This is a genomic window from Bradyrhizobium aeschynomenes (genome assembly GCF_013178945.1).
Lineage (GTDB): Bacteria > Pseudomonadota > Alphaproteobacteria > Rhizobiales > Xanthobacteraceae > Bradyrhizobium > Bradyrhizobium aeschynomenes.
In genome coordinates this window covers 1-91896 of record NZ_JABFDM010000020.1, presented here as the reverse complement: position 1 = coordinate 91896, position 91896 = coordinate 1, and the positions used below count along the sequence as shown (strand labels likewise).

Here is a 91896-nt window from a genome sequence, read left to right as displayed (position 1 = left end):
TTTCTCGCGGCAGTCGCACTCGGCTCAACCCGCCTCTGGGCCAAGGCTTATGAGTCCACGCCCTAGTCCTCGGCCTTGCCATCGCTCGCCGCCGTGGCCGTGCGCGGCTGCAGCGCGCCGCGCAGGCGTTGCGCCAGACGGAACAAGGCAGGGCTGTGCTTGACGGCGTGCTTGGCCCGCCCGACTGCACCCATCGCCGCCGCAGCCACGCGGCCGCGCGCCGTGAGCGGCACGAAGCTGTCGAAGATCGGCTCGTCGTCCTTGCAGAACATCCGCTTGTAGCTGTCCGAGCCGATGCCGAGGTCGAGCGTGCGAAAATCCTCTCGCGCGTAGTGATCGATGATCGAGCGCATCAGGATCAGCCCCGGACTCCAGCGCGCGTTCTCCGACAGCGTGTAGGTGTTGAACATCATCGAGAAGCGCGCCCCGTCGGCGACGCCGGCAAACAGCGCGATGATCTCATCGTCGCAGCGCAAAGCGTGGATCTCGATGACCCGATGGCCACAGCCGAGCTTCGCCATGCAGGCGTGCCGCACGAAGGCCTCGATCCCCGGCTCGGCAAACACGTTCGGCAGCTTCTGCTCGGCCATCCGGACCGGTTTTGTCAGGAAGAACCAGTCGAGCAATTCGGCGATCTCGTCGTCGCGGCTCGCGACCACGTAGCGATAGCCGGGCAGCGCCTGCAGCTTCTTTTCCTTGCTCTTCAGCCGCTTGCGGAACGAGTTCGACAACAACGCCGTCGGCGCGGCGCCCTGCGGCATCAGTAGCACCGGGCAGTCGTTCACCGAAGGCTGATGCGGCCATCGTGCGAAGGGATTGTCGAGGTCGCGCCAGTGTTTCGGCTGCTGGAACAGGGCGAGGACGTCGGCGCCGCCGTGGTCGCGCAAGCCGGCGAGCAGGGCGTCGAGATCGCCGGCGCTGGCGCGTGCGGCGAAGTCACGGTCCATCAGCGGCATGTTGAAGGTGGTATGCTTGCCGCCCATGAACGTCGCGACGCGGACGCCGAAGGCCCGCCGCAAGGCCAGCGGCAGCAGCAGCAGCGGCCGCTGCTCGGCATCACGGGCGATCACGATGAACGGAACCGCCTGCTCGCGCGCGCCGACGTCGCGTTGCCAGGCGCCGAGCAGATCGAACCGCTGATAGGGCGTCGAGACATGGTCGGACGTTTCGAGCGCGCGCCAGATCGGCTCGGCGGCGGCGAGATCGGAGACGATGTCGATGCGTGCGATTCCGGACGGCAGCTGCCGCGCGGGCGCCTGCGCCGTCCGGCTCTCGATCACGGCGGCCATGGTCATCGCGCAACTCGCGTTGTGGGGTGTGGCGTCTTGGAATTTTGTTGCTGTGGGCCGGATGACCCTCGCAAAGAAGTCTCAACAAAAGGTAATGGCAATGACATCGTCCCAAAACGGGATGACACGCAGAAAGACCTGTCGAAATCGCCGCCGGCCACGCGATCTTAAGGCGCAATGATCTTAAACATCGCAGCGGCGGCCACGATGACGCGATCGCGCCATGGTCGGCTCCCATCAGGTGGGCGCGGACGGCTTCGTTTCAAGTGGGATGTTTCGGAAAGGGCGCTGGAATTGTCGTCGGACAACATGTGGCTGCGGAGCGCCCGGCTCGAGCTGGCCTATTTCAGCGGGCGCACGCTGCTTGCCTCCCGCGTCGCCGGCGGGGCCGGCGCGATCCTGCGCTTCGAGCGGGTGCAGCCGCGGCGCAAGGGTGCCTTCCAGCCGCTCAAGCGGTCCGAGATCACGCCCATCTTCCTCGACAAGGTGATCCGCGCGCTCAAGCGCTGGGGCTATGACATCGTTTCGCTCGACGAAGCTTGCGCCCGCGCCGTGCGGCTTGCCGAGCACGGCCGCTTCGCCTGCTTGACCTTCGACGGCGCCTCGAAAGACCTGATCACGCACGCCTATCCCGTGCTCGCGCGTCACGGCGTGCCGTTCACGGTCTACGTTCCCAGCGCATTTCCCGATGGGCTGGGCGAAGCGTGGTGGCTTGGCCTGGAAGCCGTGATCGCGCGCGAGGCCCGCATCAGTCTCGTGATCGACCACCGCGAGCAGCGCTTCAGCGTGTTCACGCCGGCTGAAAAATACGAGCTGTTCGCGTATCTCTGGGGCTGGCTGCGCAAGCTGCCGCCGGCCGAGCTGTCGGTCGCGATCCGCGACCTCTGCTCGCGTCATTCGATCGACCTTGCGGCCTTGAGCCGGCAATCCGCGATGGACTGGACCGACATCGCTCGCCTTGCCGCGGATCCGAACGTCACCATCGGCAGCGCCACCGTGCATCATCATGTGCTCGCCAATCTCAGGGATGCCGACGCGCAGCGCGAGATCGCCATGGGCAAGGCGGTGCTGGAGACGGCGCTGCGCCGCCCGGTGCGGCACATGGCCTATCCATTCGGCGACCGCGACAGCTTCCGCCGCAACGATGTCGCGCTCGCGGAGCAGGCGGGCTTCGTCAGCGCGGCCTCGGCGATGTCAGGCGTCGTGCGGAGCGAGGGCCGCTCCCATCTGCACATGCTGCCGCGCATCGCCTGGGACGGCCGCTCGCGCTCGCTGCGCGCCTTGAAGGTGCTGATGGCCGGGGTGACCCTGCCGCGTGAGAAAGCCGCGCAGCCGCCCACGCTCGACCTCGGCTGATCAGCCCTGCTGCTGCTCCCGATCGGGACGCAGCATCCAGCTGACGATCGGCATCGCCGGCAGCACCCAGCCCATGCCGACGACGACGTAATACACCGCCTGCAGCCAGCCGGAATTGGCGATCAGGGGGAATTGCGCCACCACCATGCCCATCATCGACCAGACGAAGGCGAGCAGCAGCAGGGCTACGGCGCCGATCAGTTTGCGGGTGCGGATCGTCATGACGGGAATGTCAGCCTGCGTTCGGGGCGGCGCGCTTGCGCGCGATTTCCCCGGGATTATAAGGGCCTGTCAGCCCCGGTTCAATCGAGCGTTCAACGTCCATGACCACGGTTCCCCCGACCCGCGATCTCGCCGCGATCCGCATCTGGCTCCTCGTCGTGGCCGGCCTGATCGCGCTGATGGTGCTGGTCGGCGGCGCGACGCGGCTGACCGAATCCGGGCTGTCGATCGTCGAGTGGAAGCCGGTCACCGGCACGATGCCGCCGCTGTCGGAGCAGGCCTGGACCGAGGCGTTCGAGGCCTACAAGACGATCCCGCAGTACCGGCAGATGAATGCCGGCATGACGCTGCACGAGTTCAAGACCATCTTCTGGTGGGAATGGAGCCACCGGCTGCTCGGCCGCGTCATCGGCATGGTCTATCTGCTGCCGTTCCTGTGGTTCCTGTGGCGTGGCGCCGTGTCCGGGCCGCTCGGCCGCAGGCTGTGGCTGATCTTCGGCCTCGGTGCGCTGCAGGGCGCGGTCGGCTGGTGGATGGTGGCCTCGGGCCTCACCGAGCGCACCGAGGTGGCGCCGGTCCGGCTGGCGACGCATCTGTCGCTGGCGCTTTTGATCTACGCGTCGATCGTCTGGACCTTGCGCCGGCTCAAGCCGCGCGAGGAGGCCGAGGCGCCGGCACGGCTCCGGCTGACGGCCTGGGTGCTGGTCGGCGTCACCTTCGTGCAGCTCTATCTCGGTGCGCTGGTCGCAGGCCTGCGTGCGGGGCTCGTCTACAACACCTGGCCTGAGATCGATGGCGGCCTGATTCCGAAAGCGGCCAACCTGTGGATCCAGTCGCCGTGGTGGATCAATCTGTTCGAGAACGACCTGACGGTGCAGTTCATGCATCGCATGACCGCCTACACGCTGCTGGCGCTGGCGGCGTGGCACGCCTTCGACGTGATGCGCGCGGGCGCCGGCCGCGCCGTGGTGCGCGGCGCGCACCGGTTGCTGGCCGCGATCCTGGTGCAGGCGGTGCTCGGCATTCTCACCTTGTTGGCGCTGGTGCCGATCTCGCTGGCGCTGCTGCACCAGGGCACGGCCATCATCGTGCTGACCTTTGCCGTGCTGCAGGCGGAACGGATGTCGCCGCGGCGGGTGGCCGCCGTCGCCGTGCCGCAGGCGGCGGTGACCGCGGGGCAGGCGGGGTAGGGGCACGGTCTCTCCTCCGCCATTGCGAGCGAAGCGACGTGTCCGCCGAAGCCCGTATGGCGAAGGTGGAAGCAATCCACAGTCCTGCCCACGACTCTCGATTGTGTCGTCGCGGGGCCTGTCATCGGGCCGCGCTCGCACGCCAATCTCCGCCGTCATTCCGGGGCGCCCGCAGGGCGAGCCCGGAATCCATCGGGCTACAGCACGCGCGGATCAATGGATTCCGGGCTCGCCCTGCGGGCGCCCCGGAATGACGCGTGGAGAGATCCGGGCAAGCCATCGCACTCATTCGCGTGCAGGACCGTGAAGACATGAACTCTCACCCTCGCGCGCCTTATGCGCCGAGCTATGCCGATCGTCTCGCCCTCGAAAACGCGAGGGCGCAGGGAAGGCCGGATGCCTGGCCGGCACCCATGGCCCGCGTGCAACAAAAAAAGCACGCGGCGGTCACCACAGGTACGGCCTGGAAACACCCGGCCTTCCCCGCGCGATGGTTTTAACGCTTATACGCGATCTCCCCGGGGACCGGGCTGTCTTGCCCCCGTCACCTCGTGCGACGCGTAAGCACCGACACGAGACTTAGCGCCAGCATCGGGGCGCCAGGACCACGCGATTTCGCCGTCCATGACAGACCGCTCGTCCGCGCAGACTTTCGTCCACGCACGGCCCGCCACATCCACCGCATTCCCCATCCTACGCAACTGGACGATCCGGAAGCGCCCCTCGGCTGGACAGGAACAGGCGCAGAATATGCTGATTTGCCGAAATTGGCAAGAGCGAAGCTGGGACCGCATTGGGGGGCGAGCGAGTGAAGACTTTAAGGAGCCCAATTGACCACAAGCAGTCCCGGCACCCGCTCGAACTCGCGCGTGTTCTGCGTCACCAGCGCCGCATTTCGGCGGCGAGCCTGTGCCGCGATCAGATAGTCGAACGGTCCTATCTGGACGCCGGCTTTTTCCAGACCTGCACGGATCTCGGCGGCATGGTCGGCATCCTCGGGCTCGAACGGCAGCACGTCGATTCCAAGCTCGAGAAAGCGGTCAAGCAGGCGCCCGCTCTCTGCGCGCCGGATGCTCTTGGCGATTCCGTAGCGGAGTTCAAACAGTGCCACGACCGATAGCCCGATGCGTGTGCCCGAACGGATCTGCTCGCCGAGCCGGTGCCGCAAGGCCGAGCTGCGGCCACTGACGATGCCGATCACGATGTTGGTGTCGAGGCAAATCATTCGTCGAAGAAGGTGCGCGGGTCTGGTTGGAGCGGCGGATCATCAGGGATGCCATCGGGCAGAAAGTCGCGCGCGCCCAGCGCATCGAGTTCGGCCCAGAACTTGTCGAGGTCGAGGGGCGCTCTTGTCATCGGCTCCAGGATCACCTTTTCGCCAACCTTGCTAACCAGCACCTCTGTCCCCTCGAAGCGGAATTCTTTCGGCAGCCGCACGGCCTGGCTGCGGCCATGCATGAAGAGTTTGGCGGTCGAGGACATCGGATAACTCCTCTTGATGGTATATACCGATGATATATATCTGCCGTCTGGTCGGTCAATATCCCAGCGAGGCGATGTCAGGCGATCCTTCCAACCCCAATTCGATCCGCTGGAGGACGATCGCCGTGTTGGCCGTGACGTCACTCGGCCTCGTCGCCTATTGTGCGATGCCTGATCTTGATCGCCAAGAAGATCGCAGCGGATGGCGAGCGTCCGTTGGGGTCTCTGGGTCGGTCGAGCCTGCAGACCGTCATTTGAAGTCGGCAAGAGGTCGGATGATCCGCTTCGATAGATCAGCTACTATCAGTTGAGCGTGGCCCACACGAGCCTTCGACATGCGAGCTTCTTTTCGGTCGTGACCCGGACGTCACTTCGCTCGTTCGAGCTACAGTCATGCGAGCGACTTCGTGTGCTTCCCCTCAGCAATACCCCGTCACGCCGCACGCGTAAGGCAATCGGAACATGTAGTTCGTGTAGCCCTCGCCGCCGTAATACGGGCCCTGGTAGTCGTAGGAGAAGGCGCGGCCGTAATAGCCGGGGAGCTCCTGGCGGCCGAGCAGCAGCGGAGTCGAGGGCAGCATCGGGGAGATCAGCGAGTCCTGGTCCTTGACCACGACCACCGGCGGCGGGGCCTTGGCGGCGCGGCGGGCCTTGTAGCGGATGACCTTGTCGTGGATGCCAGGCAGGTCGGCGGCGAGCACGACGCCGTTTGCTGCGGTGGCCACCATCAGCATCATGATCACCAAGGTACGCATTCTGCTCTCCTGCCGTCTGTCACATCGATCGCGCCGGATTCGATAGCCGGCGCCAGCACGGCGACGTCCGGGGCGCCGCGCGATTCCATGGACGGCAGGATGGGCCGCTTATGGTTAATGAAAACTTTCTCGCGGGCGAAGCCGGCCGCAATCGCCCGTAGAAGGACGGGCTTTTTCAGCTTTCGTTAAGCTCTGCTGGTGCACGCTTACGGCTGCCGGCGATTTTGAAGGCTGGCGGAACGACGGGCCGGAGGTCCGCGTTCGGGACAGAATCTCTGCTGCATTTCATCAGAGTCTCAGACCAGAAGGTTTCGAGCATGTCGGTGATCCCGTTTTGCGCGTCGGCGCGCCAGCATCTGCAATCACGGACAGGCGCATTCCACACTGATCTTGCTGCCGTCGACGAGGATGGTGCCTGCCTGCGCGCGCTGGCGGTGAGCCGGCTGATCGCAGCGACGGCGCTGCCGCTGGCGGGCCAAACGCATGCGCGGATGCTGCACCTGATGACATGACACGACGAGTTAACGAGGGCGCGGTTCGAGAAGCCGGCAACGGCCCGACCGTGGGACGAAGGAGAGCGCGGAAGCCCAGGGGGGCCGCCCGCGCTCTCTTTGTTTTTGGACCATGGTGCAGATGAGGCCGTAGAGCAAAGCTGCAGGTAACGACTAATCTCGCTTGATCTCTGTCTCTCGCAAAGTGCGGCAGGTCGATCCGATTTGCGGATCGTCGTGTTGTGCTCGTCTCCCTCCACGTCGTCATGGCCGGGCTCGTCCCGGCCATCCACGTCGTCCGGCCTGCGGAGAACGACGTGGATGCCCGGGGCAAGCCCGGGCATGACGGAGCAGCTAATAGGCGGAATCGTCCGCCGCCACAGCCTTTCTTACGCGCTCAGCGCCTGCTCGAGATCAGCGATGAGGTCTTCCTTGTCCTCGATGCCGACGGAGATGCGGACGATGTCGGGGCCGGCGCCGGCCTTGATCTTGGCGGCGTCGTCGAGCTGGCTGTGGGTGGTCGAGGCCGGGTGGATCACCAGCGAGCGGGTGTCGCCGACATTGGCGAGATGCGAAAACAGCTTCAAATTCGACACCAGCTTGACGCCGGAATCATAGCCGCCCTTCAGCGAGAAGGTGAACACGGCGCCGGAGCCCTTCGGGCAGTATTTGCGCGCGAGCGCGTGATACTTGTCCTCGGGCAGGCCGGCATAGTTCACCGATGCCACGCCGGGATGCTTGCTGAGATAGTCCGCGACGGCCTTGGCATTGTCGCAGTGCTTCTGCATGCGCAGCGGCAAGGTCTCGATGCCGGTGAGGATCATGAAAGCGTTGAACGGCGACAAAGCGGGTCCGAGATCGCGCAGGCCGAGCACGCGGCAGGCGATCGCGAAGGCGAAATTGCCGAACGTCTCGTGGATCCGGATGCCGTGATATTCGGGACGCGGCTGCGTCAGCATCGGATATTTGTCGCCGCTGCCGGCCCAGTCGAACGTGCCGGCATCGACGATCACGCCGCCGATCGAGTTGCCGTGGCCGCCGAGGAACTTGGTCAGCGAGTGCAGCACGATGTCAGCGCCATGATCGATCGGGCGGATCAGATAGGGCGAGGCCAAGGTGTTGTCGACGATCAAGGGCACGCCGGCCTTGCGCGCGACCTGTGCGATCGCCTCGATATCGGTGATGGTGCCGCCGGGATTGGCGATGGACTCGATGAAGATCGCCTTGGTGCGCGGGCTCACCGCGGCCTCGAAGCTCGCGACGTCGTCGGTGTCGGCCCATACCACGTTCCAGCCGAAGCTCTTGAACGAATGCGTGAACTGGTTGATCGAGCCGCCATAGAGTTTTCGCGCAGCGATGAACTCGTCGCCGGGGGACAGGAGCTGCTGCAGGGCCACGACCTGCGCGGCATGGCCGGAGGCGACGGCGAGCGCAGCGGTGCCGCCCTCGAGCGCGGCGACGCGCTCCTCGAGCACGGCGTTGGTCGGGTTGCCGATGCGGGTGTAGATGTTGCCGAACGCCTGCAGGCCGAACAGCGAGGCGGCGTGGTCGGCGTCGTTGAACACGAACGACGTGGTCTGATAGATCGGCGTCGCCCGCGCACCGGTGGTCGGGTCTGGCTGGGCGCCGGCGTGAATGGCGAGGGTGGCGAATCCGGGGGCACGTTCGGTCATGGTGTTTCCTCGTGGGCTTGATCCCTCGCGCGGCGGCGCCGGCCGGCACGGGGATCGATGATGGGAGACGGTGTCGATAGCGCGCCGTTGTGCGCCTCCGCGTCATCCCGGCGGAGGACATTTGCCAGCGGGCAAGATGCCGTCAAGGTGGCAGGCGCCGTCAGCTCCGATTTGAAATGCGTTGCTGTGTCGCGCCATGTCCGCGACACGTTCCTTTCGCAGATGCGTCAGGTCGGATCGCTTCTGTCCTTCGCGGCGCGGTCGGCGGCTGTCGTGGCGCCGCCGCCGACGCTGGTGCGGTTCAGCGACAGGCGCATGCCTTGCGTGGGGATCGGCGCGCGCTTGGCGCTGATGGTGCGGGAGTTGACGCCCATCCAGGAGATCTCCGACGAGAGCCGGCCATACTCGATCTTGGGGCAGCGGTTCATGACCACCTTCATGCCGGCCGCCTCGGCCTTCTCCGCCGCGGCATCGTCGCGGGCGCCAAGCTGCATCCAGATCACCTTCGGCAAGGGTGAGAGCTTCAGCGCCTCCTCGACGATCGGCATGATGTGAACAGAGCTTCTGAAAATATCGATCATGTCGATCGGGCGGCCGATGTCGGCGAGCGAGGCGACGAACGGGCGGCCCATCAGGCTCTTGCCGACATGGCCGGGGTTCACCGGGATCATGTCGTAGCCGCGCTGCACCAGATATTTGAAGGCGAAGAAGCTTGGCCGAATCTCGGAGGGCGAGGCGCCGACCATCGCGATCACCTTCACGCCGTTGAGAATGCCGCGGATGTAGTCGTCGGGATAGGTGTCGTGATTCATGGGCGTGCGCTTCTGTTCGTTATTGTCATTCCGGGGCGCCCGAAGGGCGAACCCGGAATCTCGAGCTGAGTCCGATCACCTCGAGATTCCGGGTTCGATGCTTCGCTTCGCTCGCAATGACGGAGGAAAGAGCGGGGTAACCTACTCATCCCGCCATGTCGGTTCGCGTTTCTCGATGAAGGCGCCGATGCCTTCTTCCGCGTCGCGGGCGAGCATGTTCTCGGTCATCACCTCTGCCGCATAACGATAGGCGTCGGCAAGGTTCATTTCAGCTTGGCGATAGAACGCCTCCTTGCCGAGCTTGATCGTATGCGCCGATTTGCGTGCCACTTGTTGCGCCAGCGCAATCGCCGCGTCGCGTTCCGTGCCGGGAGTCACCACGCGGTTGATCAGCCCCATCTCGCGGGCGCGCGGCGCCGGAACCAGCTCGCCGGTCAGCAGCATCTCCATCGCCTGCTTGGCGCTGACGTTACGCGACAGCGCCACCATCGGCGTCGAGCAGAACAGGCCGATGTCGACGCCGGGCGTCGCGAACGAGGCGCGCTCGGAAGCAACCGCGAGATCGCAGGTCGCGACCAGCTGGCAGCCGGCCGCGGTGGCGATGCCCTGCACCGACGCGACGACGGGTTTCGGCAGATGCACGATCGTCTGCATCATCGCGCTGCAGGCGTTCATCAGCTTGGCGAAGAAAGAGCGGCCGCGGTCGGCGTCGGCCCGGCGGGCAGTGAGCTCCTTCAAGTCGTGGCCGGCGCAGAACGCGGGACCATTCGCTGCGATGACCACGGCGCGCACCGCCTTGTCGGCGCCGATCTCGGCGAGCGCCAGCTGCAACTCGGCGATCAGCGCCTCCGACAGGCTGTTGCGCTGGGCGGGGCGGTTCAAGGTCAGTACCGCGACGGGACCGGCCATCTCGCGCAACAGGATTGGCGCGTCGGCAGCTTTGGCGAGGGCAGGGGCGGACATTCCGATTTCCCTTTGGCATTTCCGTATGGGCGCTTGTTGGCGGTTAATGTATCAGAAGGCAACGAGACAGAGCAGGGGGAGACATGGCGGCGAAGATGACGATCGCGGAGCTGGAAGCGTTCCTGCACGCGGAATTTCCGCAGGCGTTCCGCACTGGCGGCGACATTTCGATCGAGAGCGCCGATGGCAGGAGCTGCCGGATGCGCCAGCGCTTCAACGAGCGCATGCTGCGCCCCGGCGGCACGGTCTCAGGGCCGACCTTGATGGCGCTGGCCGATTTCGCGATGTACGTGGTGCTGCTGTCGGCGATCGGCCCGGTCGGGCTCGCGGTGACGACGAATCTCAACATCAACTTCCTGCGCAAGGGCGCGGCCGGCGCCGACGTGCTGGCCGAGGCGCGGCTCTTGAAGCTCGGCAAGCGGCTGGCGGTCGGCGAAGTCACGCTGTTGTCAGGGGAATCGCCCGATCCGATCGCCCACGTCACGGCGACCTATTCCATTCCGAATGCGTGATGTTTTTGAGGGTATTATTGCACCATATTTGTAAGTTACTGTTTTTGTTGATGTAATTTAACGCTGACAGCGTTGACGAACGCGGGCGGCTTCTCTAGAAGCTGCGACCAGTTCGGCGCGTCACCCGCGCCGCATTCTCCCTGTCACGGATATCTCTCATGAAAACCTTTTCGGCAAAGCCGGCCGAGGTCCAGAAGAAGTGGGTCGTGATCGACGCCAAGGGTCTGGTCGTCGGTCGTCTCGCCACGCTGGTCGCCATGCGGCTGCGCGGCAAGCACCTCCCGATCTACACGCCGCACGTCGACTGCGGCGACAACGTCATCATCGTCAATGCCGCGCACGCCGTTCTGACCGGCCGCAAGCGCGAGCAGAAGGTGTACTACAAGCACACCGGCTATGTCGGTCACGTCAAGGAGCGCACCGCGCGCCAGATCCTCGAGGGCCGCTTCCCGGAGCGCGTGATCGAGAAGGCCGTCGAGCGCATGATCCCGCGTGGTCCGCTCGGTCGCGTGCAGATGGGCAATCTGCGTGTCTACGGCGGACCCGATCATCCGCACGAGGCGCAGAGCCCCGAGAAGCTCGACATCGCGAAGTTGAACCGCAAGAACACGAGGGCCGCATAAGATGGCCGAAAGCATCCAGTCTCTCGATCAGCTGTCGCAGCTCAAGGGCGCCGTCACGGCTCCGGACGCTCCGAAGTATGAGAAGAAGGTCGACAAGTTCGGCCGCGCCTATGCCACCGGCAAGCGCAAGGACGCGGTCGCCCGCGTCTGGATCAAGCCGGGTTCCGGCAAGGTCACCGTCAACACCCGCGACATCGAAGTCTACTTCGCCCGTCCGGTGCTGCGCATGATGATCGAGCAGCCGATGGTCGTCGCCGCCCGCAAGGGCCAGTACGACGTGATCTGCACGGTCGCCGGCGGCGGCCTGTCCGGCCAGGCCGGCGCGGTCCGTCACGGCCTGTCCAAGGCGCTGACGAATTTCGAGCCGGAGCTGCGCGGCGTCCTCAAGAAGGGCGGCTTCCTGACCCGCGACTCGCGCGTCGTCGAGCGTAAGAAGTACGGCAAGGCCAAGGCCCGCCGCTCCTTCCAGTTCTCGAAGCGCTGATTCTGGCGATCCGGCTGCGGCCGGATCGGTCAGCACCCCATACGAACGGGCGCCCTTCCGGGCGCCCGTTTTGCTTTCTGCGTCGTTGATCAGGCGCTGGCGCGGCGTGCCGTCAGCCAATGGTTCGGCGCCAGCGGCTTGGAGACAACGCGCACCTCGCCGATGCTGCCGATGAAGCCGTCCGCCGGCGCGCGATCCCACCAGCCGCAGCCGAGCGCCCAGGGCTGGGACGCCGCGACGCTGGCGATGCCGTTTCCGCCGATCACGCTGCGCACGACAGGCGCGCCCTCGATGTAGAGCACGGTCGAATTGTCCTTCGGATCGTTGACGATCGCGAGGTGATACCAGGTGTCGAGCATGATCTCGCCGGACCAGTCGGTCTGGGCCTGCGCGGTCGCGCTCGACGGCACGATCTCCCACTGCACCTCGCGCAGGTTCGAGATCGCGAACAGGATCGGCGGCGACTCCGGATCACCGCCGGCATAGCCCGGCAGCCAGCCGCGATTGCCGAAGCGGGTGAGGATGTTGCACCAGGCGTGATCAGCCGCCTTCCAGTTCGGATCGATTTTGATGAAGGCCTCGACGGTGTAGCCCTTGGCGAAACTCGCCGCGTTGATCGGCGCATTCGCTGCGGTGGTGAACCAGCTGAAGCGGCCGGCGCCCTGCTTGGTCGTGTTGAGGAACTGCACGCTGCCCGGCGCAGAGGACAGGCGGTGCTTGTCGGCAGTGTACACGACGTCCGCGACCTGGGCCGCACCGGCGAGCGAGGCACGCTGCATCGGGTTGCCGGAGGTCAGGTCCGGCAGCGCGGTGCCGGCGGCGACCGCCTTGCCGATCGCCGACGACGCGATCCGCCAATGCGCAACGGTTTCGGCAATCAGCGGATAGTCCTGCTCGTTCGCGGGCGGCGCCACCACGGGCTCCGGCGCCTCGGTGTAGTTGGCGTAGAGATCCTGCTTGACGCGCGGCAGAATCGGCGTGCCGGTGAAGGCCGGCAAATGGCAGAAATTGGTGAAGCGGGCGAAGCGCCGGCGGAAGTCGATGTCGATGGTGAATTCGTGGTTGTCATCGGACAGCCAGGCGCGATCGAACTGCTTGAGGCTGTCCTTTGGCTTCTGCACGACCCAGGGCGAGAACGAGGCGACGTCGATCCGGTTCTTCGTGAAGTCGAACTCGTACAGGCGCATCAGGCCGTTGCCGCCCTGATAGGCCATCTGATAGTCGACGACCATCTGGTGCACGGGATTGCGGAAGTCGTTGATCTTCGTCAGATGCGCGCCGCCGTGATAGTGGCCGTTGAGCGTCATGAAGATCTGGTCGTTGCTGCGGATCAGCCTGTCCCAGAGATACTGGCCGTAGGCCACCTCCAGCGGGCTCTTGCCGTCATTGGCGATGTTGAGCAGTTGGTGGTTGACGAGGATCACCGGCAGCATCGGGTGTCGCGCGATCATGCCGCGGGCCCAGGCGATCGCATCGTCAGAGGCGCGCCACGACAGCGACAGCACCATGAAGCTGACGCCGCAGGCATGGAACACATGCGCCTCATGCCAGCCGCTCGGATGCCGCTCCAGGAAGGTGCGCTGCCTGGCGGCGCGGCTTGCCGGGAACCAGGACAAATACGGCTCGGAGGTGCCGCGATGCGCATCGGTACCCGCGCTCTGGCTCGCCGCGCTCTCGAATTCCAGCGCCTGCAGCACGTCATGATTGCCGGCGAGCACGGAGTAGGGCCGGCCGGCGTTCTCCAGCAGCTTCATCGCGGCGTCGGCGACCGCCCATTGCTGCGGATGCTTGGACTGGTCGACGACATCGCCGAGATGGATCGTGAACGGGATGTGGTATTTCGCGGCGTTGTCGACGATGAACTGCGTCTGCGCCGGATAGGGCGTGCTGCCATATTGGCGCTGATAGGCCTGGCCTTCCTCGCTCGTCGCATAGCGCGAATAGAACTGCGTGTCCGGCAGCACCGCGAGCGCGAAGCTGGTGGTGACGTGGTGATGGTGATGGTGCATGCGCCAATGCCAGTGCGCTTGCGCCCGGCCCGGCAGCAGGCTGGCGCCGAGGCCGAGGGCCGAGACGCCCATCGCGTTGCGCAGCAGCGTGCGGCGATCGACGCCCCCAGCCGGATGATCTGCCGTTGATTTCTTGTCGTTTGAATCGTCGTCGAAAGACATGCTCGTCCCCACCTCGTGCGGCCGCTCTGCCGCCGCCGAGCCGTGTTAGGGAGAGATGATCTCAAATTTGAGAAGGTTTCTTATCGTTTCGATGAGTGTTTGCGGCGGATGTGAAATGCTTCATATTTCTCGCGTCCGTTCGCAACTATCAATGAGAGACCACAGGCGACGCGCAATTACAGCGAGCGTCGGCCTCCGCGGCTGCAATCGTTTTTGAATCCTGTTTGCTGCATTTTTGCGCAGCAATTTACGGGCGAGTTGCGCCGAGCTTTTTGAGAAAACTTGGCATCCCAGGCAAACGTCTTTCGAACAGACCACCGGTTAGGTTGATCGCGATAAGGCGGCGCTAACCCTGAGTTCCCGCGCCGCCGCAGCAACCGAGGTGACGCATGGCACTCGACAGCATGACGCTCGACATCGTAGCGACAATGGTCGCGGCGCTGCTTGGCGCCATGTTGCTGCATTTCGGGCGGCAGGAGAGCACGCCGGCGCTGCGCTGGTGGGGCGCCGCGTACGTTCTCGGTGCGGTCGCGATCGCGCTATGGACGCTGATCGGCGACCTCTATGGCGAGGTGGTCTCGCTGTTCCTCAGCTCGATCGGCCTGATTGCGACCGCGATGGTGTGGAACGCCGCCCGCGTCTTCCACGGCAAGACGCCGAGCGTGCCCGGCCTCGTCCTCGGCGCCATCGTCTGGATCGCGAGCGGCATGCTGCTCCATCCCTCGGCGCAGTCGCTGCGGCTGACGATCGGCGCCGCGCTCGTCGTGCTCTATGCAACGCTCACCGCGGCCGAGCTGTGGCAGGAGCGGCGCCGCACCCTGCACAAGCGCTGGCCGGCGCTGCTGGTGCCCGCGATGCACGGCTTCGTCCTGATGCTGCCGATCCTGCTCGGCAACATGCTGCGCGACGCCGACGGCGCCTTCGCCGCCGCCTGGGTCACGATCTTCTCGATCGAGCTCGTGCTCTACGCGGTCGGCACCGTCTTCGTGATCTTCATGCTGGTGTCCGAGCGCATCGTCAGCGCCCACAAGCGCGCGGCAACGACCGATCCTCTGACCGGACTGCTCAACCGGCGCGGCTTCGCCGAGTCCTGCGCGCAACTGATCGCGCGCGAGGCGCGCGAGCGGCGGCCGGTCAGCGTTCTGATCTTCGACATCGATCATTTCAAGTCGATCAACGACCGCTTCGGCCATGCCGAGGGCGACGAGGTGCTGAAGCTCTTTGCGAACGTCGTGGTCAACAATCTGCGGCTGACCGATATTTCGGGGCGGATCGGCGGCGAGGAGTTCGCCGCGCTTCTGCCCTGTTCCATCGACGAGGCGATGGTCGCCGCCGAGCGCGTCCGCGAAGCCTTCGCCGCCGCCGGCGTGGTGTGCGAGGACAAGCCGGTCGACACCACCGTCAGCATCGGCGTCGCCGGCGGAGCTGCCGGCACCGATCTCGACGTGCTGCTCGCAGCCGCCGATACCGCGCTCTACAAGGCCAAGCGCACCGGCCGCAACCGTGTCGAGGCGTCGGCGGAGCTGCCGTTGTCGCTCGATCGCTACCGCCGCCAGCGTGCCGCAGCCGCGACGGCGGCGACGCCGCCGGCCGGTCAGGCGGTCATCTCGGGCTGACGCGCCGCTTTCTCTCCCCAAAGGTCTGGGCTAGACAGACGGTCCAGCACCAGGGGAGGCCGACAGACCATGATCACCGAAATCGCCCAGATCGACGTCAAGCCCGGCACGGAGAAGGATTTCGAGGCGGCGGTGGCCAAGGCGCGCGCCGCCTTCGGCCGCTCCAAGGGCTTTCACGGCTTCGAGCTGCACAAGTCGATCGAGAAGCCGCAGCGCTACCGGCTGATGGTGAAGTGGGAGACCCTGGAAAACCACACGGTGGATTTCCGCGGCTCGGAGAACTTCACCGAATGGCGCGGCCTGGTCGGGCAGTATTTCGCCAGCCCTCCGGAGGTCGAGCACACCGAGACGGTGCTGACCTCGGCCGGCTGAGCGTCTTAGCCGCAGCTGCTACGGAGCGGAGCCGCGATGACCCGAGACGATCTGATCGCTGCGTATTCCGCGCCGGGACGGCATTACCATGATCTGCGCCATGTCGAGGACTGCCTCGCATGGCTCGATCGCGTCGCGGGCCTCGACGCCCGCGATCGCGAGATCCTGACGCTGGCGATCTGGTGGCACGACGTCGTTTATGATCCCAGGCGATCCGACAACGAGGAGCAGAGCGCCGTCCTTGCGGAGCGTCATGTCGCGCCTGACATGCGAGACGAGGTGGCGCGCCTGATCCGGCTGACCCGGACGCACGACGTCGCCGCCGGCGACCGGCGCGGCGCGCTGCTCGTCTCCATCGATCTCGCCATTCTCGGCGCCGACGAGGCCGGCTACGATGCCTATGCGGATGCCATCCGGCGCGAATATGCTGATGTGCCGGACGACGCCTACCGCGCCGGGCGCTCGGCCGTTCTGGACCGGTTCTTAAACCGGCCGATGATCTATCCCGATGCGGACTTTGCTGCCGCGCTAGACCAGAAGGCACGTGCCAATCTCTCGCGCGAGCTGCGCGCTCACGCCCTCCTGCGATAGACCGCCATGCCGAGCAGGCCTACGGTCGCAGCGAACATGATGTAGTAGACCGGCGCGGTCTTGTCGCCGGTGGCCTGCACCAGCCAGGTGTTGATGAAGGGCGCAAGGCCGCCGAACAGCATCACGCCGAAATTGTACATCAGCGATGCCCCCGTTGCGCGGACGCCGACGGGATAGATCTCCGTCATGAACGCCGGCACGGCGCCGCCGAGCACGCCGAGCAGCAGTCCCACAGACTGCAACTGCCACAGATGCGCGGTGGTCGGCTCCGCCACCAGCTGCCTGAACAGCAGGACGTAGAGGATCGGATAGAGCAGCAGCGCGGGCACGATCACGCCCCGCCGGCCGATCCGGTCCGACAGCAGCCCCGACGCGAGACCGAGCGGCACATTGGCGAGGCTGACCGCAAGCAGCCCGAGCTGCGCATCGGCCAGCGGCAGCCTGAGCTCGCTGGCGGCAAAGGCCGGCAGGAACACGCCGCCGACATAGTAGATCGCGGTCCCCGCTGCGATCAGGCCGAATGAAGCCAGCAGCTCGCGCGGATGCTCGGCGACCAACCGGCCGAGGGTCGTCTTTTTCCGGGCGGGGGCTCTGGCCGCTAGTCCGGCCAGATAGGCCTGGAATTCCGGCGATTCGTCGCATCGTCGGCGCAGATACCAGCCGACCGGTCCGATCAGGATTCCGAGGATGAACGGCACCCGCCAGCCCCAGCTGGCGAAATCCGCAGGCGACAAAGTCTTGCCGAGCAGGACCGCGAGCATCGCGCCGAGCGCGAAGGCGAGCGCCTGCGACACCGTCTGAAAGGCGCCGTAGAGGCCCTTGCGGCCGGGAGGTGCGAACTCGATCAGCATGGCGCTCGCCGAGCCGAATTCACCGCCGGCGGAAAAACCCTGGATCAGGCGCGCGAGCAGCAGGAGAGCCGGAGCGGCAATGCCGATCGACGCATAGGTCGGAAGAACGCCGATCAGACCAGTGCCGAAAGCCATCATCGTGATCATCACCACGAGCGCCTTCTTGCGTCCGTATCTGTCGGCGTAGAGGCCGAACACCAGCCCGCCGAGCGGCCGCGCCGCAAAGGCGATGCCGAAGACCGCGAAGGTGGAGAGCAGCGACGCTCTCGGATCGTCGGCCGGAAAGAACAGCTTGCTGATGACGCCGGCAAACAGCCCGAACACCGTGAAGTCGAACCATTCGAGCGCATTGCCGATGGTCGAGGAGATCACGACACGACGGCGCATCGCGTCGCCGGAGACGTGTTGCATGACTGACCTGTCCGTCTGTTCGAGGACCTCGTTGACCAAGCAAGCGGCTGGCGCAGCGAGCGAGTCACGACGTCAGTCTACGATACCGAGAACCTCTGTCCAGCGCGGATGTCGGGCCGCTGATGGCCGAACGCCGGCGGAGCCTGCCGGCGTGCTCCGCACGGACGCAATCGATGCGTCGGCCTCCCGTTTCGCTGCCGGAATGCAGCGCGCGCAACCTCGCATGAGCAGATGTGGCTTGCCTTTTACCGGCGCGCAACGTGCAATGAGAGGCATTGCCGTTGCCCCACGACGGGATTGCGACGATTCCGCTGCCGGCGGCTCAACAGAATCTCCGAAGCGCAACACGCTTCCTCACCTGGGACATCTCATGCCGATCATCAATCGCGCCGCCGAGCTCGCCGAGGACGCCAAGGTCTGGCGCCGTGACTTCCACCAGCATCCCGAGCTGCAATATGAGGTGCACCGGACGGCTGCGCGCGTCGCCGAGTTGCTGACCTCGTTCGGCGTCGACGAGGTGGTCAGCGGAATCGGCCGGACCGGCGTCGTCGGCGTCATCCGCGGCCGCGCGCCATCACAGCGCGTGATCGGCCTGCGCGCCGACATGGATGCCTTGCCGCTGCAGGAGATCACCGACGTCCCGCACAAGTCGACCGTTCCCGGCAAGATGCACGCCTGCGGCCATGACGGTCACACCGCGATGCTGCTGGGTGCGGCACGCTATCTCGCCGAGACGCGCAATTTCGCCGGCAACGCGGTCGTGATCTTCCAGCCGGCAGAGGAAGGCGGAGCCGGCGGCCGCGCCATGGTCGATGACGGCATGATGGAGCGCTTCGGCATCCAGGAGGTCTACGGTTTGCACAATGCGCCAGGCCTGCCGCTCGGCATGGTGGCAACCCGCGCCGGGGCGGTGATGGCGGCCGCGGACACCTTCGAGGTGCGCCTGACAGGCCATGGCGGACACGCGGCGCGACCTAACAAGTGCGTCGATCCGATCGTGGCTGGTGCTCAGATCGTGACCGCGCTGCAGTCGATCGTGGCGCGCAACGTCGATCCGGTCGAGAGCGCGGTGCTGTCGATCACGCGCTTCCATTCCGGAACGACGGCCGACAACATCATTCCGCAGACGGCCGTCATCGGCGGTACGGTGCGCACGCTGAACGAGGAGATCCGCCGGCTGATGGACGAGCGGTTCAAGGCCGTCGTGAACGGGCTTGCGAGCGGCATGGGCGTCGACGTCGAGATCGACTACGAGTGGGGCTATCCTGTCGTCGTCAATCACGTTGAGCAGACCGCATTCGCCGCCGATGTCGCGCGCAGTGTGGTCGGGCCGGATCAGGTCACGACCGACATGCCGCCGAAGCTCGGCGGCGAGGATTTCGCCTACATGTTGCAGGCCCGGCCAGGCGCCTTCGTGTTCATGGGCATCGGCGAGACCGCGGGTGGACTGCATCACCCGGCCTACGACTTCAATGACGAGGTCATCCCGCACGGGATCAGCTATTGGGCCAAGCTAGTCGAGACGGCGATGCCGGTTGAATAGAGTTCAGAGTGAGCAAGTGTCGTGGATGAATGCTCCCCCGTGAGGTGCCGTTCCCGGTGTGGCTTCGAAGCAGCCGTCGTTCGCGTGTTCGGTTCGCGCACGAACGGTCGATCATCGACTCCCGGAAGGCCGTTCGAGAGAGCTTGGCGCGCCTGAGTGCGGCGACGCGGTCACACCACTCCGCGCGCGGCTCCGGCGATTGTTTCCAAATGTTGAGATTCGTTTCCATGCGTGTCACGGGTAACCCGGTAGGCCAGACTGGCCTCGTCGGTACGGGTTGTCAGAGTGAGCGTTGCAGTGCGTTTGGAGTATCGCCCGGACATCGACTGTCTGCGCGCGTTCGCCGTCATTTCGGTGATCGGGTTTCACTATGAGCTGCCGGGCTTCGGCGGCGGCTTCGTCGGCGTCGACGTTTTCTTTGTCATCTCCGGATACGTGATCTCGCGGCTGATCTGGGCGGGGCTTGCCGCCGATTCGTTTTCCTTCCTGACATTCTATGAGCGCAGGGCCAGGCGCCTGCTGCCGGCGCTCTACCTGCTGATCCTCGTGACGGGGATCGCAGGATATGTGCTGGTGCCGCCGAGCGACTACCGGATGTTCTTCGGGAGCGCGATATCGACGCTCCTGTTCTCGTCGAACATCTTCTTCTGGATGGAGACCGGCTATTTCGACCTGCCCACGATGGGCAAAGTCCTGAACCATACCTGGTCACTGTCGGTCGAAGAGCAATTCTACTTCTTGTTTCCGGTCATCACCTGGCTCTGGAGCAAGCTCTTTCGTGATCCCGCGTCGAAATCCTCACTCGCACTCGTCATCGCCGGCACGATGGCGCTGTGCATTGTCGACGAGCTCCTGATCAAGAATTCAGCGTCCGCCGCGTTCTACCTTGCTCCCCTGCGGGCTTGGGAATTCCTGATCGGAAGCATCGCCTTCTTTCTTCTTCGATGGTCGCCGGTCGGGTTCTCGGCGCGCTGTGCCTATGGGCTGATGGGGCTGGCGCTCATGTTGATACCGGTGGTCATGTTCCGGCCGGAGACCCGCTTTCCAGGGCTGCATGCGCTGATCCCTTGTCTCGGCGCGGCCCTCTTCATCATCGCGTTCAATCAGGACGACGGCAGGCCCCGGCTGCCGTTCGAGGATGCGGGGGCGTTTGTCGGGCGCCTGTCCTACGCGCTCTATCTCTGGCATTGGCCGGTGTTCGTTCTCGGCAGAGCGGCGCTCCCGCTCGACGTCGCAAGCTCGAACGCCGGGACGATGACATTGCTGGTGTGCTCGGCGCTGCTGGCGTACCTGTCGCATATCGCCGTGGAACGCCCCATTCGTGCATGCACGGCCTGGAACGGCTTGCGCGTTTCGGGACTGATCGCGGGCACGGCAGCGGTCCTGATGGCGGTCGGGATCCACGGCTTCTCGCACGAGGGCTATGCGGGACGCTTTCCGGCGTCGCAGGAGCGGATGTTGCGCTACAATGCCCAGGCGGTGGCACCGTTCTACCGGACGCATAGCTGCTTTCTGCAGCCCGACGAGCCGTTGTCGCACTACGATTCCGGCGCGTGTCTCACGCCGGCGGCAGACAGGCGCAACATTCTGCTCGCTGGTGACAGCATCGCCGCCCACTATGGCTGGGGCCTGCGCGATTACTTGCCTGCGGCCTATCATTTGATGCAGCTGACATCGGCGGCCTGCGCCCCCTTCGTCGAGTTGCAGCAGGAGTTTTCGCGAAGCTGCAATGACGCCAATCGTCTCCTGCGCGAAGAGATCAGGGCGCGACGCCCCGCGGCGGTGATCGTTTCAGGCAATTGGCGCGTGTACGTAGAAGTCTATGGTCGAGCGGCCGCTCCGGGTTTCGACAGCTATCTCGGTGCGTTGCTGAAGGAGGCGGAAGACGCGGGCATTCCGGTTCTGTTGCTTGGGCCTTCGCTCGAATTTCCGGCTCCCTTGGCTCAGACTTTGTTCAACTACGAGCGGACGCATCTGCCGGTCGCCAACTCGCTCAAGCCGGTGGAGGCATCGTTCAAGGCCGACGAGCGGCTCCGGGCGATCGCGCGCTCTCACCCCGGCGTTCAGTACGTTTCGGTCCTCGATGCGATCTGCAGCCTGCGTGCTTGTCCAACCAGGGTTGATCCGGAAACGCCGATCACCTGGGACATCATCCACCTCACGCCGGAAGGCTCCAAATTCGTCGTCTCCAAATTGAAGCCGCAACTGGATGCATTCCTGAGCAGACTTTCTCCGCCGCCGGAAGCCAAGCTGAAGGAGTTCGTGGCCGGGCGTTCGGCGACGCCTCGGGATGCTTCCTCTCAAGTGCAATAGCCGGCGCAGGGAGAGCCGTTCAGATTGCGGCCGCGGCGTCCTCGGTGCTGCGGTCGCTCTTGAAATAGTCGATCATGACCTTGGCGATCGCCATCAGCGGCAGTGCCAGCGTCAGACCCCAGACGCCGAACACGATGCCCAGCAGGATCTGGAACGCGAACAGCGTGGCCGGCGGAATGTCCAGCGCCTGCCGCTGGATCAACGGCGTCAGCACGTAGCTTTCCATCGCGTGCACGCCGAGGAACAGCACGAAGGCGGAGGCGGCCGCGACCCAGCCCGAAGCGAGGCTCGCCAGCACCACGATGACGCCGGCGATGATGGCACCGACGGTCGGAATGAAGGCCAGCAGGCCGGCCTGGATGCCCAGGATGAACGAGCTCTGCACGCCGATGATGGCGAGCCCGATCCAGGTGACGAGGAAGACCGCGAACATCGTGGTGATCTGGGCGATCAGCCAGCGCTCCAGCGTATAGCTGATGCGGTCGACGATCACGGTGGCCTGGTCGCGGTACTTGGCCGGCGCCAGGAACAGCAAACCGCTGCGATAGACCGAGGGCTGGGCGGCGAAGGCGAGCCCCAGGAACAGCACGATGAAGAAGTTGCCGACGGCGCTGACGGTGCCGAGCAGCAGCTTGAAGGTCTGGCTGACGATGGCGCCGCCGGAGGAGGCCAGCGCGCTCGGCGAGGGCAGTCCGCTCGGCAGACTGTGGGACGGCGTCTGAGTCGGCGTGGTCGACCCGCCATCGGGGGCGGACGTGGCCGGCGGCGCGGCGTTGAAGTCGAAGAAGCTGGTGTCGATGCCGTTACGGTCGAGGAAGCCCTTGATGTTGCCGAGCTGCGACTTGATGGTGTCGCTCAGCACCTTGGCCTGGTCGGCGATGGTGGTGCCGCCGAGGAAGACGATGCCGACGAGGACGGCTGCGAGCGCCAAGCAGACGATGACGAGCCGCGCCGGGTGCGGCCAGGGCAGTACCCGGCCAAGGAGGCTGGTCATGGCGTTGAGTGCGACGCCGAGCAGCATGCCGGAGAACAGCAGGAACAGCGCCGCAGCGTAGTACCAGCTGAAGGCCAGCGCGGCCATGAACAGGATCATCCCGATTCCGCCCACGGCGATGGCCCAGGCCAGGTCGCTGCGGGCCTGGAGGCGGGGGTCTGCGGGGGCGGTCATGAGGCGTCCTTGTGCTGATCAACCCCACATTGGCGAAAACCGCTGCCGGATCAAGCGGGGCATTGGAGATCGTTGACGGGCGGACGCCGCGGGGTTGCCCGGAATTGGCATTGGGGACCCGCGCGCGCATATGTTGATCCGTGGATGCGACGCAGGCATGATTTGTGCCTGCTGACTGATCCGAAGATCGGCCAGCACATCAGGGAGACAACGAGGGCAATGAAGCGTCCGGTCGTCGGCGTGATCGGCAACAGCCATCGCGTCGAGAACAGGTTCACCGTGCAGATGGTGGGCGAGCGCAATCTGAGCGCCGTGGCCGAGGTTGCGGGTGCGCTGCCGCTGATGTTTGCCGGCGTTCCGGAGATCACCGACATCGGCGCGCTGCTCGACGTGGTCGATGGCGTGGTGCTGACCGGGGCCCGCGCCAACGTGCATCCGACGCGCTTCAACACCGAGCCCAGCCTCAAGCACGAGCCCTACGACGTCCATCGCGACGAGGTCGCGCTGCAATTGTCGGAGGCCTGCGTCGCCAGAGGCATTCCGCTGTTCGGCATCTGCCGGGGCCTGCAGGAGATGAACGTCGCGTTCGGCGGCTCGCTGCATCCGGAGATCCGCGAGATTCCCGGTCGGATGAACCACCGCATGCCCCGCCTGGAGAACGGCGAGATCCATCCGGATCCAACCGTCATCTTCGCCGACCGCCACGAGGTGCGGCTGACCCCGGGCGGCGCCTTCGCCGGGATCCTCGGCTGCGACAGCATCAAGGTCAATTCGCTGCACGGCCAGGGCATCCTCGAGCCCGGCGACCGCGTCGTCATCGAGGGCATCGCCGAAGACGGCACCATCGAGGCCATCCGCATCGCCGATGCGCCGAGCTTTGCATTGGGCGTGCAATGGCACGCCGAATATGACCCGCAGAAGAACCCGATCAACCGCAAGCTGTTCGAGGCGTTCGGGGAGGCGGTGAGGAGGCGGCGTCTCGCGGCCTGATGTCAGCCTGAACCCGAGGTGCGGCGAAACAGACCCAAGACTGTACAGACCCAAGACTGTCGGCTGCGTTGTCTTGCATTCTCACAAGGGTTCACTGATGCGATATGTCTTGACCGCCGCCATCGCGCTGGCCGTTGCGAGTCCTGCTCTTGCCCTGACCGCGCCGCCGACGGAAGGGCCGATCACCTGCACGTTGCCGGTGGCCGCGACCGACACGGCGAAGACCCTGAAGCAGCGCTACGGAAGTGAAGCTGTGATCGAGGATCTGCCCGGAGCGGAAGGCGAGACCTACAGGGGCCTCGTGCTGTTTCCGCGCGCGATGGACCGCCGTATCGAAGTCGGCTTCATCGAGGACAAGGCCGCCACTGTGTCCGGGCTCACCTTGCGCGACACGGCCAAGACCAGCCGTTGGAGCGTGGCCGGCATCAGCATCGGTGCGAGCCTCGCTGCGGTTCAGAAGGCCAATGGCAAGCCGTTCGCCGTCGCAGGCTTCGGCTGGGACTATGGCGGCTGGGTCACCGACTTCAAGAACGGCGCGCTCGGGCGCATGCTGCCGGGCGGCTGCTCGCTGACGGTGCGGTTCGGCACCGACAAGGACACGCCGCGGGCGCTCTCGGGGGACGGCGTCAAGGTGTCGTCCGACAATCCGGCGCTGCTGAAGCTTGCGCCCGTGGTGACCGAGATCGGCGTGAATTTCGCCGCCAAGTGATGGAGGCGAAATTGGTATCCTTCTTAGAGAGACCGCACCCTACTTGCGAGAAGTCGTGCTGGATCCGACTGCTCCCCCGATAACGGCTCCTGCGAAGATCTTTGCGATCTCTAGAAATCCTGAGGTGGCTTCCTTGGCTGGATTGTAGATCAATCCGACTACGCCCAAGACTCCGAAAGCAATCGTCATCAAAGCGACGACGGCGGTGAAACCAACAAATGTGCGGTTCCACCAGCCCTCCGGTTTGGGCGCCATTTGGGAGGGGAATTTGTTACCGGGGATGTATTCGTTTAGCGACATGAAGACGTCGCCAGCCTCAAGCTCGGATCGATCAGCTTCCTTCGCGATTTCTGATGCTCGGTTGGAAATCTTCTGTCGGATTGGTGGGATGTAGAGGTCCCAGATCTTATCGAAAACCTCGTTCGTCTCCGGCATTTCAACCCCCGCTAGATGGTTAGTTAAAATGCAATCAAATAGAACGGATCGTGCAGATGTCCAACAACAAAAGGGCGCCCCGTGAGGGGCGCCCTGCTGTCGTCTCCGCCGATCTGATCGGGCGTCAGCCCGAGTAGTACATGTCGAACTCGACCGGGTGGGGCGTCATTTCGAAGCGCTCGACCTCGGTCATCTTCAGCGCGATGTAGCTGTCGATGAAGTCGTCGTCGAACACGCCGCCGGCCTTCAGGAAGGCGCGGTCCTTGTCGAGGTTCTCGAGCGCCTCACGGAGCGAGCCGCAGACGGTCGGGATCTGCTTCAGCTCTTCCTTCGGCAGGTCGTAGAGGTCCTTGTCCATCGCCGGGCCCGGGTCGAGCTTGTTCTTCACGCCGTCGAGGCCGGCCATCAGCATCGCGGCGAAGCCGAGATAGGGGTTGGCCATCGGATCGGGGAAGCGGACCTCGACGCGCTTGGCCTTCGGCGAGGAGGTGTAGGGGATGCGGCAGGAGGCCGAGCGGTTGCGCGCGGAGTAGGCGAGCAGCACCGGCGCCTCATAGCCCGGGACCAGACGCTTGTAGGAGTTGGTCGACGGGTTGGTGAAGGCGTTGATGGCCTTGGCGTGCTTGATGATGCCGGCGATGTAGGACAGGCAGGTCTCCGACAGGTCGGAATACTTGTTGCCCGCGAACACCGGCTTGCCGTCCTTCCAGATCGACTGGTGGACGTGCATGCCCGAGCCGTTGTCGCCGTAGACCGGCTTCGGCATGAAGGTGGCGGTCTTGCCGTAGATGTGCGCGACCTGGTGGATGCAGTACTTGTAGATCTGCATCTGGTCGGCCATCAGCGTCAGCGTGTCGAACTTCATGCCGAGCTCGTGCTGGGCGGAAGCGACCTCGTGATGGTGCTTCTCGACCTTGACGCCCATGCGGGCCATCGCGCCGAGCATCTCCGAGCGCATGTCCTGCACGGAGTCCTGCGGCGGCACCGGGAAGTAGCCGGCCTTGGTGCGGATGCGGTGGCCGAGATTGCCGCCCTCATACTCGGTGTCGGAGTTGGTCGGCAGCTCCGAGGAGTCGAGGCGGAAGCCGGTGTTGTAGGGCGAGGAGCTGTAGCGCACGTCGTCGAACACGAAGAACTCGGCTTCGGGGCCGACGAACACGGTGTCGCCCACGCCCATCGACTTCACCATGGCCTCGGCCTTCTTGGCGATGCCGCGGGGATCACGGTTGTACGGCTCGCCGGTGGTCGGCTCGAGCACGTCGCAGGTGATGATCATGGTGGTCTCGGCGAAGAACGGATCGATCGTCGCGGTCACCGGGTCGGGCATCAGGCACATGTCGGACTCGTTGATCGCCTTCCAGCCGGCGATCGAGGAGCCGTCGAACATCGTGCCTTCGGCGAAAATGTCTTCGTCGATCATGCTGACGTCGAAGGTGACGTGCTGCCACTTGCCCCGCGGATCGGTGAAGCGGAGGTCGACGTATTTGACGTCGTTGTCTTTGATTGCTTTCAAGACGTCCTTGGCGGTCTTCATGAATACCCCTCTTGGCTTATAACGTCACGGCCCGGCGCGGGACGGCGTCCGCGGGTCATGCTCCTTAGCCTCGCACGGGGGCCAAGACAATATCGGAAACGGCAAAATGGCCGCGGTCAGGCGCCCCGTGGAGAACGCCTGCGCTGCCGTCGTGGCTGCTTTCGCAGCAAATTTTCTCTATCCGAGGCCTGGGACGGGCGACCGTTCCCAAGCCTCGGGTCTGGCGCTAGATCGCGTCCAGCCCCGATTCACCGGTTCTGATGCGAATGGCTTCCTCGATGTTGGAGACGAAAATCTTGCCGTCGCCGATGCGGCCGGTCTGGGCCGCGCGGCGGATTGCCTCGNAATCTTGCCGTCGCCGATGCGGCCGGTCTGGGCCGCGCGGCGGATTGCCTCGATCGCACGCTCGACCAGGTCGTCGCCGATCACGATCTCGATCTTCACCTTGGGCAGGAAGTCGACGATGTATTCGGCGCCGCGATAGAGTTCGGCATGGCCCTTCTGTCGGCCGAAGCCCTTCGCCTCGGTCACGGTGATGCCCTGAAGTCCCACTTCCTGAAGCGCCTCCTTCACCTCGTCGAGCTTGAACGGCTTGATGATGGCTTCGATCTTCTTCACTGAGCGCCTCCCGGGCATTCCGCTATAAAAAACAGTTGGGTCATCGTCAGGCTGCGCCGATGCGCAGGTCATTCGATCATTCGTTACCGGGCCCGACATTCTCCGGCGGAGGCCCGGTGATTGACAGCCCGTCTTGCCCCGTGCCGAAGTGGCTCCACAAAAGCAGGGTCTATGCCAAGTCGTTAACGAGGCTGAATCGAACAGATATCCGGGCCTTTGGCGTTGAGCCGACGATTCCCTCAGGGAGTGTCCAGAATACCGAAGCTCGCGAATTAGGCAAACAGGTCATAAGTTGTGCAGAAGTCGGAGCGGCGTCGGCAGGCCTGCCGAAATGCCCAGGGAAAAGGCGGCGACCGATCACGAGATCAGCGGTGTGAGAGGATGGAAGCGCTCTTGGAACTTGCCTGCGGGCGCGGCAATAGGAGGTGACAGGATTCGGCTGACGCGCGGGGCACGGCGCGTGTGGCGACCATCGAGCAGCGGGGCATGAGACCGCTGCGGGGGACATGAGCAGCAATGGAAGTCTTGACCACGAGCGAAATGGAGCGTGCCGACCGGCTGACGATCGCGGCCGGCACGCCCGGATTCTCGTTGATGCTGAGCGCCGGCCAGGCTGTCGCTGCGGCCGCCATGGATCTGGTCGAGGAGGGGCCGATCCTGGTCGTTTGCGGGCCCGGCAACAATGGCGGCGACGGCTTCGTGGCGGCGGCGGAGCTGGCCGCACAGGGCCGCGACGTCTCGGTCATTCTGATGTGCGAGCGCGACGCGCTGCAGGGCGATGCGGCCTCGGCGGCCAAGGGCTGGAAGTTTCCGGTGCTGCCGTTCACGCCGCAGGCGATCGGCAAGCCGGCGTTGATCGTCGATGCGCTGTTCGGCGCCGGCCTCAGCCGTCCCGTCAGCGGCGAGCCGCAGGACGTCATCGCGGCGATCAACGCCAACGGCGCGCCGGTGCTCGCGGTCGATCTGCCGAGCGGCATCAACGGTACGACCGGCGCGGTCATGGGCATCGCCGTCAGGGCGACCGAGGCCGTGACCTTCTTCCGCAAGAAGCCGGCGCATCTGTTGCTGCCGGGACGCCAGCATTGCGGCCGGGTCCGGCTCGCCGATATCGGCATCGATCCGCACGTGCTCGACGAAATCAAGCCGCAGGCGTTCGAGAACGAGCCGGAACTGTGGCGCAGCCGCTTTCCCGTGCCTGTTATCGACGGCCACAAATACGCGCGGGGTCATGTGCTCGCGGTGTCCGGCGATCTCACCGCCACCGGCGCCTCGCGCATGGCTGCGCGGGCTGCGTTGCGGGCCGGCGCCGGCCTCGTGACCTTGGCCTCGCCGCGTGATGCGCTCGCCGTCAATGCGTCGGCGCTGACGGCTGTGATGGTGCGCGCCGCCGACAGCGCGATCGAGTTTGGCGAGCTGCTCGGCGACAAGCGCTACAACACCTGCATCATCGGTCCGGGGACGGGCGTCAGCGAGCGCACGCGCGATCTCGTTTTCACCGGGCTCACCGCGCAGCGTCATCTGGTGCTGGATGCGGATGCGCTGACGAGCTTCGCCGACGCGCCGGAGCGGCTGTTCGAGCAGATCAGGATGATGGCGGACGCGCAGATCGTGCTGACCCCGCACGAGGGCGAATTCCCGCGGCTGTTCTCGGACCTCAGCAACAAGAATCCCGGCCGCTCCAAGCTCGAGCGAGTGCGCGCCGCGGCCGCCCGCTGCGGCGCCGTGGTGCTGCTGAAGGGCGCCGACACCACGGTCGCCGCGCCCGACGGCCGCGCCGCCATCGCCGCCAATGCGCCGCCCTGGCTTGCCACCGCCGGCGCCGGCGACGTGCTCGCCGGCATCATTGCGGGTCTCCTGGCGCAGGGCGTGCCGGCGTTCGAGGCGGCCTGCATCGGCGTGTGGATGCATGGCGAGGCCGGCAGCGAAGCGGGGCCGGGGCTGATCGCGGAGGACCTGACGGAGACGCTGCCGGCAGTGTTCCGGCGGCTCTATGACCGGTTCGGGGTCGAGTATTGATGTGAGGCGAGCCGCTGCCCCAATGACGGCTGTCATGCCCGCGCAGGCGGGCATCCAGTACGCCGCGGCCGATCGGTGTGATCACAACCGCCGCGGCGTCCTGGATCGCCCGGTCAAGCCGGGCGATGACAGCTGAGTTTGCAGTGGCGTCGACACGTCTCGCCGACGCCGATACGGCTTACGTCACCTGATACTTAGCTACCGAGCTCTCGTTCCACGCGAGCCCGAGGCCCGGGCCCTTCGCCGTCACCTTGCCGTCGACCACCTGCAGCGGCTCGGCAAGGATGGCGCCGGCGAAATCCAGCACCTCCAGAAAGTGCGCCGTCGGCGTCACCGCCAGCACATGGGCGCTCGCCTCGGGCAGAATGTGGCTCGACATCGGGATCGAGGCGGCATCGGCTTGGCCTGCGACATTGAGCCAGCCGGTGATGCCGCCGACCTTCATCAGGTCGGGCATGATGAAGTCCGAGGCGCCGGCGGCGATCGCCTCGGCGAAGCCGCGCGGAAACCACCAGTTCTCGCCGGCCTGGATCGGGATCTCCGAACGCTCGCGCACCTGGGCGTGACCGGAGAGATTCTCCTGTGGCACCGGCTCCTCGATCCAGGTCAGATCGTAATCGGCGAGGCGCGTAATTCTGCGCGCGGCCTCAGCGGGATGGAGCGACTGGTTGAAGTCGAGCATCAGCGCGATATCCGGCCCGAGCAGAGCGCGCAGCCCCTTGATCATCGCTTCGTCGGTGGCGAGGTCGCCGTGGCCGCCCTTGGTCTTGATGGCGCGAAAGCCGTTTTCGTCGCACGCGCTGCGCAAGGTGCGCGCGTCGTCCTTGGCGTCGAGCACGCCGTAGCTGTCATAGGCGGGAATGGGGCGTGCGGAGCCGCCGAGCAGCTCGACGACCGGCTTGCCGGCGATCTGACCCAGCGCATCCCAGAACGCCATGTCGAGGCCGGAGACGGCCATGCCGACCAGCCCCTGCCAGCCGAGCAGGCGGAATTTGGCGTCCATGGCCTTCATCAGTTCGAACGGCACCAGCGCCTTGCCGGTGAGCTCGCGGCCGATCTCCTCGACCAGTTGCACCAGCGGCTTCAAGGCGAGCCTGGTGTAAGCGAACAGGTAGGAGTGGCCGGTAATCCCCTGATCGGTCGTGACGTCGATCAGCACCAGCGGGCCGGCATCGATGATGCCGAAGGCGTTGCGCAGCGGTCGCTTCATCGGCGTGACGACGGCGCGCGCGGTGACGCCGGTGATGGCGGCGGTGGTCATGGGAGTTCTCCCTGGTTCGTTTCCTCAACCGATCTCATACCACCGGACGAGCCGCGGCGCCGCCCAGTTCGTGGCCATGCTCTCGATCAGGGAACGGCCGGATTGCTCGGCCAGGAACGCAATGCGCTGGGTCTGGCCGGCCTCCACGGCGAGCGTGTCCAGCCAATAGGGCTTCCAGCCATCGTCGAGCCGGTCGAGCAGCCGGAACGGCTGGCCATGCAGGTGGACCACCGTCGCCCCGGCGGTCTTGTTGGCCAGTGCCAGCACGACGACGCGTCCGGGCTTGGCCCGGAAGGCGGGCGCGCTGCCGGCATTGAACTGGGCCGGCGGGCGCCAGTCAGGTCCGTCGAGCGCCAGCTCGGCGCGAACGGCCGAGCGGAGGTCGAGCTTGTCGGGCAAGCCGTTCGCGGGCAGGGGCGCCGGAAGGGGCAGGGGCGCAGCGCGCAGCGGCGGCTCGTTCGCCAGCGTCAGGCGCGCCACCGGGCGCGCCGAGGTGCCGTCGTGCAACAGTACTTGCAGCGGCGCCTTGGCGGCGGGCATGTCGATGAAGACGTCGGTGCGGCCCCCGGGCGGCAGCACCACGGCGCCGTTGCGAGCGAGGAACGGCTCGGCCGGCTGGCTGTCGATGGCCATCACCCTGACGTCCCCGAGCTCGGCGATTTTGATCGCGATCACAGCGCGGTGGCAGCCATTGATGAACCGAAGCCTGACCCGCGCCTGGGCGCGCAGCGCGATCTCCGGCTGGAGCCGTCCGTTGACGGTGTAGAGCAGCTCGGAATCCTTCGGGTCGGTTCCCGGTGCGATCGCTGTGCCGTCGGGCTTGAGTCGGAAGTCCTCGACCAGGAAAACCTCGTCGCGGTCAATGGTTACCGCTGTGGCCTCGTCAACGATGAGAGGCAGCGGTCGGTTCGGCGCGGCGGCGGCATCGGCGAGCAGCCGCAGGTCGAGGAGACCGGTCCCGGCGCGCGGGCTCGCGGCGACGATCGTGGTGCGGCCGCCCGGTCCGACCGGCTGCTGCATCAGCAGCGGCGTTGGCATTGCAAGGCCGCGGACGGACAGCGCCGCTGGTACCGAGAGCCCGTTGGCGAAAGCGAGATCGAGCGCGCTCCCGCGCGCCAGCCGGAGCACCGACCCGCCTCCGGCAAGCTGCCAGACCCGAGAGGGGCTCCGGCCGGGGAACAAGGGCAGAGATTCGGCCCGCGCCTCCAAGGCAACGGCCATCCGTTCGGCAGCCGGCGCAAGCTGGGGGAACGAGGTCGCCCAGGCTGCGGCAAAGCCGCCGAGCACGGCGCGGCGGCTGACCGCTCCGACGGGCTGCGTCATGCGACAAAACATTGTGCGTTGAGGGGGATGCGGATCATGTCGTTTTCCCTTATGTGTGCCGCGAGCTTGGCCGATCGGCCGGCCGCGGGTGCTTGTTGGGCCCATTTTTTTGCTGCGGACGGTTTCGCGCGTGGTATAAGCCGCGCCGCCCGCGGCATCGCGGCCGGGCTATCGATGCAGTTCACGCGGGCGTGGCGGAACTGGTAGACGCGCTGGATTTAGGTTCCAGTGACGAAAGTTGTGGGGGTTCGAGTCCCTCCGCCCGCACCAAGCGCTTCTCCGGCGTTTGCCCCAAGTTTCACGGCGCATCCGTGCTCCTGCGACAGGAGAGCGGGGGCACCGATCCCACCGGCGCAAGGCTCGTTGCCGCGCGTCGTCCACAATTGAATCAGGTGTGTTCGGATCGCAAGGGTCCGGGCCGAAGCGGAAGAAGATTGACGCCATGCAGGTCACAGAAACCTTGTCGGAAGGCTTGAAGCACGAGTTCCAGATCAGCGTTCCCGCGGCCGATCTCGACGCCAAGGCGGATGCTCGGCTGGTCGACATGAAGGACAAGGTCCGCATCAACGGCTTCCGGCCCGGCAAGGTGCCGGTCGCGCATCTGAAGAAGATCTACGGCAAGTCGGTCATGGCCGAGACCATCGACCAGACGATCCGCGACACCAACACGCAGATCTTCACCGAGCGCGGCTTCCGCCTGGCCACCGAGCCGAAGGTGACGATGCCGACCGAGGAAGCCGAGGTGGAGAAGATCCTCGCCGGCCAGACCGACCTGACCTACACCGTCGCGATCGAGGTCGTGCCGGCGATCGCCCTCGCCGACTTCAAGACCTTCTCGGTCGAGAAGCCGGTCGCCGACATCACCGATGCCGACGTCGACGAGGCGATCAAGCGCCTGGCCGACGCCAACCGTAGCTACGCGGCGAAGGCCGAGGGCGCGAAGGCCGCGAGCGGTGACCGCGTGAAGATCAACTTCAAGGGCACGATCGACGGCGTCGCCTTCGACGGTGGGACGGGCGAGGGCATCGACGTCGTGATCGGCTCGAACACCTTCATTCCCGGCTTCGAGGATCAGCTGATCGGCATCGGCGCAGGCGAGACGCGCACGCTGAAGGTCTCGTTCCCGACCAACTATCTGAACAACGAGCTGGCCGGCAAAGCCGCTGAGTTCGAGACCACCGCCACCGCCATCGAGGCGCCGGAGGACAAGGTCGTCGACGACGAGTTTGCCAAGACGCTGGGGCTCGAATCGCTCGACAAGCTGAAGCAGCTCATGCGCGATCGTCTCGCCGGCGAGTTCAACCAGGCGACCCGTCAGCGCGTGAAGCGCGCGCTGCTCGATCGTCTCGACGAGACGCACAAGTTCGATGCGCCGCCGTCGCTGATCGAGGAGGAGTTCAACTTGATGTGGAACTCGGTCAAGGCCGAGATGGATTCCAGCGGCAAGACCTTTGCGGACGAGAACACCACCGAGGACAAGGCGAAGGAGGAGTACCGCACCATCGCCGACCGCCGTGTGCGCCTCGGCCTGGTGCTGTCGGAGATCGGCGAGAAGAACAAGATCACCGTGACCGACGACGAGGTCAGCCGCGCCGTGATCGAGCGTGCGCGCTCGATGCCGGGCCGCGAGAAGGAGGTCTGGGACTTCTATCGCAGCAACCCGCAGGCGCTCGCGCAGCTGCGCGCGCCGATCTACGAGGACAAGGTCGTCGACTTCATCCTCGAACTCGCCAACGTGACCGAGAAGAAGGTCTCCAAGGACGAGCTGTTCAAGGACGACGACAGCGACAAGGCGGCCTGATCAGGCCACCGTCGGTCGGGTTTGCGACATCAGCGCATGATTAAGGTTGACCGGCGAAAGCGCCGGTCAGCCTGGTTCCGGCGCTGGCCGCCGCGGCGGGAATCAGCTTGAACAGGACAACGACCTCGCTTGCGGTTGGCCAGGATATCCGGTCTTGTCACCGGGAAATTGGTCCATATCTGTGGGCTCGGTCTTGAAGTTCTGCATCACGGGGCCACTGTCCGTCGCTGCTCGCTGAACGAGCCTCACCTGCGGCGGCCAGTCGTCTTCAACTGCTGGTCCAACCCTTGGGTGATTCATGCGCGATCCCGTCGAAACCTATATGAACCTTGTGCCCATGGTGGTCGAGCAGACCAACCGCGGTGAGCGCGCCTACGACATCTTCTCGCGCCTCCTGAAGGAGCGCATCATCTTCGTGACCGGTCCGGTCGAGGACGGCATGGCGACGTTGATCGTCGCGCAGCTCCTCTTCCTCGAGGCCGAAAACCCGAAGAAGGAGATCGCGATGTACATCAACTCGCCGGGCGGCGTGGTGACGTCGGGCCTCGCGATCTACGACACGATGCAGTTCATCCGTCCGGCCGTGTCGACGCTGTGCACCGGCCAGGCGGCCTCGATGGGGTCGCTGCTGCTTTGCGCCGGTCACAAGGACATGCGCTTCTCGCTGCCGAACTCGCGCATCATGGTGCATCAGCCGTCCGGCGGCTTCCAGGGCCAGGCGACCGACATCATGCTGCATGCCCAGGAGATCCTGAACCTGAAGAAGCGGCTCAACGAGATCTACGTCAAGCACACCGGCCAGCCCTACAAGGCGATCGAGGATGCGCTGGAACGCGACAAATTCCTCACGGCGGAAGCCGCCCAGGAGTTCGGCCTGATCGACAAGGTGCTCGACAAGCGGCCGGAAGATCCGGCGGCGATGGGCAAGTGAGCCAACGGTGAGCGAGGCGGGGGCCCGATGTACGGCCTTCGGGATGCAACGGCGGCTCCTTTGCCGGCTTCGGCCGGGAAAGGTGCTGAGGTAGGGTCGCAAAAGGGTCGCAACCCTGCCGTGCAACCGGCAAACAGGCGTGGCAAACCCGCAACGTTCAGCCGATTTCGCGTGTTCTTACCGTGTCAAGCCCCAAAATCACGGTAATGTCACGGTCTAGGGTCTGTCCTCCGATTAGCGAATTCTTGATAGTCGGATGACAGCATGATTGGCTAGAGTGTCCAGTTATGGATCGTGGGGGATTCGCGTAGGCCGTGGGTGCACGGCGGGTGAAGAACAAGGTCTTAATTTTGGTACGAAATTTGCTCTTTCACCAATCTGGACCGGCCTTTGCCGGATCGGAGCGAACGAGCGGACAAGAGCGAACCGCGGACGGAGACAGGAATGAGTAAGGTCGGCCAGGGCGATGCCAAGAACACGCTATATTGCTCGTTCTGCGGTAAGAGCCAGCACGAAGTCCGCAAACTGATCGCAGGTCCAACCGTCTTCATTTGCGACGAGTGCGTCGAGCTCTGCATGGACATCATCCGCGAGGAGAACAAGTCCTCGCTGGTCAAGTCGCGCGACGGCATTCCGACCCCAAAGGAGATCTGCAAGGTTCTCGACGATTACGTGATCGGTCAGAACCATGCCAAGAAGGTGCTGTCGGTCGCCGTGCACAACCACTACAAGCGGCTCAACCACCAGACCAAGCACTCCGACGTCGAGCTCGCGAAGTCGAACATCCTGCTGATCGGTCCGACCGGTTCGGGCAAGACGCTGCTCGCGCAGACGCTCGCCCGCATCCTGGACGTGCCGTTCACGATGGCGGATGCGACGACCCTGACCGAGGCCGGCTATGTCGGTGAGGACGTCGAGAACATCATCCTGAAGCTGCTGCAGGCCGCCGACTACAATGTCGAGCGTGCGCAGCGTGGCATTGTCTACATCGACGAGATCGACAAGATCAGTCGCAAGTCGGACAATCCCTCGATCACCCGCGACGTGTCGGGCGAGGGTGTCCAGCAGGCGCTGCTCAAGATCATGGAAGGCACGGTTGCATCGGTTCCGCCGCAGGGGGGCCGCAAGCATCCGCAGCAGGAGTTCCTGCAGGTCGACACCACCAACATCCTGTTCATCTGCGGTGGTGCGTTCTCCGGCCTCGAGAAGATCATCTCGGCGCGCGGCCGGTCGACCTCGATCGGCTTCGCCGCCCAGGTTCTGGCGCCGGAAGACCGCCGCACCGGCGAGATCTTCCGTCACGTCGAGCCCGAGGATCTGCTGAAGTACGGCCTGATCCCGGAGTTCGTCGGCCGTCTGCCGGTCGTTGCGACACTCGAGGACCTCGACGAGAACTCGCTGAAGAAGATCCTGACCGAGCCGAAGAACGCGCTGGTGAAGCAGTATCAGCGGCTGTTCGAAATGGAGAACATCGAGCTGACCTTCGCCGACGAGGCGCTGGGCGCAGTGGCCCGCAAGGCCATCGAGCGCAAGACCGGCGCGCGCGGCCTGCGGTCGATCCTCGAGAGCATCCTGCTCGAGACGATGTTCGACCTGCCGGGTCTCGAAGGCGTCGAGGAAGTGGTCATCTCGCGCGAGGTGGTCGAGGGCACCGCCCGTCCGCTCTACATCTACGCCGATCGTTCCGATCGCGCGGTGGAAAGCAGCGCCAGCGCGTGAAGCGCGCTGGTACGATAGACAGAAGACCTCGATTTGTTGGATTGGCGATCGCTGCGGACCTCGCGTCCGCGGCATCGCAGCGTTTCAGTATCCCGCCGCGTAAAGCCATTTTTGGCGGGTGTTTACCGATACTTGACACCCCCCGGGTCGATAGCCACCTAATGTCGCGTGGCGATACAAATCTCAATCCCGGGATTCGCCTCAACAAACGATCCGAAACAAGCGGGCGATATCGACGCGTCAGTGATGTCCGGATCAGATCGCACCTTGTGGCGGTTGCGCACGATGGCGGACTGCGTGCAAGGGGGCTAAACAGAAGGAACAGGCCATGACGACCCCCAAACCCCGGCCGACCATCGTTTACGGCGAGAGCCACGCCTATCCGGTTCTGCCGCTCCGCGACATCGTCGTCTTCCCGCACAACATCGTTCCGCTGTTCGTCGGCCGCGAGAAGTCCATCCGCGCCCTCGAAGAGGTGATGAAGAACGACGCGCTGGTGATGCTGGCGACGCAGAAGAACGCGTCCGACGATGATCCAGCTCCGGATGCGATCTACGAGACCGGGACGCTCGCCAGCGTGCTGCAACTCCTGAAGCTGCCCGACGGCACCGTGAAGGTGCTGGTCGAGGGCCTGGAGCGCGCGCGCGTCGAGAAGTACACCGATCGCGCCGACTACTACGAAGCGACCGCCGTTGCGCTCGAGGATACCGATGCCAAGTCGGTCGAAGCCGAAGCGCTGGGCCGCTCCGTCGTGTCGGACTTCGAGAGCTATGTGAAGCTGAACAAGAAGATCTCGGCTGAGGTCGTCGGCGTCGTTCAGTCGATCACCGATTTCGGCAAGCTGGCCGACACCGTCGCTTCGCATCTCGCCGTCAAGATCGCCGATCGCCAGGGCATCCTGGAGACGCTGTCCGTCACCACGCGCCTGGAGAAGGTGCTGGGCCTGATGGAGAGCGAGATCTCCGTGCTGCAGGTCGAGAAGCGGATTCGTTCTCGTGTCAAACGGCAAATGGAGAAGACCCAGCGCGAGTACTACCTGAATGAGCAGATGAAGGCCATTCAGAAGGAGCTGGGTGACGAGGACGGCCGCGACGAGCTCGCCGATCTGGAAGAGCGCATCAACAAGACCAAGCTCTCCAAGGAAGCACGCGAGAAGGCCCAGCACGAATTGAAGAAGCTGCGCCAGATGTCGCCGATGTCCGCGGAAGCGACCGTCGTGCGTAACTACCTGGATTGGCTGCTGTCGATTCCGTGGAACAAGAAGTCCAAGGTGAAGAAGGATCTGGAGGCCGCGCAGGCGGTTCTGGATGCGGATCACTATGGGCTGGAGAAGGTCAAGGACCGTATCGTCGAGTATCTGGCGGTGCAGTCCCGCGCCAACAAGCTGACCGGCCCGATTCTGTGCCTGGTCGGACCTCCCGGCGTCGGCAAGACCTCGCTCGGCAAGTCGATCGCGAAGGCCACCGGCCGCGAGTTCGTTCGCGTGTCGCTGGGCGGCGTGCGCGACGAGGCGGAGATCCGCGGTCATCGCCGGACCTATATCGGTTCGATGCCCGGCAAGATCATCCAGTCGATGCGCAAGGCCAAGACCTCGAATCCTCTCTTCCTGCTGGACGAGATCGACAAGATGGGCTCGGACTTCCGGGGTGACCCGTCGTCGGCGCTGCTGGAGGTCCTGGACCCCGAGCAGAACACGACGTTCAACGATCACTACCTGGAGGTCGATTACGACCTGTCCAACGTGATGTTCATCACGACCGCGAATACGCTGAATATTCCCGGGCCGCTGATGGACCGCATGGAGATCATCCGTATCGCGGGCTACACCGAGACCGAAAAGCTCGAGATCGCCCGCAAGCACCTGATCCCCAGCGCGATCTCAAAGCATGGCCTGGACTCGAAGGAGTGGTCGATCGACGACGACGCCTTGCTGCTCGTGATTCGGCGCTACACCCGCGAGGCGGGCGTGCGTAACCTGGAGCGTGAGATTTCCACACTGGCCCGCAAGGCCGTGAAGGAGCTCATGATGTCCAAGAAGAAGTCGGTGAAGATCACCGAGAAGACCGTCGAGGAATTCTTGGGTGTTCCGAAGTACCGCTTCGGTGAGATCGAGAGCGACGATCAGGTCGGGATCGTCACGGGTCTGGCATGGACCGATGTCGGCGGTGAACTGCTCACCATTGAAGGCGTCATGATGCCCGGCAAGGGCAAGATGACCGTGACGGGCAATCTGCGCGACGTCATGAAGGAGTCGATCTCTGCTGCGGCGTCCTACGTCCGCTCGCGGGCGATCGTCTACGGCATCGAGCCGCCGATGTTCGACCGCCGCGACATCCACGTCCACGTTCCGGAGGGGGCGACCCCGAAGGACGGACCGTCGGCGGGTGTTGCGATGGCAACCGCAATCATCTCGGTCATGACAGGCATTCCGATCCGTCACGACGTCGCGATGACCGGCGAGATCACGCTGCGCGGCCGCGTGCTGCCGATCGGCGGTCTGAAGGAGAAGCTGCTGGCTGCATCCCGCGGCGGCATCAAGACGGTGCTGATCCCCGAGGACAACGCCAAGGATCTCACGGAGATTTCCGATGCGATCAAGGGCGGCATGGAGATCATCCCGGTCTCCCGTCTCGACGACGTCGTCGCCCGGGCCCTGGTCCGCAAGCCGGTGCCGATCGTCTGGGAAGAGGACACCAAGGTGCCCGTGAAGGGCGACGGCGATGAAGCCGCCGGTGGCCTGACCGCCCACTGAGGATTGAGTCATCCAAGGAAACGGCGCCCGAACGGGCGCCGTTTTCGTTTCGGCGATTGCGATGGCTCCGAACGTCATGTTGCCGCGGCGCGGCTTTCCGACCCGCCGTGCGGTTCCGCCGTTGATTGCGCGCCGGGCAGGGGGTAAAGAAGCGCTGCGCGACGGGCGGTTAGCTCAGCTGGTTAGAGCATCTCGTTTACACCGAGAGGGTCGGGAGTTCGAATCTCTCACCGCCTACCACGCGTATTTCACCTGAGCTTCATTTCGGAGATGGTCTCGCTGCTATTGCGGCAAACGCAGCTTCTCCAGGCTGATGGCAATCCTTTCCAGAAGCACGTTCGTACGCTTGGTCTCATCGAGCTGCAGCTCGTATATTCGAGCGAACTTCGACAGCGAGCCAGCGCGACTGAGCCAGAACCAAACCCCGATCAGAATGATGAAGGGGAGCCAGGAGACGATCAGCTCCATCAGCCATTGTTGCATCACACCCCCATTCCACTATCCAGACAACCATTTCAGGTAGCGGCATAGCTATATCGCAGCCTCCTGGCGAGGCATAGCTGCGCGGCGATGTCCGCGTCAGACAGGGTTTAGATTCCTTTTCGGCAACTGGTGCGAACCAGGATGATTTTGCGTGGCGACCGGCTGTTGTTCGGTTAGCCTCGCGTGGTGAAACTTTGCGGACGAACCGATGACCGACTTCCTGCGCCACTGCACCGGCGGACACGAGCGCGCCATTGTCGCGGGCACCGACCTGCTCCAGGAGGGCCACAGCACCGGGCATCTCTACATCCTGCTTGAAGGACGTCTGGAGGTGATCAAGGCCGGCGCCACGGTGGCCGTCGTCTCCGAGCCGGGCGCGCTGTTCGGCGAGATGTCGCTGCTGCTGGAGCAGCCGCACACGGCGACCGTGCGGGCGCTGGCCGAGTGCCGGATCTACGAAATCCCGGATGCGCCGCGCTTCCTCACCGAAAATCCCGAGGCGACGCTCGCCATCGCCCGCATGCTGGCGCAGCGTCTCAATGTCGCCAACACCTATCTCGCCGACCTCAAGCGGCAATATGCCGGCCACGGCACGCATCTCGCGATGGTCGGCGACGTTCTGCAGAGCATGATCAACCTGCCGCCGCAGCAGGTCGCGCCAGGAACGGATCTGGAATCCGATCCACGGCTCTGAGCCAGTCCGGCGCTGACGTCACCGGCTGCGCCGGGCGCTGCAGGGGCGCGGCGAGGTCGATCCATTCGGCTTGCCCCGCCGCCAGCCAGAAGGCGCGCTGCTCGTCGGTGTCGAGCACCATGTAGGTCGGCGGCCGTCCGGGCTGCCGTCCGGTGTTGAACACCCAGGTCTCCCCTAAGCGGTCGAACCACGAGCCGTCCTTGATGAAGGGCGACTGATGGACGTGGCCGGAGATCACCATGGCCGGCCGATGCCGTGCGATGAAGCCTTCGAGCTCGGTGTCGCCGAAGAAGCGCTTGCCGCCCCAGCTGACCGGTGAGTTGGCGGGCGGCGCGTGATGCACCCAGATCCAGCGATCGGGCCTGCGTGCGGCGGCGGCTTCGAGCTGGCGCGCGATCGCGGCCTTCACGCGCGGGCCGTCCCACCAGGGGCAGACCGAGAACATGATGTCGTCGACCAGGAGATCGTCGCCATCGGAGGCGATGCCGAGTGCGCGGACGGTGCTGATCCAGGCCGCGATCTTCTCGCCTTCCGCGCTGCGCTCCTCCAGGTCGTGATTGCCGGAGCAGATCATCACGCGCGTCCTGGCGGCGAGCAGCCCGAGATACTTCTTCACGACGACGATCTGCGCGCGGATGTCGACGATCGAGGCGAGGTCGAGCGCATCGCCCGCGAACACGACCAGGTCGAAATGCTCGGCTGCCGCGACCAGCCAGTCGAACTGCGGCAACGCGTAGTGAAGATCGGCAACGATGAGACAGCGCATGAGGCTCCTGACGCCCGGCATCGAAGCAAGAGCGGGACCATATTCTGCCCCCGCTATTGCATCTCGATGCCGTGGACGCCAGCAGGACCAGGGCGTCTCCTGGTCTGTCGACGCCGGTGGTATGATGTTGGCGCGACATCGCGCGCTCGTGCCTTGACAGGCAAGACCCGCGCATGCGCGATGCCAGCTCTCACGATGACCTCAACCAGACAAGGCGCATCATGCAATTGCCTTCAGGAGACGACCGCAACGCCGACCAGATCGCCTATTGGAACGGGCCCGGTGGCCAGCGCTGGTCGGATCGTCAGGAGGCGCAGGACATCCTGCTCGCACCGGTGTCGCAGATCCTGATCGAGCGCATTGCCGCAAAGCCGGGTGATCGCATCCTCGACATCGGCTGCGGCTGCGGTGGTCTTTCGATCGCGCTCGCCCGGCAGGTGAACCCGGGCGGACATGTGCTCGGGGTCGACATCTCCGCGCCGATGCTGGAGCGGGCGCGCGCGGTGGCGCCGGCCGGGCTTGCCACCGAATTCGTGCTGGCCGACGCCACCGTGCATCCGTTCCCGGCTGCGAGCTTCGACCTGCTGGTGTCGCGCTTCGGTGTGATGTTCTTCGCCGATCCCGCGGCGTCTTTCGCCCATATGCGCCGGGCGCTGAAGCCGGGCGGCCGCATCGTGTTCGCCTGCTGGCGCGAGCCGAAGGCCAATCCCTGGATGATCGCGCCGCTGCAGGCAGTGTATCGCCATGTCCCGAAGCTGCCGGAGATGGCGCCGGAGGATCCCGGCCCGTTCGCGTTCGCATCCGAGGCTCGGGTGACACGGATCCTCGGCGAAGCCGGCTTTACCGACATCGCGCTGCAGGCCCACGCGCTGTCGCTCGACATCGCGCGCGGGCAGGGGCTGGACGCCGCCGTGCAATCGGCGTTCGAGATCGGCCCCGCCAGCCGCGCGCTGGAGGGGCATCCGGCGGAGACGCGCGAGGCAGCGCGGCTCTCGGTGAGCGAACTGCTCGCGCAGCATCAGGATGGCGGCAGCGTCACGCTGCCGGGCTCGATCTGGCTGGTGACGGCGCGCGCCTGAGGCCGTACCGGGCTGTCCTCAGGAGCGCTCCTCCCAGATCATTGCCAGATGGACGATGGTCTGCACTGCCTTCTCCATGTCGCGGACGCTGACCCACTCCTGCCGCGAGTGGAAGGCGTGCTCGCCCGCGAAGATGTTGGGGCAGGGCAGCCCCATGAAGGACAGCCGCGAGCCGTCGGTGCCGCCACGGATCGAGGTGCGCACCGGTGTCAGCCCGGCGCGCCGGATCGCGTCCTCGGCATAGGTCACGATCTCGGGATGTAGATCGATGACCTCCTTCATGTTGCGGTATTGCTGCCGGACCTCCATCCGGTAGCTGGAATGCGGATAGTTCGTCATGACGTCCCTGACGACATCCTCCAGCAGCGCCTCCTTCTGCCGCAATCCCTGTTCGCTGAAATCACGCACGATGAAATCGAGCCGTGCCTGCTCCAGCGTGCCGGAGATCCCGACTGGATGCAGAAAGCCCTCCTTGCCCTCGGTCGTTTCCGGCGAGCAGGTGTCCTTCGGCAGGCGATCGACGATGGCCGATGCAATCTTGATGGCGTGCTCGATCTTGCCCTTGGCAAAGCCGGGATGGGCGCTGACGCCGGTGATGGTGATGGTCGCGCCGTCGGCGGAGAAGGTCTCGTCCTCGATATTCCCCGCGGTCTCGCCGTCCATCGTGTAGCCGAAATCGGCACCGAGCTTCTTCAGGTCGACCCGGTCGACGCCGCGCCCGATCTCCTCATCCGGCGTGAACAGGATCTTGATCGTGCCGTGCTTGATCTGGGGATTGCTCAGCAGGAATTGCGCCGCGTCCATGATCTCGGCGATGCCGGCCTTGTTGTCGGCGCCGAGCAGGGTCGTGCCGTCCGAGGTGACGAGATCGTTGCCGATCTGGTCCTTCAGCGCCGGGTGCTCGCCCGGACGGATCACCTGGCTGGAGTCGCCCGGCAGGACGATGTCGCCGCCCTGATAGTTGCGGACGATCTGCGGCTTCACGTCGGCGCCCGAGCAGTCGGGCGAGGTGTCCATGTGCGAGCAGAAGCAGATCACGGGCACCCGCTTGTCCGTCGTCGCCGGGATCGTCGCATAGACGTAGCCGTGCTCGTCGAGATGAGCATCGGACAGCCCCATCGCCTGCAGCTCGGCCGCGAGCAGCCGACCGAGATTCTTCTGCTTGATGGTGGAAGGGCATGTCGGCGAAGTCGGATCGGACTGGGTGTCGATCACGACATAGCGGAGGAACCGGTCGAGGACGGAGTGGGTGAAGCAGAGCGGCGTGTCGGACATGAGCACCACGAAAGTCGGAAGGATTATGTTACCGTCATAGCAAACATACTAATATATCAACTTGCGTATACCACATACCAGATCTGCGCAGCAGCCGTTAATGTGTCACACCGCGGGTAGAAAGTCCCGGCGCACCAATGGCGATCTTGGGTTCAGAACGGGACGAGACTTGGCGAGCTTCCTCGCGCTCCGGAGCGGAAGCGAGCGCCTTGTCGAACATGGTCCGATTCGGAGAGGCTTTCACCTGTCTCTCTGTCCCTCCAATGCCTGCCGACACATGCCTCGGCTGGCGTGACTGGTTGGGTCTGTTGGGGGCTCATCAACGACTTCTCACAAATCGGTTTCATTGTCCTTGACTTCGAAACATCGCCCCTTTAAGTCGCACTCCTCCGCGGATTTCGCGATCACGCGGGAGTAGCTCAGTTGGTTAGAGCGCCGGCCTGTCACGCCGGAGGTCGCGGGTTCGAGCCCCGTCTCTCGCGCCATTTCAGATGGCTCATCTCCCTCAGCCCGATCTTGTTTCCAGTGCGCAACGTCTTGCGCATCCGCGTCCGTCTGGTCCTCGACAAGGCTGCCACTGCGCGGCGGGTGCGGCGCGTGCGATGCGACCTCGGGCGGGCGGCGCCCACGAAAAAGGCCGCCACGAGGGCGGCCCGATGGGCATCCGAAGCTGATCGGCGCGGCGCCCTCGACGCTCAACGCACCATAGAGCCGTTGGAACTGGTCACGACGACCGGCTTGCCGGCCTTGACCGGCGCATGCGAGGCCGTCTGGCTGTAGTCGGCATTGGTCCGGGCCGCGATCCCGAACGCGGTCACGGCGATGCCGGCGATGAGGGCCACGACCACGATCTTCAGATGGGTCGAGCGGTCTGCGGAATGGATCGAGTGGTTCATGTCAGCCTCCCGGCGTCTCAGAGCGCCACTTTGTTGCCGGGATGTGTACCTTCGCTTTGTTTCGATCCGGTTTCTTGGTTTCCTCAAAATGGTTTCATCGGTTGCAGCGCTCCGTGCGGCAATCGGGAGTAAGCGGCGCGGTGGGGCGGAACGACGGGCGTTCGGTCTGGCCTCGGCCACGGTCGAGCCGGGCCATAGCTGTCACGGCTCCGTGTTGTCGATGACCTTGATTCGGCGGCCGACGGCGACCATCTGGCCGATAGCGGTTGCGTATCGGACGATAGCCCCAATCGCGATCAGTCGCTCCCGCTCGATCGCCGCACCGCAGCCCGTTTCCGCCCAGCTCTGGCCTGCGCACAACGCCGTGCGTGCTTGCGACCGCTGCCCTTCAGCGTTGGTCGACGTGACATGCGACACCGTATTGCTGCGGGTCTGCGATGCCGGCCGCGCGCGCGTCCTGGCCTTGCCACGGGCTGCTGTGTGTCCGGCACTCCGCAATGTGGGGAGGGATGACGGTGGCGAGACGGCTCGTCTTGCGCGGCTTGGTGCGCTGCGCTAAGGCTTCGACCAATTCCAATGCAGCGAGTCTGCGGTTTGCACCGAAACCGCAGAGGAAAGTGGCGCCGATGACCGGCATCCTTCAGAACTATCTCCCCCTCGTCGTCTTCATAGGTGTCGCGGCCATCATCGGGGTGGTGCTGCTGATCGCGCCGTTCCTGGTCGCCTATCAGCAGCCCGATCCCGAGAAGCTCTCCGCGTACGAATGCGGCTTCAACGCGTTCGACGACGCCCGCATGAAGTTCGACGTCCGCTTCTACCTGGTTGCCATCCTTTTCATCATCTTCGACCTCGAAGTCGCCTTCCTGTTCCCCTGGGCAGTCGCATTCGGCAAGCTCGGCGCGGCCGGCTTCTGGTCGATGCTGGTGTTCCTGGCCGTGCTGACGGTCGGGTTTGCCTACGAATGGAAGAAAGGCGCGCTTGAATGGGATTGAGCCCGACCCCGTCCTCCGGTCCGGTGATCGCACCGGCCCCCAAGGGCATTCTCGATCCCGCGACCGGCAGGCCGATCGGTGCCAACGACCCGTATTTCCTCGAGGTCAGGCACGAGCTGTCGGACAAGGGATTCTTCGTCGCCACCGCTGACGATCTCATCACCTGGGCCCGCACCGGCTCGCTGATGTGGATGACGTTCGGCCTGGCCTGCTGCGCCGTCGAGATGATGCAGGTCTCGATGCCGCGCTACGACGTCGAGCGCTTCGGCTTCGCGCCGCGCGCTTCGCCGCGCCAGTCGGACGTGATGATCGTCGCGGGCACCCTGACCAACAAGATGGCCCCGGCGCTGCGCAAGGTCTACGACCAGATGCCGGAACCGCGCTACGTCATCTCGATGGGGTCCTGCGCCAATGGCGGAGGCTACTACCACTATTCCTATTCTGTGGTCCGCGGCTGCGACCGTATCGTTCCCATTGACATCTATGTGCCCGGCTGTCCGCCGACCGCGGAAGCGCTGCTGTACGGTGTTCTGCTCTTGCAGAAGAAGATCCGGCGCACCGGCACCATCGAACGCTGAAGGTTTTTCGTTATGGACGACGGCAGGCTCGAGGCCCTTGGGCAGACGATCGTGAGTGCGCTCCCGGGCGCGGCGATCGGCCATTCGGTCGCTTTCAACCAGCTCACGGTGACCGTGGAGCCCGCCCGGATCGTCGAGATCGTGAAGTATCTACGCGATGACCCCGGCTGCCGGTTCATCAACTTCACGGACATTACCGCAGTCGACTACCCGGAGCGCGCGAAGCGGTTCGAGGTGGTCTATCACTTCCTGTCGCCGACGCTGAACACGCGCATCCGGCTCAAGGCCGAGGCCGACGAGACCACGCAGGTGCCGTCGATCATCGACGTGTTCCCCGGCGCCGATTGGTTCGAGCGCGAGGCCTACGATCTCTACGGCGTGATCTTCGTCGGTCATCCCGATATGCGCCGGATCCTCACCGACTACGGCTTCGACGGCCATCCGTTGCGCAAGGACTTCCCGACCACGGGCTTCGTCGAGGTGCGCTACGACGACCAGGAGAAGCGGGTGATCTACGAGCCCGTCCGGCTCAACCAGGAATTCCGCAAGTTCGATTTTCTCTCGCCCTGGGAAGGCGCGGACTATCCGCTGCCGGGCGATGAGAAAGCGACGAAGTGAGTGGGAGCGCGAGCATGAACGAGCAGAGCCCGGCACTCCGCAACTTCACGATCAACTTCGGGCCGCAGCATCCGGCGGCGCACGGTGTGTTGCGTCTGGTCTTGGAGTTGGACGGCGAGGTCGTCGAGCGCGTCGATCCGCATATCGGCCTGCTGCATCGCGGCACCGAGAAGCTGATCGAGACCAAGACCTATCTGCAGGCGATGCCTTACTTCGATCGACTCGACTACGTCGCGCCGATGAACCAGGAGCATGCGTTCTGCCTCGCAGCCGAGCGCCTGCTCGGGATCGAGGTGCCGCGCCGTGGCCAACTGATCCGCGTGCTGTATTCCGAGATCGGTCGCCTGCTGTCGCATCTGCTCAACGTCACCACGCAGGCGATGGATGTCGGCGCGCTGACCCCGCCGCTGTGGGGCTTCGAGGAGCGCGAGAAGCTGATGGTGTTCTATGAGCGCGCCTCCGGCTCGCGCATGCACGCCAACTACTTCCGCATCGGCGGCGTTCACCAGGACCTGCCGACGAAGCTGATCGACGACATCGACGCCTTCTGCGATCCGTTCCTGAAGGTGGTCGACGATCTCGACCAGCTGCTCACCGGCAACCGTATCTTCAAGCAGCGCAACGTCGACATCGGCGTCGTCACCCTGAAGCAGGCCTGGGAGTGGGGTTTCTCCGGCGTCATGGTGCGCGGCTCCGGCGCGGCCTGGGATCTGCGCAAGTCGCAGCCCTACGACGTCTACGCCGAGATGGAGTTCGATATTCCGATCGGCAAGAACGGCGACTGCTACGACCGCTATCTGATCCGTATGGAAGAGATGCGCCAGTCCGTGCGCATCATGAAGCAGTGCATTCAGAAGCTGCGCGCGCCTGACGGGCAGGGGCCGGTGCTGATTACCGACAACAAGATCTCGCCGCCGCGTCGTGGCGAGATGAAGCGCTCGATGGAAGCGCTGATTCATCACTTCAAACTCTACACCGAGGGCTTTCACGTTCCGCCCGGCGAGATCTACGCGGCCGTCGAGGCGCCGAAAGGCGAGTTCGGCGTCTATCTGGTCTCCGACGGCACCAATAAGCCCTACAAGTGCAAGATCCGCGCGCCGGGCTTCGCCCATCTGCAGGCGATGGACTTCCTGTGCCGCGGCCATCTGCTGGCCGACGTCTCGGCCATCCTCGGCTCGCTCGACATCGTGTTCGGAGAGGTGGATCGCTGATGGGCCATGCGCCGATCCAGTTCGATCGTGCTTCCGGAGCGCTCGAAGGAGCGAACCTCTGGGAGCGCACGGCTGCATTGGCGCTGTCCACCGGCTCGAAGATCTCCTCGCACTTCTCGCATCGCGGCTACAACCGCTGCGCCAACCTGCTGCGCCTCGCGCTGCCCGAGCGCGACATCGCGGTGAGGCTCAACCCGGATGCGGTGTTCGAGTTTCCCTATGGCGACGGCTATTGGAGCAAGCTGCTCAACCGCGCCTATCACTATGAGGACGAGCTCGAGCTGCTGTTCCTCGGTACGGTCGATGTCGACTATACTTTCATCGATGGCGGCGCCAATTACGGCTACTGGTCGGTGCTGGTGTCGAGCGCGCCCTACGGGTCGCACAAGGCGATCGCGATCGAGCCGTCGTCGGCGAACTTCGCCAAGCTCGCCAACAATTCGAAGATCAATGGCGGCCGCTTCGAGGTCATAAAGTGCGCGATCGGCGAACGCCGGGGCGTCGCTCACCTGACGGGCACCAAGCACGAGGCCTTCAGCATCGCCGGCGACAGTGCCGGGGGCGAGCGGGTGCCGGTGATGGCGCTCGACGACCTCATCGACGACGGCAAGGTCGCGGCGTCAGGCAAGTACCTGATCAAGCTCGACGTCGAGGGCGTCGAGATCGAGGCGATCAAGGGTGGGGCGCGGCTGCTCGCGACCGACAGCATGATCCTGTGTGAGGAGCACGGGCAGGACCGGAATCATACGGTCTCGCGCTACATCCTCGACCAGACGCCGATGCAGCTGATGGTCTACGACCCCGCGAGCGGCCGTTTCGAGACCGTGACCGAGCTGTCGATCCTCGACCGCATCAAGGTGTCCGCGCACGTCGGCTATAACGTGTTCGGAACTGCAAGTGCCTTCTGGCAGAATCGCGTCGCAGCGCTCAATGCAAGTGCCGCGCGCCGCATGCAATGAAAGACTAGAGAGCCATGTCCGTCCGCCGTCTTGCCCCGAAGGAAGTCCAACCCGCGAGCTTTGCGTTCACGGATGAAAACCTCGCCTTCGCCAAGGCCCAGATCGCGAAATATCCGGAAGGCCGCCAGGCCTCGGCCGTGATCGCGATCCTGTGGCGCGCGCAGGAGCAGAACGAGGGCTGGGTGTCGGAAGCGGCGATCCGCGTCGTCGCCGACATGCTCGGCATGCCCTACATCCGCGTGCTCGAGGTCGCGACCTTCTACACGATGTTCCAGCTGCAGCCGGTCGGCAAGAAGGCGCACGTCCAGGTCTGCGGCACCACGCCGTGCCGGCTGCGTGGCGCCGAGGAGCTGATCGAGGTCTGCAAGCACCGCATCCACCACGACCCGTTCCACCTCTCCAAGGACGGCGACTTCAGCTGGGAAGAGGTCGAGTGCCTGGGCGCATGTGTGAATGCACCGATGGTGCAGGTCTGGAAGGATACCTATGAGGACCTGACCCCGGAGAGCTTCGGCAAGGTGCTCGACGGCTTCGCGACCGGCAATCTGCCGACGCCGGGCCCGCAGAATGGCCGCCAGTTCTCGGCGCCGGCGGGCGGACCGACGACGCTGAAGGAGAAGACATGAGCCGCAATCGCACCCGCGTTGCGGCCCTGACCCAAGAGGGCGCCGCAATGAAGAACTGGCGCTACGTGGCGCTGCACACGCTTGCTGCCGCCGCTTTCATTTTCGTACTGCAGCGGTTCGCGCTGAACGCGACGCTGGAGTCCAGTCTGCTGTGGGCCCTGGTGTTCGGCGGCTGCGCCGCCTTCATCGCCACCATGCAGTCGAACCGCTGAATTCGAGGAAGCCGTCTGATGCTCGACGACAAGGACCGCATCTTCACCAATCTCTACGGCCTGCACGATTGGGGCCTCGAAGGCGCACGCCGGCGCGGCAGCTGGGACGGCACCAAGGGGCTGATCGACAAGGGCCGCGACTGGATCATCAACGAGATGAAGGCGTCGGGCCTGCGCGGCCGCGGCGGCGCCGGCTTCCCGACCGGCCTGAAATGGTCGTTCATGCCGAAGGAGTCGACCGACGGCCGGCCGAGCTATCTCGTCGTCAACGCCGACGAGTCGGAGCCCGGCACCTGCAAGGATCGCGAGATCATGCGGCACGATCCGCATCATCTCGTCGAGGGCTGCCTGCTCGCCAGCTTCGCGATGAATGCGCATGCCTGCTACATCTATGTGCGCGGCGAGTTCATCCGGGAGCGCGAGCGGCTGCAGGTGGCGATCGACCAGGCCTATGAGGCCAATCTGATCGGCAAGAACAACATCCATGGCTGGCCGTTCGATCTCTACGTCGCCCATGGCGCCGGTGCCTACATCTGTGGAGAGGAGACCGCGCTGCTCGAGAGCCTCGAGGGCAAGAAGGGCCAGCCGCGGCTGAAGCCGCCGTTCCCCGCGAATGTCGGCCTCTATGGCTGCCCGACGACGGTCAACAACGTCGAGTCGATCGCGGTTGCGCCGACCATCCTGCGCCGCGGCGCGTCCTGGTTCGCCGGCATCGGCCGGCCGAACAACGTCGGCACCAAGCTGTTCTGCATCTCCGGTCACGTCGAGCGGCCCTGCAACGTCGAAGAGGCGATGGGCATCCCGTTCCGCGAGCTGATCGAGAAACATTGCGGCGGTATCCGCGGCGGCTGGGACAATCTCAAGGCCGTCATCCCCGGCGGCTCGTCGGTGCGCATGGTGCCGGCCGAGCAGATCATCGACACGCCGATGGATTTCGACAGCCTGTCGAAGCTGCGCTCGGGCCTCGGCACCGCAGCCGTGATCGTGATGGACAAGTCGACCGACCTGATCCGGGCGATCGCGCGCATCTCCTATTTCTACAAGCATGAGAGCTGCGGCCAGTGCACGCCGTGCCGCGAGGGCACCGGCTGGATGTGGCGCGTGCTGACCCGCATGGCCGAGGGCCGCGCGCACAAGCGCGAGATCGACATGCTGCTGGAGGTCACCAAGCAGATCGAGGGACACACGATCTGTGCGCTGGGCGACGCCGCGGCCTGGCCGATCCAGGGCCTGATCACGCATTTCCGTCACGAGATCGAGGCGCGCATCGACCAGTATTCGCACAAGGCCGATGCCGACGACGTCGGCGTGCGCGATCCCGCGCACATGGTGGCGGCGGAGTAGGCGATGGCGGTTCGACCCGCCAGCAAGGTTTTCCCTCTCGCTTGCGCCCTCACGGCGCGCAGCGCGGTGGTCCGTGGTTTGAGAGAGATGTGAGGCAATGACCAAGATCATCATCGATGGCAAAGAGATCGATGTGCCGCCGGAGTACACGCTGCTGCAGGCGTGCGAGGCGGCCGGCGCCGAGATCCCGCGCTTCTGCTATCATGAACGGCTGTCGATCGCCGGCAACTGCCGGATGTGCCTCGTCGAGGTGAAGGGCGGACCGAAGCCGGTCGCGAGCTGCGCCTGGGGCGTGCGCGACTGCCGACCAGGCCCGAAGGGCGAGCCGCCGGAGATCTCGACGCGGTCGCCGATGGTCAAGAAGGCACGCGAAGGCGTGATGGAATTCCTTCTGATCAACCATCCGCTGGACTGCCCGATCTGCGACCAGGGCGGCGAGTGCGACCTGCAGGACCAGGCGATGGGCTATGGTGTCGACACCAGCCGCTACGCCGAGAACAAGCGCGCCGTCGAGGACAAATATCTCGGGGCGCTGGTCAAGACCTCGATGACCCGCTGCATCCAGTGCACGCGCTGCGTCCGCTTCTCGGCGGAAGTCTGCGGCGTGCCGGAAATGGGCGCGACCGGTCGTGGCGAGGACATGGAGATCACGACCTATCTCGAGCAGGCGCTAAGCTCGGAGCTGCAGGGCAATCTGGTCGACATCTGCCCGGTGGGCGCGCTGACCTCGAAGCCTTACGCGTTCGCCGCGCGTCCCTGGGAGCTCGGCAAGACGCAGTCGATCGACGTGATGGACGGCGTCGGCTCGGCGATCCGCGTCGACACCCGCGGCCGCGAGGTCATGCGCATCCTGCCGCGCATCAATGACTCCGTGAACGAGGAATGGATCTCCGACAAGACTCGCCACGTCGTCGACGGCCTGCGTACGCAGCGGCTGGATCGTCCTTATGTCCGCGAGGATGGCAAACTGCGCCCGGCCACCTGGCCGGAGGCGTTCAAGGCGATCGCCGCAAAACTGTCGCGCATCGACGGCAAGCGCATCGGCGCGATCGCCGGCGATCTCGCGGCCGTCGAGGAGATGTACGCGCTGAAGGATCTGCTCGCCAAGCTCGGCTCGACCAACGTGGCGGTGCAGGGTGGTGACAGCTTCGATGCCAAGCTGGGCCGTGCGTCCTATCTGTTCAACCCGACCATTGCCGGCATCGAGCAGGCAGATGCGATCCTGATCATCGGCGCCAATCCGCGCAAGGAAGCGGCCGTGCTCAATGCCCGCATCCGCAAGCGCTGGCGCTCGGGCCAGCTCAAGGTCGGTCTGGTCGGCCCCAAGGCCGATCTGACCTATGCCTATGAGCACATCGGCGCGGGCACGGACTCGCTGAGCGACGTCGCCGCCGGCAAGCATTCCTTCGCGACCGCGTTTCGCAACGCCAAGAACCCGATCGTGCTGGTCGGCGCCGGTGCCGCTGCGCGTCACGATGGCGGTGCCATCCTGGCGCTGGCGGCCAAGATCGCGATGGACGTCAATGCCGTGCGCGACGACTGGAACGGTTTTGCGGTGCTGCACGACACAGCGTCCCGCGTCGGCGCGCTCGACATCGGCTTCAATGGTACCGGCCTGACCGGCGCACAGATGACCACCTTCGGCACCATGGACGTGATGTTCCTGCTCGGCGCCGACGAGGTCGAGGTGCCCGAGGGCGTGTTCACGGTTTACATCGGCACCCATGGCGACCGCGGCGCGCATCGCGCCGACGTCATCCTGCCGGGCGCGGCCTACACCGAGAAGTCCGGTCTCTACGTCAACACCGAGGGCCGGGTGCAGATCGCGGCGCGGGCGTCGTTCCCGCCGGGCGAAGCCCGCGAGGACTGGGCGATCATCCGCGCGCTGTCTGACGTGCTCGGCCGCAAGCTCGGCTACGACTCGCTGGCCGCGCTACGTGCCGAGATCATCAAGGCGGTGCCGCATCTCGGCCGCATCGACCAGATCGAGGCCGGCAAGATCGCCGACATCAAGACCCTGGCGGGCAAGGGCGGCAGCCTCGAGAAGGCGCCGTTCAAACCCCTGATCGACGACTTCTATCTCACCAATCCGATCGCGCGCGCCTCGGCGGTCATGGCGGAATGCTCCCGCCTGGCCTCCGGGCAGATGCTGACGGCAGCGGAGTGAGCGTGACCTGATGGCTGATTTCTTCGCAAGCTCGTTCTGGACCGGCTTCCTCTGGCCGCTGATCGTGATGATCGCGCAGAGCGTGCTGCTCCTCGTCGTCCTCCTGGTCGCGATCGCCTACATCCTGCTCGCCGACCGCAAGATCTGGGCCGCGGTGCAGATTCGCCGGGGTCCCAACGTGGTCGGGCCCTTCGGCCTGTTCCAGTCGTTCGCGGACCTGCTGAAGTTCGTGCTCAAGGAGCCGATCATTCCGGCGGGCGCCAACAAGGGCGTCTTCCTGCTGGCGCCGCTGGTATCCTGCGTGCTCGCGCTGGCGGCCTGGGCGGTGATCCCGACCAATCTCGGCTGGGCGATCGCCGACATCAATGTCGGCATCCTCTTCATCTTCGCGATCTCGTCGCTGTCGATCTACGGCATCATCATGGCCGGCTGGTCGTCGAACTCGAAGTACCCGTTCCTGGCGGCGCTGCGCTCGGCGGCGCAGATGGTGTCCTACGAGGTCTCGATCGGCTTCGTGATCATTACCGTGCTGCTCTGTGCCGGCACCCTGAACCTCTCGGCCGTGGTCGAGGCCCAGCACACCCGCGGTCTCGCCAGCCTGATCGGCCTGCCGCAACTGACCATCCTGAACTGGTACGTCTGGCCGCTGTTCCCGATGTTCGTGGTGTTCTACGTCTCGGCCCTGGCCGAGACCAACCGCCCGCCGTTCGACCTGGTCGAGGCGGAATCGGAGCTCGTCGCCGGCTTCATGGTCGAGTACGGCTCGACGCCGTATCTCCTCTTCATGCTCGGCGAATATGTCGCGATCACCACGATGTGCGCGCTGGCGACGATCCTGTTCCTGGGCGGCTGGCTGCCGCCGATCGACGTGGCGCCCTTCAACTGGGTGCCGGGCGTCATTTGGTTCTCGCTGAAACTGTTCTTCATGTTCTTCCTGATCGCGATGGCGAAAGCGATCGTGCCGCGCTACCGCTACGACCAGTTGATGCGACTCGGTTGGAAGGTGTTCCTGCCGCTGTCGCTGGTCATGGTGGTCGTTGTCGCGGGCGTGCTGCACTTCGCCGGAATCGCGCCGAAATGAGGCTGTCATGAACATCTCCGCCACTGCACGGTCGCTGCTGCTGCAGGAGTTCGTCTCCGCGTTCTTCCTCGCGATGCGCTACTTCTTCCAGCCCAAGCCGACCCTGAACTATCCGTTCGAGAAGGGCCCGATCTCGCCGCGCTTCCGCGGCGAGCATGCGTTGCGCCGCTATCCCAATGGCGAGGAGCGCTGTATCGCCTGCAAGCTCTGTGAGGCCGTCTGCCCGGCGCAGGCGATCACGATCGAGGCCGGTCCGCGCCGCAACGACGGTACCCGCCGCACGGTGCGCTACGACATCGACATGGTGAAGTGCATCTATTGCGGCCTGTGCCAGGAAGCCTGTCCGGTGGATGCCATCGTCGAGGGCCCGAACTTCGAGTTCGCGACCGAGACCCGCGAGGAACTCTACTATGACAAGGCCAAGCTGCTCGCGAACGGCGACCGCTGGGAGCGCGAGATCTCCAAAGCCATCGCGCTCGACGCGCCGTACCGCTGAGGCCGTCCGATGATCCTTCCTGCGCTCTTCTTCTATCTCTTCGCGGCCGTCTGCGTGGCCTCGGCCGTGATGGTGATCGTCTCGAAGAACCCCGTTCACTCGGTGCTCTATCTGATCCTCGCCTTCGTCAACGCCTCCGGCCTGTTCGTGCTGATGGGCGCCGAGTTCCTGGCGATGATCCTGATCGTCGTCTATGTCGGCGCGGTCGCAGTGCTGTTCCTGTTCGTCATCATGATGCTCGACGTCGACTTCACCGAGCTGCGCGAGGGCTTCCTGCAGTACATGCCGATCGGTCTGGTGATCGGCGGCATCTTCCTGTTCGAGCTGCTGCTCACCGTGTCCTACTGGGTCATCAATCCGACGACGGCCAAGACGATCACGGCGGCGATCCCGACCAACGTCACCAACACCGAGGCGCTCGGCCTCGTGCTCTATACGAAGTACGTCCATTACTTCCAGCTGTCGGGCATGATCCTGCTGGTGGCGATGATCGGCGCGATCGTGCTGACCTTGCGCCACAAGGCGAGCGTCAAGCGCCAGGACATCAACGTCCAGAACGCCCGCACGCCCGAGATGGCGATGGCCGTCCGCAAGGTCGCGGTCGGGCAGGGGCTGCAGGATACGGATGCCGCGGAGTGGGTGAAATGACCATCGGACTGGGGCACTACCTCGCCGTCGCCGCCATGCTGTTCACGCTCGGCATCCTCGGCATCTTCCTGAACCGCAAGAACATCATCGTCATCCTGATGTCGGTCGAGCTGATCCTGCTCGCCGTCAACATCAACCTCGTGGCGTTCTCGACCTTCCTCGGCGACATCGTCGGCCAGGTGTTCGCGCTTCTGGTGCTGACGGTCGCTGCGGCCGAGGCTGCGATCGGTCTCGCCGTGCTGGTGGTCTATTTCCGCAACCGCGGTTCGATCGCGGTCGAAGACGTCAATCTGATGAAGGGCTAAGGGCGCATGATCCGCACATGTGGGGGCCGGCTCGCCGGCAAGGTCATGCGTAAGGGAACGGGCGAATGATCCAGGCCATTGTCTTTCTGCCGCTGCTGGGCGCGATCCTGGCCGGCCTGATCGCGCTGCTCGGCGCCCACGGGCGCCATCCGAGTGGCGACGAGGTCGAGCATCACGACGACGGCCATGCTCACGGCGCGGCCGACTCGCATGCTCACGCGCATGCCGATCACGGTCACGATGATCACGGTCATGGTCACGATGACCATCATGTCGCCGAGCCGCCGGCCTCCGGCACCTGGGCTGCGCAGGCGATCACGACGGCGCTGCTGTTCGTCTCGGCCGCGCTGTCATGGGCGACGCTGGTCAGCGTCGGCTTCATGCATCACGAAGCCGGCGTGAAGGAGCTGCTGCCCTGGATCAATTCCGGCGAGCTGCAGGTGTCCTGGGCGCTGCGTGTCGATACGCTGACGGCCGTCATGCTGGTCGTGGTGACGAGCGTGTCCTCGCTCGTGCACCTCTATTCGATCGGCTACATGGACGAGGATCCGAACCGTCCGCGCTTCTTCGCCTATCTCTCGCTGTTCACCTTCGCGATGCTGATGCTGGTGACTGCGAACAACCTCGTGCAGCTGTTCTTCGGCTGGGAGGGCGTGGGTCTCGCCAGCTACCTCCTGATCGGCTTCTGGTTCCAGAAGCCGTCGGCCAACGCCGCCGCCATCAAGGCCTTCGTCGTCAACCGCGTCGGCGATTTCGGCTTCGCGCTGGGCATCTTCGCGATCTTCCTGCTGACGAAGTCGACTGACTTCGAGACCATCTTCGCCGCCGCGCCAAGCATTGCCGGCAAGACGACCATCAACTTCCTCGGCTGGCATGCCGACGCGCTGACCTTGACCTGCCTGCTGCTGTTCATGGGCGCGATGGGCAAGTCGGCGCAGTTCCTGCTGCACACCTGGTTGCCGGACGCGATGGAAGGTCCGACCCCGGTCTCGGCGCTGATCCATGCCGCGACCATGGTGACCGCCGGCGTCTTCATGGTGGCGCGCCTGTCGCCGCTGTTCGAGCTCGCGCCGAATGCCCAGGCCGTCGTCATGTTCTTCGGCGCCACCACCGCGTTCTTCGCGGCGACCGTCGGCCTCGTGCAGAACGACATCAAGCGCATCGTCGCCTACTCGACCTGCTCGCAGCTCGGCTACATGTTCGTGGCGATGGGAGCAGGGGCCTACTCGGTCGGCATGTTCCATTTGTTCACGCACGCCTTCTTCAAGGCCCTGCTGTTCCTGGGTGCCGGCTCGGTGATCTATGCGATGCACCACGAGCAGGACATCCGCAACATGGGCGGCCTGTGGCGCAAGATCCCGTACACCTTCGCGGTGATGACGGTCGGCACCCTGGCGCTGACCGGCTTCCCGGGCTTTGCCGGCTTCTTCTCTAAGGATGCGATCATCGAGGCCGCCTATGCCGCGCACAATCCGTTCGCGACCTATGCGTACTTCCTCACGATCGTCGCGGCCGGCCTGACCTCGTTCTATTCCTGGCGTCTGGTGTTCAAGACTTTCTTCGGTACGCCGCACGACCAGCATCATTACGAGGCGGCTCACGAGAGCCCGATCTGGATGCTGATCCCGATCGGCGTGCTCGCGGCCGGCTCGATCCTGGCGGGCTTCCCGTTCAAGGGCCTGTTCGTCGACCCCCATGGTGTCGAGCACTTCTTCGGCGAGTCGCTGAAGATGAACCCGCACATCCTGGAGGACATGGAGCACATGCCGTTCTGGCTGGGCCAGCTGCCCTTCATCATGATGGTCGGCGGCTTCGCGGTGTCCTACTTCTTCTACGTGAAGCGTCCGGACATTCCGGAGGAGCTCGCCGCGCAGCAGCCGCTGCTCTACAAGTTCCTGCTCAACAAGTGGTACTTCGACGAGCTGTATGACTTCATCTTCGTCCGTCCGGCGAAGTGGCTCGGCCGCTTCCTCTGGAAGAAGGGCGATGGGTTCGTCATCGACGGGTTCGGTCCGGATGGCGTCTCGGCGCGGGTGCTCGACGTCACGCGCAACGTCGTCAAGATCCAGACTGGTTATCTCTATCACTATGCCTTTGCCATGCTGATCGGCGTCGCCGGCCTGATCACCTGGTTCATGTTCATGGGGGGCCAGCAATGACCACCTGGCCGATTCTCTCTGTCGTCACCTTCCTGCCGCTCGTCGGCGCGCTGTTGATCTATCTGGTCCGCGGCGACGACGAAGCCGCCCAGCGCAATGCGCGCTGGATCGCGCTGTGGACCACGCTGATCACCTTCGCGGTGTCGGTGATCCTGGTGCTGCGTTTCGATCCCAACCAGACCGACTTCCAGTTCGTCGAAAAGAAGAACTGGCTGGCGGCCGGGATCAGCTATCACATGGGCGTCGACGGCATCTCGCTGCCGTTCGTGATCTTGACCACCGCCCTGATGCCGTTCTGCATCATCGCGAGCTGGAAGTCGGTCAAGAGCCGCCTGCGCGAATACATGATGGCGTTCCTGATCCTGGAAACGCTGATGGTCGGCACGTTCTCCGCGCTCGACCTCGTGCTGTTCTACCTGTTCTTCGAGGGCGGCCTGATCCCGATGTTCCTGATCATCGGCGTCTGGGGCGGCCCGCGCCGAGTCTACGCGTCGTTCAAATTCTTCCTCTACACCTTGCTCGGCTCGGTGCTGATGCTGCTCGCCATCATGGCGCTGTACTGGAACGCGGGCACCACCGACATCCCGACGCTGATGCACACGGCGGTGCCCCGCAATCTGCAGACCTGGGCCTGGCTCGCCTTCTTCGCCTCCTTCGCGGTGAAGATGCCGATGTGGCCGGTCCATACCTGGCTGCCGGACGCGCACGTCGAGGCGCCCACCGCCGGCTCGGTGATCCTGGCCGCGATCCTCCTGAAGATGGGCGGCTACGGCTTCCTGCGCTTCTCGCTGCCGATGTTCCCGCTGGCGTCGCACGACTTCGCGCCGCTGGTCTGGACGCTCTCAGCGATCGCGATCATCTACACCTCGCTGGTCGCGCTGATGCAGGAGGACATCAAGAAGCTGATCGCCTACTCGTCGGTCGCGCATATGGGCTTCGTGACGATGGGCATATTTGCCGGCACCATCCAGGGCGTCGCGGGTGGCGTGTTCCAGATGATCTCGCACGGCATCGTCTCGGGCGCGCTGTTCCTCTGCGTCGGCGTGGTCTACGACCGCATGCATACCCGCGAGATCGCGGCCTATGGCGGCCTCGTCAACCGGATGCCGGTCTACGCTCTGGTGTTCATGGTCTTCACCATGGCCAATGTCGGTCTGCCCGGCACCTCCGGCTTCGTCGGCGAGTTCATGACCCTGCTCGGCACCTTCAAGGTGTCGATCCCGACCGCGTTCTTCGCGACCTTCGGCGTCATCCTGTCGGCCGGCTATGCGCTGTGGCTGTACCGCAAGGTCGTGTTCGGCGCGCTGACCAAGCCGTCGCTGGCGAGCGTCAAGGATCTCACTCTGCGTGAAGGCGTGATCCTGTTTCCGCTGGTGGCGCTGACCATCCTGTTCGGCGTCTATCCGAAGCCGATCCTGGACATGTCGGCGGCCTCGGTGCAGCAGCTCGTCAACAACTACAATACCGCCGTGACGGCCGTGAAGGCCGCCGCGCTGCTCCAATGATGAGACTAATGATAAGACCCCTGGGGTCGGGACAGAGACGATGATCGAGAATCTTGGGCCTCAGCTTTGGGTGGTGCTGCCGGAGCTGCTGCTGGCCTTGGGGGCCATGGCGCTGTTGATGCTGGGCGCGTTTCGCGGGGAGGGGACGACGGGGGTCGTCACCGGCCTTGCGGTTGCGCTCCTGATCGTGGTGGGCATCGTGGTACTCAGGCAGCAGGGCGGCCAGGCCTTCGGCGGCAGCTTCATCGCTGACAGCTACGCGCGCTTCCTGAAGATCCTGGCGATCATCGGCTCGGTTGCGACGCTGATCATGTCGACGGAGTTCCTCTCGAAGCCGGACCGCCGCATCTTCGAATATGCGATCCTGGTGCTGCTCTCGACCTTGGGCATGCTCGTGCTGATCTCGGCCGGCGACCTGATCACGCTCTATCTCGGCCTCGAGCTGATGTCGCTCGCGCTCTACGTCGTCGCCGCCAGCCATCGCGACAACGTCAAGTCGACCGAAGCGGGCCTGAAGTACTTCGTGCTCGGCGCGCTGTCGTCGGGCATGCTGCTCTACGGTGCCTCGCTGATCTACGGTTTCACCGGCACGGTGAGCTTTGCGGGCATCGCGGCGGCGACCAAGACCGGCAGCGTCGGCGTCATCTTCGGCCTGGTCTTCCTGTTCGCCGGCATGTGTTTCAAAGTCTCGGCGGTGCCGTTCCACATGTGGACACCGGACGTCTATGAAGGCGCGCCGACGCCGGTCACCGCGTTCTTCGCCTCCGCGCCGAAGGTCGCGGCGATCGCCGTGTTCGTCCGCGTGGCTCTGACCGCGTTCCCGGGCATCACCTTCCAGTGGCAGCAGATCATCGTGTTCGTCTCGATCGCCTCGATGGCGCTCGGCTCGTTCGCCGCGATCGGCCAGACCAACATCAAGCGCCTGATGGCCTATTCGTCGATCGGCCACATGGGCTTCGCGCTGGTCGGCCTCGCCGCCGGCACCGTCGAGGGCGCGCAGGGCGTGCTGACCTACATCGCGATCTACGTCGCAATGACGCTCGGCTCGTTCGCGGTGATCATGGCGATCAAGCGCAACGGCCAGTCGTTCGAGAAGATCAGCGATTTTGCAGGCCTCTCGCGCACCAACCCGCTGCTCGCCTTCTTCTTCGCGATGCTGCTGTTCTCGCTGGCCGGCATCCCGCCGCTCGCGGGCTTCTTCGCCAAATGGTACGTGTTCGTCGCGGCGATCAAGGGCGGGCTGTTCACGCTCTCGGTGATCGGCGTGCTCACCAGCGTGGTGGGCGCCTACTATTACCTGCTGATCGTCAAGACGATGTATTTCGACGAGCCGCTGCCGACCGTCGATCCGGTCCGGATCGAGCTGCGCACCGTGCTCGCGATCTCCGGTATCTTCAACATCCTGTTCTTCGCCTATCCCGGCCCGCTGGTCAGCGCCGCCGCGGCCGCGGCGAAGTCGCTGTTCTAGATGACGTTTGCGCTCGGGGCCCGTGCCGCTGCCAGCGGCTACGGGCTCGTCGTCTTCGATCAGGCCGGCTCGACCAACGTCGAAGCCCTCTCCGCCGCGCGGCGGGGCGCCAAGGCGAGCTGGTTCGTGACGACGGAGCAGACGGCCGGTCGCGGCCGCCGCCAGCGGCCGTGGATCGCGCCGCGCGGCAATCTCGCGTCCTCCGTCCTCGAGGTTCTCAACGTTGCGCCGGCGATTGCCGCCACCCTCGGCTTCGCCGCCTGCCTCGCGATATCGAGCGCTTTGCGGCAGGTCAGCCGGGAGGCCGTGCTGCGGTCCGGTGGCAGTTCGCACCTCGATTTCTCGGTCAAGTGGCCGAATGATGTGCTCGCCGGGGGCCGCAAGATCGTCGGCATGCTGCTGGAAGCGGAGCAGGTGGCCCGCGGGCTGGCGGTCGTGGCCGGTATTGGCACCAATGTGGTGGCGGCGCCGACCGATACCCCGACACCGGCGGTGTCGCTCAGGGACCTCGGCGTGGAGGTGAGCGCCGAGGATCTGTTCACCGCGCTGTCCGACAGCTGGGTCGAATATTTCGGCATCTGGAACGAGGGCCGCGGTTTCGGCGACATCCGAAAGCTGTGGCTGGAGCGGGCGGCAGGCCTCGGCCAGCCCGTCGCCATCAGGTCCGGACATGCTATCATCGAGGGGATTTTCGACACGATCGACGAACAGGGTTGTATGCTGGTGCGGACCGCGGAGGGACGATTGGAGCCGATCACGGCCGGTGATGTTCATTTCGGCTCGGTCGCATCCAAAGGAGCGGTCTAGATGGCGCGTCCCGACGAACTGACATTTGCGCCGCTCGGCGGCGTGGGCGAGATCGGCATGAACTTGTCGATCTACGGCCTCGGCAATCGCCACCAGCGCTCCTGGCTCGCGATCGATCTCGGCGTCTCCTTCGGCGACGAGGAGCATCTGCCGGGCATCGACCTGATCATGCCCGACGTCAGCTTCCTGGAGAAGGAGGGCAAGAACCTCGTCGGCCTGGTGCTGACGCACGCGCATGAGGACCATTTCGGCGCCATCATCGATCTCTGGCCGCGGCTGAAATGTCCGATCTACGCGACCAAGTTCAGCGCCGCTTTGTTCGAGGCCAAGTGCGAGGCCGAGCGGCTGCCCGCGAAGATCCCGGTCAGGGTGATCCCCTCCGGCGGCCGCGTCGACATCGGCCCGTTCAACGTCGAGTTCATCCCGGTCGCTCATTCGATTCCGGAATCGCACGCGCTGGCGATCCACACCGAGGTGGGCACGGTGCTGCATACGGGCGACTGGAAGATCGATCCGACGCCGGTGCTGGGTGCGCCCACCGACGAGAAGCGGCTGCGCGAGCTGGGCGATGCCGGTCTGCTCGCGCTGATCGGCGATTCCACCAATGCCGTGCGCGAGGGACGGTCGCCGTCCGAGGCCGAGGTCGCCAAGACCATCGCGGCCCTGGTGAAGGAAGCGAAGGGCCGTGTCGCCGTCACCACCTTTGCCTCCAACGTCGCGCGCATCCGCGCCGTGGCCGAAGCGGCGCGCGAGGCCGAGCGCGAGGTCGTCATCGTCGGCCGCGCCATGGAGCGCGTCGTCCAGGTCGCGCGCGAGACCGGCTATCTCGACGGCGTACAGAACTTCCGCGGCATGGATGTCTACGGCCACTTCCCGGCCGACAAGGTGCTGGCGCTGTGCACCGGCAGCCAGGGCGAGCCGCGCGCCGCGCTCGCGCGTATCGCCAATGACGATCATCCGCTAGTCACCCTGAACAAGGGCGACACCGTCATCTTCTCCTCGCGCACCATTCCCGGCAACGAGAAGGCGGTTGGCGCGGTCATCAATGGTCTTGTGCAGCAGGGCATCGAGATCATCACCGACCGCAATCATCTGGTGCACGTCTCCGGCCATCCGCGCCGTGACGAGCTGCGCGACATGATCGCCTGGACCCGACCACAGCTCCTGATTCCTGTCCACGGCGAGGCGCTGCATCTGCACGAGCATGCGCGGCTGGCGCGTGCCTGCGGCGTGCCGAAGGTGATCACCTGCCGCAATGGCGACCTCGTCAAGCTCGGCCCCGGCGATCCCGGGATCATCGATCAGCTGCCGGCGGGCCGTCTCTACAAGGACGGCATCATCGTCGAAGATTCGAAGTCGCGAGCCGTGGTCGAGCGGCGCAAGATGTCCTTCGCCGGCTGCATCTTCGTGGCCATGGCCATTACGGAGAAGGGCGAACTGGCTGACGATCCCGAGGTCGACATGGTCGGCATCCCCGAGAAGACTGTGGCCGGTGAGCCGATGGACGACATCGTGTTCGATGCCGTGGTCTCGACCTTCGAGGGCCTGCCGCGGGCGCGGCGGCGCGATCCCGACGCCGCGGCGGAATCGGTGCGGCGAGCGGTTCGCTCGGCTGTGAACGAGCAATGGGGCAAGAAGCCGATTTGCCTGGTGCACGTCCTGGAAGTCTGACGCGGGCTGATTGAACGACAACCAAACAGTGGAGGAACCGATGCTGGGCCGGCTCAATCACGTGGCGATCGCGGTCAAGGATGCAGAGAAGGCGGCGAAGATCTATGGCGCCGCTTTCGGTGCTGAGATCTCGGCGCCGCTGCCGCTGCCGGATCACGGTGTGATCACCGTGTTCGTGACGTTGCCGAATACCAAGATCGAGTTCATCCAGCCGCTCGGCGAGTCCTCGCCGATCGCCAAGTTTCTCGAGCGCAACGCCGACGGCGGCATCCATCATGTCTGTTACGAGGTGCCCGACATCATCGCCTCGCGCGACACGCTGATCAAGGAAGGCGCCCGCGTGCTCGGCGACGGGCTGCCGCGCATCGGCGCCCACGGCAAGCCGGTGCTGTTCCTGCACCCGAAGGATTTTTCCGGCGCGCTCGTCGAGATCGAGCAGGCCTGAGGCAGCGGGGCGACCATGGCCTATACGATCTCCACCTGGCTCGCGATCTACTTCGTGCTGTGGTGGGTCATGCTGTTCGTGACCCTTCCGTTCGGGGTGCGCAGCCAGCACGAGACCGGCGGCGCCCCGCCGGGCACGGATCCAGGCGCGCCGACGATCAGCCTGATGGGACGACGCCTGCTCTGGACGACGTTTCTGTCGGCCGTCATCTTTGGGCTCGCCTTGCTGGCGTATCAGGCCGGCTATCTCAGCATCGAGAGGCTCTCGAAGCTGATGGGCCTGCCGTTCTAGCTCGCTCGCATCGCACAATAGTCGCTCGGAGCCGATGCACGGACGTGCATCGGCTTTTTTGCTATAGGAGGTCAAAACAAGACCGACAGGGAGGTTGTACGTGACGACATCGGCCGAAGCCGGGCAGGGGACGCCATCGGGCTATCGCATTCTGAACGAGGCGGATCTTCGCAACCATCTGGCGGGGACACCAGCGGTCGCGGCTCGCCTTGGCGGACCGGCGGAGCGCTGGTCGATCACCGAGGTCGGCGATGGCAATCTCAACCTCGTTTTCATCGTCAAAGGATCGTCCGGTGGACTAGCCGTCAAGCAGGCGCTGCCCTACGTGCGACTCGTCGGCGAGAGCTGGCCGCTCCCCCTGTCACGCGCGCACTTCGAGCATCTGGCTCTCACCCATCAGGGGCGGCTGGCGCCAGGCCTGGTCCCGGCCATCGTCCATCACGACCATGTGCTGGCGCTGACGGCGATGGAGCTGCTGGAGCCGCACATCATCATGCGCAAGGGCCTGGTGGCCGGCACGATCTATCCCGCCTTCGTCGATCACATCACGACCTTCATGGCGCGGACTTTGTTCTTCTCGTCCGACCTCGCGCTGTCGGCCGCGGAGAAGAAGGAGGCGATTGCGAGCTTCGCCGGCAACCATGCGCTGTGCAAGATCACCGAGGACCTGATCTTCACCGATCCCTATCGGATCGCCGAGCAGAACCGCTGGACCACGCCATGGCTGGATGCGGCGGCGGCCGACATCCGCGCCGATCTCGATCTGCATGTCGCGATCTCCCGGCTGAAGCTGAAGTTTCTGTCGAGTGCCGAGGCGTTGATCCATGGTGACCTGCATACAGGCTCGATCATGGTCACGGATGCCGAGACCAAGGTGATCGACCCCGAGTTTGGTTTTTACGGCCCGATGGGCTTCGACGTCGGAGCCGTCCTGGCCAACCTGCTGATGGCTTATTTTGCCTCTGCCGGTCACGAACAGTCACCGGGCGATAGGGCAGCCTTTGAAAGCTGGGTGCTGAGCACCGTGGATCAGGTGTGGAGCGAGTTTGCGCGCAAGTTCGTGGCGCTCTGGCGCAGCGAGGCGACTGGCGATGCGTATCCATCGTCGCTGTTTCCGGGCGAGGCGGGCGCTGCGCGGCTCGAACGCGAGCGCCAGGTCTATGTGGCGCGACTGTTCCAGGATGCCGTGGGTTTCGCGGCCGCCAAGATCATCCGCCGCATTCTGGGCCTGGCGCACAACATCGATTTCGAACTAATCGAGGACACGAGGCTGCGTGCGACCTGCGAGGCGAGGGCGCTGCGTCTGGCGCGCACGCTGATGGTCGAGACTGCGTCGTTCACGTCGATCGAGGCCGTGACGAAGGCTGCGCGCGAGCTCCGTCACTGGCAGCCGGGTTTTGATTGACCTCTGCCGTTTTCGTCATTGCGAGGAGCGAAGCGACGAAGCAATCCAGAGTCCTCGCGTGGCTCCTGGATTGCGTCCGCCGTCGCCTTTCGGGCGATGGCGGACAAGTCGCTTCGCTCGCAATGACGGAACCACCTCGTAGCCCGGATGAGCGCAGCGACATCCGTATTCTCCGCTGCAGCGCGTTGGACCTCGGATATCGGTGCGCTCATCCGGGCGACGGCAGCGCCGCATCGCTTCGCTCATGGTGAATAGAACAGGTGCCCGGGGTGGGCAAAGGCGCTCCACGATGTATCGGCTCGGCCACGTTGTTTCCCGCACCGTGCCCACCATTTGCACACCGAGCTTCGCTGACGGGCGGTGGGCACGCTGCCGCCTCCGGCGGCTGCTTTGCCCAGCCTACGGTGCCTCACTCAGTCCGCCGCCTTCGCCCGCAGCCGTTGCGCGTAGACGTTGATCACCAGCGCCGCCAGCAGGATCAGGCCGCGGATCAGGATCTTCAGGAAGCTGTCGATGTTGACGTGGTCGAGGCCGTTGTTGAGCACGCCGAGCACGAACAGGCCGACGATGGTATTGCCGATGCCGCCGCGGCCGCCGAACAGGCTGGTGCCGCCGACCACGACGGCGGCGATCGAGTCGAGCAGATAGGTGTCGAACTCGTTCTGCTGCGCGCTGCCGAAATGCGCGACGCCGAGCATGCCGCCGATCCCCGAGCAGACCGCGGAGATCACCATCACGCTGCCGAGGATCAGCTTGACGTTCAGGCCCGAGTACTCGGCCGCCTCGCGATTGCCGCCGACCATGTAGACGTAGCGGCCGAACCGCGTGTAGGTCAGAACGAGATGACCGAGCAGCAGCATCAGGGCGGCAACGATCACGATCCAGGGCACGCCTGCGATCGAGCCTGAACCGAGCGTGGTGATCAGGGGAGGCACCTTGTAGGCGATCTGGCCGCGCACCAGCATCGCCGAGATACCGGCCGCGATCTGCATCATCGCCAGCGTCATGATGAAGGAGGGAATGCCGATCACCGTCAAGCCGAACGCATTGACGGCGCCGAGCAGCGCGCACAGCGCCAGCGCGAGCAGGATCGCGACAAAGCCCGGCATCGGCACGTTGGCGATGTTGACGTAGGAGTCCTGCAGCGTGAAATAGGCCACGGCAATGCCGGTCACGTTGGCGATGGCCGCGATCGACAGGTCGATCTCGGCGCAGAGAATGACGAATGTCAGACCGACCGCGATGATGCCGGTCACGGACACTTGCGTCAGGATGTTGCCGACATTGTCGAGCGTGGCGAAGGACGGACTTGCGATCGCAAAGAACGCCGTGAGGAAGATCAAAGTCAGGAACGGCGCGATGTTGCGCATCTGCGAGCGCAACACGGACGCGACGCCGCCGTTGCGTCGCGGCTGCGCCTCCGGCATCGGAACGGTCTCGCCATGCGCCATGGAAGTCTCCCTACGCCGCCTCGAGCAGACGGTCTTTGCTGATGGTCTCGCCGGCGAATTCGCGCACGACCTCGCCGCGCTTGAGAACGATGACGCGGTCGGCCAGCGACAGCACGGTTTCCGGCTCGGTCGAGAGCACGATGACGGCAATGCCCTGGTCGCGCAGTTGCCGCACGATTCCGATCACGTCGCTCTTGGCGCCGACATCCATGCCGCGGGTCGGCTCGCACAGCACGAGAAGTCGCGGCGGATGGCTGAGCCATTTCGCCAGCGCGACCTTCTGCTGGTTCCCGCCCGACAACAGGCCGAGGTCGATCTCGACATCGGCGGGACGGATCTGCAGCTGCTCGACCTGGCGCTTGGCGAGCGCGCGCTCGCGCGACGGCTTGAGCAGCACCGCGTTGATGCGGTCGAGGATGCTGATCGAGATGTTCTTGTAGACAGGCTCCTGCATAAACAGCATGTCGCGTCGGCTCTCCGGCACGAAGGCGATGCCGGCGCGGCGGGCATCCGCCGTGCTCTTGAACCGGTTGCGCTCGCCCGAGATTCGCAGTTCGCCGGCGTCGGGCGCGAGCTTGCCGAACAGGATCCGCGCCAGCTCGAGCTGGCCGCAGCCCATGAAGCCGTAGACGCCGAGCACCTCTCCGGCGCGCACCGCGAACGACACGCGCTTCAGATTGCGGGCCAGCGACAGGCCGTCGGCTTCGACCACCACGGGCTTGTCGAGCGGCGGCGCGGGCAGGGTGATGTCGTGGGTGTAGCTGTCCTCGAGCGCGTCGCGCCCCTTGCCGATCATCGCCTCGATCAGCGCCGCCTTGCTGGTGTCGGCCGCTGGCGTCTCCATGATCTTGCGGCCGTTGCGGAACACCGTGACCTCATCGGAGATCAGCAGGATGTCCTCGATGAAATGCGAGATGAAAATGATCCCGGTGCCTTGTTCGCGCAGCTTGCGCAGCGCCGCGAACAGCCGCTCGACCTCGGGCGGCGACAGCGCCGAGGTCGGCTCGTCCAGGATGATGATGCGGGCGCCGGAGAACAGCACGCGCGCGATCTCGATCAGCTGCTGCACGCCGATCGGCAGGTCGCCGAGCCGGCTCATCGGATCGGCGTCGATGCCGAGGCGTTTGAGTTGTTCGGCGGCTTCGCGCGCCATGCGCCGCCACTGCACGAGGCCTAACGCATTGGTCGGCTGGTTGCCGAGAAACACGTTCTCGGCCACCGTGAGATCAGGCGCGACGCTGAGTTCCTGATGCACCATGGCGATGCCGGCGGCGCGAGCGTCGCGGGTGGAGTTGAAATGCACCTCGCGGCCGTCGAGCAGGAAGCGGCCGGAGAATCCGGTGTGCACGCCGGCAATGATCTTCATCAGCGTGCTCTTGCCGGCGCCGTTCTCCCCGACGAGACCATGGATCTCGCCGGGACGAAGGGTGAAATCGACGCCGCGCAAGGCGGTGACGCCGCCGAACGATTTGGTGATGTCCTGCAATTCCAGCAGTGGTGGGCGGCTGTCCAGCATGGGAAGAGACTTCAGATCAGGAAGTGATCCTCCATCCATTGCATGCCCGGGGCATTGGCCTTGGTCACGACCGGGCCGTCGGTGATCACATGCTTCGGAATGCCCTGGCCGCTCTTCTCGCCGGCCGTGACCGCGGCAACACCGGCGACGATCGCGCCGCCATGGATGCGGCAGGACGGATTGCGCACGGTCGCGAACATGCGGCCGTCGCTGACCGCCTGGATCGCCGGCGGCATGGCGTCGACGCCGCCGATCAGGATGTTGGTACGGTTGCGGGCCTTCATGATGTTGTAGGCGGCCAGCGCCATGTCGTCATTGTGGAAGAACGCCGCATCGATCTGCGGATATTTCGTCAGGTAGGTCTCCCACAGCCGCGCCGCCTTGGAGACGTCCCAGTCGGCCGGCTGCGTGTCGAGCACCTCGATGTTCGGGAATTGCTTGATCACCGAGTTGAAGCCTTTGGCGCGGCCCTGCGCGCCGGTGTGGCCGAGCGCACCCTGCGTCATGATGATCTTGCCCTTGCCGCCCATCGCTGTCGCCAGCGCCTGGGTGACGGAGGCGCCCATGAACTCGTTGTCGGGGGCCAGGAACGAGTGGACGTTGATCTGATCGAGCGGGGCGATCAGCGTGTCCATGTCGATGACGGGGATGCCGGCGTCGATCATCTTCTGCACCGGCTGTGTCAGCGTGCCGATGCCGAACGCCTGGATCGCGACGAAGTCCCACTTCTGCGAGGCCATGTTGTCGATCGCCGCACGCTGCTTCACCGCATCGAGCTGCCCGTCGAACCAGGTCACCTCGACATTGAGCAGCTTGCCCCACCATTCCGCCGCCTGCTTGCCCTGGGCGCACCAGGTCGCCTGCAGGCCGGCATTGGAGAACGCCGCCTTGAGCGGCTTTTCGGAGCGGCCCATCTCGGCGGCGAGCGCCGGATTGATGCCGAAGCCGGCGAGCAGGGCCGCCGCCGAGCCCGCGGCCGTGGCCGCCTGGAGAAGATCGCGCCTGGTCTTGACCGTTTTCTTGGACGTTTTGTCAGTGCCGGACATCCCGTGCTCCCTGTCCCATCGTTGTCTGGCGGCGTCATTGATTGCGCTACCAAGACCTGCACTGTTTCACAACCGAACTAATCACGCTACAGCCGGATGTTGTGCGCTGCATCGAGGGACTTCCGCGCTGCACGCGATGTCAGAAAACCGTGATGCGTTCGTGGTACGCGGCGCTGCGACGCCTTGTTCGCGCAAGGCATTCTGGGAGATCAGCTTTGGCAACGACGCGCATTGCCGTCATCGGCGATATTCATCACGGCCAGGACACGCCGACGAAGCGCGGATCGATGGCGCTGCCGCTGCTCGAGCAATTTGTCGCAGAGGTCAACAATGGGCGCTTCGATGCCGTCATCGATCTCGGCGACAGGATCTCGGACGAGGATCCGGAGCGGGATCGCCTGCTGCAGAGCGACGTCGCGATGTGCTTCGCGAAGCTCGTGCCGGTGCATCATCACGTCAGCGGCAATCACGATGTCGGCTTGCTCAGTCTCGCCGACAATGAAGCGATCCTGGATCGTCCGAGCGGATCGCGCGCTCTGACGATCGGCGATATCAGGTGCGTGTTCTGGCAGCCCGACGTGGGGCTCACACGGGAGCGTGGCTTTCGCCTGTCGGCGGGCGACCTCGAGGAGCTGGTTCGATTGCTTTGGCAGGATGATCGGCCGACCCTGCTCATCAGTCACGTGCCGCTGTCTGGACATGCTCAGACCGGCAACTACTACTTCGAAGCCAATCCGGGACACGCGGCCTATGCCGAGACCGACGGAATCCGGGCGGCGATCGCGGAGGCGCCGTGCCCGATCGTCGCGCTCGCCGGACATGTTCACTGGAATACGCTGACGACGGTCGATGGCACGTCGCATCTGACCCTGCAGTCCCTGACTGAGACGTTCATCTCCGGCGCTCCGGCCGAGGCCGCCGGCATTCTGGACATCGAGGAGGAGCGGCTGCGCTGGACCGTGACCGGCCGCGAACCGCTATCGGTGACACTGCCATGGCCGAAGACCAGGACACGGTGGCGTGCTCCGTTGGCGCGCTTCGCGACGGCAGCGGTGGGCTGAGTTGATGGGGATGTTCAGGCAGCGTTCATGCGGCCCGCAATACCTTCATATGGGAAGGGAAGTTCGCGGCAGCTGCAAAAAAATAGAGCAGGGCAGCGGGCCCTGCTCGGAAATTGTGTCGACCCTTTAAGTATCCCGCAAGTTCAGATTTGATCTTGTTAAGCGGGGTGACGCTGCTTGTTGCGCGCCAGGGCTCCTCCCGAGACTTGGACCACCAGACTTCCGCAAGCGTTAGCCTGAGGCCCAAATTCGTAGACGATCTTTTTGCGTTTGTCATCCTTTTCGGCAACGATTGTTCAAATTTCGCGCAGACCACGAAATGATCGATAAGTGCTTGCAATTCGCGGGATTTATTTTCGGCTTTTCCCGCCATTGGTTCTAAAATACCGCTCGGTCCGGCAGCTCGCGAACGCTCGCGGCGTTGTTCTTAATCAACGACCGCCGGCCGAATGTCCCCGACTGTGCTCAGAGCGTCCTCGACTCATAGCGTCGGCTAGGGCACAAGATTCGGGTTCATTTGGCGGGCATTCATGCGGCAGCGGCTGCAAGCGTTTCTTCCGATCGTGCTGATCGCACTGGTGGTGCAGATCCTGGCGCCGATCGGTGTCGCCTGGGCATCCGTATCGGCCGTCTCCGATCCGCTGCGTGGCGTCGAGATCTGCCATGGCCAGCCGGGTTCCGCACCCGTCGATGACGATTCGTCCAAGCTGGGATGCTCTTCTTGTGCCCTCTGCTGCCTGGTGCAGCAGCCGGCCGCCCTCGATCGTCCGGACCCGTCCGTCGTCGATGTTCCCGAGCAGGCCTCCCATGTCGTGGTCTGGCGGGCAATGGCGCCGCTTCTCCGCGCGGCCCGGGCTTGGTCGCTCGCACAGGCAAGAGCGCCACCCGCAGCCTAGTGCGTCGGCCGCTCTGCGGCTTGTCCCCTCTCATTCGCAAAACCGCCTTGCGTGTTCTGCCCGGTCAGTCGTCGCCGGGTCGACACGCGACAAGGCTTCAATCGTGCATCGCGACGACCCTCACAAAGGAATCCTCCATGACGTTCATCGGACGCTCCCTGCTTGCACTCGCTCTCCTGGTGGCGGCCTCGCCCGCCACCTTCGCCGCAGACATCAAGGCCGGGGACCTCGTGATCACCCAGCCGTGGAGCCGCGCCACGCCTGGCGGCGCCAAGACGGGCGCCGGATATCTCACGGTCCAGAACAAGGGCAGCGCGCCGGATCGCCTGGTCGCTGTGTCCGGCGAAATCGCCGGTCACATCGAGATTCACGAGATGGCGGTCACCAACGGCGTGATGACGATGCGCCCGCTGGAGAAGGGGCTGGAGATCGAGCCCGGCAAGACCGTGGCACTGGCGCCCGGCGGCTATCACCTGATGCTGATGGAGCTGAAGAGCCCGCTGAAGCAGGGCGACAAGCTGCCGGTGACGTTGGAGTTCGAGAAGGCCGGCAAGGTGGCCGTCACGCTCGAGGTGCAGCCCGTCGGCGCCAAGGGGCCGGGCGGCGAGGGCGGCAGCATGATGAAGCACGAGCACAAGATGTAACGCGTCTGCCTGGTAGCATTCGATGGATCGGCGCGTCTTCAACGGCTCTGTTCTGGCAGGCTCGCTCGCGGGCCTGCTGCTGCCTGCGGTGCAGGCCGAGCAGGCGCCGCGTTCGGCCGGCAAGCCCGTCATCGGCCTGCTGGTCTATCCGGGCATGATCCTGCTCGACCTCACCGGGCCGCTGACCGTCTTCAACATCATGCAGGCCGACATCCGCCTGATCGCAGCCTCCCTGGCGCCGGTCACCACGGATGTCGGAATTTCCGTCAATCCGACCCACAGCTTCGAGACGGCGCCGGCGGACCTCGACGTTCTGTTCGTACCGGGCGGGCTGAAGGGCACCGTTGACGGCATGAACGATGCTCGCACCGTGGAGTTCCTTGCTGCGCGCGGTGCGACGGCGCGCTTCGTCACCAGCGTCTGCACAGGCTCGCTGCTGCTGGGCGCCGCGGGGCTATTGAAGGGCTTCCAGGCGACGTCGCACTGGTACGTGCGCGATCTGCTGCCTCTGATGGGGGCGACCATGGTTGCGGAGCGCGTCGTGGCGGACCGCAACCGCATCACCGCCGGTGGCGTGACTGCGGGCATCGATTTCGGCCTCAGCCTGGCAGCGAAGCTCAGCAGCGAGGATAATGCCAAGCGGATCCAGCTGCTGATCGAATATGATCCGCAGCCGCCGTTCGCGGCGGGATCGCCGGAACGTGCCGGAGCCGGAGCCGCACATGCGGTGCTGACCCAGCGCGGCCCGTTGATCCGTCAGGCCGAGCAGGCGGCGCGTGCGGCTGGCGGAAGGCTCGGCGTGCCATGAGCTCCGGCGGCGCAATCACGACCGGTCGATACGGGCGTGTACGGCGCCGTTGGATGGCGCGCTTTCTGCCGGTGGCTCTGCTGGCGCTGATCATCCAGGTGCTGGCGCCGGTGGCGGCGTCCGCGATGACCGCGGCGGCGATCGCGTCCTTTGATCCACTGGATGGCGCCGTCATCTGCCATGCCGAGACGGATGCGGCACGATCCGATCGCGATGCCGACCGTACCGCCTGCGGCCTGGATTGCGTCATGTGCTGCGTGCTCCACGCCGCAACGGCGCTCGATGCGCCGCCGGTGCCGGCTCACGTGGCGCCGCTTCGGAGCATGGCACGCATCGACTGGACCGCACGTGAGCTCCGGCTGATCCGTGTCGCCGCCTGGTCCCAGGCGCAACCCAGAGGACCCCCCTTCCTGACCTGAGCACCGACGTCGTCACCGGCACAGCAGCCTGGGCCGGTCCGTTTCAGATCAGAAAGACCGGCCGTGCAGCCGGCATTGGGGAAGTCAAACCATGTTTCGTCGTCATGTCCTCGCAGGCGCGAGCGTGATCGCCATGGCGCTGGTGCTTTTGCAGCCGGCCACGATCGCGCACGCCCAGGCCGAGCGGGAATTGCCATCCGTGACCGTCGACGCGCCGCGCGCAGCGGCACAACGGACGGCGCGCAAGCCGGCCGGACAGGCCGCAGCCGTCCGCACCCGCGCACCGAAGCCTGCGGCTGCATCCGTCGCCAACACGTCCGGGCAGGGCGTCGCCGCCTCCGAGCGGGCCTCCGGCGCCAGCGCCGCACGCGACCAGCTCGGCCAGTCGCCCTCCGGCCAGACCGCGACCACCATCGACCGCAGTCGCTATGACGACCGGCCGGCGTTCACCGTAGGCGACATCCTGCGCGAAAGTCCGGGCGTCTCGCTGAAGCAGGGCAATGGGCCGCGCGATCTCGGCATCTCGATCCGCGGCTCCAACGCCCGCAATGGATTCGGCATCCGCAACATCGCGCTATTCGAGGACGGCTTTCCGGTCACCCAGCCAGACGGTCTGTCACGCAGCGACCTCATCGACCCCCACGCCTATGGCGCCGTCGACGTGATCCGCGGGCCGTCCTCGGCGCTCTACGGCAATTATGCGACCGGTGGCGCGATCAATTTCCGTACCCGTCCGGGCGGCAGCATCGACGGCGCGGAGATCGGCAGCGAGGGCGGCAGCTTCGGCTATCTCAGCAACTACATGACGTTCGGCAAGAAGGTCGGCAATTTCGAGGGCTCGCTGTTCACCAGCGACGTCCGCGGCAACGGCTATCTCGGCAACAGCTGGTTCAACACCCAGACCGTCAATTTCCTCGGGACGTTGAAGGTCACGCCGGACGATCGCTTCACGGTCAAGATCATCAACAACGAGCTCGAGACGCGGTTGCCGCTGCGCTACACGCTCAGCCAGTTTAATCAGAACCCCTATCAGCAAGGCTGCACGACCTATGCTACGATGGCGGCCGGCTGCGCCTTCGTTTCGCTCAACAGGAACGGCTTCAATACGTCCAATGGGCCAGACCTAGAAACTGCGCTACAGGCCGGACTTGGCCGCAACGACCGCCGTACCATCGTCGGCGGGCGCTGGGAGCATGATTTCGACAACACCACGACGTGGCGCAACCAGTTCACGTTCGACGATCGCAACATCAGCCAGCCGACCGGGTCGACCAGCGCGATTGGTGATTATCCCTCCTACAACTACATGAGCGACGTCACCAAGCGCGGTGAAATTTTCGGGCTGGAATCGACGACGTTCTTCGGCGCCTTCTACAACACGCTCACCGCGTCCGGCGATACGCGATTCGTCGTCCCCGGTGGCAACGCAGCGCTCGGACGGCTGTCGGCGAATACTTGGAGCGAGACGACCAACTATGGCTTGCGTGCGCGTGAAGAGCTCAAGCTGACGACAGCACTGACTGCCGTGGCCGGGCTTGGCTGGGAGCGCACGCATCTGCGCGGCGTGAACACGGCCTATACGTACACCGGAACGGCCCCCACCACGTCGGTGGGGATCACGACCGCTGACCGGCAGTTCGACAATCTCGCGCCCGAGTTGGCCTTGCTCTATCGCTTGAACAGCGACTGGTTGCTGCGGGCGCGCGTGGCCACCGGCTATGGTACGCCGCAGGCGTCCAACCTGTTCGTCCTGCCGACTGGGGATTTCGGCAACAATACTCAGCTCAAGTCCCAAACCAACCTCGGCTATGATGTCGGTTTCGACTGGACGCCTAATCGAGCGGTGACCCTGAGTGCAACCGGCTTCTATGAATTCTTTCGCAACGAGATCGTCACTCAGGCCGTCACGGGAGCGAAGAACACGTCCTACACGTTCAACGCTCCGCGTTCGGAGCACAAGGGTGTCGAATTGGCTGCGGACTGGCGGTTCCTGCCGGGGTGGCGTTTCACCGCCGCCTATACCTATCTGGACCAAACCTACACCGACTATACCGAGAACCTCGCCAGCGGATCGACGCTTTTCAGCTTCAACCGCGCCGGCAACAAGATCCCTGGCATCTCGCCCAACGAGCTGACGGCGCGGCTGGGCTATGATCACGACAGCGGGAGACTTGCCGGGCTCGGCGGTTTCGTCGAGCTCCAATGGAAGGACTCTTTCTATATGGACAACGGCAACCTGCAGAAGGCGCCCGGCTACGAGCTCGTCAACCTGAACGTTCACTACAAGACTGAGCTGGCTTCGGAGACGTTCAAGGCTCTGAACGTCTTCTTCGAGGTCCGCAACGTGTTCGACCGCACCTACATCGCGTCCGCGAACAATGTGCAGAACGCGATGATCTCAGGCGTACAGAGCGTGGCGAGCACCGGGACGATCTACGCCGGCTCGCCACGCGCGTTCCTGGCCGGCATGAAGGTGGCATTCCGATGAGGACCAGCATGACAGCAACGGTACGGCTCAAGAGTGCTCTGCTCGGAGTAGCGATAGGTCTGCTTTGTGCGCCGATCGCCCAAGCCCAGATGGCGCATCAGCACGGCTCGGACGCCGCCTGCGAGGGCACCGAGCTTCGGTGCGCCACCAAGGTGACCCCGTTCTTCGCCGGCGACGGCAAGCTCTGGCTGGCCTGGATGGCCGGCGGGCGGGTGTCGGTCGCAAGCTCGAGTGATGAGGGCCGCACGCTGTCCACGGCGGTGCCGGTCAACGACCAGCCGCTCAATCTCGATTGGGGACCGGATGCCCGTCCGAAGCTGGTGGTCGACGGCAAGGGCGGGATCGCGGTGGCGTTCTCGATCTTCCGCGACCAGGCGTTCAACGGCCAGGTGCTCGCGACGCGCTCTGACGATGGCGGCCAGAGCTTCGCGCCTGTCCGTCCGGTCACGGCGAGCAACGAGAGCCAGCGTTTCGAGGCGCTGGCGCTCGACCAGGATGGGACCGCCTTCGTGGCCTGGCTCGACAAACGCAACCGCGTGCCGGCGAAGGCTGCGGGGCGTGCTTACGAGGGGGCCGCGTTGTTCTTCGCCTCGTCGCGCGATGGCGGTGCCACCTATGCCGAGGCGACGATGGCCCAGGACAATACCTGCGAGTGCTGCCGGCTGGGCCTCGCGTTTGCGGGGCCGGGACGTCCGGTCGTGATCTTCCGCAACATCTTCGAGGGCAGCGTACGCGATCATGCGGTGGTGACCTTCAAGGACCTCGCGACGCCCGGCGATGTCTACCGGGTCAGTACCGACGATTGGCAGATCAAGGCCTGCCCGCACCAGGGACCGACCCTGACGGTCGGGCCCAGCGGTGCCTACCACGTCGCCTGGTTCACCAGCGGCAAGGTCCGCAAGGGCCTGTTCTATGCGCATTCGCGCGACGGCGGCCGGACCTTCTCCGACCCGATGCCAATCGGCCGCCCCGACCGTAACCCGACGCGGCCCTATCTGCTTGCGACGTCAGATATGACCACTTTGGTGTGGAAGGAGTTCGACGGCGAGCAGACCACGGTCATGGTGATGCAGTCGCGCGACGATGGCGAGACCTGGTCGAAGCCGCGCGCCGTTGCCAGCACGAACAATGCGTCGGATCATCCGCTGCTGGTCGCACGCGGCAAGCAGATCTTTCTGTCCTGGATGACCAAGGCGGACGGCTATCGGTTGCAGGCGATTGGAGACGAGTCATGAAGCGCGCATTGGCTGCCCTTGCGATCTCAAGTCTCGTCGCCCTGACCGCGTCGAGCACCGCGGCTCCCCAGTCCCTGAAACCGTTCGAGCGTGGCAGCTGGCGCGAGGTTCTCAGGGCCCATGCGGGCCGACCGACGCTGATCCATTTCTGGGGCGTGACCTGCGGCCCCTGCAAGATCGAGCTGCCGCAACTCGGCAAGTTCATGGCGGATCATCCCGAGATCGACGTCGTCACCGTCAGCGCCGACCTGGTGCCTAACCTCCATGCTGCGACCGAGGCCATGCTGGACAAGGCCGGCCTTGCCGCCGCCGAGAACTTCATCTTCAGCGACGGCTTCGTCGAGCGGCTGCGGTACGAGATCGACCCCTCCTGGCAGGGCGACATTCCGCGCACGATGCTCGTGACCCGTGACGGCGTCGTGGAAACGATCGAGGGCAGCGCCGAGATCGGCGATCTCGACAAATGGTCTGCGGAACAGGCGCGGCGGCAATAGGGCGCTTGAGGTCGAGGACCCTGCCGGCCGCGGTCATCGCGGTCGGCAGGCGAGATGGCGCGGCGGCGTGTTCATCCACCGCATCAGCGCAACCAGTAAAATGATTGGGAATCCGGTCGCTTAGCCGCTTTTTCTCAAACCCAGTCTTGTGTTTTGCCGTCCGATCCGCTTTGACTGCGCCAGCCCGAACCGAATCCCGAAGGCTTGGCCCATGCGTCTGTCGCGGTTTTTCCTGCCCATTCTGAAAGAAAATCCGAAGGAAGCCGAGATCGTCTCGCACCGGTTGATGCTGCGCGCCGGCATGCTGCGGCAGGAGGCGGCCGGCATCTATGCCTGGCTGCCGCTGGGCTTCAAGGTTCTGAAGAAGATCGAGCAGATCGTCCGTGAGGAGCAGAACCGGGCCGGCGCACTGGAGCTGCTGATGCCGACGCTGCAGCTCGCTGACCTCTGGCGCGAGAGCGGCCGCTACGATGCCTACGGCCCGGAGATGCTGCGCATCGCCGATCGCCACAAGCGTGAGTTGCTGTATGGGCCGACCAACGAGGAAATGATCACGGAGATCTTCCGGGCCTACGTGAAGTCCTACCGCAATCTGCCGCTCAATCTCTATCATATCCAATGGAAATTCCGCGACGAGCAGCGTCCGCGCTTCGGCGTGATGCGGGGGCGCGAATTCCTGATGAAGGATGCCTATTCGTTCGATCTGGACGAAGCCGGCGCGCGCCGCGCGTACAACAAGATGTTCGTCGCCTACCTGCGCACCTTCGCGCGGATGGGCCTGAAGGGCATCCCGATGCGCGCCGAGACCGGCCCGATCGGCGGTGATCTCAGCCACGAGTTCATCGTGCTGGCCGAGACCGGCGAGTCCGGCGTGTATTGCGACCGCAACGTGCTCGATTTGCCGATCCCGCCGGCGTCCGTCGACTACGACGGGGACCTGACGCCGATCATCAAGGAGTGGACCTCGCTCTATGCCGCGACCGAGGACGTCCACGACGGTGCTCGTTTCGAGGCTGAGGTGCCGGCGGACCGCCGCGTCCACACCCGCGGCATCGAGGTCGGCCAGATCTTCTATTTCGGCACCAAATATTCCGAGCCGATGAAGGCCCTGGTCGCCGGCCCCGATGGAGCCGAGGTCACCATCCATGGCGGCTCCTATGGCGTCGGCGTGTCGCGCCTCGCCGGGGCCATCATCGAGGCCTGTCACGACGACGCAGGCATCAAATGGCCGGAGGAGGTGGCGCCGTTCCGGGCCGTCATCCTCAACCTGAAGCAGGGCGGCTCCGACACCGATGCCGCCTGCGAGCAGCTCTACCGCGATCTCCTCGCCAAGGGCGTCGACGTGCTCTATGACGACACCGAGCAGCGCGCTGGCGGCAAATTTGCGACCGCCGATCTGATCGGCATTCCCTGGCAGATCATGGTCGGCCCCAAGAGCCTCGCCGAGGGCAAGGTCGAGGTGAAGACTCGCAGCGACGGCGCGCGGCAGATGATGACGCCGGCCGACGTCGTCGCCCGGCTCGGCGCCGCGACAAGCGTGGGCTGAGTGGCTCGTTCGATCAGCGGATTATCCACCGGAGCAGGCGGCCCGCTGACGGCCAATCCGGCCACAATCGGCCCGAATCATGGGATGATCGCGCAATGGATGAAGCCATGACCGAACCCGTGCAGACCGCGCCTTTCGCGCCCTTCGAGTGGATGCTGTCGGGGCGCTACCTGCGTGCCCGGCGCCGGGAAGGCTTCATCTCCGTCATCGCCGGGTTCTCGTTCCTCGGCATCATGCTCGGCGTCGCGACCCTGATCATCGTGATGGCGGTCATGAACGGCTTCCGCAAGGAGCTGCTCGACAAGATCCTCGGTTTGAACGGCCACCTCCTGGTGCAGCCCCTGGAGTCGCCGCTGACCGATTGGAAGGACGTCTCCGAGCGGATCTCGCAGGTGCAGGGCATCCGGCTTGCCGCACCCGTGGTCGATGGCCAGGGTCTCGGCTCGTCCCCATTCAACGCGTCCGGCGTGTTCATCCGCGGCATCCGCTCGCAGGACCTGACGAACCTGACGTCGATCGCCAAGAACATCAAGCAGGGGACCCTCGAAGGCTTCGACGAGGGGCAGGGCGTGGCGATCGGTCGCCGGCTCGCGGACCTGTTGTCGCTGCATGCCGGCGACAGCATCACGCTGGTCGCGCCGAAGGGCGCCGTCACGCCGATGGGCACCACGCCGCGGATCAAGCCCTACAAGGTCGCGGCGGTGTTCGAGATCGGCATGTCTGAATACGATTCCAGTTTCGTGTTCATGCCGCTGGCGGAGGCGCAGGCCTATTTCAACCGCAACAACGACGTCACCGCGATCGAGATCTTCACCAGCAATCCGGACAAGGTGGAGCAGTTCCGCAAGACGGTGACTGAGGCGGCCGGCCGGCCGGTGTTCCTGGTCGACTGGCGCCAGCGCAACTCGACCTTCTTCAACGCGCTCCAGGTCGAGCGTAACGTGATGTTCCTGATCCTGACCCTCATCGTGCTGGTCGCCGCGCTCAACATCGTCTCCGGCCTGATCATGCTGGTGAAGGACAAGGGCCAGGACATCGCCGTGCTCAGAACGATGGGCGCATCGCAGGGCGCGATCATGCGGATCTTCCTGATCACCGGCGCCTCGATCGGCGTGGTCGGCACGCTCACCGGCTTTATCGTCGGATTGCTGATCTGCATGAACATCGAGACCATCCGGCTGTTTCTGTCGTGGCTGACCAACACCGATCTGTTCGATCCGACGCTGTACTTCCTGTCCAAGCTGCCGGCAGAGATTGACGCCGGCGAGACCAGCGCCGTGGTCATCATGGCCCTGACCCTGTCGTTTCTGGCCACGCTCTATCCTTCCTGGCGCGCCGCCCGATTAGACCCGGTCGAAGCGCTTCGCTACGAGTGAGGCGCTGATGGAAGAGCAGGGGGCCGAGGACGTCCCGGTCGTTTATCTCCACGAGATCAAACGCCGGTATATGCAGGGCGAGAAGCAGCTGACCATTCTGGACGGCGCCAAGCTGGCGCTGTGGGCTGGGCAGTCGGTGGCGCTGGTGGCGCCGTCGGGCTCCGGCAAGTCGACATTGCTGCACATCGCCGGCCTTCTGGAGAGCCCTGACGAGGGCGAAGTCTACGTCGCGGGCACGCCGACGTCGCAATTGACGGATATCGAGCGCACCCAGATGCGCCGCACCGACATCGGTTTCGTCTACCAGTCGCATCGCCTGCTGCCGGAGTTCACGGCGCTGGAGAACGTGATGCTGCCGCAGATGATCCGCGGCCTCAAGCGTTCGGAGACGGTGAAGCGGGCGAGCGAGATCCTGGCCTATCTCGGGCTCGGCGAGCGCATCAAGCATCGTCCCTCCGAGCTGTCCGGCGGCGAGCAGCAGCGCGTCGCGATCGCGCGTGCGGTCGCCAACGCCCCGCGTGCGCTGCTGGCCGACGAGCCGACCGGCAACCTCGATCCCGCCACGGCCGATCACGTCTTCCACGCCCTGATGCAACTGGTGAAGGCGACACGGGTCGCGATGCTGATCGCGACCCACAACATGGAGCTGGCCGGCCGCATGGATCGACGCGTCTCCATCGTCGGCGGCAAGGTGGTCGAGCTCGATTGAGCCCGGCCGCAGTCACGGCATGATCACCGTCATCTGGAATGGCTTGCGGTGTGCTGCGGCATGCGCGACGGCCTCGTTGGCGTGATCGAGGGCGAATGACGTCTGCTCGAATTGCGCGAGGTCGAGCAGCCCAGCCCTGATCAGACCTACCATCTTGCCCGTCGCGCTCGGCGGGTACATCCAGACGCCGTGGATCGTGATGCAGTCGCGCATGATCCAGGGATAGGGCAAGTCGAGTCCGGGACCGCCCAGCATCCCGACGCCTCCCATCAGCGCCACGCGTCCGTAGGGACGCACGGTCATCACGGCGGATCGCACGACGTCGGTCGTGATCGACGGCGGCATGATGTCGAGCACGCAGTCGATCGGGCCGGGTGCCGCGCGCTTCATGCTGATGGTGTCCTCGCTCTCGTCGCCGGACAGCTTGACCGGATGAACGCGGGATCCGAACCTGCGCCGAAGCTCGGCCAGCATGGCCTCGTTGCGGCCGGGCGCAACGACCGCAGCTGCGCCCATGGCGAGCGCCACGGCGACTGCGGCGCTGCCGAATCTGCCGGTCGCGCCGCTGATCAGCACGGTCTCGCCAGCCTGCAGATTGGCGGCGAGTAAGCCGCCATAGGGCACGAGCAGGGTGCCGAGCGCGCACCATTGCGCGGCGTCGCGTGCGTCGATGGCCCCGATCGGCTTGGCGTTCTCCGTCGGCACCCGCATGCGCTCGGCAAACGAGCCGTGCCGGAAATGCTGTTGCAGCTTCAAGCCGCCCGGTCCCCGCGCGCTCAGGCCCTGCAAGGTGATGTCGGGCGCGACGACGTCGTCACGCGAGCGCACGGTCGGATCGCAGTACACCCAGTCGCCGATCGCAAGATGCGTCGCGTCGGGGCCGACGGCGCTGACCCGTCCGATGCCTCCCGTCCCCGGGATGACCGGCAATTCCAGCAGGTACTTCCGCTCGCCGCTGAACACCTCGTTTGCGTAGGACAGCACGCCGGCTGCAACGATGTCGACGATGACCTCGCCGGTGCCCAGCACGGGGCCCTCGACCTGTTCGATCTCCAGCGGCGATCCAAAGCGTTTCAGCACGGCTGCCTTCATGATCCTTCTCCGTTCAAGAGTCGCGACAACCGAACCTGCCCGTCTATGCTGCATCCAGGAAGGCCTGGTATTATCCTAGGATCACAAGACCTAGCCTTACGGCATCGCTTTCGGCAGGAACGAACCATGAGTGATCCAAGACATGCGGAGCTCGGAAACTTTCTGCGCTCCCGGCGTGAGAAGCTGACACCGCAGGCGGTCGGGCTCGCCTCCGGGCGGCGGCGTCGCACCGCAGGTCTGCGACGCGAGGAGGTGGCGGAGCTCGCCGGCATCGGCGTCGATTGGTACATCCGTATCGAGCAGGGGCGCGCGGTGAAGCCCTCATCCTCGACCATCGACGCGCTGGCGCGCGCGCTGCGCCTGTCACGAGCGGAGCATGCGCATCTCAGGGCGCTGGCGCGGGAGTCCGCGCGCAAGCCTTTCGTCCGCGAGGAGGTGCCGGCCCGCCTTCGCGAGCTCGTGCAAAGTCTGAACCAGCCGGCCTATATCTCCGGAAGACGATGGGACGTGCTGGCCTGGAACGCTGCGGCGGACGAGATATTCGGCTTCTCACAGCTCGCTGACGAGGAGCGCAATACGCTGCTGCTGATGCTGTGCACGCCGGGCGTACGCCGCCTGTTCGGCGCGCAATGGAAGGACCTGGCAAGACGCATGGTCGCGCAGTTTCGCGCGACATATGATTTGTGGGCAGGCGATCCTGCCTTCCTGGATCTGATCGCGCGCCTGCGGCGCGGTAGCCGCGAGTTCGATGAATTCTGGGCGGCTCACGACATCAATGCGCTTGCTGCGGGCGAGAAGTTGCTCGAGCATCCGAAGAAGGGGCGCGTGAGGCTGCGCTATGCGACTTTCCAGGCCAATGACGATCCCGCGCTGAAGCTTGCGATCTACTACACGTTTGCGTCACCGCCGCTGCGATGAACGTCGCGACCGGCGGTGCTTGCAACCCGTTGCAGGCGGATGTCGATCATACAATCGTCCGTTTTGCGCATGATGATGCTAGGCATTCGCAAGATACGTCGTGACGCCCGAAAGAATTCACGACTGAGACGCGACAGGGTTCATTCCGTGACCGGGAGTTTCTCCGTCACGATTTTGACGCCGCTCTCATTGTGGCGGACCATGGACGTAGGTCACGACTCCTCCACATAGCTTATTAGTTGTTTGTTCATGAAGCGACCAAGCCATTGGAATGGCGGTGCTTGCGCCAAATCCCATAAAAGCCGGAAAGAAACATTCCAATCTGCCCAACAGATGATGTCGGCGGAGCGGATGCAGGGGCATGAGCGCTACGCCGCGCTGCACGTTTTGCGACGGAATAGAGGGCTTGGGGACCTTGGGACAGAAGCTACGGAGTTCGATGATGAAAACGCTTTTCGGCGCAATGGTGGGGCTCGGCGCAATCGCCGTGGCGACGTCTGCTTTCGCGGCTGATCTTCCAGTGAAGAAGGGTCCCTACACCAAGGCTCCACAGGCCGTCATGGCCACGGTGTATGATTGGAGCGGCTTCTACATCGGCTTCAACGCCGGCGGCGGCTCCAGCCGCGACTGCTGGAACCTCGTTTCGAACGCAGGTGTTGCGGTCAACCCGGCGGCGAATCGCGAAGGCTGCTCCGGCGGCGGCGGAGCGGCGGTCGGCGGCCAGGTCGGATATCGCTACCAGATGGCGAACTGGGTGTTCGGCGTCGAGGCGCAGGGCGACTGGGCCAACTTCAAGGGCACGAACCGCAACCTGATTCTTCCCAATGTAAGCGACCGTTCACGCACCAACGGCTTCGGCCTGTTCACCGGCCAGGTCGGCTACGCCTTCGACAACGTTTTGGGCTATGTCAAAGGTGGCGCCGCGGTCGTGGGCGATCGCTACGACACCTTCACCACCGGCACCAACGTGATGCTCGATCGCGCGAATACGACGCGTTGGGGCGGCACGATCGGCGCGGGTATCGAATATGGCTTCGCGCCGAACTGGTCGGTGGGCGTCGAGTACGACCACATCTTTCTCGGCAACAAGAACCTGAACTTTGTTGCCGCCGCGGGCCAGCCCGCGATGACCCATCGCATCAAGCAGGACGTCGACATCGGCCTCGTGAAGCTGAACTACAAGTTCGGCCCGGGCTTCGGCATGATGCGCTGACGCAGGCGTCGGCCGCTGCCGAAAGCGATCGCCGAGGCCACGGCCCCGGCGATCGATGCAACGGGGAAGCCGGCATCGTCGGCGCCGATGTGCCGCTCAATCCTCTTCGAACACGAAGGGATTGGGGAAGGGGGCGTAGGGGTTCGGCGCCGGCGGCCGCGGCTTGATGCGCTGCCGGTGCGGATAGGGATAGGGCGTCGCGCGCGGATCATTGCTGACGCCGGCAAAATATGGATTGGCGATGCAGGTCAGCAGGCGGCCCGAGGCCGTCGCCTGACACTGCGCGTAAGTGTCGAAGGTGCAGTTGCTGAGTCCCGGGTGCTGGTCGCCCTGCAGGCAGAACGCATGCCTGACGCCGACGGCGTGCGCCGGCGCATGGGTCGCGACCGCGAGGCCGGCTGCAGCCAGGGCCGCAAAGAACACGTCACGCATCAACGATCTCCCTTCATCTCGTGATGACAGCATTTGCGCAGCGTGGCGAGGCGGCGCGGATGTCGCTTCGTGTGTAGTCTGTCAGCCTCCGATTGCAAGTTGGAATGTTCCATCAACACACTGTGATTGCAGATTAATTTCCGGACATGTCCAGGGCTCGTTCAGAAGCGCGCTGTGACCACGACGCTACAGCAATTGTGGCCCGGATGGTTAAGACGTGCGGCTGGCCTGGGGGCCAAATGAGACGAGACTGGACCTGTGATGAAGAAACTTGTGTTGATGACGACGGCGATCGTGGTGCTGGCCTCGCCGGCGCTGGCCGCGGATCTCGCTGCGCGTCCCTACACGAAGGCACCGCCGCCGGTGATGGCCGCGATCTATGACTGGAGCGGCTTCTACATCGGTGTGAACGGCGGCGGCGGCTGGACCCACAACACCTGGGATCTGGTGGGTGGCGGCCGCGAAGGCTCGCACGATTCGTCCGGCGGCACCGTCGGTGGCCAGGTCGGCTATCGCTGGCAGATGGGCCAGCTGGTGTTCGGCGTGGAAGCGCAGGGCAACTGGGCCGATTTCTCCGGCGACAATGTGAGCGCGCTGTTCGGCACCCGCAACCGCACCAAGACCGATGCGTTCGGTCTGTTCACCGGCCAGGTCGGCTACGCCTGGAACAACGTGCTGCTCTACGCCAAGGGCGGTGCGGCTGTGACCAGCAACACCTACACGATCACGAATGCTGCCACGGGCGGGTTCCTCGCCTCCAACGACAACACGCGCTGGGGCGGCGTGGTCGGCGCCGGCCTGGAATACGGCTTTGCTCCGAACTGGTCGCTGGGTGTCGAATACGACCATCTGTTCATGGATCGTCAGACCGTGAGCTTCGGTGCGCTCGGCTCCGACAGCATCAAGCAGGACGCCGACATCTTCACCGCGCGCCTGAACTATCGCTTCGGCGGCCCGGTGGCGACGCGGTACTGATTCGCTCCTGCAGCGATGGATCGAAGGCCCCGGCGTTGTTCGCGCCGGGGCCTTTTTCGTAGCGTCAGCCGACAGATTAACCACGTGCCGCGGCGGCGGGGCGCGCTCCTCGTCAGCGTGCTTGACCTGAGAACGAAAAAGGAACATTGTTCTTCATATGTTCTAGCTCAGGGAGGTCCCCATGCTGAAGGTTTTCGTTGAAGAAGCCGCCGCACTGGCGTCCATCACGCTGTTCGTCGGGATGATCGCGCTGTGGGCGCAAATCATTCCGCAGCTTTGATTTTTTGCGGGCGCGACTGGGGAAAAGCCGGACAGCGGTCCAGGTGGCCGGACTCCGCGGCGGCTGATCCGATATCATGAGCGGGCGAGTCGGTCGGGCTCTCGGGCGATGGCGATAGTCATGTCTCTCTGCTGGCCGGTGACTCTGCTTTCGGAAGCCCTCCAGGAAGTTGCAAGGCGAGCATGTCCAGCGCCGGATTCGTCCATCTTCACGTCCATTCCGCCTATTCGCTGCTGAAGGGCTCGATCAAGATCGCCAAGCTCGGCGAGCTCGCCAAGGCCGACCGCCAGCCCGCGCTGGCGCTGACCGATACCGACAACATGTTCGGTGGCCTGGAATTCTCCGACAAGATGGCGGGCTATGGCATCCAGCCGATCGTCGGCTGCGAGCTCGCGATCGACTTCGGCGACATGGACCCGAATGCGCGGAATGCGGCTGCGGTCGCACAGCCCGCGCGGATCGTCCTGCTGGCCGCGAAGGAGGAGGGCTATCGCCATTTGATGCGGCTGAACTCGCGCGCCTTCCTGGAGACGCCGACGCATCAGGCGCCGCACATCAAGTTCGACTGGCTGACCGAAGGCGTCGATGGGGTGATCGCGCTGACGGGTGGTCCCGATGGACCGATCTCGCTCGCGATCCAGCACGACATGGCCGCGCTGGCGGCGCAGCGCTGCGAGCGCCTGGCGACCATGTTCGGCGACCGTCTCTACATCGAGCTGCAGCGCCACGGTGTCGAGCGCGAGCGCCGCGTCGAGGGCGGGCTGATCGACATCGCCTATGAAAAAGGGCTGCCGCTGGTTGCGACCAACGAGCCGTATTTCGCGACCGCCGACGACTACGAGGCGCATGACGCGCTGCTGTGCATCGCCGGCGGCCATCTCATCGCCGACACCGAGCGCGTGCAGCTGACGCCCGACCACCGCTTCAAGACCCGCGCCGAGATGGCGGTGCTGTTCGCCGACATTCCCGAGGCGCTCGCCTCGACGGTCGAGATCGCCGAGCGCTGCTCGTACCGGCCGCGCACGCGCAAGCCGATCCTGCCGTTTTTCACCGTCGGCGCCGGCTCGGGCGCCGACGCCGTGGACGCAGCCAGCGCCGAGGCCGCCGAGCTGAAGCGGCAGGCGGAGGAGGGCCTGGAACGACGCCTCAAGGTGCACGGCATGGCGCCGGGCATGACCGAGGAGGACTATCAGAAGCGGCTCGCCTTCGAGCTCGACGTCATCATGCGCATGAAGTACGCGGGCTACTTCCTGATCGTGTCGGACTTCATCAAATGGGCCAAGGCGCACGGCATTCCCGTCGGCCCGGGCCGCGGTTCGGGCGCTGGCTCCCTGGTGGCCTGGGTGCTGACCATCACCGACCTCGATCCGATGCGCTTCGCGCTGCTGTTCGAACGCTTCCTCAATCCCGAGCGCGTGTCGATGCCCGACTTCGACATCGACTTCTGCCAGGACCGCCGCGGCGAGGTGATCTCCTACGTCCAGCAGCGCTACGGCCGCGACCAGGTGGCGCAGATCATCACCTTCGGTACCCTGCAGGCGCGCGGCGTGCTGCGCGACGTCGGCCGCGTGCTGCAGATGCCCTATGGACAGGTCGACAAGCTGACCAAGCTGGTGCCGCAGAATCCGGCCGCGCCGGTCACGCTCGCCGCCGCCATCGAGGGCGAGCCGAAGCTGCAGGCGTTCCGCGACGAGGATCCCGTGGTGGCGCGCGCCTTCGACATCGCGATGCGCCTGGAAGGCCTGACGCGGCACGCCTCGACCCACGCGGCGGGCATCGTCATCGGCGACCGGCCGCTCAGCGAGCTGGTGCCGATGTATCGCGATCCGAAATCGGACATGCCGGTCACCCAGTTCAACATGAAATGGGTCGAGCCGGCCGGTCTCGTCAAGTTCGACTTCCTCGGCCTGAAGACGCTGACGGTGCTCGACGTCGCGGTGAAGCTGTTGAAGCAGCGCGACATTCATGTCGATCTCGCGACCCTGCCGATCGACGACGCGCCGAGCTACCAGATGCTGGCGCGCGGCGATGTGGTCGGCGTGTTCCAGGTTGAAAGCCAGGGCATGCGTCGGGCGCTGATCGACATGCGCCCGGACCGGTTCGAGGACATCATCGCGCTGGTGGCGCTGTATCGTCCCGGACCGATGGCCAACATCCCGACCTACTGCGCCCGCAAGCACGGCGAGGAGGAGCCGGAATATCTGCACCCGATCCTGGAGCCGATCCTCAAGGAGACCTTCGGCGTCATCATCTACCAGGAGCAGGTGATGCAGGTCGCGCAGCAGATGTCCGGCTATTCGCTCGGCGAAGCCGACCTGCTGCGCCGCGCCATGGGCAAGAAGATCCGCGCCGAGATGGACAAGCAGCGCGTCCGCTTCGTCGAAGGCGCCGTCAAGAACGGCGTGCCGAAGGACCAGGCCGACACCATCTTCGACCTGCTCGCCAAGTTCGCCGACTACGGCTTCAACAAGTCGCACGCCGCCGCCTACGCGCTGGTGTCCTACCACACCGCCTACATGAAGGCGCATTATCCGGTGGAGTTCATCGCGGCGTCGATGACGCTCGATCTGAACAACACCGACAAGCTGTCGGAATTCCGCGCCGAGGCGCAGCGCCTGGGGATCAAGGTCGAGCCGCCGTCGATCAACCGCTCGGGTCCCACCTTCGAGGTCAGCGGCAACACCATCTTCTACGCGCTCGCCGCCTTGAAGGGCGTCGGTCCGCAGGCGATCGAGATGATCGTCGAAGCTCGCAACAAGGGCGGCCCGTTCACGTCGCTCGCGGACTTCGCAAGCCGCGTCAGTCCGCGCGCGATCAACAAGCGCATCATCGAGACGCTGGCCGCCGCAGGTGCGTTCGACGGGCTCGACAAGAACCGCGCGCGCGTGTTCGCCGGCGCCGATGCGATCGTCGCCGCCTGTCAGCGTGCCAACGAGGCCGCGACATCGGGCCAGAACGACATGTTCGGCAATGCGGCCGATGCGCCCGCGATCATCCTGCCGAACATCGAGAACTGGCTGCCCGCCGAGCGCCTGCGGCGCGAGTACGACGCGATCGGTTTCTTCCTGTCGGGCCATCCGCTCGACGACTACGCGGCAGCATTGAAGCGGTTGCGGGTGCAGAGCTGGGCCGAGTTCTCCCGCGCGGTGAAGACCGGCGCGACCGCCGGCAAGGTCGCCGCCACCGTGGTGTCGCGCATGGAGCGGCGCACCAAGACCGGCAACAAGATGGGCATCATGGGCCTGTCGGACCCAACCGGTCATTTCGAGGCGGTGCTGTTCTCGGAAGGCCTTGCACAATATCGCGACGTGCTCGAGCCCGGCGCGGCGGTGCTGCTGCAGCTCGGCGCCGAGCTGCAGGGCGAGGATGTCCGCGCGCGCGTGCTGCATGCCGAGCCGCTCGACGATGCCGCCGCCAAGACGCAGCGCGGCCTGCGCATCTTCCTGCGCGACACCAAGCCGCTCGATTCCATCGTCAAGCGTCTGCAGGGGCCGGAAGGTGCCGCGGCGAATGGCAATGGAGGGCTTGCCAAGGGCGCTGCTGCGCCGCCGTTGGCGCCTCGGGCAGCCGCGGGCGAGGGCGAGGTCTCGCTGGTGATGATGCTCGACCTGGAGACCGAGGTGGAGATGAAGCTGCCCGGCCGCTTCAAGGTTTCGCCACAAATTGCTGGCGCCATCAAGGCGGTGACCGGCGTGGTGGACGTGCAGCAGCTGTGATCGTCAGCGGATGTTTCCGATGATGCGGCCCTGGCTCGGCTGCTGATCGGGCCGGAGCGACGGCGGGGGGAACAAAAAGCTGCGCGTCGGACTGTACGGACATGCCTCCGTTCAACCGCGGTTCAGCCATCCTCGCGCTGAATCCAAAGCTGGTGCCTCGAAGGGGCTCGAACCGTCATGCGCTTGGCCAATATCGTTTTCAGTGTCACGTTCTGCCTGCTGGTGACTGCGGCCTGGCATCGCCCGGCGGAGGCGCAGCAGCCCGCGCCGGAGAAGCGCATCGCCCTGGTCGTCGGCAACGGCGCCTATGCCAAGGGCGCGCTGGCCACCGCGGCCAACGATGCCGGCCTGATCGCGCAGACCTTGCAGGCTGCCGGCTTCGACGTGGTCGGCGCCCGGGATCTCGATGCCGACACCCTGCGCAAGAGCTTTCGCGATTTCATTCACAAGGCGCAGTCGTCAGACGGCAACACCGTGGCGATGGTCTATCTCGCGGGTTACGGCATGCAGCTCGCCGGCGAGAACTATTTCCTTCCCGTCGATGCCAACGTCACCAGCGATGTCGACATCCCGACCGAGGGCTTGCGCCTGAGCGACTATGTGCGTCAGCTCGCGGCGGTTCCTTTGAAGGCCGGCGTGGTCGTGCTCGACGCCGCGCGCCAGCAGCCGTTCATCACCGGCGGTTCGACCATTGCAGGCGGTCTCGCGCTGGTCGAGCCCGACAACAACATGCTGATCGCCTTCAACGCAGCTCCGGGCACGATCGCTCCGAACGAGACCGGCTCCTACGGCGTCTATGCGCGATCGCTGGCAGAGATGATCCGCACCGGCGGGCTGTCGTTGCCGGAGGTGTTCGACCGGTTGCGGCTGCGCGTCAACGAGGAGACCAAGGGCGCCCAGGTGCCGTGGGATGCGCAGAAGGTCCAGGCCGCCTTCACCTTCTTCGAGCGCGCGCCGGATGCGCCGGCCACGCAGGCAAGCCCCGAGCAGACGGCGGCGCTGCGCGCCCGTCCGATCCGCGAACTGCCGGTGCAGGAGGCCTACGCCGCGGCGCTGGAGCGTGACAGCTTGCAGGGCTATGAGGATTTCATCGCGGCCTATCCGAGCGATCCGCTCGCCCGGCGGGTGCGCGCCATCGTCGCCGCCCGCCGCGAGGCGCTGACCTGGCGGCGGACCTATCGCACCGACAGTCCTGAAGCCTATTGGTCGTATCTGAAACGTTATCCCTATGGCGCGCATGCTGCGGATGCCCGACGGCGCCTGGCGATGTTGTCGGCGCAAGCCGAGCCGCCGCCGACCTTCGCGATGATCGAATACGACGTGCCGCCGCCGCCGCTCGACGAGGTCATCTATGTCGAACGGCCGGTGCTGCTGTTCTCGGATCCAGAGTTCGGCTTCGTGCCTCCGCCGCCGCCGCCGGTCTACGTGCTGCCGCCGCCACCGCCCGAGTTCGTCGATCTGCCGCCACCTTACGCGCCGGTCGGCCTGTTCATCCTGCCGCGGCCGGTGTTCGTGCCGATTCCGGTCTATGTTCGGCCGCCGGCCTTCGTCGCGCCACCGCCGAGCAACATCATCTACCAGAACATCCACAACACGACCGTCATCAACACCGTGATCAACCGGCCGGGGCCGCCAGCCGCGCCAATGACCGCGGGTCCCGCGGCGGCGACATCGCCCGCGATGGCGGTGGCTCCGGCCCTGCCGCCGGCAGTGGTGCAGCGCGCGACGTTGATTCAGCAGGGCAAGGTCCCGCCGCCCGGACCGCTTGCCAATCCCGCCGGCAGGCCTGGCGCGCCCCCGGCGGTGCAGGCCAACGCGCCTTCAGGCGGAGCTTCGCCCGCTCCGGGCGGACCGGGGCAGGGGCCATCCCCCGTGAATGCGCTGCCAGTCCCGGGACGTGGCGGTCCGCCGGTTCCGCCCTCGGTTCAGACTCCGAATCCGCACGTGCAGGCACCGGCGTCCCCTGGTCCGGGCCAGCCGCCGTCGGTGCGGCCGGATCTTCGCGCGAACCGCACGCCCGCCGGGGCCGTCGCGCCGCCGCCGGCGGGGCCGTCCGCGACGCCGGCCCGCCCGGCCATCCCATCAGTTTCTCCCCGCGGCCGCGTGCCCGAGGTGAGCCCGCGCATCCAGCAGGCGGCGCCGCCGATCCAGCGCCACGCACCGCCACCGGCGACCGCACGGTTGAGCCCGCCGCCGGCGCCGCCACGACCGCCGGTTGCGCCGATGGTCCGGGCGGCACCGCCCCGGCCGGCGCCGCCGCCGCAAGTCATGCGCCCGGCCGCTCCGCCGCAGATGGCGCGCCCAGCACCCCCACCGCCGATGGTGCGTTCCGCACCCCCGCCGCAGATGGCGCGTCCTGCGCCTCCGCCGCAAATGGCGCGGCCGAGCCCGCCGCCGATGGCAGCGGTGGCCCGGCCGCCGCC

81 protein-coding genes, 3 tRNA genes and 1 pseudogene are annotated in these 91896 nt (G+C 65.1%); 60 read left to right on the top strand and 25 right to left on the bottom strand.

Features of this window, described 5'->3' with window-relative positions:
* Positions 1-62: 62 nt before the first annotated feature.
* Entirely contained in the window at positions 63-1295 is a 1233-nt protein-coding gene (locus tag HL666_RS33145; RefSeq protein WP_172185708.1) for a GNAT family N-acetyltransferase, read from the bottom strand.
* 288 nt (positions 1296-1583) lie between these two features.
* On the opposite strand from HL666_RS33145, the gene HL666_RS33140 reads away from it, so the two are divergent.
* A complete protein-coding gene (locus tag HL666_RS33140) occupies positions 1584-2645 on the top strand; it encodes a polysaccharide deacetylase family protein (RefSeq protein ID WP_172109684.1) in 1062 nt (353 codons plus the stop codon).
* On the opposite strand, the gene HL666_RS33135 is transcribed toward HL666_RS33140, so the two are convergent.
* Positions 2646-2867 carry a DUF2842 domain-containing protein gene (locus HL666_RS33135; protein ID WP_172109683.1) on the bottom strand — a complete coding sequence of 74 codons (222 nt, stop codon included), beginning with the start codon at positions 2865-2867 and terminating at the stop codon, positions 2646-2648.
* Between the two features lie 101 nt (positions 2868-2968).
* On the opposite strand from HL666_RS33135, the gene HL666_RS33130 reads away from it, so the two are divergent.
* A complete protein-coding gene (locus tag HL666_RS33130; RefSeq protein ID WP_172185706.1) occupies positions 2969-4057 on the top strand; it encodes a COX15/CtaA family protein in 1089 nt (362 codons plus the stop codon).
* A gap of 817 nt (positions 4058-4874) precedes the next feature.
* On the opposite strand, the gene HL666_RS33125 is transcribed toward HL666_RS33130, so the two are convergent.
* The 3 genes from HL666_RS33125 to HL666_RS33115 all read right to left on the bottom strand — a co-directional run bounded on the left by HL666_RS33125 (position 4875) and on the right by HL666_RS33115 (position 6294).
* Positions 4875-5282: a PIN domain-containing protein gene (locus tag HL666_RS33125; protein ID WP_172132680.1), complete on the bottom strand. Its 408-nt coding sequence runs from the start codon at positions 5280-5282 to the stop codon at positions 4875-4877.
* Positions 5279-5539, bottom strand: a complete 261-nt coding sequence (locus HL666_RS33120; protein ID WP_172132679.1) for an antitoxin — start codon at positions 5537-5539, stop codon at positions 5279-5281. Before HL666_RS33120 ends, HL666_RS33125 begins: the two co-directional genes overlap by 4 nt.
* 419 nt (positions 5540-5958) lie before the next feature.
* Positions 5959-6294, bottom strand: coding sequence for a hypothetical protein (locus tag HL666_RS33115; protein WP_172185704.1), 336 nt, complete (start codon positions 6292-6294; stop codon positions 5959-5961).
* A gap of 317 nt (positions 6295-6611) precedes the next feature.
* On the opposite strand from HL666_RS33115, the gene HL666_RS33110 reads away from it, so the two are divergent.
* Complete coding sequence (locus tag HL666_RS33110) at positions 6612-6806, top strand: hypothetical protein (protein WP_172185702.1); 195 nt, start codon at positions 6612-6614, stop codon at positions 6804-6806.
* Positions 6807-7174: 368 nt separating this feature from the next.
* Here the strand turns inward: HL666_RS33110 and HL666_RS33105 are convergent, their stop codons facing one another.
* From HL666_RS33105 to HL666_RS33095, 3 genes are all read right to left on the bottom strand, one after another.
* Positions 7175-8458: an O-acetylhomoserine aminocarboxypropyltransferase gene (locus tag HL666_RS33105; protein ID WP_172185700.1), complete on the bottom strand. Its 1284-nt coding sequence runs from the start codon at positions 8456-8458 to the stop codon at positions 7175-7177.
* Positions 8459-8685: 227 nt separating this feature from the next.
* Entirely contained in the window at positions 8686-9270 is a 585-nt protein-coding gene (locus tag HL666_RS33100) for a CoA-binding protein (protein WP_172109675.1), read from the bottom strand.
* A gap of 141 nt (positions 9271-9411) precedes the next feature.
* Positions 9412-10233 (bottom strand): enoyl-CoA hydratase, encoded by an 822-nt coding sequence (locus tag HL666_RS33095; protein ID WP_172185698.1) that lies wholly within the window; start codon positions 10231-10233, stop codon positions 9412-9414.
* Positions 10234-10316: 83 nt separating this feature from the next.
* Here HL666_RS33095 and HL666_RS33090 point away from each other — a divergent pair, with 83 nt between their 5' ends.
* From HL666_RS33090 to rpsI, 3 genes are all read left to right on the top strand, one after another.
* Entirely contained in the window at positions 10317-10745 is a 429-nt protein-coding gene (locus HL666_RS33090) for a PaaI family thioesterase (RefSeq protein ID WP_172109673.1), read from the top strand.
* Between the two features lie 158 nt (positions 10746-10903).
* Positions 10904-11368 (top strand): 50S ribosomal protein L13, encoded by a 465-nt coding sequence (gene rplM / locus HL666_RS33085; RefSeq protein ID WP_172109672.1) that lies wholly within the window; start codon positions 10904-10906, stop codon positions 11366-11368.
* Position 11369: 1 nt separating this feature from the next.
* On the top strand, positions 11370-11852 hold the full coding sequence (rpsI, locus tag HL666_RS33080; protein ID WP_172109671.1) for a 30S ribosomal protein S9: 483 nt from the start codon (positions 11370-11372) through the stop codon (positions 11850-11852).
* Between the two features lie 89 nt (positions 11853-11941).
* On the opposite strand, the gene HL666_RS33075 is transcribed toward rpsI, so the two are convergent.
* Positions 11942-14023 carry a LamG-like jellyroll fold domain-containing protein gene (locus HL666_RS33075; protein ID WP_172185696.1) on the bottom strand — a complete coding sequence of 694 codons (2082 nt, stop codon included), beginning with the start codon at positions 14021-14023 and terminating at the stop codon, positions 11942-11944.
* A 389-nt stretch (positions 14024-14412) separates the two neighbouring features.
* On the opposite strand from HL666_RS33075, the gene HL666_RS33070 reads away from it, so the two are divergent.
* From HL666_RS33070 to HL666_RS33060, 3 genes are all read left to right on the top strand, one after another.
* Positions 14413-15639 (top strand): GGDEF domain-containing protein, encoded by a 1227-nt coding sequence (locus HL666_RS33070; RefSeq protein ID WP_172109669.1) that lies wholly within the window; start codon positions 14413-14415, stop codon positions 15637-15639.
* 69 nt (positions 15640-15708) lie between these two features.
* Positions 15709-16011, top strand: a complete 303-nt coding sequence (locus HL666_RS33065; protein ID WP_172109668.1) for an antibiotic biosynthesis monooxygenase family protein — start codon at positions 15709-15711, stop codon at positions 16009-16011.
* A gap of 36 nt (positions 16012-16047) precedes the next feature.
* On the top strand, positions 16048-16602 hold the full coding sequence (locus HL666_RS33060) for an HD domain-containing protein (RefSeq protein WP_172132672.1): 555 nt from the start codon (positions 16048-16050) through the stop codon (positions 16600-16602).
* Here HL666_RS33060 and HL666_RS33055 read toward each other — a convergent pair.
* Entirely contained in the window at positions 16584-17864 is a 1281-nt protein-coding gene (locus HL666_RS33055; RefSeq protein ID WP_172185694.1) for an MFS transporter, read from the bottom strand. The genes HL666_RS33060 and HL666_RS33055 overlap by 19 nt on opposite strands.
* 370 nt (positions 17865-18234) lie before the next feature.
* Here HL666_RS33055 and HL666_RS33050 point away from each other — a divergent pair, with 370 nt between their 5' ends.
* Together HL666_RS33050 and HL666_RS33045 are read left to right on the top strand one after the other, a co-directional pair.
* Positions 18235-19407, top strand: a complete 1173-nt coding sequence (locus tag HL666_RS33050) for a M20 aminoacylase family protein (RefSeq protein WP_172185692.1) — start codon at positions 18235-18237, stop codon at positions 19405-19407.
* A gap of 285 nt (positions 19408-19692) precedes the next feature.
* A complete protein-coding gene (locus HL666_RS33045; protein WP_311976849.1) occupies positions 19693-21720 on the top strand; it encodes an acyltransferase family protein in 2028 nt (675 codons plus the stop codon).
* Positions 21721-21739: 19 nt separating this feature from the next.
* On the opposite strand, the gene HL666_RS33040 is transcribed toward HL666_RS33045, so the two are convergent.
* A complete protein-coding gene (locus HL666_RS33040) occupies positions 21740-22888 on the bottom strand; it encodes an AI-2E family transporter (protein WP_172185690.1) in 1149 nt (382 codons plus the stop codon).
* Between the two features lie 219 nt (positions 22889-23107).
* Here HL666_RS33040 and HL666_RS33035 point away from each other — a divergent pair, with 219 nt between their 5' ends.
* Together HL666_RS33035 and HL666_RS33030 are read left to right on the top strand one after the other, a co-directional pair.
* A complete protein-coding gene (locus tag HL666_RS33035; protein WP_172109662.1) occupies positions 23108-23878 on the top strand; it encodes a gamma-glutamyl-gamma-aminobutyrate hydrolase family protein in 771 nt (256 codons plus the stop codon).
* A gap of 97 nt (positions 23879-23975) precedes the next feature.
* Complete coding sequence (locus HL666_RS33030; RefSeq protein ID WP_172185689.1) at positions 23976-24587, top strand: hypothetical protein; 612 nt, start codon at positions 23976-23978, stop codon at positions 24585-24587.
* Between the two features lie 39 nt (positions 24588-24626).
* Here HL666_RS33030 and HL666_RS33025 read toward each other — a convergent pair whose 3' ends face one another.
* The 3 genes and pseudogenes from HL666_RS33025 to HL666_RS33015 form a co-directional block, all read right to left on the bottom strand.
* Positions 24627-25022 carry a hypothetical protein gene (locus HL666_RS33025; protein WP_172109660.1) on the bottom strand — a complete coding sequence of 132 codons (396 nt, stop codon included), beginning with the start codon at positions 25020-25022 and terminating at the stop codon, positions 24627-24629.
* 124 nt (positions 25023-25146) lie between these two features.
* Positions 25147-26556, bottom strand: a complete 1410-nt coding sequence (gene glnA / locus HL666_RS33020) for a type I glutamate--ammonia ligase (RefSeq protein WP_172109659.1) — start codon at positions 26554-26556, stop codon at positions 25147-25149.
* Positions 26557-26782: 226 nt separating this feature from the next.
* Positions 26783-27174: pseudogene (locus tag HL666_RS33015) on the bottom strand (P-II family nitrogen regulator).
* A 516-nt stretch (positions 27175-27690) separates the two neighbouring features.
* Between HL666_RS33015 and HL666_RS33010 the strand changes: the two are divergent.
* The gene (locus HL666_RS33010) at positions 27691-29190 is read left to right on the top strand and encodes an NAD(P)H-hydrate dehydratase (RefSeq protein WP_172185688.1); all 1500 of its coding nucleotides are present in this window, start codon (positions 27691-27693) and stop codon (positions 29188-29190) included.
* Positions 29191-29368: 178 nt separating this feature from the next.
* On the opposite strand, the gene HL666_RS33005 is transcribed toward HL666_RS33010, so the two are convergent.
* On the bottom strand, positions 29369-30451 hold the full coding sequence (locus HL666_RS33005) for an enolase C-terminal domain-like protein (protein ID WP_172185687.1): 1083 nt from the start codon (positions 30449-30451) through the stop codon (positions 29369-29371).
* A gap of 24 nt (positions 30452-30475) precedes the next feature.
* The gene (locus HL666_RS33000) at positions 30476-31786 is read right to left on the bottom strand and encodes a multicopper oxidase domain-containing protein (protein ID WP_172185686.1); all 1311 of its coding nucleotides are present in this window, start codon (positions 31784-31786) and stop codon (positions 30476-30478) included.
* A 173-nt stretch (positions 31787-31959) separates the two neighbouring features.
* Here HL666_RS33000 and HL666_RS32995 point away from each other — a divergent pair.
* From HL666_RS32995 to HL666_RS32970, 6 genes are all read left to right on the top strand, one after another.
* Positions 31960-32044: transfer RNA gene (locus tag HL666_RS32995), tRNA-Leu, on the top strand.
* A 172-nt stretch (positions 32045-32216) separates the two neighbouring features.
* Entirely contained in the window at positions 32217-33575 is a 1359-nt protein-coding gene (tig, locus tag HL666_RS32990; protein WP_172109613.1) for a trigger factor, read from the top strand.
* A gap of 298 nt (positions 33576-33873) precedes the next feature.
* A complete protein-coding gene (locus tag HL666_RS32985; RefSeq protein WP_172109612.1) occupies positions 33874-34506 on the top strand; it encodes an ATP-dependent Clp protease proteolytic subunit in 633 nt (210 codons plus the stop codon).
* Between the two features lie 444 nt (positions 34507-34950).
* The gene (clpX, locus tag HL666_RS32980; protein WP_172109611.1) at positions 34951-36225 is read left to right on the top strand and encodes an ATP-dependent Clp protease ATP-binding subunit ClpX; all 1275 of its coding nucleotides are present in this window, start codon (positions 34951-34953) and stop codon (positions 36223-36225) included.
* A gap of 328 nt (positions 36226-36553) precedes the next feature.
* Positions 36554-38977 (top strand): endopeptidase La, encoded by a 2424-nt coding sequence (gene lon / locus HL666_RS32975; protein ID WP_172109610.1) that lies wholly within the window; start codon positions 36554-36556, stop codon positions 38975-38977.
* A gap of 163 nt (positions 38978-39140) precedes the next feature.
* A tRNA-Val gene (locus tag HL666_RS32970) sits at positions 39141-39217 on the top strand.
* A 42-nt stretch (positions 39218-39259) separates the two neighbouring features.
* On the opposite strand, the gene HL666_RS32965 is transcribed toward HL666_RS32970, so the two are convergent.
* On the bottom strand, positions 39260-39460 hold the full coding sequence (locus tag HL666_RS32965) for a hypothetical protein (protein ID WP_172109834.1): 201 nt from the start codon (positions 39458-39460) through the stop codon (positions 39260-39262).
* 208 nt (positions 39461-39668) lie between these two features.
* Here HL666_RS32965 and HL666_RS32960 point away from each other — a divergent pair, with 208 nt between their 5' ends.
* Positions 39669-40154, top strand: coding sequence for a Crp/Fnr family transcriptional regulator (locus HL666_RS32960; RefSeq protein WP_172185685.1), 486 nt, complete (start codon positions 39669-39671; stop codon positions 40152-40154).
* Here HL666_RS32960 and HL666_RS32955 read toward each other — a convergent pair.
* Positions 40093-40920, bottom strand: a complete 828-nt coding sequence (locus HL666_RS32955) for a metallophosphoesterase family protein (RefSeq protein WP_172185684.1) — start codon at positions 40918-40920, stop codon at positions 40093-40095. The two genes, HL666_RS32960 and HL666_RS32955, sit on opposite strands and share 62 nt — an antisense overlap.
* A 221-nt stretch (positions 40921-41141) precedes the next feature.
* On the opposite strand from HL666_RS32955, the gene HL666_RS32950 reads away from it, so the two are divergent.
* Positions 41142-41999: a class I SAM-dependent methyltransferase gene (locus HL666_RS32950; RefSeq protein ID WP_172109833.1), complete on the top strand. Its 858-nt coding sequence runs from the start codon at positions 41142-41144 to the stop codon at positions 41997-41999.
* An 18-nt stretch (positions 42000-42017) separates the two neighbouring features.
* Here HL666_RS32950 and pepT read toward each other — a convergent pair whose 3' ends face one another.
* Complete coding sequence (gene pepT, locus HL666_RS32945) at positions 42018-43274, bottom strand: peptidase T (RefSeq protein ID WP_172109607.1); 1257 nt, start codon at positions 43272-43274, stop codon at positions 42018-42020.
* A gap of 408 nt (positions 43275-43682) precedes the next feature.
* Between pepT and HL666_RS32940 the strand changes: the two genes are divergently transcribed.
* Positions 43683-43759: transfer RNA gene (locus HL666_RS32940), tRNA-Asp, on the top strand.
* Between the two features lie 210 nt (positions 43760-43969).
* Here the strand turns inward: HL666_RS32940 and HL666_RS32935 are convergent.
* Positions 43970-44170, bottom strand: coding sequence for a hypothetical protein (locus HL666_RS32935; RefSeq protein ID WP_172109606.1), 201 nt, complete (start codon positions 44168-44170; stop codon positions 43970-43972).
* Between the two features lie 626 nt (positions 44171-44796).
* Here HL666_RS32935 and HL666_RS32925 point away from each other — a divergent pair.
* The 21 genes from HL666_RS32925 to mtnK all read left to right on the top strand — a co-directional run bounded on the left by HL666_RS32925 (position 44797) and on the right by mtnK (position 65158).
* On the top strand, positions 44797-45162 hold the full coding sequence (locus HL666_RS32925) for an NADH-quinone oxidoreductase subunit A (protein ID WP_008964559.1): 366 nt from the start codon (positions 44797-44799) through the stop codon (positions 45160-45162).
* A complete protein-coding gene (locus tag HL666_RS32920) occupies positions 45159-45740 on the top strand; it encodes a NuoB/complex I 20 kDa subunit family protein (protein WP_172132828.1) in 582 nt (193 codons plus the stop codon). Before HL666_RS32925 ends, HL666_RS32920 begins: the two co-directional genes overlap by 4 nt.
* Positions 45741-45752: 12 nt before the next feature.
* Positions 45753-46358 carry an NADH-quinone oxidoreductase subunit C gene (locus HL666_RS32915; RefSeq protein ID WP_172109605.1) on the top strand — a complete coding sequence of 202 codons (606 nt, stop codon included), beginning with the start codon at positions 45753-45755 and terminating at the stop codon, positions 46356-46358.
* 14 nt (positions 46359-46372) lie between these two features.
* Entirely contained in the window at positions 46373-47569 is a 1197-nt protein-coding gene (locus HL666_RS32910) for an NADH-quinone oxidoreductase subunit D (protein ID WP_172109604.1), read from the top strand.
* Positions 47569-48528: an FkbM family methyltransferase gene (locus HL666_RS32905; RefSeq protein ID WP_172185682.1), complete on the top strand. Its 960-nt coding sequence runs from the start codon at positions 47569-47571 to the stop codon at positions 48526-48528. The genes HL666_RS32910 and HL666_RS32905 overlap by 1 nt, the downstream gene beginning before the upstream one ends.
* A gap of 14 nt (positions 48529-48542) precedes the next feature.
* The gene (gene nuoE, locus HL666_RS32900; protein ID WP_172109602.1) at positions 48543-49154 is read left to right on the top strand and encodes an NADH-quinone oxidoreductase subunit NuoE; all 612 of its coding nucleotides are present in this window, start codon (positions 48543-48545) and stop codon (positions 49152-49154) included.
* A complete protein-coding gene (locus HL666_RS32895) occupies positions 49151-49366 on the top strand; it encodes a hypothetical protein (RefSeq protein WP_172109601.1) in 216 nt (71 codons plus the stop codon). Before nuoE ends, HL666_RS32895 begins: the two co-directional genes overlap by 4 nt.
* A gap of 18 nt (positions 49367-49384) precedes the next feature.
* Complete coding sequence (gene nuoF, locus HL666_RS32890) at positions 49385-50710, top strand: NADH-quinone oxidoreductase subunit NuoF (protein WP_172132663.1); 1326 nt, start codon at positions 49385-49387, stop codon at positions 50708-50710.
* Positions 50711-50807: 97 nt separating this feature from the next.
* The gene (gene nuoG, locus HL666_RS32885) at positions 50808-52877 is read left to right on the top strand and encodes an NADH-quinone oxidoreductase subunit NuoG (RefSeq protein ID WP_172109599.1); all 2070 of its coding nucleotides are present in this window, start codon (positions 50808-50810) and stop codon (positions 52875-52877) included.
* A 10-nt stretch (positions 52878-52887) separates the two neighbouring features.
* On the top strand, positions 52888-53958 hold the full coding sequence (gene nuoH / locus HL666_RS32880) for an NADH-quinone oxidoreductase subunit NuoH (RefSeq protein WP_172132662.1): 1071 nt from the start codon (positions 52888-52890) through the stop codon (positions 53956-53958).
* Between the two features lie 7 nt (positions 53959-53965).
* Positions 53966-54454: an NADH-quinone oxidoreductase subunit NuoI gene (nuoI, locus tag HL666_RS32875; RefSeq protein ID WP_006611003.1), complete on the top strand. Its 489-nt coding sequence runs from the start codon at positions 53966-53968 to the stop codon at positions 54452-54454.
* A gap of 9 nt (positions 54455-54463) precedes the next feature.
* Complete coding sequence (locus HL666_RS32870) at positions 54464-55102, top strand: NADH-quinone oxidoreductase subunit J (RefSeq protein WP_172109597.1); 639 nt, start codon at positions 54464-54466, stop codon at positions 55100-55102.
* On the top strand, positions 55099-55407 hold the full coding sequence (gene nuoK / locus HL666_RS32865) for an NADH-quinone oxidoreductase subunit NuoK (protein WP_006611001.1): 309 nt from the start codon (positions 55099-55101) through the stop codon (positions 55405-55407). Before HL666_RS32870 ends, nuoK begins: the two co-directional genes overlap by 4 nt.
* Before the next feature lie 65 nt (positions 55408-55472).
* Entirely contained in the window at positions 55473-57566 is a 2094-nt protein-coding gene (gene nuoL, locus HL666_RS32860) for an NADH-quinone oxidoreductase subunit L (RefSeq protein ID WP_172109596.1), read from the top strand.
* Positions 57563-59071, top strand: coding sequence for an NADH-quinone oxidoreductase subunit M (locus HL666_RS32855; RefSeq protein WP_172185681.1), 1509 nt, complete (start codon positions 57563-57565; stop codon positions 59069-59071). Before nuoL ends, HL666_RS32855 begins: the two co-directional genes overlap by 4 nt.
* Positions 59072-59111: 40 nt before the next feature.
* On the top strand, positions 59112-60539 hold the full coding sequence (nuoN, locus tag HL666_RS32850) for an NADH-quinone oxidoreductase subunit NuoN (protein WP_172185680.1): 1428 nt from the start codon (positions 59112-59114) through the stop codon (positions 60537-60539).
* Positions 60540-61346 (top strand): biotin--[acetyl-CoA-carboxylase] ligase, encoded by an 807-nt coding sequence (locus HL666_RS32845; RefSeq protein WP_172109593.1) that lies wholly within the window; start codon positions 60540-60542, stop codon positions 61344-61346.
* Entirely contained in the window at positions 61347-63017 is a 1671-nt protein-coding gene (locus HL666_RS32840; protein WP_172109592.1) for a ribonuclease J, read from the top strand.
* 40 nt (positions 63018-63057) lie between these two features.
* On the top strand, positions 63058-63462 hold the full coding sequence (gene mce, locus HL666_RS32835; protein ID WP_172109591.1) for a methylmalonyl-CoA epimerase: 405 nt from the start codon (positions 63058-63060) through the stop codon (positions 63460-63462).
* Between the two features lie 15 nt (positions 63463-63477).
* On the top strand, positions 63478-63753 hold the full coding sequence (locus HL666_RS32830) for a DUF1467 family protein (protein ID WP_172185678.1): 276 nt from the start codon (positions 63478-63480) through the stop codon (positions 63751-63753).
* Positions 63754-63853: 100 nt separating this feature from the next.
* Positions 63854-65158 carry an S-methyl-5-thioribose kinase gene (gene mtnK, locus HL666_RS32825; protein ID WP_172185676.1) on the top strand — a complete coding sequence of 435 codons (1305 nt, stop codon included), beginning with the start codon at positions 63854-63856 and terminating at the stop codon, positions 65156-65158.
* A gap of 413 nt (positions 65159-65571) precedes the next feature.
* Here the strand turns inward: mtnK and HL666_RS32820 are convergent, their stop codons facing one another.
* Genes HL666_RS32820 through HL666_RS32810 form a run of 3 tightly spaced genes read right to left on the bottom strand, consistent with a single transcriptional unit; the run spans position 65572 to position 69171 of the window.
* Entirely contained in the window at positions 65572-66609 is a 1038-nt protein-coding gene (locus HL666_RS32820) for an ABC transporter permease (protein WP_172109588.1), read from the bottom strand.
* 10 nt (positions 66610-66619) lie between these two features.
* Positions 66620-68125 (bottom strand): sugar ABC transporter ATP-binding protein, encoded by a 1506-nt coding sequence (locus HL666_RS32815; RefSeq protein ID WP_172185674.1) that lies wholly within the window; start codon positions 68123-68125, stop codon positions 66620-66622.
* A gap of 11 nt (positions 68126-68136) precedes the next feature.
* On the bottom strand, positions 68137-69171 hold the full coding sequence (locus HL666_RS32810) for a sugar ABC transporter substrate-binding protein (protein WP_172109586.1): 1035 nt from the start codon (positions 69169-69171) through the stop codon (positions 68137-68139).
* A 215-nt stretch (positions 69172-69386) separates the two neighbouring features.
* Between HL666_RS32810 and HL666_RS32805 the strand changes: the two genes are divergently transcribed.
* The 11 genes from HL666_RS32805 (at position 69387) to HL666_RS32755 (ending at position 80847) form a co-directional block, all read left to right on the top strand.
* The gene (locus HL666_RS32805; RefSeq protein ID WP_172185672.1) at positions 69387-70232 is read left to right on the top strand and encodes a metallophosphoesterase family protein; all 846 of its coding nucleotides are present in this window, start codon (positions 69387-69389) and stop codon (positions 70230-70232) included.
* A gap of 530 nt (positions 70233-70762) precedes the next feature.
* Positions 70763-71128, top strand: coding sequence for a DUF2946 family protein (locus HL666_RS32800; RefSeq protein ID WP_172185670.1), 366 nt, complete (start codon positions 70763-70765; stop codon positions 71126-71128).
* A gap of 137 nt (positions 71129-71265) precedes the next feature.
* Positions 71266-71772, top strand: coding sequence for a copper chaperone PCu(A)C (locus tag HL666_RS32795; RefSeq protein ID WP_172109583.1), 507 nt, complete (start codon positions 71266-71268; stop codon positions 71770-71772).
* A 22-nt stretch (positions 71773-71794) separates the two neighbouring features.
* Positions 71795-72580 (top strand): DJ-1/PfpI family protein, encoded by a 786-nt coding sequence (locus tag HL666_RS32790; RefSeq protein ID WP_172109582.1) that lies wholly within the window; start codon positions 71795-71797, stop codon positions 72578-72580.
* A gap of 53 nt (positions 72581-72633) precedes the next feature.
* On the top strand, positions 72634-72999 hold the full coding sequence (locus tag HL666_RS32785; protein WP_246741681.1) for a DUF2946 family protein: 366 nt from the start codon (positions 72634-72636) through the stop codon (positions 72997-72999).
* 91 nt (positions 73000-73090) lie between these two features.
* Positions 73091-75487: a TonB-dependent receptor family protein gene (locus HL666_RS32780; protein WP_172185666.1), complete on the top strand. Its 2397-nt coding sequence runs from the start codon at positions 73091-73093 to the stop codon at positions 75485-75487.
* An 8-nt stretch (positions 75488-75495) separates the two neighbouring features.
* Positions 75496-76722, top strand: coding sequence for a sialidase family protein (locus HL666_RS32775; RefSeq protein WP_172109579.1), 1227 nt, complete (start codon positions 75496-75498; stop codon positions 76720-76722).
* The gene (locus HL666_RS32770; protein ID WP_172109578.1) at positions 76719-77216 is read left to right on the top strand and encodes a TlpA family protein disulfide reductase; all 498 of its coding nucleotides are present in this window, start codon (positions 76719-76721) and stop codon (positions 77214-77216) included. The genes HL666_RS32775 and HL666_RS32770 overlap by 4 nt, the downstream gene beginning before the upstream one ends.
* A gap of 211 nt (positions 77217-77427) precedes the next feature.
* Positions 77428-78762, top strand: a complete 1335-nt coding sequence (gene proS, locus HL666_RS32765; protein WP_172109577.1) for a proline--tRNA ligase — start codon at positions 77428-77430, stop codon at positions 78760-78762.
* Positions 78763-78857: 95 nt separating this feature from the next.
* Entirely contained in the window at positions 78858-80138 is a 1281-nt protein-coding gene (locus HL666_RS32760; protein ID WP_172109576.1) for a lipoprotein-releasing ABC transporter permease subunit, read from the top strand.
* Between the two features lie 7 nt (positions 80139-80145).
* The gene (locus tag HL666_RS32755; RefSeq protein WP_172109575.1) at positions 80146-80847 is read left to right on the top strand and encodes an ABC transporter ATP-binding protein; all 702 of its coding nucleotides are present in this window, start codon (positions 80146-80148) and stop codon (positions 80845-80847) included.
* Between the two features lie 12 nt (positions 80848-80859).
* Here the strand turns inward: HL666_RS32755 and HL666_RS32750 are convergent, their stop codons facing one another.
* A complete protein-coding gene (locus tag HL666_RS32750; RefSeq protein WP_172185664.1) occupies positions 80860-81939 on the bottom strand; it encodes an alcohol dehydrogenase catalytic domain-containing protein in 1080 nt (359 codons plus the stop codon).
* A gap of 126 nt (positions 81940-82065) precedes the next feature.
* On the opposite strand from HL666_RS32750, the gene HL666_RS32745 reads away from it, so the two are divergent.
* Entirely contained in the window at positions 82066-82857 is a 792-nt protein-coding gene (locus tag HL666_RS32745; protein WP_172109573.1) for a helix-turn-helix transcriptional regulator, read from the top strand.
* Between the two features lie 439 nt (positions 82858-83296).
* Positions 83297-84070: an outer membrane protein gene (locus HL666_RS32740; RefSeq protein WP_172109572.1), complete on the top strand. Its 774-nt coding sequence runs from the start codon at positions 83297-83299 to the stop codon at positions 84068-84070.
* Between the two features lie 96 nt (positions 84071-84166).
* On the opposite strand, the gene HL666_RS32735 is transcribed toward HL666_RS32740, so the two are convergent.
* Positions 84167-84502 carry a DUF3551 domain-containing protein gene (locus tag HL666_RS32735; protein ID WP_172185662.1) on the bottom strand — a complete coding sequence of 112 codons (336 nt, stop codon included), beginning with the start codon at positions 84500-84502 and terminating at the stop codon, positions 84167-84169.
* A 261-nt stretch (positions 84503-84763) separates the two neighbouring features.
* Here HL666_RS32735 and HL666_RS32730 point away from each other — a divergent pair, with 261 nt between their 5' ends.
* The 3 genes from HL666_RS32730 to HL666_RS32720 form a co-directional block, all read left to right on the top strand.
* Positions 84764-85477, top strand: coding sequence for an outer membrane protein (locus HL666_RS32730; RefSeq protein ID WP_172185660.1), 714 nt, complete (start codon positions 84764-84766; stop codon positions 85475-85477).
* A gap of 462 nt (positions 85478-85939) precedes the next feature.
* Positions 85940-89473, top strand: a complete 3534-nt coding sequence (gene dnaE, locus HL666_RS32725) for a DNA polymerase III subunit alpha (RefSeq protein WP_172109569.1) — start codon at positions 85940-85942, stop codon at positions 89471-89473.
* A 177-nt stretch (positions 89474-89650) separates the two neighbouring features.
* Positions 89651-91896 (top strand): caspase family protein (locus HL666_RS32720; protein WP_172185658.1); only part of this gene is annotated, 2246 nt, incomplete at its 3' end.

Bases quoted from the DNA above. Each gene is read 5' to 3' on its own strand.
- HL666_RS33145 (WP_172185708.1), bottom strand. From the start codon at position 1,295: ATGACCATGGCCGCCGTGATCGAGAGCCGGACGGCGCAGGCGCCCGCG.
- HL666_RS33135 (WP_172109683.1), bottom strand. From the start codon at position 2,867: ATGACGATCCGCACCCGCAAACTGATCGGCGCCGTAGCCCTGCTGCTG.
- HL666_RS33130 (WP_172185706.1), top strand. From the start codon at position 2,969: ATGACCACGGTTCCCCCGACCCGCGATCTCGCCGCGATCCGCATCTGG.
- HL666_RS33125 (WP_172132680.1), bottom strand. From the start codon at position 5,282: ATGATTTGCCTCGACACCAACATCGTGATCGGCATCGTCAGTGGCCGC.
- HL666_RS33120 (WP_172132679.1), bottom strand. From the start codon at position 5,539: ATGTCCTCGACCGCCAAACTCTTCATGCATGGCCGCAGCCAGGCCGTG.
- HL666_RS33115 (WP_172185704.1), bottom strand. From the start codon at position 6,294: ATGCGTACCTTGGTGATCATGATGCTGATGGTGGCCACCGCAGCAAAC.
- HL666_RS33110 (WP_172185702.1), top strand. From the start codon at position 6,612: ATGTCGGTGATCCCGTTTTGCGCGTCGGCGCGCCAGCATCTGCAATCA.
- HL666_RS33105 (WP_172185700.1), bottom strand. From the start codon at position 8,458: ATGACCGAACGTGCCCCCGGATTCGCCACCCTCGCCATTCACGCCGGC.
- HL666_RS33100 (WP_172109675.1), bottom strand. From the start codon at position 9,270: ATGAATCACGACACCTATCCCGACGACTACATCCGCGGCATTCTCAAC.
- HL666_RS33095 (WP_172185698.1), bottom strand. From the start codon at position 10,233: ATGTCCGCCCCTGCCCTCGCCAAAGCTGCCGACGCGCCAATCCTGTTG.
- HL666_RS33090 (WP_172109673.1), top strand. From the start codon at position 10,317: ATGGCGGCGAAGATGACGATCGCGGAGCTGGAAGCGTTCCTGCACGCG.
- rplM (WP_172109672.1), top strand. From the start codon at position 10,904: ATGAAAACCTTTTCGGCAAAGCCGGCCGAGGTCCAGAAGAAGTGGGTC.
- rpsI (WP_172109671.1), top strand. From the start codon at position 11,370: ATGGCCGAAAGCATCCAGTCTCTCGATCAGCTGTCGCAGCTCAAGGGC.
- HL666_RS33075 (WP_172185696.1), bottom strand. From the start codon at position 14,023: ATGTCTTTCGACGACGATTCAAACGACAAGAAATCAACGGCAGATCAT.
- HL666_RS33070 (WP_172109669.1), top strand. From the start codon at position 14,413: ATGGCACTCGACAGCATGACGCTCGACATCGTAGCGACAATGGTCGCG.
- HL666_RS33065 (WP_172109668.1), top strand. From the start codon at position 15,709: ATGATCACCGAAATCGCCCAGATCGACGTCAAGCCCGGCACGGAGAAG.
- HL666_RS33060 (WP_172132672.1), top strand. From the start codon at position 16,048: ATGACCCGAGACGATCTGATCGCTGCGTATTCCGCGCCGGGACGGCAT.
- HL666_RS33055 (WP_172185694.1), bottom strand. From the start codon at position 17,864: ATGCAACACGTCTCCGGCGACGCGATGCGCCGTCGTGTCGTGATCTCC.
- HL666_RS33050 (WP_172185692.1), top strand. From the start codon at position 18,235: ATGCCGATCATCAATCGCGCCGCCGAGCTCGCCGAGGACGCCAAGGTC.
- HL666_RS33040 (WP_172185690.1), bottom strand. From the start codon at position 22,888: ATGACCGCCCCCGCAGACCCCCGCCTCCAGGCCCGCAGCGACCTGGCC.
- HL666_RS33035 (WP_172109662.1), top strand. From the start codon at position 23,108: ATGAAGCGTCCGGTCGTCGGCGTGATCGGCAACAGCCATCGCGTCGAG.
- HL666_RS33030 (WP_172185689.1), top strand. From the start codon at position 23,976: ATGCGATATGTCTTGACCGCCGCCATCGCGCTGGCCGTTGCGAGTCCT.
- HL666_RS33025 (WP_172109660.1), bottom strand. From the start codon at position 25,022: ATGCCGGAGACGAACGAGGTTTTCGATAAGATCTGGGACCTCTACATC.
- glnA (WP_172109659.1), bottom strand. From the start codon at position 26,556: ATGAAGACCGCCAAGGACGTCTTGAAAGCAATCAAAGACAACGACGTC.
- HL666_RS33010 (WP_172185688.1), top strand. From the start codon at position 27,691: ATGGAAGTCTTGACCACGAGCGAAATGGAGCGTGCCGACCGGCTGACG.
- HL666_RS33005 (WP_172185687.1), bottom strand. From the start codon at position 30,451: ATGACCACCGCCGCCATCACCGGCGTCACCGCGCGCGCCGTCGTCACG.
- HL666_RS33000 (WP_172185686.1), bottom strand. From the start codon at position 31,786: ATGTTTTGTCGCATGACGCAGCCCGTCGGAGCGGTCAGCCGCCGCGCC.
- tig (WP_172109613.1), top strand. From the start codon at position 32,217: ATGCAGGTCACAGAAACCTTGTCGGAAGGCTTGAAGCACGAGTTCCAG.
- HL666_RS32985 (WP_172109612.1), top strand. From the start codon at position 33,874: ATGCGCGATCCCGTCGAAACCTATATGAACCTTGTGCCCATGGTGGTC.
- clpX (WP_172109611.1), top strand. From the start codon at position 34,951: ATGAGTAAGGTCGGCCAGGGCGATGCCAAGAACACGCTATATTGCTCG.
- lon (WP_172109610.1), top strand. From the start codon at position 36,554: ATGACGACCCCCAAACCCCGGCCGACCATCGTTTACGGCGAGAGCCAC.
- HL666_RS32965 (WP_172109834.1), bottom strand. From the start codon at position 39,460: ATGCAACAATGGCTGATGGAGCTGATCGTCTCCTGGCTCCCCTTCATC.
- HL666_RS32960 (WP_172185685.1), top strand. From the start codon at position 39,669: ATGACCGACTTCCTGCGCCACTGCACCGGCGGACACGAGCGCGCCATT.
- HL666_RS32955 (WP_172185684.1), bottom strand. From the start codon at position 40,920: ATGCGCTGTCTCATCGTTGCCGATCTTCACTACGCGTTGCCGCAGTTC.
- HL666_RS32950 (WP_172109833.1), top strand. From the start codon at position 41,142: ATGCAATTGCCTTCAGGAGACGACCGCAACGCCGACCAGATCGCCTAT.
- pepT (WP_172109607.1), bottom strand. From the start codon at position 43,274: ATGTCCGACACGCCGCTCTGCTTCACCCACTCCGTCCTCGACCGGTTC.
- HL666_RS32935 (WP_172109606.1), bottom strand. From the start codon at position 44,170: ATGAACCACTCGATCCATTCCGCAGACCGCTCGACCCATCTGAAGATC.
- HL666_RS32925 (WP_008964559.1), top strand. From the start codon at position 44,797: ATGACCGGCATCCTTCAGAACTATCTCCCCCTCGTCGTCTTCATAGGT.
- HL666_RS32915 (WP_172109605.1), top strand. From the start codon at position 45,753: ATGGACGACGGCAGGCTCGAGGCCCTTGGGCAGACGATCGTGAGTGCG.
- HL666_RS32910 (WP_172109604.1), top strand. From the start codon at position 46,373: ATGAACGAGCAGAGCCCGGCACTCCGCAACTTCACGATCAACTTCGGG.
- HL666_RS32905 (WP_172185682.1), top strand. From the start codon at position 47,569: ATGGGCCATGCGCCGATCCAGTTCGATCGTGCTTCCGGAGCGCTCGAA.
- nuoE (WP_172109602.1), top strand. From the start codon at position 48,543: ATGTCCGTCCGCCGTCTTGCCCCGAAGGAAGTCCAACCCGCGAGCTTT.
- HL666_RS32895 (WP_172109601.1), top strand. From the start codon at position 49,151: ATGAGCCGCAATCGCACCCGCGTTGCGGCCCTGACCCAAGAGGGCGCC.
- nuoF (WP_172132663.1), top strand. From the start codon at position 49,385: ATGCTCGACGACAAGGACCGCATCTTCACCAATCTCTACGGCCTGCAC.
- nuoG (WP_172109599.1), top strand. From the start codon at position 50,808: ATGACCAAGATCATCATCGATGGCAAAGAGATCGATGTGCCGCCGGAG.
- nuoH (WP_172132662.1), top strand. From the start codon at position 52,888: ATGGCTGATTTCTTCGCAAGCTCGTTCTGGACCGGCTTCCTCTGGCCG.
- nuoI (WP_006611003.1), top strand. From the start codon at position 53,966: ATGAACATCTCCGCCACTGCACGGTCGCTGCTGCTGCAGGAGTTCGTC.
- HL666_RS32870 (WP_172109597.1), top strand. From the start codon at position 54,464: ATGATCCTTCCTGCGCTCTTCTTCTATCTCTTCGCGGCCGTCTGCGTG.
- nuoK (WP_006611001.1), top strand. From the start codon at position 55,099: ATGACCATCGGACTGGGGCACTACCTCGCCGTCGCCGCCATGCTGTTC.
- nuoL (WP_172109596.1), top strand. From the start codon at position 55,473: ATGATCCAGGCCATTGTCTTTCTGCCGCTGCTGGGCGCGATCCTGGCC.
- HL666_RS32855 (WP_172185681.1), top strand. From the start codon at position 57,563: ATGACCACCTGGCCGATTCTCTCTGTCGTCACCTTCCTGCCGCTCGTC.
- nuoN (WP_172185680.1), top strand. From the start codon at position 59,112: ATGATCGAGAATCTTGGGCCTCAGCTTTGGGTGGTGCTGCCGGAGCTG.
- HL666_RS32845 (WP_172109593.1), top strand. From the start codon at position 60,540: ATGACGTTTGCGCTCGGGGCCCGTGCCGCTGCCAGCGGCTACGGGCTC.
- HL666_RS32840 (WP_172109592.1), top strand. From the start codon at position 61,347: ATGGCGCGTCCCGACGAACTGACATTTGCGCCGCTCGGCGGCGTGGGC.
- mce (WP_172109591.1), top strand. From the start codon at position 63,058: ATGCTGGGCCGGCTCAATCACGTGGCGATCGCGGTCAAGGATGCAGAG.
- HL666_RS32830 (WP_172185678.1), top strand. From the start codon at position 63,478: ATGGCCTATACGATCTCCACCTGGCTCGCGATCTACTTCGTGCTGTGG.
- HL666_RS32820 (WP_172109588.1), bottom strand. From the start codon at position 66,609: ATGGCGCATGGCGAGACCGTTCCGATGCCGGAGGCGCAGCCGCGACGC.
- HL666_RS32815 (WP_172185674.1), bottom strand. From the start codon at position 68,125: ATGCTGGACAGCCGCCCACCACTGCTGGAATTGCAGGACATCACCAAA.
- HL666_RS32810 (WP_172109586.1), bottom strand. From the start codon at position 69,171: ATGTCCGGCACTGACAAAACGTCCAAGAAAACGGTCAAGACCAGGCGC.
- HL666_RS32800 (WP_172185670.1), top strand. From the start codon at position 70,763: ATGCGGCAGCGGCTGCAAGCGTTTCTTCCGATCGTGCTGATCGCACTG.
- HL666_RS32795 (WP_172109583.1), top strand. From the start codon at position 71,266: ATGACGTTCATCGGACGCTCCCTGCTTGCACTCGCTCTCCTGGTGGCG.
- HL666_RS32790 (WP_172109582.1), top strand. From the start codon at position 71,795: ATGGATCGGCGCGTCTTCAACGGCTCTGTTCTGGCAGGCTCGCTCGCG.
- HL666_RS32785 (WP_246741681.1), top strand. From the start codon at position 72,634: ATGGCGCGCTTTCTGCCGGTGGCTCTGCTGGCGCTGATCATCCAGGTG.
- HL666_RS32780 (WP_172185666.1), top strand. From the start codon at position 73,091: ATGTTTCGTCGTCATGTCCTCGCAGGCGCGAGCGTGATCGCCATGGCG.
- HL666_RS32775 (WP_172109579.1), top strand. From the start codon at position 75,496: ATGACAGCAACGGTACGGCTCAAGAGTGCTCTGCTCGGAGTAGCGATA.
- HL666_RS32770 (WP_172109578.1), top strand. From the start codon at position 76,719: ATGAAGCGCGCATTGGCTGCCCTTGCGATCTCAAGTCTCGTCGCCCTG.
- proS (WP_172109577.1), top strand. From the start codon at position 77,428: ATGCGTCTGTCGCGGTTTTTCCTGCCCATTCTGAAAGAAAATCCGAAG.
- HL666_RS32760 (WP_172109576.1), top strand. From the start codon at position 78,858: ATGGATGAAGCCATGACCGAACCCGTGCAGACCGCGCCTTTCGCGCCC.
- HL666_RS32755 (WP_172109575.1), top strand. From the start codon at position 80,146: ATGGAAGAGCAGGGGGCCGAGGACGTCCCGGTCGTTTATCTCCACGAG.
- HL666_RS32750 (WP_172185664.1), bottom strand. From the start codon at position 81,939: ATGAAGGCAGCCGTGCTGAAACGCTTTGGATCGCCGCTGGAGATCGAA.
- HL666_RS32745 (WP_172109573.1), top strand. From the start codon at position 82,066: ATGAGTGATCCAAGACATGCGGAGCTCGGAAACTTTCTGCGCTCCCGG.
- HL666_RS32740 (WP_172109572.1), top strand. From the start codon at position 83,297: ATGATGAAAACGCTTTTCGGCGCAATGGTGGGGCTCGGCGCAATCGCC.
- HL666_RS32735 (WP_172185662.1), bottom strand. From the start codon at position 84,502: ATGCGTGACGTGTTCTTTGCGGCCCTGGCTGCAGCCGGCCTCGCGGTC.
- HL666_RS32730 (WP_172185660.1), top strand. From the start codon at position 84,764: ATGAAGAAACTTGTGTTGATGACGACGGCGATCGTGGTGCTGGCCTCG.
- dnaE (WP_172109569.1), top strand. From the start codon at position 85,940: ATGTCCAGCGCCGGATTCGTCCATCTTCACGTCCATTCCGCCTATTCG.